This window comes from Pantoea sp. VS1 (assembly GCF_002207995.1).
Taxonomy (GTDB): Bacteria; Pseudomonadota; Gammaproteobacteria; order Enterobacterales; family Enterobacteriaceae; genus Pantoea; species Pantoea dispersa.
Window position 1 is genome coordinate 110682 of record NZ_NHZE01000013.1, and the last position, 112996, is coordinate 223677.

111 protein-coding genes and 10 tRNA genes (1 of these 121 running past the window's edge) are annotated in these 112996 nt (G+C 57.7%); 60 read left to right on the forward strand and 61 right to left on the reverse strand.

Annotated elements, in window-relative coordinates; translation table 11 throughout:
- Together CBW22_RS06485 and CBW22_RS06490 are read left to right on the forward strand one after the other, a co-directional pair.
- A protein-coding gene (locus CBW22_RS06485) for a hypothetical protein (protein ID WP_058757918.1) crosses the window boundary here: on the forward strand, window positions 1-257 show its 3' portion. Its footprint begins 13 nt before the window's first position; 257 of the gene's 270 nt are visible here — the last part of the coding sequence; the start codon falls outside the window, past its left edge; its stop codon occupies window positions 255-257.
- Window positions 258-391: 134 nt separating this feature from the next.
- The gene (locus tag CBW22_RS06490; protein WP_088516274.1) at window positions 392-658 is read left to right on the forward strand and encodes a biofilm development regulator YmgB/AriR family protein; all 267 of its coding nucleotides are present in this window, start codon (window positions 392-394) and stop codon (window positions 656-658) included.
- Between the two features lie 32 nt (window positions 659-690).
- Here CBW22_RS06490 and CBW22_RS06495 read toward each other — a convergent pair whose 3' ends face one another.
- From CBW22_RS06495 to CBW22_RS06515, 5 genes are all read right to left on the reverse strand, one after another.
- Complete coding sequence (locus tag CBW22_RS06495) at window positions 691-888, reverse strand: hypothetical protein (RefSeq protein WP_021508610.1); 198 nt, start codon at window positions 886-888, stop codon at window positions 691-693.
- A gap of 80 nt (window positions 889-968) precedes the next feature.
- A complete protein-coding gene (locus tag CBW22_RS06500; protein WP_021508609.1) occupies window positions 969-1229 on the reverse strand; it encodes a hypothetical protein in 261 nt (86 codons plus the stop codon).
- A 180-nt stretch (window positions 1230-1409) separates the two neighbouring features.
- Window positions 1410-1691, reverse strand: a complete 282-nt coding sequence (locus CBW22_RS06505) for a hypothetical protein (RefSeq protein WP_088516275.1) — start codon at window positions 1689-1691, stop codon at window positions 1410-1412.
- A gap of 66 nt (window positions 1692-1757) precedes the next feature.
- Window positions 1758-2918 carry a diguanylate phosphodiesterase gene (locus CBW22_RS06510; protein ID WP_088516276.1) on the reverse strand — a complete coding sequence of 387 codons (1161 nt, stop codon included), beginning with the start codon at window positions 2916-2918 and terminating at the stop codon, window positions 1758-1760.
- Window positions 2919-3188: 270 nt separating this feature from the next.
- Complete coding sequence (locus CBW22_RS06515) at window positions 3189-4292, reverse strand: AI-2E family transporter (protein WP_058769423.1); 1104 nt, start codon at window positions 4290-4292, stop codon at window positions 3189-3191.
- A gap of 192 nt (window positions 4293-4484) precedes the next feature.
- Between CBW22_RS06515 and CBW22_RS06520 the strand changes: the two genes are divergently transcribed.
- From CBW22_RS06520 to CBW22_RS06530, 3 genes are all read left to right on the forward strand, one after another.
- On the forward strand, window positions 4485-4724 hold the full coding sequence (locus CBW22_RS06520; RefSeq protein WP_010615634.1) for a DUF1272 domain-containing protein: 240 nt from the start codon (window positions 4485-4487) through the stop codon (window positions 4722-4724).
- A 779-nt stretch (window positions 4725-5503) separates the two neighbouring features.
- Window positions 5504-5965, forward strand: coding sequence for an RcnB family protein (locus tag CBW22_RS06525; protein WP_088516277.1), 462 nt, complete (start codon window positions 5504-5506; stop codon window positions 5963-5965).
- A 109-nt stretch (window positions 5966-6074) separates the two neighbouring features.
- Window positions 6075-6902: a Cof-type HAD-IIB family hydrolase gene (locus CBW22_RS06530; protein ID WP_021508604.1), complete on the forward strand. Its 828-nt coding sequence runs from the start codon at window positions 6075-6077 to the stop codon at window positions 6900-6902.
- A gap of 34 nt (window positions 6903-6936) precedes the next feature.
- Here the strand turns inward: CBW22_RS06530 and CBW22_RS06535 are convergent, their stop codons facing one another.
- Window positions 6937-8082, reverse strand: coding sequence for an iron-containing alcohol dehydrogenase (locus CBW22_RS06535; protein ID WP_058758044.1), 1146 nt, complete (start codon window positions 8080-8082; stop codon window positions 6937-6939).
- Window positions 8083-8359: 277 nt separating this feature from the next.
- Between CBW22_RS06535 and gntT the strand changes: the two genes are divergently transcribed.
- On the forward strand, window positions 8360-9676 hold the full coding sequence (gntT, locus tag CBW22_RS06540; protein WP_021508602.1) for a gluconate transporter: 1317 nt from the start codon (window positions 8360-8362) through the stop codon (window positions 9674-9676).
- Window positions 9677-9709: 33 nt separating this feature from the next.
- Here gntT and CBW22_RS06545 read toward each other — a convergent pair whose 3' ends face one another.
- Together CBW22_RS06545 and CBW22_RS06550 are read right to left on the reverse strand one after the other, a co-directional pair.
- Complete coding sequence (locus CBW22_RS06545) at window positions 9710-10792, reverse strand: malate/lactate/ureidoglycolate dehydrogenase (protein ID WP_059010518.1); 1083 nt, start codon at window positions 10790-10792, stop codon at window positions 9710-9712.
- A 101-nt stretch (window positions 10793-10893) separates the two neighbouring features.
- The gene (locus CBW22_RS06550; RefSeq protein WP_021508600.1) at window positions 10894-11139 is read right to left on the reverse strand and encodes a hypothetical protein; all 246 of its coding nucleotides are present in this window, start codon (window positions 11137-11139) and stop codon (window positions 10894-10896) included.
- A 257-nt stretch (window positions 11140-11396) separates the two neighbouring features.
- Between CBW22_RS06550 and CBW22_RS27030 the strand changes: the two genes are divergently transcribed.
- Complete coding sequence (locus CBW22_RS27030) at window positions 11397-11480, forward strand: membrane protein (RefSeq protein ID WP_017346848.1); 84 nt, start codon at window positions 11397-11399, stop codon at window positions 11478-11480.
- A gap of 33 nt (window positions 11481-11513) precedes the next feature.
- Here the strand turns inward: CBW22_RS27030 and CBW22_RS06560 are convergent, their stop codons facing one another.
- Window positions 11514-11699, reverse strand: coding sequence for an ECs_2282 family putative zinc-binding protein (locus tag CBW22_RS06560; protein WP_058757910.1), 186 nt, complete (start codon window positions 11697-11699; stop codon window positions 11514-11516).
- A 398-nt stretch (window positions 11700-12097) separates the two neighbouring features.
- Between CBW22_RS06560 and pagP the strand changes: the two genes are divergently transcribed.
- The 3 genes from pagP to CBW22_RS06575 all read left to right on the forward strand — a co-directional run bounded on the left by pagP (window position 12098) and on the right by CBW22_RS06575 (window position 13814).
- A complete protein-coding gene (gene pagP, locus CBW22_RS06565) occupies window positions 12098-12670 on the forward strand; it encodes a lipid IV(A) palmitoyltransferase PagP (protein ID WP_021508599.1) in 573 nt (190 codons plus the stop codon).
- Window positions 12671-12820: 150 nt separating this feature from the next.
- Complete coding sequence (gene cspE, locus CBW22_RS06570; protein WP_010615627.1) at window positions 12821-13030, forward strand: transcription antiterminator/RNA stability regulator CspE; 210 nt, start codon at window positions 12821-12823, stop codon at window positions 13028-13030.
- A gap of 358 nt (window positions 13031-13388) precedes the next feature.
- Window positions 13389-13814: a GNAT family N-acetyltransferase gene (locus CBW22_RS06575; RefSeq protein WP_021508597.1), complete on the forward strand. Its 426-nt coding sequence runs from the start codon at window positions 13389-13391 to the stop codon at window positions 13812-13814.
- Here the strand turns inward: CBW22_RS06575 and CBW22_RS06580 are convergent.
- Window positions 13798-15153, reverse strand: coding sequence for an aminotransferase class I/II-fold pyridoxal phosphate-dependent enzyme (locus CBW22_RS06580; RefSeq protein ID WP_088516278.1), 1356 nt, complete (start codon window positions 15151-15153; stop codon window positions 13798-13800). The two genes, CBW22_RS06575 and CBW22_RS06580, sit on opposite strands and share 17 nt — an antisense overlap.
- 136 nt (window positions 15154-15289) lie before the next feature.
- Here CBW22_RS06580 and CBW22_RS06585 point away from each other — a divergent pair, with 136 nt between their 5' ends.
- The 6 genes from CBW22_RS06585 to tatE all read left to right on the forward strand — a co-directional run bounded on the left by CBW22_RS06585 (window position 15290) and on the right by tatE (window position 19981).
- The gene (locus CBW22_RS06585) at window positions 15290-16249 is read left to right on the forward strand and encodes a nitrate ABC transporter substrate-binding protein (protein WP_088516279.1); all 960 of its coding nucleotides are present in this window, start codon (window positions 15290-15292) and stop codon (window positions 16247-16249) included.
- A gap of 2 nt (window positions 16250-16251) precedes the next feature.
- Complete coding sequence (locus CBW22_RS06590) at window positions 16252-17046, forward strand: deaminated glutathione amidase (RefSeq protein ID WP_059010522.1); 795 nt, start codon at window positions 16252-16254, stop codon at window positions 17044-17046.
- 22 nt (window positions 17047-17068) lie between these two features.
- Entirely contained in the window at window positions 17069-17956 is an 888-nt protein-coding gene (locus CBW22_RS06595) for an ABC transporter substrate-binding protein (protein ID WP_058769431.1), read from the forward strand.
- Window positions 17953-18912, forward strand: a complete 960-nt coding sequence (locus CBW22_RS06600) for an amino acid ABC transporter permease (protein ID WP_021508592.1) — start codon at window positions 17953-17955, stop codon at window positions 18910-18912. Before CBW22_RS06595 ends, CBW22_RS06600 begins: the two co-directional genes overlap by 4 nt.
- Window positions 18909-19679, forward strand: a complete 771-nt coding sequence (locus CBW22_RS06605) for an amino acid ABC transporter ATP-binding protein (protein WP_058757904.1) — start codon at window positions 18909-18911, stop codon at window positions 19677-19679. Before CBW22_RS06600 ends, CBW22_RS06605 begins: the two co-directional genes overlap by 4 nt.
- Window positions 19680-19777: 98 nt before the next feature.
- On the forward strand, window positions 19778-19981 hold the full coding sequence (gene tatE, locus CBW22_RS06610) for a twin-arginine translocase subunit TatE (RefSeq protein WP_010618871.1): 204 nt from the start codon (window positions 19778-19780) through the stop codon (window positions 19979-19981).
- A gap of 78 nt (window positions 19982-20059) precedes the next feature.
- On the opposite strand, the gene CBW22_RS06615 is transcribed toward tatE, so the two are convergent.
- The 14 genes from CBW22_RS06615 to leuS all read right to left on the reverse strand — a co-directional run bounded on the left by CBW22_RS06615 (window position 20060) and on the right by leuS (window position 34722).
- Window positions 20060-21100 carry a hypothetical protein gene (locus CBW22_RS06615; protein ID WP_141097296.1) on the reverse strand — a complete coding sequence of 347 codons (1041 nt, stop codon included), beginning with the start codon at window positions 21098-21100 and terminating at the stop codon, window positions 20060-20062.
- 156 nt (window positions 21101-21256) lie between these two features.
- Entirely contained in the window at window positions 21257-22222 is a 966-nt protein-coding gene (gene lipA, locus CBW22_RS06620; protein WP_058757902.1) for a lipoyl synthase, read from the reverse strand.
- Window positions 22223-22398: 176 nt separating this feature from the next.
- Entirely contained in the window at window positions 22399-23049 is a 651-nt protein-coding gene (gene lipB, locus CBW22_RS06625) for a lipoyl(octanoyl) transferase LipB (RefSeq protein ID WP_088516281.1), read from the reverse strand.
- A 69-nt stretch (window positions 23050-23118) separates the two neighbouring features.
- Complete coding sequence (gene ybeD / locus CBW22_RS06630; RefSeq protein ID WP_010618866.1) at window positions 23119-23382, reverse strand: DUF493 family protein YbeD; 264 nt, start codon at window positions 23380-23382, stop codon at window positions 23119-23121.
- A 93-nt stretch (window positions 23383-23475) separates the two neighbouring features.
- Window positions 23476-24687 carry a D-alanyl-D-alanine carboxypeptidase DacA gene (gene dacA / locus CBW22_RS06635; RefSeq protein WP_021508587.1) on the reverse strand — a complete coding sequence of 404 codons (1212 nt, stop codon included), beginning with the start codon at window positions 24685-24687 and terminating at the stop codon, window positions 23476-23478.
- Window positions 24688-24805: 118 nt separating this feature from the next.
- Window positions 24806-25906: an endolytic peptidoglycan transglycosylase RlpA gene (rlpA, locus tag CBW22_RS06640; RefSeq protein WP_088516282.1), complete on the reverse strand. Its 1101-nt coding sequence runs from the start codon at window positions 25904-25906 to the stop codon at window positions 24806-24808.
- Window positions 25907-25916: 10 nt separating this feature from the next.
- Window positions 25917-27029: a peptidoglycan glycosyltransferase MrdB gene (gene mrdB, locus CBW22_RS06645; RefSeq protein WP_031279886.1), complete on the reverse strand. Its 1113-nt coding sequence runs from the start codon at window positions 27027-27029 to the stop codon at window positions 25917-25919.
- An 8-nt stretch (window positions 27030-27037) separates the two neighbouring features.
- Window positions 27038-28942 (reverse strand): peptidoglycan DD-transpeptidase MrdA, encoded by a 1905-nt coding sequence (gene mrdA, locus CBW22_RS06650; RefSeq protein WP_088516283.1) that lies wholly within the window; start codon window positions 28940-28942, stop codon window positions 27038-27040.
- A gap of 34 nt (window positions 28943-28976) precedes the next feature.
- Window positions 28977-29447, reverse strand: coding sequence for a 23S rRNA (pseudouridine(1915)-N(3))-methyltransferase RlmH (gene rlmH, locus CBW22_RS06655; protein ID WP_058757899.1), 471 nt, complete (start codon window positions 29445-29447; stop codon window positions 28977-28979).
- Window positions 29448-29450: 3 nt separating this feature from the next.
- Window positions 29451-29768: a ribosome silencing factor gene (rsfS, locus tag CBW22_RS06660; RefSeq protein WP_021508582.1), complete on the reverse strand. Its 318-nt coding sequence runs from the start codon at window positions 29766-29768 to the stop codon at window positions 29451-29453.
- 92 nt (window positions 29769-29860) lie between these two features.
- The gene (nadD, locus tag CBW22_RS06665) at window positions 29861-30505 is read right to left on the reverse strand and encodes a nicotinate-nucleotide adenylyltransferase (protein ID WP_088516284.1); all 645 of its coding nucleotides are present in this window, start codon (window positions 30503-30505) and stop codon (window positions 29861-29863) included.
- Window positions 30498-31529: a DNA polymerase III subunit delta gene (gene holA / locus CBW22_RS06670; RefSeq protein WP_021508580.1), complete on the reverse strand. Its 1032-nt coding sequence runs from the start codon at window positions 31527-31529 to the stop codon at window positions 30498-30500. The genes nadD and holA overlap by 8 nt, the downstream gene beginning before the upstream one ends.
- A complete protein-coding gene (lptE, locus tag CBW22_RS06675) occupies window positions 31526-32125 on the reverse strand; it encodes an LPS assembly lipoprotein LptE (RefSeq protein ID WP_021508579.1) in 600 nt (199 codons plus the stop codon). Before lptE ends, holA begins: the two co-directional genes overlap by 4 nt.
- 14 nt (window positions 32126-32139) lie before the next feature.
- The gene (gene leuS / locus CBW22_RS06680) at window positions 32140-34722 is read right to left on the reverse strand and encodes a leucine--tRNA ligase (RefSeq protein ID WP_058769436.1); all 2583 of its coding nucleotides are present in this window, start codon (window positions 34720-34722) and stop codon (window positions 32140-32142) included.
- A gap of 221 nt (window positions 34723-34943) precedes the next feature.
- Between leuS and CBW22_RS06685 the strand changes: the two genes are divergently transcribed.
- A complete protein-coding gene (locus CBW22_RS06685) occupies window positions 34944-35426 on the forward strand; it encodes a zinc ribbon-containing protein (protein ID WP_021508577.1) in 483 nt (160 codons plus the stop codon).
- A gap of 436 nt (window positions 35427-35862) precedes the next feature.
- Here the strand turns inward: CBW22_RS06685 and CBW22_RS06690 are convergent, their stop codons facing one another.
- The 9 genes from CBW22_RS06690 to miaB all read right to left on the reverse strand — a co-directional run bounded on the left by CBW22_RS06690 (window position 35863) and on the right by miaB (window position 45166).
- Window positions 35863-36588, reverse strand: coding sequence for an amino acid ABC transporter ATP-binding protein (locus CBW22_RS06690; RefSeq protein WP_058757895.1), 726 nt, complete (start codon window positions 36586-36588; stop codon window positions 35863-35865).
- Window positions 36589-37266 (reverse strand): glutamate/aspartate ABC transporter permease GltK, encoded by a 678-nt coding sequence (gene gltK, locus CBW22_RS06695; protein WP_088516285.1) that lies wholly within the window; start codon window positions 37264-37266, stop codon window positions 36589-36591. It lies immediately after the preceding gene.
- Window positions 37266-38006: an amino acid ABC transporter permease gene (locus CBW22_RS06700; RefSeq protein WP_021508574.1), complete on the reverse strand. Its 741-nt coding sequence runs from the start codon at window positions 38004-38006 to the stop codon at window positions 37266-37268. Before CBW22_RS06700 ends, gltK begins: the two co-directional genes overlap by 1 nt.
- Before the next feature lie 161 nt (window positions 38007-38167).
- Window positions 38168-39061, reverse strand: a complete 894-nt coding sequence (locus CBW22_RS06705; RefSeq protein ID WP_021508573.1) for a glutamate/aspartate ABC transporter substrate-binding protein — start codon at window positions 39059-39061, stop codon at window positions 38168-38170.
- Between the two features lie 436 nt (window positions 39062-39497).
- Window positions 39498-41024: an apolipoprotein N-acyltransferase gene (gene lnt / locus CBW22_RS06710; RefSeq protein ID WP_058769439.1), complete on the reverse strand. Its 1527-nt coding sequence runs from the start codon at window positions 41022-41024 to the stop codon at window positions 39498-39500.
- 4 nt (window positions 41025-41028) lie between these two features.
- Window positions 41029-41910, reverse strand: coding sequence for a CNNM family magnesium/cobalt transport protein CorC (corC, locus tag CBW22_RS06715; protein WP_088516286.1), 882 nt, complete (start codon window positions 41908-41910; stop codon window positions 41029-41031).
- 82 nt (window positions 41911-41992) lie between these two features.
- Window positions 41993-42466 (reverse strand): rRNA maturation RNase YbeY, encoded by a 474-nt coding sequence (gene ybeY, locus CBW22_RS06720; RefSeq protein ID WP_010616134.1) that lies wholly within the window; start codon window positions 42464-42466, stop codon window positions 41993-41995.
- Window positions 42463-43536 carry a PhoH family protein gene (locus CBW22_RS06725; RefSeq protein WP_058769440.1) on the reverse strand — a complete coding sequence of 358 codons (1074 nt, stop codon included), beginning with the start codon at window positions 43534-43536 and terminating at the stop codon, window positions 42463-42465. The genes ybeY and CBW22_RS06725 overlap by 4 nt, the downstream gene beginning before the upstream one ends.
- 205 nt (window positions 43537-43741) lie before the next feature.
- Window positions 43742-45166 (reverse strand): tRNA (N6-isopentenyl adenosine(37)-C2)-methylthiotransferase MiaB, encoded by a 1425-nt coding sequence (gene miaB / locus CBW22_RS06730; protein WP_088516287.1) that lies wholly within the window; start codon window positions 45164-45166, stop codon window positions 43742-43744.
- 594 nt (window positions 45167-45760) lie between these two features.
- Here miaB and ubiF point away from each other — a divergent pair.
- Window positions 45761-46933, forward strand: a complete 1173-nt coding sequence (ubiF, locus tag CBW22_RS06735; RefSeq protein WP_088516288.1) for a 3-demethoxyubiquinol 3-hydroxylase — start codon at window positions 45761-45763, stop codon at window positions 46931-46933.
- A gap of 106 nt (window positions 46934-47039) precedes the next feature.
- Here ubiF and CBW22_RS06740 read toward each other — a convergent pair.
- The 12 genes from CBW22_RS06740 to nagB form a co-directional block, all read right to left on the reverse strand.
- Window positions 47040-47114, reverse strand: a tRNA-Gln gene (locus tag CBW22_RS06740).
- A gap of 28 nt (window positions 47115-47142) precedes the next feature.
- Window positions 47143-47217: transfer RNA gene (locus CBW22_RS06745), tRNA-Gln, on the reverse strand.
- 7 nt (window positions 47218-47224) lie between these two features.
- Window positions 47225-47301 (reverse strand) — tRNA-Met (locus CBW22_RS06750).
- A gap of 29 nt (window positions 47302-47330) precedes the next feature.
- A tRNA-Gln gene (locus CBW22_RS06755) sits at window positions 47331-47405 on the reverse strand.
- A gap of 34 nt (window positions 47406-47439) precedes the next feature.
- A tRNA-Gln gene (locus CBW22_RS06760) sits at window positions 47440-47514 on the reverse strand.
- Between the two features lie 21 nt (window positions 47515-47535).
- A tRNA-Leu gene (locus CBW22_RS06765) sits at window positions 47536-47620 on the reverse strand.
- Window positions 47621-47627: 7 nt separating this feature from the next.
- A tRNA-Met gene (locus CBW22_RS06770) sits at window positions 47628-47704 on the reverse strand.
- A 216-nt stretch (window positions 47705-47920) separates the two neighbouring features.
- Window positions 47921-49588, reverse strand: a complete 1668-nt coding sequence (gene asnB, locus CBW22_RS06775) for an asparagine synthase B (protein WP_058757891.1) — start codon at window positions 49586-49588, stop codon at window positions 47921-47923.
- A gap of 339 nt (window positions 49589-49927) precedes the next feature.
- The gene (locus CBW22_RS06780) at window positions 49928-50680 is read right to left on the reverse strand and encodes an HAD-IIA family hydrolase (protein WP_021508565.1); all 753 of its coding nucleotides are present in this window, start codon (window positions 50678-50680) and stop codon (window positions 49928-49930) included.
- 41 nt (window positions 50681-50721) lie between these two features.
- Window positions 50722-51942, reverse strand: a complete 1221-nt coding sequence (gene nagC / locus CBW22_RS06785) for a DNA-binding transcriptional regulator NagC (RefSeq protein WP_058757890.1) — start codon at window positions 51940-51942, stop codon at window positions 50722-50724.
- Window positions 51943-51949: 7 nt separating this feature from the next.
- A complete protein-coding gene (gene nagA / locus CBW22_RS06790) occupies window positions 51950-53098 on the reverse strand; it encodes an N-acetylglucosamine-6-phosphate deacetylase (protein WP_059012584.1) in 1149 nt (382 codons plus the stop codon).
- A gap of 58 nt (window positions 53099-53156) precedes the next feature.
- Window positions 53157-53957, reverse strand: a complete 801-nt coding sequence (gene nagB / locus CBW22_RS06795; RefSeq protein WP_031279884.1) for a glucosamine-6-phosphate deaminase — start codon at window positions 53955-53957, stop codon at window positions 53157-53159.
- A 343-nt stretch (window positions 53958-54300) separates the two neighbouring features.
- On the opposite strand from nagB, the gene nagE reads away from it, so the two are divergent.
- From nagE to CBW22_RS06810, 3 genes are all read left to right on the forward strand, one after another.
- Complete coding sequence (gene nagE, locus CBW22_RS06800) at window positions 54301-56334, forward strand: N-acetylglucosamine-specific PTS transporter subunit IIBC (RefSeq protein WP_058758041.1); 2034 nt, start codon at window positions 54301-54303, stop codon at window positions 56332-56334.
- Between the two features lie 151 nt (window positions 56335-56485).
- Window positions 56486-58153: a glutamine--tRNA ligase gene (gene glnS / locus CBW22_RS06805; protein WP_058757889.1), complete on the forward strand. Its 1668-nt coding sequence runs from the start codon at window positions 56486-56488 to the stop codon at window positions 58151-58153.
- A 236-nt stretch (window positions 58154-58389) separates the two neighbouring features.
- Window positions 58390-58785: a hypothetical protein gene (locus CBW22_RS06810; RefSeq protein WP_021508559.1), complete on the forward strand. Its 396-nt coding sequence runs from the start codon at window positions 58390-58392 to the stop codon at window positions 58783-58785.
- A gap of 61 nt (window positions 58786-58846) precedes the next feature.
- On the opposite strand, the gene fur is transcribed toward CBW22_RS06810, so the two are convergent.
- The 4 genes from fur to ybfF all read right to left on the reverse strand — a co-directional run bounded on the left by fur (window position 58847) and on the right by ybfF (window position 61526).
- On the reverse strand, window positions 58847-59296 hold the full coding sequence (gene fur / locus CBW22_RS06815) for a ferric iron uptake transcriptional regulator (RefSeq protein WP_021508558.1): 450 nt from the start codon (window positions 59294-59296) through the stop codon (window positions 58847-58849).
- A gap of 352 nt (window positions 59297-59648) precedes the next feature.
- Window positions 59649-60179, reverse strand: a complete 531-nt coding sequence (gene fldA, locus CBW22_RS06820) for a flavodoxin FldA (RefSeq protein WP_021508557.1) — start codon at window positions 60177-60179, stop codon at window positions 59649-59651.
- Between the two features lie 137 nt (window positions 60180-60316).
- A complete protein-coding gene (ybfE, locus tag CBW22_RS06825; RefSeq protein ID WP_010616122.1) occupies window positions 60317-60592 on the reverse strand; it encodes a LexA regulated protein in 276 nt (91 codons plus the stop codon).
- A 169-nt stretch (window positions 60593-60761) separates the two neighbouring features.
- The gene (gene ybfF, locus CBW22_RS06830) at window positions 60762-61526 is read right to left on the reverse strand and encodes an esterase (RefSeq protein ID WP_021508556.1); all 765 of its coding nucleotides are present in this window, start codon (window positions 61524-61526) and stop codon (window positions 60762-60764) included.
- Window positions 61527-61774: 248 nt separating this feature from the next.
- Between ybfF and seqA the strand changes: the two genes are divergently transcribed.
- Window positions 61775-62314 (forward strand): replication initiation negative regulator SeqA, encoded by a 540-nt coding sequence (seqA, locus tag CBW22_RS06835; protein ID WP_010616121.1) that lies wholly within the window; start codon window positions 61775-61777, stop codon window positions 62312-62314.
- 25 nt (window positions 62315-62339) lie between these two features.
- A complete protein-coding gene (pgm, locus tag CBW22_RS06840) occupies window positions 62340-63980 on the forward strand; it encodes a phosphoglucomutase (alpha-D-glucose-1,6-bisphosphate-dependent) (RefSeq protein ID WP_021508555.1) in 1641 nt (546 codons plus the stop codon).
- Window positions 63981-64022: 42 nt separating this feature from the next.
- Here pgm and kdpE read toward each other — a convergent pair whose 3' ends face one another.
- Entirely contained in the window at window positions 64023-64697 is a 675-nt protein-coding gene (kdpE, locus tag CBW22_RS06845) for a two-component system response regulator KdpE (protein ID WP_088516289.1), read from the reverse strand.
- Between the two features lie 246 nt (window positions 64698-64943).
- On the opposite strand from kdpE, the gene CBW22_RS06850 reads away from it, so the two are divergent.
- The 11 genes from CBW22_RS06850 to nei all read left to right on the forward strand — a co-directional run bounded on the left by CBW22_RS06850 (window position 64944) and on the right by nei (window position 74183).
- Window positions 64944-65144, forward strand: coding sequence for a YbfA family protein (locus CBW22_RS06850; RefSeq protein ID WP_088516290.1), 201 nt, complete (start codon window positions 64944-64946; stop codon window positions 65142-65144).
- Between the two features lie 151 nt (window positions 65145-65295).
- A complete protein-coding gene (locus tag CBW22_RS06855; RefSeq protein WP_088516291.1) occupies window positions 65296-66252 on the forward strand; it encodes a YbgA family protein in 957 nt (318 codons plus the stop codon).
- A gap of 12 nt (window positions 66253-66264) precedes the next feature.
- Window positions 66265-67692 (forward strand): deoxyribodipyrimidine photo-lyase, encoded by a 1428-nt coding sequence (phrB, locus tag CBW22_RS06860; RefSeq protein ID WP_088516292.1) that lies wholly within the window; start codon window positions 66265-66267, stop codon window positions 67690-67692.
- Window positions 67693-67710: 18 nt separating this feature from the next.
- A complete protein-coding gene (locus tag CBW22_RS06865; protein WP_088516293.1) occupies window positions 67711-68454 on the forward strand; it encodes a type 2 GTP cyclohydrolase I in 744 nt (247 codons plus the stop codon).
- Between the two features lie 161 nt (window positions 68455-68615).
- The gene (gene pxpB / locus CBW22_RS06870) at window positions 68616-69272 is read left to right on the forward strand and encodes a 5-oxoprolinase subunit PxpB (RefSeq protein WP_088516294.1); all 657 of its coding nucleotides are present in this window, start codon (window positions 68616-68618) and stop codon (window positions 69270-69272) included.
- Entirely contained in the window at window positions 69266-70204 is a 939-nt protein-coding gene (gene pxpC, locus CBW22_RS06875) for a 5-oxoprolinase subunit PxpC (protein WP_088516295.1), read from the forward strand. The genes pxpB and pxpC overlap by 7 nt, the downstream gene beginning before the upstream one ends.
- Complete coding sequence (pxpA, locus tag CBW22_RS06880) at window positions 70188-70925, forward strand: 5-oxoprolinase subunit PxpA (protein WP_088516296.1); 738 nt, start codon at window positions 70188-70190, stop codon at window positions 70923-70925. The genes pxpC and pxpA overlap by 17 nt, the downstream gene beginning before the upstream one ends.
- 57 nt (window positions 70926-70982) lie before the next feature.
- The gene (locus CBW22_RS06885; protein WP_021508546.1) at window positions 70983-71711 is read left to right on the forward strand and encodes a DUF969 domain-containing protein; all 729 of its coding nucleotides are present in this window, start codon (window positions 70983-70985) and stop codon (window positions 71709-71711) included.
- Window positions 71711-72727, forward strand: coding sequence for a DUF979 domain-containing protein (locus tag CBW22_RS06890; protein ID WP_058781262.1), 1017 nt, complete (start codon window positions 71711-71713; stop codon window positions 72725-72727). Before CBW22_RS06885 ends, CBW22_RS06890 begins: the two co-directional genes overlap by 1 nt.
- 7 nt (window positions 72728-72734) lie before the next feature.
- Window positions 72735-73382, forward strand: a complete 648-nt coding sequence (gene pcp / locus CBW22_RS06895) for a pyroglutamyl-peptidase I (RefSeq protein ID WP_088516297.1) — start codon at window positions 72735-72737, stop codon at window positions 73380-73382.
- A 12-nt stretch (window positions 73383-73394) separates the two neighbouring features.
- The gene (nei, locus tag CBW22_RS06900) at window positions 73395-74183 is read left to right on the forward strand and encodes an endonuclease VIII (protein ID WP_058769449.1); all 789 of its coding nucleotides are present in this window, start codon (window positions 73395-73397) and stop codon (window positions 74181-74183) included.
- A gap of 345 nt (window positions 74184-74528) precedes the next feature.
- On the opposite strand, the gene CBW22_RS06905 is transcribed toward nei, so the two are convergent.
- Window positions 74529-75812: a citrate synthase gene (locus CBW22_RS06905; protein ID WP_021508542.1), complete on the reverse strand. Its 1284-nt coding sequence runs from the start codon at window positions 75810-75812 to the stop codon at window positions 74529-74531.
- 753 nt (window positions 75813-76565) lie between these two features.
- Between CBW22_RS06905 and sdhC the strand changes: the two genes are divergently transcribed.
- From sdhC to CBW22_RS07015, 22 genes are all read left to right on the forward strand, one after another.
- On the forward strand, window positions 76566-76955 hold the full coding sequence (gene sdhC / locus CBW22_RS06910; protein WP_021508541.1) for a succinate dehydrogenase cytochrome b556 subunit: 390 nt from the start codon (window positions 76566-76568) through the stop codon (window positions 76953-76955).
- Window positions 76949-77296, forward strand: a complete 348-nt coding sequence (sdhD, locus tag CBW22_RS06915; protein WP_021508540.1) for a succinate dehydrogenase membrane anchor subunit — start codon at window positions 76949-76951, stop codon at window positions 77294-77296. The genes sdhC and sdhD overlap by 7 nt, the downstream gene beginning before the upstream one ends.
- Window positions 77297-79063 (forward strand): succinate dehydrogenase flavoprotein subunit, encoded by a 1767-nt coding sequence (sdhA, locus tag CBW22_RS06920; protein WP_021508539.1) that lies wholly within the window; start codon window positions 77297-77299, stop codon window positions 79061-79063.
- 14 nt (window positions 79064-79077) lie between these two features.
- Window positions 79078-79794 carry a succinate dehydrogenase iron-sulfur subunit gene (locus tag CBW22_RS06925; protein WP_021508538.1) on the forward strand — a complete coding sequence of 239 codons (717 nt, stop codon included), beginning with the start codon at window positions 79078-79080 and terminating at the stop codon, window positions 79792-79794.
- Between the two features lie 206 nt (window positions 79795-80000).
- Complete coding sequence (sucA, locus tag CBW22_RS06930; RefSeq protein WP_021508537.1) at window positions 80001-82808, forward strand: 2-oxoglutarate dehydrogenase E1 component; 2808 nt, start codon at window positions 80001-80003, stop codon at window positions 82806-82808.
- Between the two features lie 15 nt (window positions 82809-82823).
- On the forward strand, window positions 82824-84038 hold the full coding sequence (gene odhB / locus CBW22_RS06935) for a 2-oxoglutarate dehydrogenase complex dihydrolipoyllysine-residue succinyltransferase (protein WP_021508536.1): 1215 nt from the start codon (window positions 82824-82826) through the stop codon (window positions 84036-84038).
- A 70-nt stretch (window positions 84039-84108) separates the two neighbouring features.
- On the forward strand, window positions 84109-85275 hold the full coding sequence (sucC, locus tag CBW22_RS06940; protein ID WP_006118458.1) for an ADP-forming succinate--CoA ligase subunit beta: 1167 nt from the start codon (window positions 84109-84111) through the stop codon (window positions 85273-85275).
- Window positions 85275-86150: a succinate--CoA ligase subunit alpha gene (gene sucD, locus CBW22_RS06945; protein ID WP_021508535.1), complete on the forward strand. Its 876-nt coding sequence runs from the start codon at window positions 85275-85277 to the stop codon at window positions 86148-86150. Before sucC ends, sucD begins: the two co-directional genes overlap by 1 nt.
- A 676-nt stretch (window positions 86151-86826) precedes the next feature.
- Window positions 86827-88398 (forward strand): cytochrome ubiquinol oxidase subunit I, encoded by a 1572-nt coding sequence (gene cydA / locus CBW22_RS06950; protein WP_058757874.1) that lies wholly within the window; start codon window positions 86827-86829, stop codon window positions 88396-88398.
- A gap of 11 nt (window positions 88399-88409) precedes the next feature.
- Window positions 88410-89549 (forward strand): cytochrome d ubiquinol oxidase subunit II, encoded by a 1140-nt coding sequence (gene cydB / locus CBW22_RS06955; RefSeq protein ID WP_088516298.1) that lies wholly within the window; start codon window positions 88410-88412, stop codon window positions 89547-89549.
- Between the two features lie 15 nt (window positions 89550-89564).
- A complete protein-coding gene (gene cydX, locus CBW22_RS06960) occupies window positions 89565-89678 on the forward strand; it encodes a cytochrome bd-I oxidase subunit CydX (RefSeq protein ID WP_010615998.1) in 114 nt (37 codons plus the stop codon).
- Window positions 89678-89971, forward strand: coding sequence for a cyd operon protein YbgE (ybgE, locus tag CBW22_RS06965; RefSeq protein ID WP_058775290.1), 294 nt, complete (start codon window positions 89678-89680; stop codon window positions 89969-89971). The genes cydX and ybgE overlap by 1 nt, the downstream gene beginning before the upstream one ends.
- Before the next feature lie 177 nt (window positions 89972-90148).
- Window positions 90149-90571 (forward strand): tol-pal system-associated acyl-CoA thioesterase, encoded by a 423-nt coding sequence (gene ybgC / locus CBW22_RS06970; RefSeq protein WP_168714917.1) that lies wholly within the window; start codon window positions 90149-90151, stop codon window positions 90569-90571.
- Window positions 90568-91254: a Tol-Pal system protein TolQ gene (tolQ, locus tag CBW22_RS06975; RefSeq protein ID WP_010616001.1), complete on the forward strand. Its 687-nt coding sequence runs from the start codon at window positions 90568-90570 to the stop codon at window positions 91252-91254. Before ybgC ends, tolQ begins: the two co-directional genes overlap by 4 nt.
- Window positions 91255-91267: 13 nt before the next feature.
- The gene (tolR, locus tag CBW22_RS06980) at window positions 91268-91696 is read left to right on the forward strand and encodes a colicin uptake protein TolR (protein WP_021508530.1); all 429 of its coding nucleotides are present in this window, start codon (window positions 91268-91270) and stop codon (window positions 91694-91696) included.
- Between the two features lie 25 nt (window positions 91697-91721).
- On the forward strand, window positions 91722-92981 hold the full coding sequence (gene tolA / locus CBW22_RS06985) for a cell envelope integrity protein TolA (RefSeq protein WP_021508529.1): 1260 nt from the start codon (window positions 91722-91724) through the stop codon (window positions 92979-92981).
- A 116-nt stretch (window positions 92982-93097) separates the two neighbouring features.
- Entirely contained in the window at window positions 93098-94393 is a 1296-nt protein-coding gene (gene tolB, locus CBW22_RS06990) for a Tol-Pal system beta propeller repeat protein TolB (protein ID WP_021508528.1), read from the forward strand.
- A gap of 64 nt (window positions 94394-94457) precedes the next feature.
- The gene (pal, locus tag CBW22_RS06995) at window positions 94458-94976 is read left to right on the forward strand and encodes a peptidoglycan-associated lipoprotein Pal (RefSeq protein ID WP_021508527.1); all 519 of its coding nucleotides are present in this window, start codon (window positions 94458-94460) and stop codon (window positions 94974-94976) included.
- A 9-nt stretch (window positions 94977-94985) separates the two neighbouring features.
- A complete protein-coding gene (cpoB, locus tag CBW22_RS07000; protein ID WP_058757869.1) occupies window positions 94986-95777 on the forward strand; it encodes a cell division protein CpoB in 792 nt (263 codons plus the stop codon).
- A 166-nt stretch (window positions 95778-95943) separates the two neighbouring features.
- Window positions 95944-96019 (forward strand) — tRNA-Lys (locus CBW22_RS07005).
- A gap of 50 nt (window positions 96020-96069) precedes the next feature.
- A tRNA-Lys gene (locus CBW22_RS07010) sits at window positions 96070-96145 on the forward strand.
- Window positions 96146-96177: 32 nt separating this feature from the next.
- Window positions 96178-96253, forward strand: a tRNA-Lys gene (locus CBW22_RS07015).
- 300 nt (window positions 96254-96553) lie between these two features.
- Here the strand turns inward: CBW22_RS07015 and CBW22_RS07020 are convergent.
- The gene (locus tag CBW22_RS07020; RefSeq protein WP_088516483.1) at window positions 96554-98020 is read right to left on the reverse strand and encodes an AlkA N-terminal domain-containing protein; all 1467 of its coding nucleotides are present in this window, start codon (window positions 98018-98020) and stop codon (window positions 96554-96556) included.
- A 159-nt stretch (window positions 98021-98179) separates the two neighbouring features.
- Here CBW22_RS07020 and CBW22_RS07025 point away from each other — a divergent pair, with 159 nt between their 5' ends.
- The 3 genes from CBW22_RS07025 to pnuC all read left to right on the forward strand — a co-directional run bounded on the left by CBW22_RS07025 (window position 98180) and on the right by pnuC (window position 100628).
- Window positions 98180-98695 (forward strand): methylated-DNA--[protein]-cysteine S-methyltransferase, encoded by a 516-nt coding sequence (locus CBW22_RS07025; protein ID WP_021508524.1) that lies wholly within the window; start codon window positions 98180-98182, stop codon window positions 98693-98695.
- A 126-nt stretch (window positions 98696-98821) separates the two neighbouring features.
- Window positions 98822-99883, forward strand: coding sequence for a quinolinate synthase NadA (gene nadA, locus CBW22_RS07030; RefSeq protein WP_031279878.1), 1062 nt, complete (start codon window positions 98822-98824; stop codon window positions 99881-99883).
- Between the two features lie 25 nt (window positions 99884-99908).
- Window positions 99909-100628 (forward strand): nicotinamide riboside transporter PnuC, encoded by a 720-nt coding sequence (gene pnuC, locus CBW22_RS07035; protein ID WP_021508522.1) that lies wholly within the window; start codon window positions 99909-99911, stop codon window positions 100626-100628.
- On the opposite strand, the gene zitB is transcribed toward pnuC, so the two are convergent.
- The 4 genes from zitB to CBW22_RS07055 form a co-directional block, all read right to left on the reverse strand.
- A complete protein-coding gene (gene zitB, locus CBW22_RS07040; protein ID WP_088516299.1) occupies window positions 100625-101581 on the reverse strand; it encodes a CDF family zinc transporter ZitB in 957 nt (318 codons plus the stop codon). The genes pnuC and zitB overlap by 4 nt on opposite strands.
- Window positions 101556-104636: an ATP-binding protein gene (locus CBW22_RS07045; RefSeq protein ID WP_088516300.1), complete on the reverse strand. Its 3081-nt coding sequence runs from the start codon at window positions 104634-104636 to the stop codon at window positions 101556-101558. Before CBW22_RS07045 ends, zitB begins: the two co-directional genes overlap by 26 nt.
- Window positions 104618-105202: a response regulator transcription factor gene (locus tag CBW22_RS07050; protein ID WP_021508519.1), complete on the reverse strand. Its 585-nt coding sequence runs from the start codon at window positions 105200-105202 to the stop codon at window positions 104618-104620. Before CBW22_RS07050 ends, CBW22_RS07045 begins: the two co-directional genes overlap by 19 nt.
- A gap of 103 nt (window positions 105203-105305) precedes the next feature.
- Complete coding sequence (locus CBW22_RS07055; RefSeq protein ID WP_088516301.1) at window positions 105306-105662, reverse strand: YbgS-like family protein; 357 nt, start codon at window positions 105660-105662, stop codon at window positions 105306-105308.
- A gap of 297 nt (window positions 105663-105959) precedes the next feature.
- Between CBW22_RS07055 and aroG the strand changes: the two genes are divergently transcribed.
- A complete protein-coding gene (gene aroG, locus CBW22_RS07060) occupies window positions 105960-107012 on the forward strand; it encodes a 3-deoxy-7-phosphoheptulonate synthase AroG (RefSeq protein WP_088516302.1) in 1053 nt (350 codons plus the stop codon).
- 62 nt (window positions 107013-107074) lie between these two features.
- Here aroG and gpmA read toward each other — a convergent pair whose 3' ends face one another.
- From gpmA to modF, 5 genes are all read right to left on the reverse strand, one after another.
- Window positions 107075-107827: a 2,3-diphosphoglycerate-dependent phosphoglycerate mutase gene (gene gpmA, locus CBW22_RS07065; RefSeq protein WP_010616013.1), complete on the reverse strand. Its 753-nt coding sequence runs from the start codon at window positions 107825-107827 to the stop codon at window positions 107075-107077.
- A 152-nt stretch (window positions 107828-107979) separates the two neighbouring features.
- Window positions 107980-109014 (reverse strand): galactose-1-epimerase, encoded by a 1035-nt coding sequence (galM, locus tag CBW22_RS07070; RefSeq protein WP_058757860.1) that lies wholly within the window; start codon window positions 109012-109014, stop codon window positions 107980-107982.
- Complete coding sequence (gene galK / locus CBW22_RS07075; RefSeq protein ID WP_088516303.1) at window positions 109008-110156, reverse strand: galactokinase; 1149 nt, start codon at window positions 110154-110156, stop codon at window positions 109008-109010. Before galK ends, galM begins: the two co-directional genes overlap by 7 nt.
- Window positions 110157-111200, reverse strand: a complete 1044-nt coding sequence (galT, locus tag CBW22_RS07080; RefSeq protein ID WP_088516304.1) for a galactose-1-phosphate uridylyltransferase — start codon at window positions 111198-111200, stop codon at window positions 110157-110159. It lies immediately after the preceding gene.
- Between the two features lie 262 nt (window positions 111201-111462).
- The gene (gene modF, locus CBW22_RS07085) at window positions 111463-112935 is read right to left on the reverse strand and encodes a molybdate ABC transporter ATP-binding protein ModF (protein WP_058775444.1); all 1473 of its coding nucleotides are present in this window, start codon (window positions 112933-112935) and stop codon (window positions 111463-111465) included.
- Window positions 112936-112996 lie beyond the last annotated feature (61 nt).

Consider the following 112996-nt stretch of genomic DNA (forward strand, 5'->3'; position numbering starts at 1 on the left):
AAATTGAACGTTTAACCGAAATCGTTCTGGGCGAGGCGGTGGTCAGGCTGCTCGATAATAATGAACGAATCAATGTGGCGACCGTTTCAGCCCGGCTCCGGTCAATGGCCGCAGAGGAATTTAATCCCGACCGTCTGGAGGCTATCAGGATCGCCATCAGGGAACTGCAGATGCAGTCAGCAGCCCGGGAAATTCGTGAAAAGCCGATGGCTGCTCTGGGCGGGATGTCACAACCCAGGGCTGGTAAAAAGCATTAATGACAGGGACGATACGATCTCGTGATTAACCGGAGTGTGGCAGGACGCCCGGCATAACACGGCCATCTCAGGATGGCCGATTTTTTTGGCGACCACCGGGCTGTCAGCAGCGCCCGGTTTACGGATAACCACACATGCAAACCAACGAACACGCATTCAGCGCGGAAGCAGCCCTTATTCACCATTTTCGCAGCGGCGGTGAGCGCTATGCGGCCGAAGCCGCGGCACTGGATGCCGTGATTCGCGACATCGTCATCCATGGCCAAAAAGTGACGAGCAAAACCATCATCCTGTATCTCATCTCAGAGCTTGAGATGACCACCGATATTGTCAAACTGGATGTACTGCGCAACGTGCTTGAAATCGTGGTCGGCAGAACGCCGGATGATGAAGGGTTCTGAAAAGGGTAGTAAGCCGGAGCAGTAGATTAAGCTTAGTGCATCTGCTTCACAAGCATACTGATGGCGTTTAAACAGGCCTGCCGCAATTCATCTTCGCTTGCCGTTTCGCCAAGATGATGCAGTGCATGGGTAATGTCCTGAAGTGTCAGGTGCTGGTCCGGCTTAAGAAGGCGCGCCACAACCGTTCCAATAACGGCGTAGATATCTTCGGCGGTAGTGTCATCGCTCAAATGACCTCCATCCGTTGGTGGATAAGCATACAGTATAGCAGAAACCACAGCGTCAGGCGCGGCAGATTGTCAGGCAGCGATCAGTGCAGCTTGCCGGAAAAAGAAAAATGCCCGGCAGTGAACGCCTCTTTCTTCACCGCGCTCATCTCCATTTCCCGTCTGACGTCCTCAATGACACGCAGCACAGCACGAATGCGGTCACTGTCTGTTTCGCGGTCAAGCATCGCCTGCAGCCTGTCGTTGAGGGCCGCCCAGCTTATGGCGACGTTATCATCGAGTAACGCCGTTACGGCTTCTCCGATGATGATATCCGCCATTTTATCGTCAAAATTGTTTTTCATCAGTCTGTCCGGCTGCGGTTAAGGCAATGAGCTTACCACAGGAATCTCACCCGGACACATTGAGCACATCAAACTCCGCTAAAAGATGCCGGACGCGGGTTATCGGCGCAATGATCAGCATATTGCGTTGCCGGCGTTGCAAAGAGGATGACATTTGCGTTCGCACCGGGCATCACGGTGCTACTTTCTGACGGGTTCCGCGGCTTCAGCGCGCCCGCTGACCTCTGAAGCCGCCTGATCCAGACGATAAAGTAAAGTGTCGCCGCGTTCGCAGTAACGCGCCGGCCAGATCATCGCCCCGTTACCGTCCTCCACGTACTTCACACCCAGTGCCTCCACCACAGCCCATGGCTGCGCCAGCGCACTGCGGTACCGAAGTAACTCGCGCGCCATGGAAACCGCCTCCGGTTCGTTCTCCTCCGGATGGCTGGATATAAACTGCAGTCGGGCATCGCTCAGCATTGTCTTCTCCTGTGAGCCTGACGTTTTATCTCTTCAGAGGTTCTGCGTCGTCAGGCTTAACCGCTTTCAGATCGCCTCGCGGCTCTCAGGCCATGCCACGGCGCCGCCCTCAGGCGTAAACAGGCTGCCCTGGAAATCGATGATCCCGGCCGCCTCCAGCCACATCCACTCCTCGGGACGCTCAATGCCGGCCGCAATGACGTTGATTTCCAGCGCCGAACAACAGCGGATGACCGCCTGCATCACCGCCTGCTTCGGGCCGCTACGGTGAATATCACGAACAATATTCGCGCCGATACGTACCCGGTCAGGCTGGACGTGCGCCAGTAAAGAGAGACCGGCCGAGCCGTCGCCGAAGTTATCAATTGAAAGGCTGATGCCTGCCTCTTTCAGCTGTCTGACCGCCGTGGAAAAGTCTTCGAGCCGGGAGATGACTTCCGTTTCGCTCACGCCAAGAATGATTTGCTGCGGCACCAGCTCCGCCTGCGCGATGGCGCTGACCAGCTGACTTACCGCATCGGGAAGATAAACCAGCGTCATCGGCAGGATACTGATATACAGCGTCATGCCATCGGGACAGGCCTGGCCGGCTTTATGCAGTGCGTCTGTCAACACGTTGAGGTCATGAGTGTAACGCTCATGTTCCCCGAGTCCGGCGGGTTGCGCGTGTGGAATCGCCTCAATGGCCGTCACTTCACGGCCGAGGGGATCAACCACAGGGCGGAAAGTGACGCCACTGGCCGGCGCGGGAGATTGTCCTTCCGCGGGGATGAACTCCCAGTAATCCGCTGGTGGCACTTCAAAGTAGTTCTCTTTTTCACGCGCTTCGACAAAGGTTCTGAGGAACTGTAGCCCGCGATCGTCATAGGTCAGCTGATATTTCGACGTGCCGCGATCAAGCACCGCCTGCAGCACACTGCCGCTGTGGTGAGTACGCAAATCGAACAGCTCCATGCCGGCATTACCGAAACGCCGCGAAGGGGAGTAGTCGCGCATCAGCTCGACCACATTGTGATGACGCCGGTCGGCACAGATGCGGGCGTAGATTGCCAGAACGCCGTGCTCTGGTCCTTCCAGGATTTGAAAAAAGTGCGTGCCGTTAAACAGCAGGATGCCGGTAACATGATGCTCAGCATTGAGCAGACTCGCTTTTGCCACCATCTCCGGCAGGATATTGACGGGAACATCTTCAGAGATGTGGCTGCGGTAAATTATTGTTGTAAGCATTATACGCTCCAGATTGTCGCGATTGTCCTCTGACACCTTAGCAGCATGGGTTAAATTGTGAAACGTCCGGGCTGAGCGCTGACTGAGCCCGGTAAAAGGATGAAGGCAGGAGGGAAAGATCAGTAAAGGCGCAGACAGCGTTGCGTGCGAGACAGCCTGGCGGCTGCGCTGAAAAGACAAGCGGCGCTTAAAGCGCCGCTTCGGATGAGCCTGCCTGTGAGTGATAGTAGCCCGACAGCAGGTTTTTAACTGTTGTAGCGCTGCTTATCGTTACTCGCGGGTTTTACCCTCTTCGATAAACTCTTCGTCGATCTCTTCGACGTTTTCCCGGTTGTCGCGGCCGGAGAGCAGATTCCAGCAGGCGATGAACAGTGCAGCGATCAAGGGACCAATCACGAAGCCGTTGATGCCGTACACTTCCATGCCGCCCAGCGTGGCAATCAGGATCAGGTAATCCGGCATTTTGGTATCTTTGCCGACCAGCAGCGGGCGCAGGATGTTATCCACCAGCCCGACCACGATGACGAAGAAGCCCACCAGGAACAGGCCTTTCCACAGCGCACCGGTGGCGAAGAAGAAGATGGCCGCTGGCACCCAGACGATGGCCGAGCCGACCGCCGGAATCAGCGACAGGAACGCCATCAGCGCGCCCCACAGCAGGCTGCCGTCGATGTCGGTGATCCAGAAGGCAAATCCACCAAGCACCCCCTGAACCACGGCTACCACCACGGTGCCTTTGACCGTCGCGCGCGATACGGCGGCAAATTTCATCAGCAGATGGTGCTTAACATAGGTGGAGAGCGGCAGCGCTTCGAGAATCAGCCCGACCAGCCAGGCGCCGTCTTTCAACAGGAAAAACAGCAGATAAAGCATCACGCCAAAGCCCACGGTGAAGGTGAAGGTCCCTTTACCGATCAGGAACACGCTGCCCGCCATGTATTGTCCGCCCTTCAGCGCAAATCCGGAGAGTTTTTGCTGAATCTGTGCGGCATTGTTCAGATCGTGATCCGCCAGCCAGGTTTGTGCCCACTCCGGCAGATGCTGCAGCAGCGAGGCAAACACCGTCGGGAACTGCGCGGAATTGGTTTGCAGCTTGGTGTACACCGTATTGATCTCGACCACCAGCGACGAGGTGATGATCGCCAGCGGCGTGAACACGATCAGGCAGATAATCAGTAAGGTCACAAAAGAGGCCAACCCGTTGCGGTCGCCCATTTTGCGCCGCAGCAGTGACTTCAGTGGTGCAAAGATCACCGCCAGAATCGCCGCCCACAAAATGGCGGAGAAATAGGGCGCCAGCACATCAAAAAAGGCGATCGTGACAATCGCCAGAATCACTATAAAGAAACCGATATTTAACCCTTTAACACGCATGCAAAAGCCTCGCAGATAAACGTAGCGAATGAACTATAGAACGGCTTTTGCGGAATGTAATGTTTTTAGCGCGCAAGGCAAGGCGTGCAGGATGAAAAGCTGTCCCGATCTGTCCGCGCGATGTCCGCTCACAGGCTGGCGCGCCGGGGCGGCGGCGGCGATGATAGCCCTGAACCCTGACAGGAGAGTGCCATGCTGGAATTACGTCCTAACTGTGAATGCTGCGATAAAGATCTGCCGCCGGCCTCGCCTGATGCGCGCATCTGCTCGTTTGAGTGCACGTTTTGCGTTGACTGCGCGGAAGGCGTGCTGGCGCAGCGCTGCCCGAATTGTGCGGGTGAACTGGTGCGGCGGCCGATACGTCCGGCGCAGGCGCTGCTGCGCCATCCGGCTGCAACTCAGCGATATCCGGTTTCTGCGCCACCCCGCTAAATTCGCCAGCGCAATTGGATTAACAGCCGGCGCATAATTATTGTGCGCCCGCTTGCTGGTTATTTAACCTTACGCTTCAGCGCAGTGAAAAATTAGCGTTATATTAATCACGCACATCGATTAATTGCCAGGACTGCAATAGGGCTCTCGTTATCAATGAAATGTGACGGCCAGCTATTTTGCCGGTCGGCTTAAATTACGGCATAACTAAAAAATGGTATGACTTGATTTTAAGCGTTTAAATTCAATGAATTGTGATTTTGTGGCGGTATTTTAGACGGGCTGGCTATATTTCTTAACGACAGCTGGTCAGAGCACGGACCTTATTTCCTTTCACGTTATGTACCTTTGGTGGTTATTTTCGCTGCCATGAATATTTTTACGGTTTTTTCTGAAAATAGAAGTTTTCTGAAAGTATTTTGCCCTGATGAATGTTATTCTTTCCGGGCAATGCTAGTGATGTGGCGTTGTGTGCTTCAGTTTTACCCTCTTTTTAGCAGGGTTTCCCCGCTTTATGCTTTTTATGGAAATAGCATTGTCCGCCCGATCCCCGCGATCGGGTTTTCTTTATTCCCGCTGAATTAACTGCTTATTTCCCTGCCAGCCTTATCGTGCCACGCCACCATAAATTCTCCACAATCGTTAAGAAAGCGCTAACCTGGCGTAATGTATTGTAAGTCTACGATTTTTAAGACTTTTGGAAATGCTGTTTTAGCTTTGTTTAGGCAATAGTAAGCCTCAACGGCGTGCAGACTGCCGTTATCCCTGGAGGTAACACCATGAAAAAAACAACACTTACGATTATTGCGTCATTTATTGCATGCAGCACACTGTTTTCCAGCGTCTCCTGGGCCGACGGTCCCGGTGACCCTCGCTGGGACCCGCACGGCGGCGACCGCCATCAGGATCGCGGCCCGGGTCCCGATCATCATGACCGTCGTGACTTTGGCCACGATCGCGGCCCGGGCCCGGATCGTCACGATCACTATGCTGACCACCGTATGCCGGAGGGACATCGTGGCGGCGATCGCTTTGTTTGGCGCGGTCATGATTTTCGCCGTGGTTATCCGGCACCGCCAGAGTTTCGCGGTCCACACTATCGCGTCGATGACTGGCGGGCACGCGGTCTGTATGAGCCGCCGCGCGGCGAGCACTGGGCCTTTATCGACGGAAATTATGTGTTAGTGGCGGCCGCGACCGGCATTATCACCGCCATTTTGCTGAATAACGCATTTAACTAATCCTGCCGCACGGATGGCGACGGCCATCCGTGTTTCTCTCCGCTTTCACCGCTCACCAGGTTATTCTCTGGACAACCCGTTTTTCCTTTCAACGCGTTAAGGAGTCATGATGACCATGGTAAAAATGGTGGCGGTGGATATGGACGGCACCTTTCTCGACGATAAAAAACAGTACAACCGGGCACGTTTTCAGGCCTGCTATCAGGAGATGACGCGGCGCGGCATCAAATTTGTGGTCGCCAGCGGTAATCAGTATTACCAGCTCAAATCCTTCTTTCCCGACATCGCCAGTGAGATCGCCTTTGTCGCCGAAAATGGCGCGTGGATCCTCGATAGGGATGAGGAGCTGTTCTGCGGCGCGTTCTCGCGTGAGGACGTTAATGCCGTGCTCGATACCCTGCAGCGCGGTAACTATCCCAACCTGAAATACATCCTCTGCGGCCGTAACAGCGCTTATCACTTCAACACCATGGATGAGCAGTGGCTGGTCAAAATGCGTCACTACTGCCATCGCCTCAAGGCGATCGATAGCCTCGCTGACGTGGGCGATGACCGGCTGTTCAAGTTTGCGCTGAACCTGTCCGATGATTATGTCGATATTCTGATGGCTGATATTGAGCGTTTGCATCAGGGCGCGGCGGCGGCGACCTCCAGCGGGCACGGCTCGGTGGATTTGATTGTGCCCGGCTTGCACAAAGCCAACGGTCTGCGCCTGCTGCAGCAGCGCTGGGACATCAGCAGCGATGAGGTGCTGGCGTTTGGCGACGGCGGCAACGATCTGGAGATGCTGGTGCAGTCGCGCTTCAGCTTTGCCATGCAGAATGCGCCGCAGCGGGTCAAAGACGCTGCGCGCTACGGCGCACCGTCTAATAACCAGGAGGGCGTGCTGCAGGTGATTGAGCAGATGCTGGCGGGGGAAGGGCCGTTTGCTGGCTGAATAAGCAACGGGCAGCCTGCGCTGCCCGAAAGGCTCAGACGACGCGCCACGCGGCGGTAATCATCTCCGTGAGCGTGGCGGGATCATAATTGACCCAGCCGTTTTTGCTGTTGGCGCGCGCCACAATCCAGTCGACCTCTTCCGCAGCGAGGGTTGGTCCTTCCAGCCAGAACGGCACGATAGCCTGCTGCTGCAGCCAGGCTTTTAGCGCCAGCGCCGGCGGTGCCGTTTCATCGGGCAGCAGGCGTTCAGCCAGCGCCGCCATCAGCCGCTGCTGTTCGGGGTGCGCGCTCTCCGCCAGTACATCAAGGAACGGGAACAGCAGACGACCGCAGACTTCGCCGTGATGGAACGGTTTAATCGCCCCCAGCTCGCCGGCAATACCGTGGATCACCCCCAAACCGGCGCTGCTCAGGCTGACGCCGCCGAGCCATGATGCCATCATCATGGCTTCACGTGCCGCATCGCCGCGGCTGTCGTCCTGATTGAGGTACGGCCACGCCTGCATGAACAGTTGCAGCCCGTTGAGCGCGTTTTGCTGACTGAACAGGTTGCCCTTGCGTGACAGATAAGCCTCGAACAGGTGGGTAAAGGCATCGATGGCGCAGGTGGCCAGCACGCGATCCGGCGCCCCTTTGAGCAGATCGGGATCGAGAATCGCCACCTGCGGCACAAACACCGGATGGCGCAGCGAGGCCTTCACCTTAATGTGCTGCTGATCGGTTACCACCGCATTCTGCGTGACTTCGCTGCCGGTGCCGGCGGTGGTAGGTATGGCGATCAGCGGCAGCGTGACCGCCTGTACCGGCGTATCGCCCACTTTCTCGAGGTAGCGCGCGATATTCAGCGGATGCTGCATCATGGCGCCAAAGGCTTTGGCCGCATCCAGCACGCTGCCGCCGCCGATGGCGACAACGCGATCGACGTGGCCACGCCAGCGCGTCACCCAGCCATCGATCTCGTCTGGCGAGGCTTCATGGCTGACAATTTCATAGCCCAGAATGTGATCGTTCAGCGTCGCGCCCAGGCGTGCCCACGCCGGACTGTTGAGAAATGAGCGGCCGCAGAACAGCAGCGTGGGCTGCGGATTCGCCGCCAGCAGCGGGACCAGGCGGTCGATGCTGCCACGGCCAAACAGGGTTTGTTGATTACTGTACAGCTCAATCAGATTCTCACTCACCTGCAGATCCTTATCGGTTGGCATAAAACAGCTAGTGTAACCAAAAGCCACGCCGCTGCCGGGGCAAACATTCTGATAACTCTCCGACAAAAAGTTGATCACCTTCGCAAAACAGAAATTCACCCGCTGCACCAGGTGCTTTCCCGTCAATGTTACCCTTAACATGATACCGGTAACAGGATGTCGCATTCTGAAACATCTGGCACTGACAACCCCTTTGTCCCATTACAACAAACCGCTGCCGGTAATACGCCGAGCGCAAAAGTGGAGAAAAATTATGCCATTACTCTATGTGGCAATTGGCGTGGCGTTACTGCTGCTGCTGATGATTCGCTTCAAACTTAACGGCTTCATCGCGCTGATTCTGGTGGCACTGGCGGTGGGCATGATGCAGGGCATGCCGGTCAATAAAGTGATTGGATCGATCAAAACCGGCGTCGGCGGTACCCTGGGCAGCCTGGCGCTGATCATGGGCTTTGGCGCGATGCTGGGGAAACTGCTGGCCGACTGCGGCGGTGCGCAGCGTATCGCCACCACGCTGATCGAAAAATTCGGCCAGAAGCACATTCAGTGGGCGCTGGTGCTGACCGGCTTCACCGTGGGCTTTGCGCTGTTTTATGAAGTCGGGTTCGTGCTGATGCTGCCGTTGGTGTTCAGCATTGCCGCGTCGGCGCGCGTGCCGCTGCTGTATGTCGGCGTGCCGATGGCGGCCGCCTTATCCGTCACGCACGGCTTTCTGCCGCCGCATCCGGGCCCGACCGCGATCGCCACGTTATTCAATGCCGACATGGGGAAAACCCTGCTGTACGGTACGCTGCTGGGTATTCCGACGGTGATTCTGGCCGGACCGGTGTATGCGCGTTTTCTGAAAGGTATTGATAAGCCGATTCCGGAAGGGTTGTGGAACCCAAAAACTTTCAGCGAAGCGGAGATGCCAGGCTTTGGCGTTAGCGTGTGGACGGCGCTGGTGCCGGTGATCCTGATGGCGCTGCGTGCTGTGGCAGAAATGCTGCTGCCGAAAGGCCATGTGCTGCTGCCGTACGCGGAATTTTTTGGCGATCCGATCATGGCGACGCTGATTGCGGTGCTGATTGCCATCTTCACCTTTGGCCTTAACCGTGGCCGCAGCATGGATGAGGTGATGGGCACCATCACTGACTCGATCAAAATCATTGCCATGATGCTGTTGATCATCGGCGGCGGTGGCGCCTTCAAACAGGTGCTGGTGGACAGCGGTGTGGACAAATACATCGCCGGCATGATGCATGAAACCAACGTCTCGCCAATCTTTATGGCGTGGTCAATTGCGGCGGTGCTGCGTATTGCGCTGGGATCTGCCACCGTCGCGGCGATTACCGCCGGCGGCATTGTGGCACCGCTGATTGCCACCAGCGGCGCCAGCCCGGAGCTGATGGTCATTGCCGTCGGTTCCGGCAGTGTCATCTTCTCGCACGTTAACGATCCGGGCTTCTGGCTGTTTAAGGAGTACTTCAACCTGACCATCGGTGAAACTATTCGCTCGTGGTCGGCGCTGGAAACCATCATCTCGGTGTGTGGTCTGCTGGGCTGTTTGCTGCTGTCCGCTGCGCTGTAACCGGCTGAGGCACCGCGCCTCAGCCCCGGCGGCTTACTGCGCTAAGGCGCGGAAGGCCGCCAGTTCGTCCTCAGGCATGCCAGCCTGGCGTGCCGCTGCGCAAATCTGCTGCCAGCTGTTGCTGTCCAGCGGAATGCCCTCGCGTTCACGTGCTGCCCGATTGCGCGTTTCCCATTCGCCCGGCACCAGAATCTCCGCCTCACCACTTTGCGGTGAACGTCTGACCCACGCGAGAAACTCTTCGGCTTCCTGCTGCATCGCCGGTGCGTCAAACGCGTCAGGGTTCAGGATTATGGTAGTCATGCCGTTGAAGATGGCGTCGGTGCCGGAAAGCAGCGTGGCGTCATGCGTAGTGCGACCGCCGGACAGCGCGCCGCCAAGGATTTCGCACATCGTCGCCAGCGCATAGCCTTTGTGCAGGCCGAAGGCGGTCAGCGCGCCATACGGCGACTGATGCATCACGCCCGGATCGGTGGTCGGCTGGCCCTGCGCATCAAGCAAATAGCCCGGCGCGACTGGCTGACCTTTGTTATACGCCACCCGCGTTTTACCAAAGGCGATGCCGCTGGTGGCAAAGTCCAGCAGCAGCGGTTCGCCGTCGCGACGCGGAAACACCGCGCAGAACGGATTGGTGCCGAAGCGGCGATCGCTGCCGTTAAACGGCGCCACCATCGGATCGCCCATCACATTAACGAAGTGAAAGGAGACAAAGCCCGCTGCGGCACACTGCTCCGCCCAGTGACCGATACGGCCAATGTGGTGCGAATGATGCAGGCCGACCGCCGCGAGGCCAAACCTGTTCGCCCGCTCAATGCCGTGCTGCATGGCCTCGTACGCGGCCACCTGGCCAAAGCCTTTCTGGCCATTAAGAGTGAGGACCGCGCCAGCGTCTTTTTCGATGCTGACGTGCTGATTGAGCTGGAGAAAGCCCTGTGTCAGCGAGGCCATGTAGCTCGGTATCATGCCGACGCCGTGGGAGTCATGGCCCGCGAGGTTTGCAGCAACAAGATGGTCAGCCACCAGGCGCGCTTCTTCGGCACTGCTACCGGCATGCAGCCAGATAGCCTGAACAAACTGATGTAAGCGAGAAGGGGAAACACGATGCAGTTCTGTCACGCGGTTAATCTCCTTATGGGGGGAGAGAGCATCCTGCGCTGAAATGGATAATAACCGCAAGTAAGGGCTGATAAAGGGCCACAACACGTGGCCCAACAAACTCAGTGCGGCTGTTCGAAGCCGGCTTTAACCATTTGTTCACGCAGTGCGCGTGCAATTTCACGGTTCCCACCCGTGATCGGATAGATAACGTTGTTGACGACATCGTCAAGATAATGCTCATCAAACTCTTGCAGGGTGAGTTGCGTACCGCCTTCGTCATTAATCGCAATGCTGCCACGAATGTGGCTGCCATGATCCTTTGCCTTGAGGCTGTAACGACCCATGCTGGTATTAATCGTGCTCATATCATCTCCTTGTTACGTAGACATAGCGAACAATTGAGGCCTGCTACAGGCGCTGTAATTTTAGACAATCAGCGCGCTACGCGTGCGGCGGGATAGCAACGTAAGCGATAAGCTGCGACCGGGCTCGCAAAAAAAAAGAGCAGGTAACAGTCTCTGAGGCAAGTGACTGGGATCGCGCTCGCAGCGCCCAGCGAAGCCGGAATAATCATCTATACTGAATGCACGATGCGTTATTTTTCATCCTGAAGGAGCGAACAATGAAAATAATACTGTGGATTATTGCCATCATCTTTATTGTCGGGTTACTGACGATTACTGGTGTGTTTAAACTGATTTTCTGACGCGTTCAGGCACCCGGTGGGTGCCTGAAAACATTATTCAACGTGACGGGCGGCAGAAGCCGAGTGCAGGGATGACAGCGGGATCACATCGCGCAGGCTGATCGGCTTGCCGCACGCGGCGCAACAGGCGCCGTGATGATCGGGATCGTCGACCTTTTCCTTGCCGGGTACTGTATAAAAAAATTTGGCGCAACCGCAGCGGCTGCAACGAATTGTCATCTCAGTTCCTCCTTTCTCCGTCCTGGAGTGATGAGATTTATCTTAATCATCGGGTGAGTTCAATTGATAAATTTTATTAATTTATTCATGAAATCAATTTCTATGGATAAGTTGCTGAATATTAAGTAATCACCCTAAGTAATCATCAACTGAGCAGTGCATTTTCTGCACCTTTTACCCTCTGCGTTTTGTTTATTTGCCGTTTCGACTCCGTTCGCGCAGTGAGGTAAAATTAACCAGCTGATTGCCAGCAGAGCCGGGTGCGACTGGCGCCACTGTGGCGCACGCGCTGTACACGCTCGTGGCATCAGCCATTAACCCACGGCAGCACGGTGCGGCGCGATGTGGCGCTACGCGGTGCCTGCCGGATACAGGATGATTTAACAGGAAGCATTGTTGTGAACTGGCGTATTTCTGCAGCCTTTTGCGGCTGTATTTTGACTTCATCGGTCTCTTTTTCGACACCAGCGGCAACCACAGGCGAAGCGATTAAATCGGGCTGGAATACCTTCTCCGATAACGTGGCGCAAACCTGGACACAACCGCAAAATTACGATCTTTACGTCCCGGCTATCACCTGGCACAACCGCTTTACTTACGATGATGAACACATCAAAAAGTACAACGAGCGGCCGTGGGGCGCGGGCGGTGGCGTTTCGCGCTGGGATGAAAAGGGCAACTGGCACGGCCTGTATGCCATGGCGTTTAAAGACTCGTTTAACAAGTGGGAGCCCATCGCCGGCTACGGCTGGGAAGCGACCTGGCGACCGCTGAACGATCAGAATTTCCATCTGGGCGCCGGTTACACCGCAGGCGTGACGGCCAGGGATAACTGGCGATATATCCCGGTTCCGCTGGTATTGCCGCTGGCTTCGATAGGGTATGGCCCGGCAACCTTCCAAATGACTTACATTCCAGGTACTTATAACAACGGCAACGTCTATTTTGCCTGGTTAAGATTTCAGTTTTAATCTCTGAAGATGCGCAGAAAGTGTGAAGGGCATGGAAAAAATCAATATTTATCACTTTTTCATCAATTCGCGCTGGACAAATGTCACTGCAATTGCTGTACTAGATGCCGACACAGTTTAGTGTCCATTTTTCATGTAAAGGTAATATAGATGTCCAAGATCAAAGGTAACGTTAAGTGGTTTAATGAGTCCAAAGGATTCGGTTTCATTACTCCAGAAGATGGCAGCAAAGATGTATTCGTACACTTCTCTGCTATCCAGAGCAACGGCTTCAAAACTCTGGCTGAAGGTCAGCGTGTAGAGTTTGAAATCACCGACGGCGCTAAAGGCCCATCTGCTGCTAACGTTACCGCTCTGTAAGTTAACAGTCAGAATTTTAAAAACCCGCCTGATGGCGGGTTTTTTTTGTGCTTTTTTCAGCCCTGCCACCAGCTAATAGCCCAGGCGACAATCACCAGCGTACTGAGCGACAGCGCCAGCCATTCATTTAAACAGTGCGGTACCAGATTCTTCATGTGCCATGCCTCGCAGCTTCATTTATGCCAGCATGGCAAAGCAAGATTAAGCCAGCCTTAAGCCAGCGTGACAGCGGCATGACAAGGCACATTCTGCGGCGTCGCTCACAGATAATTCCCGTAACATACTCATAACAAAGCTTACTTGCAGATTTTTCAGCGGCAACGCTATATAACAGCAGTCAGGGAACGGAGGAGGCAGGATGAACATACGTGAAGCACAGGCCAAAGACAGCTTTGCCCTGAGTGCACTGTTAACCGAGCTGGGTTATCGCGGCACGGAAAAATTTATCAGCGATCGGCTGGCGCAATTGTGCGCCCATCCCGACGAGACGTTGCTGGTGGCGGAACACGGTAACCAGGTGCTGGGATTTCTTTCGCTGCACTTTATTCCGCAGCTGGCATTAGCGGGCGATTTCGCGCGCATCAGCTATTTCTGTATCGCCGAGGGCGAGCGCAGTAAAGGCAGCGGCCAGCAGTTGCTGAACCACGCCGAGCAACTGGCGCGCGCCCGCGGCTGCGACCGCATGGAAGTACATTGTCACGCCTCGCGACTGAAAGCTAACCAGTTTTATGCGCGAGAAGGCTACGTTGAATCGCCACGCTATCACATCAAAGATCTGGGCTGATATTAAGCTCGCGTCCACAGGCAATCACTAACGCATCGGCGATGCTGTCGAGTTGATCGGCCGGCAGCCGCGCAATGCTGACGCGAATGAACTGTCCGCTGTTGATGCTGCAGCGTTCGCCTGGCAGCACGGTGATGCCCCGGGCGGCGAGGGTGATCATGGCATACTGCTCTGACGCCACCGGCAACATCACGCTTAGTCCGTCGCGATCTTCCTGTACCAGCCCGCGCCGCGCCAGTGCGGCCAGCAACTGCTGACGGCGCGCGGCATACGTGGTTTTAGCCTGCTGTATGCGCTGCTGGGTGGGCGCATCGCTCAGCATCCAGGCCACCGCATCCTGCAAAATACGGCTGGTCCAGCTGACCCCGAAGTTACGCCACGACTGCAGCCGTTTCACCAGTTCTGTCGTGCCGGATACCACCGCCAGCCGCAAATCCGGGCCGTAGGCTTTGGAAAAGGAGTGCACGTGCAGCGTGCGCTGCGGATAGTGGCGACCGAGACTCCATACCGGCCAGCGCGACAAATCGCCGATGCCATCATCCTCGACAATCAGGGTGGCACTCTGCGCCAGCACCTGCGCCAGCGCTTCGCTGCGCTGCTGGCTGACGCTGTAGCCGGTCGCCGAGTGGGTGCGTGGCTGATAAATGAACATCGCTGGCGCTTTCTGTAAGTGTGTCGCCAGCACCTCAGGCAGCGGTCCCTGCTCATCACCGGGCAGCGGCAGGATCTCGGCACCGATGTTGTCGAGCATATCCAGCAGACGCGTCGCGGTCGGATCTTCAATCACCACCCGATCGCCGGGTGACAGCAGCGTCTGCACAATCAGGTTCATGGCATCAAAGCCGCCATCGGTCGCCAGCCACGCCTCCGCCGGACAGGGCCAGCGCGGCGCAATGGCCGCCTGCAGCTGTGGCGAAATCGCCTCACGCTGATAGCTATTCAGCTGCGGTGACGCCAGCCCGGCCAGCATCGCCGGGCGCAGGTCCGGCAGCAGTGCCGGATCGGGCGCAGCCATCGCCAGCGCGGCTTTGACGTTTTCACCATAGTTGCCAATTTTCTCAAAGCGGACCGGTCGCGGCATCACACTGTTGCCGCACACCCAGATTCCGCTTCGCCCTTTACCCGCCAGCACTTTCTGCTTTTTCAGCTGCGCCCAGGCCGCGGATACCGTGGCCGGACTCACGCCCAACCGCTCCGCCAAATCGCGCACCGCCGGCATCTGCATGCCTACGGCAATCTGTCCGTCGCGTATCAATGTTGACGCGGCGAGGGTAATGCCTTTTACCGAGGCGTCGTTAATCTGCTGGCTGAGCCACTCTGCATCCACAATTTGCGTCATAAGAAAAAGCTTTGTTCAGTAACAAAGAAATGATTGTTCAGATTAGTATTCGCGTTTTAGACTCAAATTCAAGCACAATTTGCAGAAAAAATGCACAGCGCCAGCGTGGCGGCTGAACAAACGGAGAAGCACAACGATGATCACTATCAGACTGGCGGTGCGCGACTGGGATTACTTCACGCCGCTGGCGCTGGGCGATATTCAGCCACAGGGCTTCAGGCTGGTCATTGACCGCGTAGGCACGCTGGTGGATAACCTGGCCAGCAGTGAACACTACGAAGGCGGTGAGGTGTCGTTCAGCCGCTATGCGCAGGCACGGGCGCGCGGCGACAGCTCACTGCTCGGCCTGCCGCACTTTCTGATGCGTGGCTTTCGCCAGCGCTGCATCATCACCACCACAACCAGCCCGCTCACCACGCCGGCCCAGCTAAAAGGCAAAAGAATCGGCGTTACCGGCTGGCAGGACTCCGGTAATACCTGGACGCGCACCGTGCTGCGCGAAGCGGGCGTCGATATCAACGACGCCTTCTGGTTTGCCGGACGCCTGACCGCTGATCATCCGATTGTTGACCGGCTGGCGGGATTTGGTCGCCCGGGCCGCATCGAACCGGCGCCGGACGAGCGTCCGCTGATTGAACTGTTGAAAGCCGGCGAGCTGGATGCGGTGTTCACGCCGTTTATGCCTGAGGGTTTTTTCCTGAAAGATTCCGGTCTGCGCCAGCTGCAGGCGGATTTCGTCAGTGCTGAGCGCGACTACTTCAACCGCGTCGGCTATGTGCCCGGTATTCATCTGCTGGCGCTGAAGCCGGCGCTGGCGGCGGCGCATCCGTGGCTGCCGCAGGCGCTGAGCGAGGTGATCGATCGCGCGTATCAGCTGTGGATGCGCAAACGCGAGAAGTACGCGGATACCACGCCGTGGCTGCTGGATGATTTGCGACGCACCGCGCAGGAATTGCCTGCCGACTGGAATCAAAACGGATTTACCGCTAACAAAAGGATGATTGCCGACTTCGCCCGTGAGCTGTTTCAGCAGGGCTTAACCACAACGTTGCTCTCGCCGGAGGAGATTTTCCCGGCGGCGGCCAGAGGGGAGTGAAGATGAAAGTAGCCATGGGGCAGTTTGCCGTTAGCCGCGAATGGCAGGAGAACACCGCCATTTGTCGCGGTCTGATGCAGGATGCGCTGGCGGCGGGCGCCGATCTGCTGGTGCTGCCGGAAGGCGTGCTGGCGCGCGATATCGCCGATCCCGATCTGGTGTTAAAAGCCGCACAGCCGCTGGATGGGCCGTTTGTCAGTCAACTGCTGGAAACCAGCAAAGGTAACGCGCTGACCACCATGATGAGCGTGCACGTGCCGACGCAGGATAACAAAGCGCACAACGTACTGATTGCCCTGCGTAATGGCGAAATCATCGCGCAGTACGTCAAGCTGCATCTGTACGATGCCTTCGCCATGCAGGAGTCGCAGCGGGTTAATCCGGGTGATGCCGTGCCGCCACTGGTTGAGGTGGCCGGCATGAAAGTCGGGCTGATGACCTGCTACGACGTGCGTTTTCCCGAACTGGCGCGCCGGCTGGTGCTGGACGGTGCCGACGTGCTGGTGCTGCCTTCCGCCTGGGTAAAAGGACCGTTAAAGGAGATGCACTGGGAACTGCTGACCAGTGCGCGCGCGCTGGAAAACACCTGCTACATGGTGGCGGTAGGCGAGTGCGGGCCGCGCAACATTGGTAACAGTCTGGTGATTGATCCGCTTGGCGTGGTGATTGCTAAGGCACCAGAGTGCGCTGCACTGGTGTTTGCCGAACTGGATCCGGCCCGCATCGCCTACGCCCGCAGCGTGCTGCCGGTACTGGAAAATCGCCGCTTTGCCCGTCCGGAATTGCAATCACTTTGACCTGCCTGGGGGAAACTGACTGATGAAAATGCTTTTAACCGCCATCGCGCTGGCGACCGGCCTGACGGCGAGCGTCGCCCAGGCTGCGGACGCCATTCCGACGCAAAAAATGGATCAGGCGCTGCACGATCGACTGCCGGCGCAGATCAAGCAGGCTGGCAAAATGATCTCGGTAAACAACGGCTCCTTTCCGCCGTATGAGATCGTTAACGGGCCGCACTCAATGGATGGCGCCTCGGCCGATCTTACCGTGGCGCTCGGCCAGCTGCTGGGCGTGAAAATTGAACACGCGACGGTGAGCGGTCTGTCCGGCGTACTGGCCGGTATTAATTCCGGACGCTATCAGATGGCCATCGGGCCGATAGGTGATTATCCGGATCGCCAGCAAAAGGTGGACTTCATCGACTACGTGCAGGAGTTCGTGGTGTTTGGCGTGCAGAAGGGCAATCCGGCGCACATCAACGGTCTGGCAGATACCTGCGGCAAGCGCATCGCGGTAATGGCGGCCGGTTCGGCGGAGCAGGTGATCCGCAAACAGTCAGCCGCCTGTGAGGCTGCGGGCAAACCTGCAGTCGTGGTGCAGTCCTTTACCGATCAGCCTTCGTCGATCCTGGCGGTGCGCTCGAAGCGTTCGGATGCCTTCTTCTCCTCGCAGGCGCCGCTGACCTATTTCATTGAGCAGGCGCAGGGGCAACTTGAACTGTCTGGTCAGGGGCAGAAAAACGGCTTTGGCGATATCTTTCAGGGCACGGTCGTTCCCAAAGGCTCGCCGCTGGGTGAGGTGGTGCTGGATGCCTACAAAGAACTGTTTGCCAACGGCACCTACGCGGCCATCATGAAAAAGTGGCAGCTGGACGGCAACATGCTGCCGCAGCCGGGACGTAACCTGGCGCAGGAGACGGCAAAATGAGTGCCGTCGGCCCCAACGCGCGCCCCACGGATCAGGCTGACGTGCCGCAGCGCGACGTCGCTTTTGCCCGTAGCGCGCCCGCGTATGGACGCTGGGTTAGCTGGATCGTAGTCCTGACGCTGGCAGCGAATGGTCTGTGGCTGGTGGCGACCAATCCCAATTTTGAGTGGCACGTGGTGCTGCAGTGGTTTACCGAAGGCTCGGTGCTGAAAGGGCTGCAGGTGACGCTCGGGCTGACGGTGGTGTCGATGGTGCTGGGCACCCTGCTGGGGCTGCTGCTGGCGGTCTGGCGGCTGTCAGAGAATAAACTGCTGAGCGGCGTGTCGGCGCTCTACATCTGGTTCTTTCGCGGTACGCCGCTGCTGGTGCAGCTGATATTCTGGTACAACCTGTCGACGCTGTTTCCCACGCTATCGATCACCGTGCCGTGGACGGACATCACCTTTGCCAGCTGGAATACTAACGATCTGATCACGCCGCTGACCGCCGCCATCGCCGGTCTGGCGCTCAACGAGGCTGCCTATATGGCGGAGATTATCCGTGCCGGCCTGCTGTCGGTCGATCACGGTCAGGTTGAAACCACTCAGGCATTTGGCATGAGCCGCAGCCGCGCGCTGCGGCGTATCATCATTCCACAGGCGATGCGCGCCATTATTCCCCCTACCGGCAACCAGCTGATTAGCATGATCAAAGCCACGTCGCTGGTGAGCGTCATCGCGATGGGCGATCTGCTCTATTCGGTGCAGGCCGTTTACAACCGTACCTTTGAAATCATTCCGATGCTGATGGTGGCGGTGATCTGGTATCTGCTGATTACCTCGATCCTCAACGTCGGCCAGTCAGCCATTGAGCGCTACTACGCGCGCGGCAGCAAACGTACCGTGGTGGTGAACAAACGACGCGCCAGCAGTGACACGGCGCTGGCTGCGGCCCCGCGTTTAAAGGAGGACGTATGAGCGAGATTCAGCCGCTGGTGCGCGCGCGTAATGTGCAAAAGAGCTTCGGTGATAACGCGGTGCTGAAAGGCATCGATCTTGATGTGTTTCCGGGCGAAGTGGTGGTGATTCTCGGGCCTTCGGGCTCCGGCAAGTCGACCTTTCTGCGCTGCATTAATCATCTGGAAGAGATGAATGCCGGCTCGATTATGGTGGGCGACGAGCAGATTGGTTACGCGCTAAAGCGCGGCCTGCTGCATCGCCTGTCGGCGCGGAAAATTGCCCATCAGCGGCAGAAAATCGGCATGGTGTTTCAGCAGTTCAATCTCTATCCCCATATGACGGTACTGCAAAACATCATGGAAGCGCCGATTGGCGTGCACAAGTTCCCACGCGATGAGGTGCTGCAACACGCGCGTGAGCTGCTGGCAACGGTCGGATTGAGCGATAAAGCCGACGCCTGGCCGCGGCATCTGTCGGGGGGACAACAGCAGCGCGTGGCGATTGCCCGTGCGCTGGCGATCAAACCGCTGCTGATGCTGTTCGATGAACCGACCTCAGCGCTGGATCCGGAACTGGTGGGGGAAGTGCTGGCCACCATGCGTACGTTAGCCAATCGCGGCCTGACCATGATTGTGGTGACGCATGAGATTGGCTTTGCGCGTGAAGCCGCCGATCGCGTGGTGTTCATGGATGGTGGCGTGGTGGTGGAACAGGGACCGCCAGAGCAGGTGATTGGCAATCCGCAGCATCCGCGTACCCAGGCGTTTCTCAGCCGCTTTATCTGACCCTGAGATCTCACTCTGTTACAGATTGCAGTTGAGCGTGGTGAATAACTGCGCGTTAATAGTGCTGTCCGTTTTTCGCGAAGGTTGAAAGGTAAAATATGGAAGGTATCAGTATTGCCAAACTGCTGATCATCGGTGCGCTTATCGTACTGCTTTTTGGCACCAACAAGTTACGTTCACTGGGTGGCGATCTGGGTTCCGCAATCAAGGGCTTTAAAAAAGCCATGAAAGATGATGAATCCACCGCAACCAAAAGCAGTGCCGAAGAAACGCCTGCTGAACGCGTCGGCCATAAAGAGTAATCTCTGCGCTGAACGTCAATAAGTGTAAATATTTATTACGTTAAAAAACCAGACTGCCACAGTCTGGTTTTCGTTTTTTTAGTGCCAGACAATGTGATGTTCCAGCGGTTCATCCCAGCCTGGCAGGCTGCCGCCGTGATCGCCGCTGGCGGTCAATATGCTGTCAGCGCTGTGCCACTCATCCAGCCATGCTTCGCTGAAGGTCAGCGGCAGAAGAGCGGGCGCAATATCATCCTGCTGCATCGCCAGTTCCATCAGTGCACAATCAATCGCGCTGAGATCGCTGTCATCAATTGGCGTGATAATAGCGGCAGGCTGCGGCAGTACGGTAATCAACTTATTGTAACGGCTGCTGACATGCCCCTGTTCATCGACGAACTCTGCACTGAATACATGCTGTGCCGCGCTTAAATCGGCGGGCTGAGCGAACTGCCAGTGACCCTGTGCGTCGCCCGTTACCACTTCAATCAGCACATTATCGATATAAATATGCACCTGAGCGCCCGCCGCCAGCGTGCCGCTAAACATTTTCGGCTCACCGCTGTCGTCGTAATCCACCGCATAGTCGTGTTGCTGTATGTCGCGCAGCACAGCCACCTCAGGCAGGTTCAGCGGCTGCCGGGCTGTGGGCGTGGGGACAGCCGACTGGTGGGGCGTCTGATGTTCAGCGGCATACCATGCCGCAGGCAGCGTGCCGACCAGCGACAGCGCCGGGCTGAGCGCCGGAACCTCAGGCAGGCTGTGCCAGACGCTCTCGCCGGCGGCCTGCTGCGCTGGCGGCAGCGCTGGCAGCAATGGCGTTTCATCCGGCGTTACGCTGCGCAGTTCGGTGAACGGCAGTGCGGGCGCGGGCGCGGACGCAGGCTGCGCGCTTTGCGGCAGGTGCAGATGAATTTCGTCGTAGCGGTGGTCGATGCTGATGGCGGTTGCAAGAAACGCCAGTTCGCACGACGCATGGGGCGTCACGAACGGATTAGTGATATCCATGGGCGTGGTACGCGCTTTTAGCGCATCCAGGCTTTCGCCCGACGCGCCGCTTCGCGGTCTACCAGAGGATGGACCTGACACATCCGCCGCCCGCATAAAATCGAGCTCATCGATATGAAAGGATGATTGCATAATCTGACCTTTATGAAAAAACACTGAGAAAATAAAAAATAATAAACAGGCTCTTATGGCCTCAGCGGTTAAAGCGACAGATTTGCGACAGGAATTAAGCTGTTTAAGCAGAATTTTTGCGATTGCGCCGCAGCAGGGCGCAATCGCGGCAGGAGATTACTTCACTTCCAGGCCTTTCGCCTGCATATCAGCGTGATAAGACGAGCGGACGAAGGGACCGCAGGCGGCGTGGGTAAAGCCCATCGCCAGCGCTTCTTCTTTCATCTCATCGAACTCCGCCGGGCTGACGTAACGCTGTACCGGCAGATGGTGACGGCTTGGCTGCAGGTACTGGCCGAGGGTCAGCATGGTAACACCGTGGCGACGCAAATCGCGCATCACCTCGATGATTTCCGCATTGGTTTCCCCGAGACCGACCATCAGACCGGATTTGGTTGGTACGTCCGGATGCGCCTCTTTAAAACGCTCCAGCAGCTTTAGCGACCACTCATAGTTAGCGCCCGGACGCACCTGACGATAGACGCGCGGTACGTTTTCCAGGTTATGGTTGAACACATCCGGCGGCGTAGCCGTGAGGATCTCCAGCGCGCGATCCATACGCCCGCGGAAGTCCGGTACCAGCGTTTCAATTTTGATGGTCGGGCTTTTCTCGCGGATGGCGCTGATGCAGTCAGCAAAGTGCTGTGCACCGCCGTCACGCAGATCGTCGCGGTCCACCGAGGTGATCACCACATAGCGCAGCGCCATATCGGCGATGGTTTGTGCCAGCTTCAGCGGCTCGTTGGCGTCCGGCGCGTTTGGCCGACCGTGTGCCACATCGCAGAACGGACAGCGGCGGGTACAGATGGCACCGAGGATCATAAAGGTGGCGGTGCCGTGGTTAAAGCATTCGGCAAGGTTAGGGCAGGAAGCCTCTTCACACACCGAGTGCAGGCCGTTTTTACGCATCGCCGCTTTGATGCCCTGAATGCGGCTGGAATCCGCAGGCAGCTTGATCTTCATCCACTCCGGCTTACGCAGGATTTCCTGGCGTTCGGTGACTACGGTTTTTACCGGAATCAGCGCCATTTTGTCGGCATCGCGATACTTGACGCCACGTTCCATCTGAATTGGTTTACTCATAAATCTGCAGGTTCCGGTCGGGATTGCGATTTGAAAGCTTCCTCACTCAAACTGAGAACCAGGCTTTCAACTTTATTTGAAAAAATTGCAAAAATTATATCATCTCGCCGGGACAGAAGCAGCCGATAAGCCGTGGCGAAAGTTACAATTTTGTAAATGCGCACGTACGGTCAAGGTCAGCGCGCGGCCTCATCATGCCATTCCGTGTCGCTAAAGCCGGTCAGGCGCGCGAAATGCTGCACCAGGCGCGGTTGCACGTCCGCCGGCGTGATGCCGGGCTGGAAGGCGCTGATCTGCGTCATCTGCATGCCGGCATAGCCACAGGGATTGATGCGCAGGAAGGGCGCCAGATCCATCGCGACATTGAGCGCCAGACCGTGAAACGAGCAGCCTTTGCGGATGCGCAGGCCGAGTGAACAGATTTTCGCATCGCCAACGTATACGCCAGGCGCATCCGCACGCGCACGCGCGCTGATGTCGTAATCAGCCAGCGTAGCGATGACCGTCTCTTCCAGTGCGGTGACCAGCTCGCGCACGCCCAGCTTGCGGCGTTTAACGTCAATCAGTACATACATCACCTGCTGGCCCGGGCCGTGATAGGTCACCTGGCCGCCGCGATCGCTCTGTACCACCGGAATATCGCCCGGCACCAGCACATGTTCGGCTTTGCCCGCCTGGCCCTGAGTAAACACCGCGGGGTGTTCCACCAGCCAGAGTTCATCGGCGGTGGCGTTGTCGCGCCGATCGGTAAAGTGATGCATGGCATCGGAGACGGGCTGCCAGTCGCGCTGGCCAAGCTGACGAACAAGAAGCGTATTAGCAGACAAAGCAGAAGTCCGGTAGCGAGTGGAGGGCAGAGTATAACGCTGGCAAAGCGGCCTTTACCAGCGTCAGCATTACAGCACCATGCGCACGATTTCGATGTTGCCCAGCTCTTCGTACAGGGTTTCCACCTGTTCGATGTGGGTGGCGTTAATGGTGATCGAGACCGAGTGATAATTGCCTTTGCTGCTGGGCTTCACGTCAGGGCTGTAGTCGCCGGGCGCATGACGCTGCACCACTTCAACCACTTGATCAACCAGCTCCGGTTGCGCCAGGCCCATCACTTTGTAGGTAAAAGGCGTCGGGAATTCGAGCAGTTCATTCAGTTTGGTTTTCATATTAACTCCGGTGCATAAAAAACAGGCTCCCGCCGAAGCGGGAGCAATATAGTAGCTTATCTGGGGACGGATTGGCGATTTTTCAAGCGCGCCTTAGCCGAACCAGTGATGGAACATCAGTTTGATGTAATCGATGATGCGGCTGAAGAAACCGCCTTCCTGCACTTCGTTCAGCACCACCAGCGGACGCTGTTCGATGGTTTTACCATCCAGCTGGAAGTTGATGCTGCCCACGACCTGGTTTTTCTGCAGCGGCGCGTGCAGTTCGGTGTTGTTCAGCACGTAACTGGCCTTGAGGTCTTTCATGCGGCCGCGCGGGATGGTCAGGTAGGCATCTTTTTCCACGCCGAGCTGCACGCGATCGCTGTTGCCAAACCATACCGGCTCAGAGGCAAACTCTTTGCCCGCCTTCAGCGGTGCCACGGTTTCGAAGAAGCGGAAGCCCCAGGTCAGCAGCTTTTTACTCTCGGTTTCACGGCCTTTGAAGGTGTGACCGCCCATCACTGCCGAGATCAGACGCATCTGGCCTTCGGTCGCTGACGCCACCAGGTTATAACCGGCGGCTTCGGTGTGGCCGGTTTTGATGCCGTCGACGTTCAGGCTGGTATCCCACAGCAGGCCGTTACGGTTCATCTGGCGGATATTATTAAAGGTGAACTCTTTCTCTCTGTAGACCGCGTACTCATCCGGCACATCGCGAATCAGCGCCTGACCAATCAGCGCCATGTCACGCGCCGTACTGTACTGACCGTCAGCATCAAGACCGTGCACGGTCTGGAAATGGGTATTTTTCAGGCCCAGCGCGCCCACGTAGTTATTCATCAGATTAACGAACGCGTCCTGGCTGCCGGCAACGTAATCGGCCATCGCCACGCAGGCGTCGTTACCGGACTGCAGCACAATACCGCGCGTCAGCTGAGAGACCGGTACGCGATCGCCCGGCTTGAGGAACATCAGCGAGGAGCCTTTGAACACCGGATTGCCGGTTGCCCAGGCATCTTTACCGACGGTAACAATGTCATCCTGATGGATTTTGCCCGCCTTGACCGCCTGGCCGATGACGTAGCTGGTCATCATTTTGGTCAGACTGGCCGGGTCGCGGCGCGCGTCCGCGTTCTTTTCCGCCAGCACTTTGCCGGAGTTATAGTCGATCAGCACGTAAGCTTCGGCATCGATGTCCGGCACGCCCGGAATCATGGTTTTCAGATTAACATCATCTGCAAAGGCAACGTGGCTGAGGGAGAGAGCGACCAGTGATCCCACTGTCAGGCGTTTCAGAAAACGAGAAGGTTTCAGCGTATTCATGTTCAGGACTACAGCATCCGTGGGGTTAAGAGTGAAAAAAGTGCCTTACTATAGCAAAGCTGCCATCGTGCGACATCTGGCTTTATGCCTCAGTGTCAGCAGGCAAGGGCACGGCCCGTCACATTGACGGGCGGGCCGTGGTAATAAAGGAGCTGATCTGCGCTTCAGTGCTCAGACGCTGCTGCAGCGCGGCGGCCTGAGCCCGGCTGCTGAAACCGCCAAGCTGCACGCGATAGACGTTACCATTGGCTTCCACCACGCCGGGTACACCAAAGCGCTGGCCAAGGCTGTCCGCCATCTGCCGGGCGCGAGCGGCATCATTCAGGGCGCCAACCTGTACCACAAAACCGCTGCCGGCATGGGCGCTGGCGTTGTGGCTGGCCGGAGCCGGACTCGCTGCCGCAGCCGCAGCCGGTGCGGCAGGGCTGGCGGCAACCGGTGTGGCCGGCGCGCTGCCTTCCAGTACGCCGCTGGCTAACGGCTGCGGTGCGCCGAGAAAGCCGCTGCTCTGCACCGGTGCACCGATGTTGCCGTTACTCTGCAGTGAACTGTTATCCACCGCGCGAACGTCCTGTGCGGCAGGGGCGTGCGCGCTGCTGGAGCCGGTCATCACCATGCCGCCGCTCAGGTCAGGCCGCGCCGGCAGCGCATAGCTCTGTTTGGCCACGGTGGTGCCGATGGTGCCCGGGCCGGACACCGAACCGTCTGGCGCTACTTTGATGTAATCCACCCGTACGCGGGTGTTATTGGAAATATTCAGGCGATCGCCTGCTGCGCGCGACAGGTCGATAATCCGACCCGGCGTGTAAGGGCCGCGATCGTTGACGCGCACCACAATCTGCCGGCCATTGGCCAGGTTGGTGACGCGCACGTAGCTCGGCAGCGGCAGGGTAGGGTGTGCGGCGCTTAACGCGTCCGGATCGTAGGTTTCACCCAGCGCGGTGCGGTTGCCCTGCGCTTCTTCACCGTACCAGGTTGCCAGACCAACTTCGCTGTAGTTGGACGGATCTTTAATCACCCTATAGGTTTTGCCGTTGACGCTGTAGTCCTGGCTGGTAGAGGGATTGATCGGCTCATAGCGTGGCTCCACGCCGGGAATCTCCACCACCGGGCCATTATAGGCCGGCTGCGGCGGGGCCGTGTTCGTCTGCTGTTCCGGTGTGGAACAGGCAGCCAGTACCAGTGATGCCAGAGCAACCCCAAGCCAGTCCTTACGCATGTGCAGCCTCTTAAACGCTTTTAGATAACATTTTTCGATGAGTGTGGATCGACATCACGATGCCAAATCCGGCCATTAACACAATCAGCGCCGATCCGCCGTAGCTCACCAGCGGCAGCGGCACGCCAACCACCGGTAAGATACCACTAACCATGCCAATGTTAACGAAAACATACACAAACAGAATCAGCATCAGGCCGCCGGACATCACGCGACCAAAGGTGGTTTGCGCGCGTGCGGCAATCACCAGCCCGCGCATGATCAGCAGCAGATAAAGTACCAGCAGCAGCAGGACGCCCACCAGGCCGAGCTCTTCCGCCAGCACCGCGAAGATAAAGTCGGTGTGACGTTCGGGCAGAAACTCCAGCTGCGACTGGGTGCCGTGCAGCCAGCCTTTGCCGCGCAGGCCACCGGAGCCGATAGCAATCTTGGACTGAATAATGTGGTAACCGGCACCGAGCGGATCGCTCTCCGGATCGAGCAGCATCATCACGCGGTCGCGCTGATAATCGTGCATCAGGAAGAACCACAGAATCGGGATGAACGCCGCCACCAACAGCACGGCCACGCCAATCAGCTTCCAGCTCATGCCCGAAAGGAACAGCACAAACAGGCCGGAGGCGGCGATCAGAATGGAGGTACCGAGGTCCGGCTGCGCCGCCACCAGCAGCGTCGGCATGAAAATCAGCACCAGCGCGATGCCGGTGTTTTTCAGCGTCGGCGGGCAGACATCGCGGTTGATGAAGCGCGCCACCATCAGCGGCACGGCGATTTTAGCGATTTCCGACGGCTGGAACCGCACAAAACCGAGATCCAGCCAGCGCTGTGCCCCTTTGCTGATGTGGCCGAAGGCATCGACCGCCACCAGCAAAATCACGCAGACAATGTAGAGGTAGGGCGCCCAGCTTTCATACACGCGCGGTGGCACCTGCGCCATCACCAGCATGATGATGGTGCCCATGGCAATCTGCCCGAGCTTGCGCTCCATCATACCCGGATCCTGGCCGCTGGCGCTCCAGATAACAATGGCGCTGTAGGCCAGCAGGCTGATGATGATCAGCATAAACAGCGGGTCGATATGGATACGCGTCCAGATCGTTCTTTTCTGGGGACTATCGTTCATCGACATCGTTATTCACCTTCGTAGCCGGGCGGCATGGGTGCGGCTTCTGGCAGCACGGTATTGTTGTCGCCCAGCATTATGTGGTCGAGAATCTGGCGCATCACGGTGCCCACCGCCGGGCCGGCACCGCCGTTTTCCAGAATCATGGTGACGGCGACGCGCGGCTTGTCGTACGGCGCGAAGGCGGTCATCAGCTTATGGTCACGCAGCCGTTCGGCAATTTTGTGCGCGTTGTAAGTCTCATTCTCTTTCAGGCCAAACACCTGTGCGGTACCGGATTTCGCCGCAATCTTGTACGGTGCATCGGCAAAGCTTTTATGCGCGGTGCCGTTGGCGCGGTTGGCCACGCCATACATCCCGTCTTTGGCGATCTCCCAGTAGCCGGAATGAATGTCGCCAATCGGCGCATCCGGCGGCTGGCGATACGGCACCATGCTGTTGCCTTCACGGGTGGCGCGCAGCAGGTGCGGCACTTTAATCACGCCGTCGTTAATCAGGATCATCAGCGCTTTGTTCATCTGCACCGGCGTCGCCGTCCAGTAGCCCTGGCCGATACCGACCGGAATGGTATCGCCCTGATACCACGGCTTTTTAAAGCGTTTCATCTTCCATTCGCGCGTCGGCATGTTACCGGGGCTCTCCTGCGGCAGGTCGATACCGGTACGGTGGCCGTAGCCGAATTTGGTCATCCACTCCGACAGGCGGTCGATGCCCATGTCATAGGCCACCTGATAGAAGAAGGTATCCGCCGACTCTTCCAGCGATTTGGTGACGTTGAGGCGACCGTGGCCCCACTTTTTCCAGTCGCGGTAGCGTTTTTCCGAGCCCGGCAGCTGCCACCAGCCCGGATCGAACAGGCTGGTATTGCGGTTGATCACGCCGGCGCTGAGCGCTGAGACCGCCACATAAGGTTTAACCGTGGAGGCGGGCGGATACGATGCCTGCAGCGCACGGTTATACAGCGGGCGGTTCTCATCGCCGAGCAGCGCCTTATAATCTTTACTCGAAATACCATCGACAAACAGATTCGGATCGTAACTGGGTGTGGAGACCAGTGCGAGAATCTCACCGGTGCGCGGATCGCTCACCACCACGGCGGCGCGGCTGCCGGTCAGCAGGGTTTCGATGTACTGCTGTAGTTTAAGATCGATGGTTAGCCAGATATCGCGTCCGGCCTGCGGTGACTGCTCATGCAGCTGACGGATCACGCGGCCGCGGTTGTTGACTTCCACCTCTTCGTAACCGGTTTTGCCGTGCAGCACATCTTCGTAATAGTTTTCGATGCCGAGCTTACCGATATCGTGGGTGGCTGCGTAGTTCGGCCATTTGCCTTCTTCATCAAGGCGCTTGACGTCACGATCGTTGATTTTCGAGACATAACCCACCACGTGCGTCAGCGTCTGGCCGTAGGGATAGTAGCGGCGCTGGTAGCCTTTCACTTCCACGCCCGGGAAGCGGTACTGGTTCACTGCGAAGCGCGCGACCTGCACTTCATTCAGGCCGGTTTTGATCGGAATCGAAGTAAAGCGGCGCGAGCGCTTGCGCTCTTTTTCAAACGCATCGATATCGTCGTCGGTCAAATCCAGCACCGGCCGCAGATCCTGCAGCGTCTGCTTCAGGTCATCGACTTTTTCCGGCACCAGCTCGGCCTGGTAAATGGTGCGATTGAGCGCCAGCGGCACACCGTTGCGGTCATAGATGATGCCGCGGCTGGGGGCGACCGGCACCAGTTTGATGCGGTTTTCGTTTGAACGGGTGCTGTAGTCGTCGAAGCGCAGGATCTGCAGATGATACAGATTGACCACCAGCACGCTGGAGAGCAGCAGGATGCCGACAAAGGCCACCAGGGCGCGGCGGACAAACAGTTTCTGTTCGGCAGTGTAATCGCGAAAAGCGTTGCTCTGTAATTTCATCCGCTGCGTTTATTGTCTGGAGGTTGTCAGGCGTTTATTCACGGTGATAAGGGTGATTAGTGGTAATACTCCAGGCACGATACAGGCTTTCCGCCACCAGCACACGCACCAGCGGGTGCGGCAGCGTTAACGCGGACAGTGACCAGCTCTGCTCGGCTGCCGCTTTACACGCCGGCGCCAGGCCTTCCGGCCCACCAATCAGCAGGCTGACATCACGCCCGTCCAGCTTCCAGCGCTCTAACTGCTGCGCCAGCTGCGGCGTTTCCCACGGCTGTCCGGGAATATCCAGCGTCACAATGCGGTTGCCTTTGCCCACCGCCGCCAGCATCGCTTCACCCTCTTTTTCCAGAATGCGTTTGATGTCGGCGTTTTTGCCGCGTTTACCGGCCGGCACTTCAGTCAGCTCAAACGGCATATCTTTGGGAAAGCGACGCAGGTACTCCATGAAACCGGTCTGAACCCAGTCGGGCATTTTGGTGCCGACGGCGACAAGCTGCAGTTTCAACGTTTAGCTCCAGAGCTTTTCCAGCTCATACAGCTGGCGGCTCTCTTCCTGCATCACGTGCACGATCACTTCACCGAGATCGACCACAACCCAGTCAGCAGCCGCTTTGCCGTCGACGCCGAGCGGTTTCAGGCCTGCCGCGCGCGATTCCTGCATCACATGGTCAGCGATGGAGGAGACGTGACGGTTGGAGGTCCCGGTACAGATAATCATGCAATCGGTGATACTGGATTTGCCCTGCACATCAATCGCAACGATGTCCTGGCCTTTGAGATCATCAATCTTATCAATAACGAACTCTTGGAGTGCTTTGCCTTGCAAAAGGTTCCCCTTAAAAACAGGTGATTATGGGCAGGCTGAATGCCCCGGAAAACGCAGCCAAAAATGAAGCGGCGCAGTATAGCATGCGGCGATCAATCGCGATATAAGCCCGCGCGATCGATGTAGTCGATCACTGCCGCTGGCAGCAGATCGGCGCAGTCCTGGCCATGATGGCGGCGCTGGCGAATCTCAGTGGCAGAAATGTCGAACAGCGGCGTATCGGCCAGCCAGATGTGGCCTGCCGGCGCGCGATGCAACTGCTGCACTTCATGCGCGCGGTGCGCATCCAGCCACTGCTGCATCTCTGGCGTAGCCATCTGCGCGGTGTAGCCTGGACGCTGACAAACCAGCAGGTGACACAGCGACAGCAGTTCCTGCCAGCGATGCCATTTTCCTAACGTTAGCAGAGAATCCTGACCGATGATAAACCCGAGGGGCTGTTGTGCACCGCGCTCGGCGCGCAGGGTTTCCAGCGTGTCCACTGTCCATGACGGCGTGGTGCGCGTCAGCTCGCGCGTGTCGATATCAAACAGCGGACGATCGGCAATGGCGCAGCGCAGCATCGCCACGCGCTGTTGTGCGCTGGCTTCCGGCTGCGGCCGGTGCGGCGGCACGTTGTTCGGCAGCAGCGTCACTTTTTGCAGGCCAACCTGCTGCGCCAGCGCGGTGACCGGACGCAGATGGCCGTAATGAATTGGATCGAAGGTGCCGCCAAACAGCGCGTAAAGGTCAGACATCAGTTAAACCCAGCGGAAAATCACGATGGCACAGCAGCAACGACAGCGTCTCCAGCTGCGGCCACAGATTCTGACCGTAGTCCTGCTTCATGGTCAGTTCGAGTTGAGCCAGCAGATGCACCGCTTGCTGCAGCCGTTGCGCATCCAGTCGCTGCAGCGCTTCAGTGAACAGGGCACGGCGGTTCTGCCAGATACGTTGTTGATCCATCAGCGTGCGCAGCGGCTGCTTCGCCTGCTGGCGTTGCAGCTGCAGTAGCGTCAGCAGATCGCGCTGCAGCGTGCGCAGCAGAATCACCACTTCGCTGTCCTCTTTTTGCAGCTGACGCAAAATGTGCAGCGCGCGTTTGCTCTTGCCGGCCAGCAGCGCATCAACCCAGTGAAACGGCGTGAAATGCGCGGCATCGTTCACCGCTTCTTCCACGCGGGGCAGCGTCAGTTTGCCGTCCGGCCACAGCAGCGACAGCCGCTCCAGCGCCTGGGCCAGCGCCAGCAGATTACCTTCATAACAGTAGCAGAGCAGCTGAATCGCCGCGTCATCAATACTCAGCTGCAGGGCTTTCGCGCGGGCGGCCACCCAGCGCGGCAGCTGCGCCTGTTCCGGCGTCTGGCACGGCACCAGCACCGCACTGGCGCTGAGCGCTTTAAACCAGGCGCTGTTCTCCTGCGCTTTAGTCAGCTTCGCCATCCGCAGCACCAGCATGATGTCGCTGTGCAGCAGCGCCGCCAGTTTCACCAGCTGTTCGGCGATGGCGGCGTTGGGGCCGTTTTCCGGCAGCTGCAGCGTCAGCGTCTGGCGCTGTGTGAACAGGCTCAGCGACTGACAGCTGGCGAAAATCGCCTCCCAGTCAGTTTGCGCATCAACGCTGACGGAAAAATGTTCGTCGAAGCCCTGCTGAGCGGCGGCGGCGCGGATGGCATCTGCGCTCTCCTGAATCAGCAGGGGTTCATTACCGGTGAGAAAATAACAGGCGCGCAGCCCCTCTCGAAGCTGCGCGCGCAGTTGTTCAGGATAGATCCTGATCATTGCAGACTGGTGGCTGACGAGGAGGGCACTTCCGGTGAGTCCGCGCCTGGCGCAATCACTTCAGGTTGCGGCAGCGTCTCTTTGTTGCTCTCCTGCGCGGCGTGTACCGTCAGCAGCTTACGTACCAGCTGCTCGGCGGCACGCTGACGCATCTCCTGCACAATCATATCCTGCTCGGCATCCTTCGCCAGAGCGGCGTTCGGGTTGTCGAAGAACGAACGGTACACCGTGGTGCTGATCGGATAAATGCCTTTGCCCGGCAGCAACACCTGCGCGCTGACGGTCATCACCAGCGAGTATTCGGCGGTGGTGCCGCTGATGAATACCGACGCGGTGTCGCGTCCCTGACTCTCCGCGCCGAGACGCAGCGTCGGGTATTGCGCACTGGCCGCTTTGCTGTCTTCAACGATTTTGACATCGTTGATGCGCAGCTGCTGACGCACGGTGCGCGCCAGCGGGCCATACGGATCGCCGCTCTGGACGATCAGCGTTTTCATTTCCGGTGGCACCTGCGTGGTGCCGCGCGGATGAAAACCACAGCCGGCAGTGACCAGCACTGCCAGCAGGACAAACAGCCTGATAACGAGTTGTCGCACAGTTCCTCCTGAACTTAACCTACGACCAGGTTAAGCAGTTTGCCAGGGACATAAATCACTTTACGAAGGGTGACGCCATCCAGATATTTCGCCACCAGATGCTCCTGTGCCGCACGCGCCTGCACCTGTTCCTGCGTCGCATCCGGCGCCACGGTAATTTTACCACGCACTTTACCGTTGACCTGCACCACCACCAGCAGCGAATCCTCTACCATTGCCGCTTCATCGGCAACCGGCCAGCTGGCGTCGTCGATGCTGCCTTCGCCACCCAGTGCCTGCCACAGCACGTAGCTGGCGTGCGGGGTGAATGGATAGAGCAGGCGCGTTACGGCGACCAGCGCTTCCTGCATCAGGGCGCGATCCTGTTCGCTCTCCTGCGGTGCGCGCAGCAGTTTGTTCATCAGCTCCATGATCGCCGCAATCGCGGTGTTGAAGGTCTGACGACGGCCGATGTCATCCGCCACTTTGGCGATGGTTTTGTGCAGATCGCGACGCAGCGCTTTCTGCTCATCGTTGAGCGCGTTGACATCCAGCGCCACGGTCGCGCCTTTGGCCACGTGATCGTACGCCAGCTTCCACACGCGTTTCAGGAAGCGGTTAGCGCCTTCCACGCCTGACTCCTGCCACTCCAGCGTCATTTCCGCCGGGGAGGCAAACATCATGAACAGACGCACGGTATCTGCGCCGTAACGCTCAACCATCAGCTGTGGGTCGATGCCGTTGTTTTTGGACTTCGACATTTTGCTCATGCCCGCGTAGATCACTTCGCGGCCCTGATTGTCGATGGCTTTGGTGATGCGGCCTTTTTCGTCGCGCTCGACGTTAACGTCAACCGGAGAAACCCAGTTGCGCTCGCCGTTGGCACCGACGTAGTAGAAGGCGTCTGCCAGTACCATGCCCTGGCACAGCAGGCGTTTGGCCGGCTCGTCAGAATTGACCAGGCCCGCGTCGCGCAGCAGCTTGTGGTAGAAGCGGAAATACATCAGGTGCATGATGGCGTGTTCGATACCGCCCACATACTGATCGACCGGCAGCCAGTAGTTCGCTGCCGCCGGATCCAGCATGCCTTCGTTGTAGTTCGCACAGGTGTAACGCGCGTAGTACCACGATGATTCCATAAAGGTGTCGAAGGTGTCAGTTTCACGCAGCGCCGGCTGACCGTTGACGGTGGTTTTCGCCCACTCCGGATCGGCTTTGATTGGGCTGGTGATACCGTCCATGACCACGTCTTCCGGCAGAATTACCGGCAGCTGATCTTCTGGCGTTGGCATTACGGTGCCATCTTCCAGCGTCACCATCGGAATTGGCGCACCCCAGTAGCGCTGGCGTGACACACCCCAGTCGCGCAGGCGATAGTTTACTTTACGCACGCCGACGCCTTTGGCCGCCAGCGCATCGGCGATGGCGTTGAAGCCGGCGTCGTGGTCCAGACCGTCAAACTCGCCGGAGTTGAACAGCGTGCCTTTTTCGGTCATCGCCGCGGCGCTGATATCCGGCGCGGTACCGTCGAGGTTGAGCACCACCGGCTTGATGTTGAGATCGTATTTGGTGGCGAATTCCCAGTCGCGCTGGTCATGACCCGGTACGGCCATCACGGCACCGGTGCCGTACTCCATCAGCACGAAGTTAGCGACCCAGACTGGAATCTCTTCGCCCGTCAGCGGATGGATAGCGTGCAGGCCGGTGGCCATGCCTTTCTTCTCCATCGTGGCCATGTCCGCTTCGGCGACTTTGGTGTTGCTGCATTCAGCAATGAAGTCAGCCAGCGCCGGGTTGTTGACGGCAGCCTGGCGCGCCAGAGGATGACCGGCTGCCACGGCGACATAGGTTGCCCCCATGAAGGTGTCCGGACGGGTGGTGTAAACCGTGACTTTTTCCGCGCTGTTGGCCACGTCAAAGGTGATCTCGACACCTTCAGAACGGCCAATCCAGTTGCGCTGCATGGTCTTAACCTGCTCCGGCCAGTCTTCCAGCTTATCGAGGTCGTTGAGCAGCTCTTCGGCGTAATCGGTGATTTTCACGAACCACTGCGGGATCTCTTTGCGTTCGACTTTGGTGTCGCAGCGCCAGCAGCAGCCATCGATCACCTGTTCGTTCGCCAGTACGGTCTGGTCGTTCGGGCACCAGTTGACCGCGGAGGTTTTTTTGTAGACCAGACCTTTTTCGTACAGTTTGGTGAAGAACCACTGTTCCCAGCGGTAATACTCAGGCTGACAGGTCGCCAGTTCGCGACTCCAGTCATAGCCGAAGCCCAGCAGTTTCAGCTGGTTTTTCATGTATTCGATGTTGTCGTAGGTCCAGGGTGCTGGCGCAGTGTTGTTTTTCACCGCCGCCCCTTCGGCGGGCAGGCCAAAGGCATCCCAGCCAATCGGCTGCAGGACGTTTTTGCCCAGCATGCGCTGGTAGCGCGCAATCACATCGCCAATGGTGTAGTTACGCACGTGGCCCATGTGCAGGCGGCCAGAAGGATAGGGCAGCATAGACAGGCAGTAGTATTTCTCTTTGCCTTCCTGCTCGGTCACTTTGAAGGTTTCGTTTTCGTCCCAGTGCTGCTGGACGCGGGATTCTATCTCTTCCGGGCGGTATTGCTCTTGCATGGCTGCCTGTGGTCCTTGTGAAATCGTTTTTTAAACACTTTTGATCCGCATAGCATACCCATAAGGCCGCCCCTCAACAACAATTGACGCCCTTCGGCGGCGTGATTTGTGCCGAATGCGCCAGCGCTTTCACCCTTTTGCGATTTCCTCTGCGCTAAGCGCAGCAAATATGGCAAAGCGGCTAAACTTAACTCAGCATCCGCAGCGGAAAGGAGAACAAAATGAATAATGTGGCGCAGGAGTATCGTGCAACGGTAGCAGCATTAACCCAGCGGCTGGAGCGTGGCGAGCGTGATGTCGACGCACTGGTCGCCGAGGCGCGTAGTGCGCTGCTGCAGAAACAGACGCTGACCACCGCCGAAGTCGACGAGGTCATGCGCGCGGTGCGGCGCGACTTGCACGAGTTCGCGCTCAGCTATCAGGAATCCAGCGAAGCGCTCGGCGATTCAGTGTTTCTGCGGGTGATCCGTGAAAGCCTGTGGAAAGAGCTGGCCGATATCACCGATAAGAGCCAGCTGGAGTGGCGCGAAGTGTTTCAGGATCTGCGGCATCACGGCGTGTATCAGAGCGGCGAAGTGGTGGGGCTGGGCAATCTGGTGTGTGAAAAGTGCGGCTTTACCCGGGCGATTTACACCCCGGAGAGCCTGACGCGCTGCCCGGAGTGCGGCCACGATCAGTTCCAGCGTCAGCCGTTTGAGCCCTGAATTATCACCGTGCTCTGAAGCAAAAAAAGTATTGCTGCTGAAGGCGTGCGGACTGTCAGAAGGGAACCTGAACACGCCCGGATCGGCAAAACCCGCATCCCTGCGTGCCTCGACACGCGGCATCCCTGCCACGTGACGTCCGGCTTAGTTCAGGATCCCTTCTGCCGTAAAAAAGCAGGTGCGGCGGTATGCGCGCATTTAGTCACCGCGATGATGAAGCTTAATGGTGCGCAAGGCATAGCGACTTGCGGCAGCCTCCGCGCCAGGGAAGGCGCGGCGGCAGGCTCCAGGAGGATTCATGCCGGTGCGGCAAGACGCTATGCCTTGCGCAGTCGGGTACCGCATCACAGCAGCAATATATCGATTTTGGTGAAATGCAGGAGGGGCAAGATAAGCCCTGACGCTGGCGGTCCGTGGACCGCCAGCATTGTGAGTATTAGTGCAGGATTTTCGCCAGGAAGTCTTTGGCACGGTCGGACTGCGGATTGCTGAAGAAGTCATCCTTGTTGGTGTCTTCAACGATCTTCCCTTCATCCATAAAGATGACGCGATTCGCCACTTTGCGTGCAAAGCCCATCTCGTGCGTCACCACCATCATCGTCATGCCCTCGTTGGCTAACTCCACCATGACGTCCAGCACTTCGTTGATCATCTCCGGATCCAGCGCGGAAGTCGGTTCATCGAACAGCATGGCGATAGGATCCATGCACAGCGCACGGGCGATGGCGACGCGCTGCTGCTGACCGCCAGACAGCTGACCAGGGAATTTCTCCGCATGCGCCGCCAGACCCACGCGCTTCAGCAGGGCAAGGCCCTTATCGCGCGCGGCAGTTTTGTCGCGCTTCAGCACTTTCACCTGTGCCAGCACCAGGTTATCAATGATGCTGAGATGCGGGAACAGTTCGAAGTGCTGGAACACCATGCCCACTTTGCTGCGCAGTTGGGCGAGATTGGTTTTTTTGTTGTTCACCTCGGTACCGTTCACCTGAATGCTGCCCTGCTGCACAGGCTCCAGCCCGTTCACCGTTTTAATCAGCGTCGATTTACCCGAGCCGGACGGTCCGCAGACCACCACTACTTCACCTTTCTTCACTTCGGTGGAGCAGTCGGTCAGCACCTGAAAGTGCCCATACCACTTAGAAACATTTTTCAGGCTAATCATTTAAACCGTCCTTTTTCTTTTCAGATAACTGACCAACAGCGAAGCGCTCAGGCTGATCACGAAGTAGACCAGACCGGCAAACAGAACCATTTCTACCTGGGTACCGTCACGTTCACCGATGGTGGACGCGGTGCGGAAGAAGTCCGCCAGGCTTAACACATACACCAGCGAGGTGTCCTGGAACAGCACGATGCCCTGCGTCAGCAGCAGCGGCACCATGGCGCGGAACGCCTGCGGCAGGATGATCAGCTTCATCGACTGCCACTGCGTCATACCCAGCGCCAGCGCCGCGTTGGACTGGCCGCGCGAGATGCTCTGGATACCGGCGCGGATAATCTCCGAGTAGTAAGCGGCTTCAAACAGCGCAAACGCCACCATGGCGGAGATCAGGCGGATATCGGTTTTTGGCGACAGCCCAAGCACCTGCTGCAGGAAGCTGGGAACCACCAGATAGAACCACAGCAGCACCATCACCAGCGGCACCGAGCGGAACAGGTTCACGTACAGTTTGGCGAACCAGCGGACCGGGGCGAACGCGGACAAGCGCATCACCGCCAGAATGGTGCCCCAGATAATGCCAAACACTACCGCCACTGCCGTGATTTTCAGCGTAATGATCATGCCGTTAAGCATATAGGGCAGGCTGGGCGGAATCGAACTCCAGTCAAAATCGTACATTATTTGCCTCCCAGGTTGCCGGGCAGGCGGATTTTGCGTTCTACCAGACTCATAATCAGCATGATCACCAGGTTAATACCGACGTAGGCCAGGGTGATAGCGGTGAAAGATTCATAGGCATGCGCCGAGTAATCCAGCAGCTTGCCCGCCTGCGCCGCCAGGTCGACCAGACCGATGGTAGAGGCGATGGCGGAGTTCTTCACCAGGTTAAGCATTTCCGAGGTCATCGGCGGCACAATCACGCGGTAGGCGTTAGGCAGCAGCACGTAGCGGTAGGTCTGCGGCAGCGTCAGGCCCATCGCCAGACCGGCGTTTTTCTGGCCGCGCGGCAGCGACTGAATCGCGGCGCGCACCTGCTCACACACGCGTGCGGCGGTGAACAGACCGAGACAAATGGTTGAAGAGAGGAAAAACTGGATGTTCGGGTCCAGTTCAGCCTTAAACCACATGCCGAGCTTCTCCCCGACCAGTTCTGGCGCCACCAGATACCAGAAGAAGAACTGCACGATCAGCGGGATATTACGAAACAGCTCCACGTAGCAGGTGCCAATCGTGGACAGCCAGCGATTAGGCACGGTACGCAGAATGCCAAAGAAGGAACCTACCAGGAAGGCGATAATCCAGGCGCAGCAGGAGACCGCGACGGTCACCTGAAATCCGGACCACAGCCAGCCGAGGTAAGTCGTATTGCCGAACGGAGCCTGCTGTAAAAAGATGCCCCAGTTCCAATCGATACCCATAACGAGCTCCGGTAAAAAAAGGGTAGCGAGGCTACCCATAAGATTGTTGAGCGGTGTCTTGTGTCCTGCTTCAGGGGAACGGCCTGTTACAGTCTGTCTGTCCGCACCGCGTGTTCAGCAATCGAGAGGGCAGCGGTGCCGCCCTTGTTTTCATTGTTAATTCAGAGTGCTTTGTCGTTCGGTGCTTTAAACAGCGCCTGCATGTCAGAAGACAGCTCGAAGTTCAGGTTCAGGTTCTTCGGCGGAATTGGCTGTTTGAACCAGGTATCGAACCATTTGGTGGCTTCACCCGATGTCTGCGCTTTGGCGATGGTGTCATCCATCAGCTGTTTAAACGGCGCATCGTCTTTACGCAGCATGCAGCCGTAGGCTTCTTTGGACTGCGGCGTGCCAGTGATTTCCCAGTTATCCGGTTTCTTCGCCTTGGCACGTTCACCGGCCAGCAGCGCGTCATCCATCATGAAGGCCACTGCGCGACCGGTTTCCAGCGTGCGGAACGAGTCACCGTGATCTTTCGCGCTGATGATGCGCATATCCATTTTCTTCTCGTCATTCAGCTTGCGCAGCAGAATCTCAGAGGTGGTGCCCGAGGTGACGACCACGGTTTTGCCTTTCAGATCGGCGAAATCTTTAATGTCGCCACCTTTTTTCACCAGCAGACGCGTACCGATGATGAAGATGGTGTCAGAGAACGCCGCCTGCTGCTGACGTTCTACGTTATTGGTGGTCGAGCCACACTCGAAATCGTAGGTGCCGTTCTGCAGCAGCGGAATACGGTTTTGTGAGGTGATCGGCAGCATTTTGACCTGCAGATCCGGCTTATTCAGTTTCGCTTTGATGGCGGCAACAATGGCGTTGGAGTAGTCCTGCGAATAGCCCACCACTTTCTGCTGGTTGTCGTAGTAAGAAAAGGGAACGGATGACTCACGGTGCCCCACGACAATCACGCCACTATCATTAATTTTTTTCAGGGTGCCGGTGAGATCTTCCGCCTGGGCCGCGCCCGCTGCTGCGCCCAACAGCAGAAGCGATAATGCCACTTTGCGAATCTGCATGTTCCTACTCCTTCGTGTGAATGTTGCGCAGAACATAAACTGCGCAGATTGTGATGTTGTGTGTATTTCCTGCTGCTTTTTTAATTATCCCTTAGCGCAACTGCGCGCAGGATAGTGATTAACATAGCGAATTGTTAACGTAATGAAACAAAAAAGTTTGTTTTTTGCGAGCCGCTCCGCACCAATAAGAGGCAAAAAACAGCCTCTGCGCCAATTAAGTGCGCTTCGGTGCCAGATAATGGTGCGCAAACAGGGCATTACGCTGACAAATCACCGATGTTGCTAAAACCACTGAAATAATTAGCAATGATCGTGCCAGTACGCGGAGAGCGGGCAAAAAGGCAGCAGAAAGTGGCGGTGACTAAGGATAAAGGGAGCGGAAAACTGCGCAGAAAAAAGGCGAAGCCTGCGCTTCGCCTGGTGAGAGGGCGGGATATCAGGCGCGGCGGCGTAAAATCGCCAGCACGATGCCCGCCAGCGTCAGCAGCCATACCGGCCAGATACCGACGCGTGCATACGGCGTTTCCCCGCTGGCAGGCGTGACTGTTGCGCTCAGCACTTCGCGGGTGAACTGCGGGATGATGTTCTCCACGTCTCCCTGCGCATTCACCACTGCGGTAACACCGTTGTTCGTTGAGCGCAGCAGCGGGCGACCCAGCTCCAGCGCACGCATGCGTGCCATCTGGAAATGCTGCCACGGACCAATCGAATGACCGAACCAGGCATCGTTCGACACCGTCAGCAGGAAGTTGGTGTCCGGACGGAAGTTGGCGCGCACCTGTTCGCCCAGCACGATCTCATAGCAAATGGCGCTGGTGAGATTGTAGCCCGCCACTTTCAGCTGAGGCTGCAGGTAGGCGCCACGGCTGAACGAGGACATCGGCAGGTCGAAGAACGGCGCCAGCGGACGCAGCAGACCTTCCAGCGGCACAAACTCGCCAAACGGCACCAGATGGTTTTTCTGGTAGCGGTTGCGGCTCTGATAGCTGTAAGGCTGCGCGCCGCCCAGCACAATTACCGAGTTGTAATCGTGATAGCGGTTATCGCTCTCCACGCGCGAATCAACAATGCCGGTGATCAGCGTGCTGCCGCGCGCGCGCAGTTCGTCATCCAGCGCATGCAGAAACGGCTGCTGATTACTCTCCAGATCGGTAATCGCCGACTCCGGCCAGATGATGATTGGCGCTTTGCCGATAAACGGCTTGCTGTATGCGGTATAGACGCGCAGCGTGGTCAGCAGCTGCTGCGGATCCCACTTCATTGACTGCGGAATATTGCCCTGCACCATCGCCACATTGACGCTGCGCTGCGGCAGCGGCTGATACCACTGCAGCATCCGCAGTGGCCATGGCAGCAGCAGCAGCGCGACGGCGATAGTCAGGTTTTTCACGCTGCGGTGGTAGCAGGCCGAGGCCAGCAGACCGGCAATCACCATTAGCAGGAAGGTGATGGTTTCCACGCCAGCCAGCGGCGCCAGGCCTTTCAGCGGCCCATCGATTTGGCTGTAGCCAAACTGCAGCCACGGAAAGCCGGTCAGCACCCAGCCGCGCAGAAACTCGGTGACCTGCCACAGCGCCGGTGCCGCCAGCGCCATGCGCCACAGCGTGGCCCGTGGCCAGAAGCGGTTCAGCAGCAGGGCAAACAGCAGTGGGTAAAGCGCCAGATAGGCGGCGAGCAGCACCACGAGGAACACATTGACCGGGCCGGGCATGCCGCCAAACGTCGCAATGCTGACGTACACCCAGTTGATGCCGCTACCGAACAGGCCAAAGCCCCAGGCAAAACCGATGCCTGCCGCCTGCGCGCTGCGGCGATCCAGCAACAGCAGCTGCAAACCAGCCAGAGAGAGCAGGGCGGCGGGCCAGAAATCATATGGGGAAAAGGAAAGGGTGCCCGCGGCACCCAGAATTAACGCCAGCAGCAGGCGAACCCGCTGCTGCGAGTAGAGAGAGGCTAATGCCATAAAATTATTCGTCTTCCAGTTGCGGTTGCGGAGAGTCTTCCGGAATTTTCACATGCACCTGGATGATACGGCGGCTGTCAGCCATCGCAACTTTGAATTGGTAACCCTCAATGTCGATGCTTTCACCGCGCGCCGGCAGATGGCCGAATCCCTGCATCACCAGACCGCCAATGGTATCGACTTCGTCATCACTGAAATCGCTACCAAATATCTCATTGAAATCCTCAATCGGCGTCAGCGCACGCACCGTATAGGTGTGGCGGTTGAGCTGGCGGATATCGCGATCTTCTTCGTCGTCATATTCGTCTTCAATTTCGCCGACGATCAGCTCAAGGATATCTTCGATGGTCACCAGTCCGGAGACACCACCGAACTCATCAATGACGATCGCCATATGATAGCGCTGCGAGCGGAACTCTTTGAGCATGCGATCGACGCGCTTGCTCTCAGGCACCACCACGACCGGGCGCAGCACTTTTTCCATGCTGAATGGCTCGGCGCTGCTGCTCATAAACGGCAGCAAATCTTTCGCCATCAGAATGCCTTCAACATGGTCTTTATCTTCGCTGATTACCGGGAAGCGCGAGTGGGCAGATTCAATAATCACCGCCAGGCACTCTTCAAGGCTCTGGTTGCGCTTCAGGGTAATCATCTGCGAGCGCGGGATCATAATGTCGCGCACGCGCTGTTCGGCAATATCCAGCACCCCTTCCAGCATGTCGCGGGTGTCCTGGTCGATCAGCTCTTTTTGCTCAGAATCGCGGATCAGCCCCAGCAGTTCGTCACGGTTTTTGGGTTCGCCGTGGAAAAGCTGATTGATTAACAGGGAGAAAAAACCCTTTTTACTACTGGGTGCGTCGTTGTTTTGAGAATGGTCGTCGCTCATGGCGTTTTTATTTAGTTCTCTCGAATGAGGGAAAGGAACTGCCGGCATCCTCGCCAGCAGCGCAATGTCCTGAACCGGCGGTTCAGGCGTCTTCTTTTTCCGAAATGTACGGATCGGGATAGCCAAGAGCAAGCATTATCTCGGTCTCGAGCGCTTCCATCTCTTCAGCTTCCTCGTCTTCAATATGGTCATAACCCAGCAGATGCAGCGTGCCGTGAACCACCATGTGTGCCCAGTGCGCTTCAGGGCTTTTGCCCTGCTCGGCCGCTTCCTGCTCAACAACCTGACGACAAATAATCAGGTCGCCCAGCAGCGGCAGCTCAATGCCCGGCGGTGCTTCAAACGGAAACGACAGCACGTTAGTCGGCTTATCTTTGCCGCGATAAGTCAGATTAAGCTCATGACTCTCCGCTTCATCGACCAGCCGTATCGTGACTTCGCTCTCTGGCTGAAACGGCGTGACCGCCGCCTCCAGCCAGCGCTGAAACGCCGCTTCTGCGGGCAGGCCGTTTTCATCGGCACACGCCAGCTGCAAATCTAAAATCACCGTGCTCATGAAGGCTCCTGCGGCGTCGGCTGGCTGGCAGGTTGAGCCGCCTGTGCTTCACGCTTACGCTCTTCCGCCAGTTTATCACGGCGTTTCTGGTCCGCTTCTTCCCAGGCTTCATAAGCATTAACAATGCGTGCGACCACCGGATGACGCACCACGTCTTCGCTGTGGAAAAAGTTGAAGCTGATCTCTTCCACATTGGCCAGCACTTCGATGGCGTGGCGCAGACCGGATTTGGTGCTGCGCGGCAGGTCAATCTGCGTCACGTCACCGGTAATCACCGCTTTGGAGTTGAAGCCGATACGCGTCAGGAACATCTTCATCTGTTCGATGGTGGTGTTCTGGCTCTCATCAAGAATCACGAACGCGTCATTCAGCGTACGGCCACGCATGTAGGCCAGCGGCGCGACTTCAATCACGTTGCGCTCCATCAGCTTCTCGACGCGCTCGAAGCCCAGCATTTCAAACAGGGCGTCATACAGCGGACGCAGGTAAGGATCGACTTTCTGACTGAGATCGCCGGGCAGGAAGCCGAGCTTTTCGCCGGCTTCGACCGCCGGACGCGTCAGCAGAATACGGCGAATCTCCTGCCGCTCCAGCGCATCCACCGCGGCGGCGACCGCCAGATAGGTTTTCCCGGTCCCGGCCGGCCCAATGCCGAAGGTGATGTCGTGATCGAGAATATTGGCGATGTACTGCGCCTGGTTTGGCGTACGCGGTTTAATCACGCCGCGCTTGGTCTTGATGTTTACCGCTTTACCGTACTCCGGCACGCTGTCAGCCGTCTGCTCCAGCACGCGACTCTCTTTGATCGCCAGATGGATCTGATCCGGTTCAATGTCCGGGATCTGGCCGCGCACCGGCGCGGTATCAACGTACAGCGAACGCAGAATATTGGCGGCCGCCTCGACACTCAGCGCACGGCCGACCAGCTTAAACAGGTTGTCGCGGCGATTGATCTCAATGCCCAGACGGCGCTCCAGCTGTTTTACGTTGTCATCAAACGGACCGCACAGGCTCATCAGTCGACGATTGTCTGCCGGTTCAAGGGCGATTTCACGAGTTTCGATATTCAAATGAATCCTTTGGGTCACTCAGGGCCAGTTGAAAGAAATAGCAGATACTGCACACCAGGCGTCAGCATCTTTACGGAATTATTTATGGGGTCGCGCCCGGGCGCAAGCTTCAGGGGAGATATTTGGGCGGCAGCTGCGGAAAGCAAGGGCTGCGGGATGAAACAGGCGACAGCGCGTTGTGCGCTGTCGCTCAGTAATCGCGGTCTCAAGGTTGATACAGGCCCACGCCGATCTCATCCTCTTTACGCGTACGCGCAATCACCGATGCCGGACTCTCCGCGACGCGCAGGCCCATCTCCTCTTCGGTGCGAACCACGACGCCACGCAGCGAATTGGTATAAACATCGACGATTTCGACATCAACAAATTTACCGATCATGCGCACGTCGCCTTCAAAGTTGACCACGCGGTTGTTTTCGGTACGGCCGGTCAGCTCCATCACATTCTTACGTGAGGTGCCTTCCACCAGAATACGCTGAACGGTACCAAGCATGCGGCGGCTCCATGCCATCGCCTGCTGATTGATGCGATCCTGCAAAATGTACAAACGCTGCTTCTTCTCCTCTTCCGGCACGTCGTCCGGCAGATCGGCCGCTGGCGTACCCGGACGCGCCGAATAGATAAAGCTGAAGCTGGTGTCGAAATTAACTTCGCCGATCAGCTTCATGGTCTGCTCGAAATCCTGCTGGGTTTCGCCCGGGAAGCCAATGATGAAATCTGAACTGATCTGGATATCCGGGCGCGCGGCCACCAGCTTGCGGATAATCGCTTTGTACTCCAGCGCAGTGTGCGCTCGCTTCATCAGCGTCAGAATACGATCGGCACCGCTCTGCACTGGCAGATGCAGGAAGCTCACCAGCTCCGGCGTATCACGATAAACGTCGATGATGTCGTCGGTGAACTCAATCGGATGGCTGGTGGTGAAACGAATCCGGTCAATTCCGTCAATCGCGGCCACCAGACGCAGCAGCTCGGCAAAGGTACAAATCTGGTCGTCAAAGGTTGCGCCGCGATAGGCGTTGACGTTCTGCCCCAGCAGATTCACTTCACGCACGCCCTGTGCCGCCAGCTGGGCAACTTCCAGCAGGATGTCATCGCAGGGACGGCTCACTTCCTCGCCGCGCGTATAAGGCACCACGCAGAAAGTGCAATACTTATTGCAGCCTTCCATGATCGAGACAAAAGCCGTAGGCCCTTCAGCACGCGGCTCCGGCAGGCGATCAAACTTTTCGATTTCCGGGAACGAAACGTCAACAATCGGGCTTTTGCTGCCGCGCACCTGATTAATCATCTCCGGCAGACGATGCAGCGTCTGCGGGCCAAAAACGATGTCCACGCACTGCGCGCGCTGGCGAATTTTATCGCCCTCCTGCGAAGCCACACAGCCGCCCACGCCAATAATCAGCTCAGGATTCTTCGCCTTCAGCTTCTTCCAGCGTCCCAGCAAGTGAAACACTTTTTCCTGCGCCTTCTCACGGATGGAGCAGGTATTCAGCAGCAGAACGTCTGCGTCTTCGGCTTCCTCCGTCAGGGTATAGCCGTGCGTGCTGTTCAGTAGGTCAGCCATCTTCGATGAATCATATTCGTTCATCTGACAGCCCCAGGTTTTGATATGCAGTTTTTTGTTCATTGAACTAGCCATTGATTCTGAGCAGAGAAGTGCAGGGCGCGTATTGTAATGCTTTGGCGCGGGTGTGACCAGCATGCCCGTCATACTTCGCACGCCTGGTGCGTTGGCTACGCGCGGCTCCCCCGGTCACTTACTGATGTAAGCTCCCGGGGAGATCCTTGCTTGCCGCCTTCCCGGCGCACGAATTATTTAGGGCATGATGCCCGGTTATATTTCACACGCCAGGTACGTTGGCTGCGTGCGGCTCCCCCGGTCACTTACTGATGTAAGCTCCCGGGGAGATCCTTGCTTGCCGCCTTCCTGGCGCACGAATTATTTAGGGCATGATGCCGGTCATACTTCGCACGCCAGGTGCGTTGGCTGCGCGCGGCTCCCCCGGTCACTTACTGATGTAAGCTCCCGGGATGATCCTTGCTTGCCGCCTTCCCGGCGCACGAATTATTTAGGGCATGATGCCGGTTATATTTCGCGCGGCTGAGCCGTCTGAAGCACAAGGTTAGCAGGGCTTTTCTGCTGGTGCGGTAAATTTCCGGTACACTTTGCCACATAGAGTGCTGCCGCAAGGCGTCACGGCAATCAGAAGGATAAGAGTCAATGCAGGATTCACAGTTTGATGTGGTGGTGGTGGGCGGCGGCATGGTCGGTGCCGCGCTGGCCTGTGGTCTGGCGCAGCAGCAGTTTCGCGTGGCGGTGATTGAGCGTGCCGAGCCGGCTGCGTTTGACGCCAGCCTGGCGCCGGATATACGCATCTCTGCAATTGGTGCGTCATCGGTGGCGCTGCTGCGCCAGCTCAATGTCTGGCCGCGTGTCCAGGCGATGCGCAGCGCGCCCTACCGCAAGCTGGAAACCTGGGAGTGGCAAAGCGCGCACGTCACCTTTGACGCCGCTGCACTGGGCATTCCCGAGCTGGGCTATATGGTGGAAAACAGCGTGCTGCAGCGCGCGCTGTGGGAGCAGATGCAGCAGGATGGCGTAACGCTGCTGTGTCCGGCCTCACTGCAGGCGTTACAGGCGCACAGCGGCGGCTGGCAGCTACAGCTGGATGACGGGAGCACGCTGGATAGCCAGCTGGTGGTGGGGGCCGATGGTGCTAATTCGCGCGTGCGACAGCTCGCGGGTATCGGCGTGCGCGGCTGGAACTATGCGCAATCCTGCATGCTAATTAGCGTTGAGTGTGAACACGAGGCCGGCGATGCCACCTGGCAGCAATTTACGCCGGACGGACCGCGCGCGTTTCTGCCGCTGTTCGATCGCCACGCTTCGCTGGTGTGGTACGACACGCCGGCGCGGATCCGTCAGCTGCAAAATCTGCCGCTCAGCCAGCTGGCCAAAGAAGTACAGGCTAACTTCCCGGCGCGTGTCGGCCGCTTCCAGGTGAAGAACGCGGCGTCGTTTCCGCTGGTGCGCCGCCATGCCACACGCTACGTGCTGCCGGGCCTGGCGCTGGTCGGTGATGCTGCGCACACCATCAATCCGCTGGCCGGGCAGGGGGTTAATCTCGGCTACCGCGATGTGGATGCGCTGATTGATACGCTGGTGGACGCGCGCAGTCAGGCGCAGCGCTGGGCATCGCTGCCGGTATTGCAGCGTTATCACCGTCAGCGCTACAAAGATAATTTGCTGATGCAGGGCGGTATGGATCTGTTCTACTTCGCCTTTAGCAACGCGCTGCCGCCGCTGCGTGTGGTGCGTAACCTTGGACTGATTGCGGCTGAGAATGCTGGCGTGCTCAAGCGTCAGGTGCTGCGTTACGCGCTGGGGTTGTAAACACACCGGGCGCCGCAATCGTGGCGGCGCCATCTGTTGTATAAGGCGTGAAATTGAGGAACGACAAAAACAACAAAGCCCGCAAAAGCGGGCCTGTTGTGCAATTTGGCTGGGGTGCAGGGATTCGAACCCCGGAATGCCGGAATCAGAATCCGGTGCCTTACCGCTTGGCGACACCCCAATAGGTGTTTGGTCAAATTGTCTTTGTATGGCTGGGGTGCAGGGATTCGAACCCCGGAATGGTGGAATCAGAATCCACTGCCTTACCGCTTGGCGACACCCCAATTTGTTTGGTGGCTACGACGGGAATCGAACCTGTGACCCCATCATTATGAGTGATGTGCTCTAACCGACTGAGCTACGTAGCCAGATTGTACTGCTTTACTGCACCCGATGATGGCTGGGATACCTGGATTCGAACCAGGGAATGCCGGTATCAAAAACCGGTGCCTTACCGCTTGGCGATATCCCATTCGTCGACTCGTATCCACGAGAGTGCATCGGATTGGCTGGGGTACCTGGATTCGAACCAGGGAATGCCGGTATCAAAAACCGGTGCCTTACCGCTTGGCGATACCCCATCCGGCTGCCGAAGACTGAAATGGTGCGGGAGGCGAGACTTGAACTCGCACACCTTGCGGCGCCAGAACCTAAATCTGGTGCGTCTACCAATTTCGCCACTCCCGCAAAAAGATGGTGGCTACGACGGGAATCGAACCTGTGACCCCATCATTATGAGTGATGTGCTCTAACCAACTGAGCTACGTAGCCATCTTTTTTCGCGTTACCTTCATCGGCGTTGCGGGGCGCATTATGCGTATTGAGCTTTGTAGCGTCAACAAATTTTTTGCCGTTTTTTGCCTTAACGCGCCTGTTTGTCTGGCTTGTAACCAGGCTGATGATTTATTCGGCAATTTTCGATCGTATCCGCGTCAGATGCAAGAAAAAGGGGCCACAATGGGCCCCTTATACGCACAAAGAAAATGCTTATTTGTACGCTGACTGATGCACGCCTACTGCACGTCCTGACGGATCGTCCATCGATTTAAACGCTTCATCCCACTCAATGGCTTTCGCTGACGAACAGGCCACGGAGGGACCGCCCGGCACGCACTCTGCCGCGCTTGGCAGTGGGAACAGCTCCTCAAAGATTTCGCGGTACAGATACGCTTCTTTCGAGGTTGGCGTGTTGTGCGGGAAGCGGAAATGTGCGGTCGCCAGCTGCTGCTCGCTAATCTGCTTCGCCGCCACTTCTTTCAGCGTGTCAATCCAGCTGTAGCCTACGCCATCAGAGAACTGCTCTTTCTGACGCCACGCCACGCTCTCCGGCAGGTAAGAGGAGAAACATTCACGCAGAATGTGTTTTTCCATTTTGCCGTTGCTGCCGCACATTTTGTCTTCCGGGTTGATGCGCATCGCGACATCAAGGAATTTCTTATCAAGGAATGGCACACGTGCTTCCACGCCCCACGCCGACATCGCTTTGTTAGCGCGCGCGCAGTCAAACATGTGCAGCGCCAGCAGCTTACGCACGTTTTCTTCGTGGAACTCCTGGGCGTTCGGTGCCTTGTGGAAGTAGAGGTAACCGCCAAACACTTCATCCGCACCTTCACCGGACAGCACCATTTTGATGCCCATCGCTTTGATTTTACGCGACATCAGATACATTGGCGTCGACGCGCGAATGGTGGTCACATCGTAGGTTTCGATGTGGTAAATCACATCGCGAATCGCATCCAGACCTTCCTGCACGGTGAAGTGAATTTCATGGTGCACGGTACCGAGGTGATCGGCCACCGCCTGCGCCGCTTTCAGATCCGGCGATCCTTCCAGACCGACGGCAAACGAGTGCAACTGCGGCCACCATGCATCGCTCTTGTCCTGATCTTCCACACGTTTGGCGGCATAGCGCTTGGTCACCGCAGAGATGATGGAAGAGTCGAGGCCGCCGGACAGCAGCACGCCGTACGGTACGTCTGACATCAGGTGACTCTTCACTGACTCTTCCAGCGCGTGCTTCAGGCCAGCGGCATCGGTGGTGTTTTGCGCCACGGCAGCAAAATCCATCCAGTCACGCTGCCAGTAACGACGGATTTCGCCATCGGTGCTGGAGAGGTAGCTTCCCGGCGGGAACTCTTTGATGCTGCGGCACACCGGCACCAGCGCTTTCATTTCAGAAGCAACATACAGGTTGCCGTGCTCATCGTTGCCCATATAGAGCGGAATAATACCGATGTGATCGCGGCCAATCAGATACTGCTGTTTGACGCTGTCCCACAGAATGAAGGCGAACATGCCCTGCAGGTCATCGAGGAAGTCGAGGCCTTTTTCCTGATACAGCGCGAGGATGACTTCGCAGTCTGAACCGGTCTGGAACGCGTAGCGATCGCTCAGTTCCGCGCGCAGCGCCTGGTGGTTATAAATTTCGCCGTTAACAGCCAGTACGTGGGTGTGATCCGCGTTGTACAGCGGCTGGGCGCCGTTGTTCACGTCAACGATGGACAGGCGCTCGTGCACCAGAATGGCTTTCTCATCAGCGAAGACACCTGACCAGTCCGGGCCACGGTGACGCATCAGACGGGAACATTCCAGCGCTTTCTTGCGCAGTTCAACAGGATCGGTCTTCAGATCCAGCACACCAAAAATCGAACACATAACTGACTCCTGATCTCACCCTGTGGCGATGTTATTGACTTGTTTGTCCGGCAGCCTGCGCTGCGTGATGTATAAGAAAATGCGCTAATTGATGGTGGTAACGCAAGCGAAATCACCAAATACTGATAAAAACATTGTTGGCATGAAGTAATGTTGAATTTTATTCAAAAAATTAACGATTAAATTAGATGGCGTCTAATGAATTGTCAGAAGTGATGGTTTTGTGCGCAGCCGATGAGATCGCGTCAGCGGCTGAATCACAGCGGTGTGCCAGACAGATAAAAAAGCCCTGCACACCGTAACGGCGAGCAGGGCCATAAGCAGACAGCATGACGCTAATCAGAACAGGTCGATATCAGCCACGGAAGGGTAGATCCAGTCCGGACGGAACGGCATGGCGTCGATATCGCTCAGCGTAGAGACGCCGGACAGCACCAGAATGGTTTCCAGACCGGCCTGGAAGCCAGCCAGAATATCGGTGCGCAGGTTATCGCCCACAATCACCGTCTCTTCTGAATGCGCATGCATTTTATTCAGTGCGGCGCGCATGATGTAAGGGCTGGGCTTACCGACATAAAACGGTTTGCGGCCGGAAATGGTTTCGATACCGGCACAGAGCGCGCCACAGGCCGGCACAAAGCCGCGTGCGTGGGTATCAGGATTGGTCGCGATAAAACGTGCACCGTTGGCCACAAAGAAGGCGGCTTTATGCATCATCTCCCAGTTAAACGATCGCGTCTCGCCGACGATGACGAAATCCGGGTTGACGTCAGTGATGGTAAAACCGGCCTTATACAGTTCATGAATCAGCGCGCCTTCACCAATCACGTAGGCTTTTTTGCCCTCCTGACGACGCAGGAAATCCGCGGTGGCCATGGCGGAGGTGTAGAACACCGAATCCGGGATGTCGACGCCGGCGTTGGCAAAGCGGTTGGCCAGATCCTGCGCGGTTTGTGACGGATAGTTGGTCAGTACCACCAGCGGCATCTCTTTTTCCAGAATGCGCTGCAGGAATTCGTTTGCGCCTTTCACGGCGGTATTGTCGTGCATCAACACGCCGTCGATGTCACAGATTACGCTTTTGATGGTCATAGATGGCTTCCGGTCGGGCCTGCCAGCCGGCAGGCTTTCTATTATTCTTCCAGCAGGTGCTGCAGCAGAATGCCATTCAGCATAGCGCGTTTTGCCAGCGCGAAAGCGCCAATTGCCGAACGATGGTCCAGCTCAGACCGCACCACAGGCAGATTTTTGCGAAACGCGTTCAACGCCTGGGTGTTAATGCAGCCCTCAATCGCCGGGAACAGCACTTTATCGGCATCGGTAATTTCGCCGGCCAGCACTACTTTTTGCGGGTTAAACAGGTTAATGGCGATAGCGATCGCTTTGCCGAGATAGCGGCCAACGTACTCGATCACTTCGCAGGCCAGCGCGTCGCCCTGATTGGCGGCGCGGCAGATTTGCGGCATCTGGCAATCATCCAGCGTCAGGCTGCTGGGATAACCCTGATTGAGCAGGTGGCGCACGCGGTTCTCAATCGCGCCGTTGGCGGCGATGGTTTCGAGGCAGCCAAAGTTGCCACAGTGGCAGCGTTCGCCGAGCGGATCGACCTGAATGTGGCCAATCTCACCCACGTTGCCATTGCTGCCGAGGAAAATGTGGCCGTTCGCGATGATGCCGGCGCCGGTTCCGCGGTGTAAACGCACCAGAATGGAGTCCGCACAGTCGCGGCTTGCACCGAAATAGTGCTCAGCCAGCGCCAGGCTGCGGATATCGTGTCCGACAAAACTGGTGACGTTAAAGCGTTTTTTCAGGCTCGCCACCAGCGGCCAGTGGCTGACGGCAATGTGCGGCATGTAGCGAATGATGCCGTTAATCGGGTCGACCAGCCCCGGGAGGATCACCGCGATAGCGATCAGCTCATGAATTTTACGCTGGTGCGTGCTCATAAAGGCACTGATGGCGTTGAACAGCGCGTTCTCCAGCGTCTCCTGGGTGCGCTCCGGCAACGGATAATCTTCCTGCGCCAGCGATTTTCCGCTGAGATCGAACAGCGTCAGCGTGGCATCGTTGCGCCCCAGGCGCACGCCGATGGTATGAAAGTGGCGGGTTTCGGTGATGATGGAGATGGCGCGGCGCCCACCGGTGGAGGCCTGTTGCTCCACCTCTTTGATGAGGCCGCGTTCGATAAGCTGACGGGTAATTTTGGTGACGCTGGCGGGCGCAAGCTGGCTGAGTTCGGCAATCTGAATACGCGAAATCGGCCCCTGTTGATCAATCAGCCGGTAAACAGCTGCACTGTTAAGTTGTTTGACAAGATCGACATTTCCTATTTGAGTCTGGCCGCCAGTGGTCATTCAGTACTTACTCGCTGAGGACGTTGTCTCCGTTGACGAACGTCTTAGTGATTTGATAATCGCGGGTAAAGACAGTGAGGTTGGCGACTTTTCCTGCTTCCACCGTACCAAACTGCCTTTCCACACCCATTGCCCTTGCCGGATACAGGGTCGCCATGCGCAGCGCTTCGTCCAGCGCGATACCACAATGTTCCACGCTATTCTGCACCGCTTCAATCATCGTCAGCGCAGATCCGCTCAGGGTACCGTTCTCATCTACGCACAGGCCGTCGCGATAGTATATTGTTTTACCTGCAAAAATGAATTGATCAATCGACGCACCGGCCGGCGCAGTGGCATCGGTCACCAGCACCAGTTTGTCGCCTTTGATTCGTTTTGCATTGCGCACGTTAGCGTAATTGACATGTAAACCGTCTGCAATAATGCCGCAGTATACATCAGGCGAATCAAACAGCGCACCGATAAGACCTGGCTCACGACCGCTAAAAGCGCTCATGGCGTTATACAGGTGGGTGGCAAAGGTGACGCCCGCGCTGATGCCCGCTTTGGCTTCGGCATAGGTGGCATTGGAGTGACCAGACGACACAATAATCCCGGCGTCACGCAGCTGGCGAATCACCGCGCTGCCCGCATTTTCCGGCGCCAGCGTAACTTTGGTGATGACGTCAGCGTTGGCGCACAGGAAATCCACCAGCTCCGCATCCGGCAAACGAATCAGCTGCGGATTGTGAGTGCCTTTCTTCTCTTTATTCAGCCACGGACCTTCCAGATGCAGGCCCAGCGCCTGATTCTGATGCTTCGCCAGGTAAGCACGCATGGTTTCAATCGCGCGCTTCATCAGTTCATCACTGCTGGTAATCAGCGTCGGTAAATAGCTGGTGCAGCCGGATTTTTCATTGGCACGCTGCATGATCTCCAGCGTTTCCACGCTCAGGGCATTGATGTCATCGTTGAACTGCACGCCGCCGCAGCCGTTGAGCTGCAGGTCGATAAATCCGGGAGCGATGAACGCACCAGCCACATCTTGTTGTGGAATCGCGGCGTCCAGCGCATCGCGCGGGCAGACACGCTCAATCAGGCCATTGGCAATCACCACGGCGTGATTGTCCAGAACTTCATGACCGGTAAAAATCCGGCCGTTAACTAATGCGTACATCATCTCTTCTCCCGGCTGAACCTGCTGCGCTTAACAGCAGGCTTTCTACAACGTGTTGTTACACACCCTTCATATTTTCCGCTTCCATTTCGCGGAAATATTTCACGGTTTTCACTTTCAGTTCCATGGTGGCTGGCTCATCACACACCACCACCGCTTTCGGGTGCAGCTGCAGGCAGCTGATGGTCCACATGTGGTTGACGTTACCTTCTACCGCCGCCTGCAGCGCCTGGGCTTTGACGTGGCCGGTCACCAGAATCATCACTTCTTCCGCATCCAGCAGCGTGCCGACGCCCACGGTCAGGGCATATTTAGGCACCTGATCAACATCGCCGTCGAAGAAACGCGAGTTCGCCACACGGGTGTCGTGCGTCAGGGTTTTAATGCGGGTGCGGGAAGAGAGCGAAGAAGCCGGCTCGTTGAATGCAATGTGGCCATCGTTGCCGACGCCGCCCATAAACAGGTGGATTTTACCCAGTGCGCGGATCTTCTCTTCGTATTGGCGACATTCTGCGTCAATATCTTCGGCATTGCCATTCAGAAGATTGATATTTTCTGGTTGAATATCAACGTGATCGAAAAAGTTACGGTACATAAAGCTGTGATAGCTTTCCGGATGCTCTTTCGGCAGACCGACATACTCATCCATATTGAAGGTGATCACGTGTTTGAAACTAACCTGGCCCGCTTTATGCATCTCGATCAGGTGCTTGTAGGCTTCCAGCGGCGTACCGCCGGTTGGCAGTCCCAGCACAAAGGGACGGTCTGCGCTGGGTTTAAAGGCATTGATGCGATTAACGATATGGCGTGCAGCCCATTTACCCACCTGGGTCGGTGTGGCCAAAGGGATCAGTCTCATGTCTTCACCTCAGTTAAGATTGGAAAGTTAGGGTCGCGTTTACTGCTGCAGCTGGCTGCTTATAGGGTAACCCGTTTGCGCGCTCGCGGCGTTGGAAAAGTGCGACCTGATATTTTTCATCATAAAATAAGTTTGTGGTGGTGGCTAGCATTTCGCAGTGAAAAACGTCCATTTTGGTGATTAAAGTCACAGTTGCACTGGTTTTAATTTGCGAGGCGAATTAATTTATCTTTACACTGCGCCTCGTGGTGAAGTGTGTCATCAAGGTACCGGGTGCCGGGATAATAAAATCAACCCGCATCACGGCAAAACGCCAGTCTCATAGGGGGAGAATAAGGTGAGTATTTTAGGATATCTGCAAAAGGTCGGCCGCGCGCTTATGGTGCCGGTAGCGACCCTGCCGGCAGCGGCAATCCTGATGGGGGTAGGTTACTGGATCGATCCGGACAGCTGGGGCGCAGGCAATGCGCTGGCAGCACTGCTGATCAAATCGGGTTCTGCCATCATCGACAATATGTCCGTGCTGTTCGCCATCGGTGTGGCTTACGGCATGTCAAAAGATAAAGACGGTGCAGCGGCATTAACCGGCTTTGTAGGTTTCCTCGTGGTTACTACCCTGTGTTCACCCGCCGCGGTGGCCATGATTCAGAAAATGCCGGTGGAGCAGGTGCCTGCCGCCTTCGGTAAAATCAACAACCAGTTTGTCGGCATTCTGGTGGGCATTCTCTCGGCGGAAGTTTATAACCGCTTCAGCCACGTTGAGCTGCCTAAGGCGCTGTCGTTCTTCAGCGGTCGCCGTCTGGTGCCGATCCTGGTCTCCTTCCTGATGATTGTGGTCGCCTTTATCCTGATGTACGTCTGGCCGATCATTTTCGGCGGTCTGGTGAGCTTTGGTGAGCACATTCAGAAACTGGGCTCGGTCGGTGCGGGCGTGTACGCCTTCTTTAACCGTCTGCTGATTCCGGTTGGCCTGCACCACGCGCTGAACTCGGTGTTCTGGTTCGACGTGGCAGGCATCAACGACATTCCGAAATTCCTGGGCGGCGCGCAGTCTATCGCCAACGGTACCGGCATCCCGGGTATCACCGGTCGCTATCAGGCGGGCTTCTTCCCGATCATGATGTTCGGTCTGCCGGGTGCGGCGCTGGCAATCTATCATTGCTCACGTCCGGAAAACCGCGCTAAAGTCGGTGGTATCATGCTGGCAGCGGCATTCGCCGCCTTCTTCACCGGCATCACCGAGCCACTGGAATTCTCCTTCATGTTCGTGGCACCGGTGCTGTATGTCATCCACGCCGTGCTGACCGGTATTTCGGTCTTCATCGCTGCCAGCATGCACTGGATTGCCGGTTTCGGTTTCAGTGCCGGTCTGGTGGACATGGTGCTGTCGACGCGTAACCCGCTGGCTGTGCACTGGTGGATGCTGATCCCGCAGGGTCTGGTGTTCTTCGTCATCTACTATGTGGTGTTCCGCTTCACCATTCAGAAATTCAACCTGCTGACGCCGGGCCGCGAGCTGGCTGCCGGTGATGAGACAGATGGCTACGACGTCAACGTTGATCACAGCAGCAACGGTGAGAGCGAAACCGAATCTCTGGCACGTCGCTACATCGGCGCGGTGGGCGGTTCTGACAACCTGACCAACATCGACGCCTGCATCACCCGTCTGCGTCTGAATGTGAAAGACTCGGCGCAGGTGAATGAAAGCGTGGCCAAACGCCTCGGTGCTTCTGGTGTGATCCGCCTTAACAAGCAGAGCGTGCAGATCATTGTTGGTACGCAGGCCGAAAGCATTGCGACCGCGATGAAAACCGTACTGAGCAAAGGTCCGGTAGCCGGCGCAGCGGCACCTGCTGCGGCAACCACCGCCGCGCCTGCGGCTGCTCAGCCCCAGGCCGTGCGCAACAGCGAGAAAAAGGTGATTGCAACGCTGCTGGCACCGGTCAGTGGCGAAGTGGTAGCGCTGGAAAACGTGCCGGATGAAGCTTTCGCCAGCAAAGCGGTAGGCGATGGCCTGGCGATCAAACCGAGCGATAAAACTGTCGTCGCGCCGGTGGCGGGTACCGTGGTGAAAATCTTCAACACCAACCATGCATTCTGCCTTGAAGCCGAAAATGGCGTCGAGATTGTCGTGCACATGGGTCTCGATACCGTCGCGCTGGAAGGCAAAGGCTTTACCCGTCTGGTGGAAGAGGGCGCTACCGTCACAGCGGGTCAGCCGATCCTCGAAATGGATCTGGACTTCCTCAACGCCAATGCGCGTTCGATGATCAGCCCGGTGGTGGTCAGCAACAGCGATGATTTTGCTGGTCTGAATCTGCTGGCAGGCGGTACCGTGGTAGCAGGCGTTACGCCGCTGTATGAAGTGAAAAATTAACACGTTTTGATCGTCACTGAAGGCAGGAAGCAATTCCTGCCTTTTTTGTTTTAAAACGACCAACAAACGGTTGTTTCCCTTCAGCGCTTTGTGGATCATACTCCGTTACTTCGTGGTACAAATCACCCGCTATTGTTTTGAGGATTTTGAGATGAGTGAGGCTGAAGCCCGCCCAACGAACTTTATTCGTCAGATCATCGACGAAGATTTGGCGAGCGGTAAGCACAACAGTGTGCATACCCGTTTCCCGCCTGAGCCCAATGGTTACCTGCATATTGGCCATGCAAAATCGATCTGCCTGAACTTTGGTATCGCACAAGATTATCAGGGGCAGTGCAACCTGCGTTTCGACGACACCAATCCGGTCAAAGAGGATATGGAGTTCGTTGAATCGATCAAGAATGATGTGCAATGGCTGGGCTTTGAGTGGAGCGGCAACATTCGTTACTCCTCTGACTACTTTGACCAACTGTTCAACTACGCGGTTGAGCTGATCAACAAAGGCCTGGCCTACGTTGACGAGCTGTCGCCAGAGCAGATCCGTGAATACCGCGGCACGCTAACCGCGCCGGGCAAAAACAGCCCGTATCGCGATCGCAGCGTGGAAGAGAACCTGGCGCTGTTCCAGAAGATGCGTGATGGCGGTTTCGAAGAGGGCAAAGCCTGCCTGCGTGCCAAAATCGACATGGCATCCAGCTTTATTGTGATGCGCGATCCGGTGCTGTACCGCATTAAATTTGCCGAACACCACCAGACTGGCAACAAGTGGTGCATCTATCCGATGTACGACTTTACCCACTGCATCTCCGATGCGCTGGAAGGCATCACCCATTCCCTGTGTACGCTGGAGTTCCAGGATAACCGTCGTCTCTACGACTGGGTGCTGGATAACATCACTATTCCGGTGCATCCGCGTCAGTACGAGTTTTCGCGCCTGAATCTGGAATATGCGGTGATGTCGAAGCGTAAGCTGACGCAGCTGGTGAGCGAGAAGATTGTTGAAGGCTGGGACGATCCGCGCATGCTGACCGTATCCGGTCTGCGCCGCCGTGGCTATAGCGCGGCGTCAATCCGCGAATTCTGCCGCCGTATCGGTGTGACCAAGCAGGACAACATTGTTGAGATGGCGTCGCTTGAGTCGTGCATTCGTGACGACCTCAACGAGAACGCGCCGCGCGCCATGGCGGTGCTGGATCCGCTGAAAGTGGTGATCGAGAACCTGCCGGCCGGGCATGAAGAAATCATCAGCATGCCGAATCATCCGAACAAACCGGAGATGGGCACGCGTGAGGTGCCGTTCAGCCGTGAGGTGTGGATCGATCGTGCCGACTTCCGTGAAGAGGCCAACAAGCAGTACAAGCGTCTGGTGCTGGGTAAAGAAGTTCGTCTGCGCAACGCTTATGTCATTCGTGCCGAGCGCGTGGCGAAAGATGAAGCCGGCAACATCACCTGCATCTACGCTACCTGCGATGTCGACACCCTGAGCAAAGATCCGGCCGATGGCCGTAAGGTGAAAGGCGTTATCCATTGGGTATCGGCGATTCACGCGCTGCCTGCCGAATTCCGCCTGTACGATCGTCTGTTCAGCGTGCCAAACCCGGGCGCGGCCGAGGATTTCCTCACCACCATCAACCCGAACTCGCTGGAGATCAAACAGGGCTTCGTTGAGCCGGGTCTGCGTGCCGCCAGCGCGCTGGCGCCGTATCAGTTTGAGCGCGAAGGTTACTTCTGCGCAGACAGCGTGTACTCGCAGCCGTCGAAACTGGTGTTCAACCGCACCGTGGGTCTGCGTGATACCTGGGCAAAAATCGGCGAATAATTTTACTGCTTGATAGCACGATATGATCAGCAAAGGGCGAGCAATCGCCCTTTTTTATTGCCCGTTATCTGCAAACGGGAATCGATTATGCTGAACCAGACAAAAAACAGTAATTACGCGCGATTACGACTAATCTGACTTTAATAAAATTAACTAATTTACCCGTGTGAAATCGTTATTTTCAGGTAGGCTATGCGCTCTTAAATGTTGCTGTGCGGGTTAGCGAAGGAAGAAAAATGACAAGTCTCGCTCTGGAAGCCAAACATAGCGTGGTGGTTTTACATCAGCTTATCGAACGTATTTTTAATCAGGCCGAAGGCAGCGATGACAGTATGGATCTGCTGCTGTCGCACTTTCATCCCGACTTCAAAATGGTAACGCCGCAAGGCAAACAGCTCGATCTCAATGACACTGAAACCCTGTTTCGCAAACTGCACGGGCAGCGGGAAGGGATGCGAATCGCCACCAGTGAGCATGCCATCATTTCCCAGCAGCAGCAGGAAGTGACCATTCAGTATCACGAACTGCAAATGCTTAACGGCAACAACCAGACCCGCATTTCGCTGGCGGTGCTGGACTGCAGCACGCCGGTTCCGCGCTGGCGCTATTTGCAGGAAACGCTGGTCGCCTGAACGCAGCCATAAAAAAACCGGTGCCTGGCACCGGTTTTTTTATACTGCATAGCATATTCAATTACTGATCGTGGAGCGTCTCGTCTTCGCGGCAGTCTCCCAGCGCACAGTGGCCGTACAGATACAGGCTGTGGTTGCTGAGTTTGATACCGTGGCGTGTCGCAATCTCACGCTGACGCGTTTCGATAGATTCATCGCTAAACTCGATCACTTTGCCGCAGTCGAGGCAAATCAGGTGATCGTGATGATGCTGCTGGGTCAGTTCGAACACGGATTTCCCGCCTTCGAAGTTATGACGCGTCACGATGCCGGCGTCGTCAAACTGGTTCAGAACACGGTATACCGTCGCCAGACCAATCTCTTCGCCCATGTCGATCAGGCGTTTGTACAAATCTTCCGCACTGACATGATGGGACTCGGGTCCGGGTCCCTGAAGCACTTCCAGAATCTTCAGTCTGGGCAGCGTGACTTTCAGGCCAGCCTTTTTCAATGCGGAGTTGTTGTCAGTCATGCGGATATTGTCCTGTTACTTTGCTAGTCACTTACGGCGCAAAGGCCTTGAATGTGTGGTCAACGCGCATTCTCATTTGCGTCTCATTATAGAGCTCAGCCTGCGAAATGAAAACCGGCTGCGGCGGACAATTCCCCGGATGCTGTAAGGAGAAATGTCGTGAACCTCAGCGGGATCGTGCAGATCGATGTTCCTTTTCACGCAGTCTCAGTCTGATGCCCGAGGAATAAGCAGATGACCGTTGCGGGTATTCTACAGAATTGAGGGAAAAAGTTAAAAAACCGTAGCTATTATTTTTATAGGTAATTCCATTGCCCGATGTGAGCCAGCGCCCACATCGGACAGGAAAGCATCAGGCTTCGATGATCGCCTGCAGCTGCAGCTCGTCAAAGATCTGCTTAACCCATTTGTCGACGCGCTCGTTAGTCAGTTCAGGCTGACGATCTTCATCGATGGCGAGGCCGAGGAAGTGTTTGTCGTCTGCCAGACCTTTAGAGGCTTCGAAGTGGTAACCTTCGGTTGGCCAGTGGCCCACAATCACTGCGCCGTTTGGCTCAATGATGTCGCGAATGGTGCCCATCGCGTCACAGAAGTACTCGGCATAATCTTCCTGATCGCCGCAGCCAAACAGCGCTACCAGCTTACCGTTGAAATCAATCTCTTCCAGCGTCGGGAAGAAGTCATCCCAGTCGCACTGGGCTTCACCGTAGTACCAGGTCGGAATACCCAGCAGCAGAATATCGAATGCTTCGAGATCTTCTTTGGTGCTCTTAGCAATGTCATGCACTTCGGCGACATCTTTACCCAGTTGTTTCTGGATCATTTTTGCAATGTTTTCAGTGTTGCCGGTATCGCTGCCGAAGAAAATGCCTACGATTGCCATGGAGTGAGTAACCTCTTAAATCCTGATTGTGAAAGTAAGTCAGAAGACGACACAGTTATGCGAATGATAGCAGACCGGCGAAAAGCGCGGAATGTGTAAAGCGCTGAGTTTGTGTTCCAGCGTGCGGTCTGCGCACGTTACGCCAGTTTGAGCTGCGCCAGCAGCATTTGTTCAATCAGTTCACTGCGGCTGATGTTCTGCTGCTCGGCCAGCGTATTAAGCGCATCGACCGCTTCGCTGGACATTTTCAGCTCAACGCGGCGCAGGCCGCGCACCCGGTCGCGCTTCAGCTGGTTGCGCTTATTAATGCGCAGCTGCTCATCACGCGACAGCGGACTGGTTTTAGGGCGACCGGGACGCCGCTCGTCTGCGAAGAGGTCGAGCGTGGTACGATCTGTCTGTTCTTTTGCCATGGTTTGTGAAACTGCGTGGGCGCGAACGGCGGAAAGGCGCTGCGCGATTTAAACATTTATCGGCCCGACCGCGGCGAAAAAAGCATCCGCGGCAAATTTTTAGCGCGACATCATACTCCAGCGCCCGGCGCGACGCCAACCCTAAACCGCCCGTAGCAAGCTTTTGCTTTTACAGGTTAAAAAAGCGGCGCACCGCGCGCAGTACGGCATCGGGTTTTTCGGCATGCACCCAGTGGCCGGCACCGCTGATAATGTGCGCCTGCGCCTGCGGGAACTGGCGCAGCAGCGCATCACGGTGCTGATTGTCAAGATAGGGTGAATCACCGCCGCGAATAAACAGCGCCGGATGAGGCCACGCGGGCACCTCCTGCCAGCCGGAGAGCACCGGATAATTGTCCCATAACACCGGCACGTTAAAGCGCCATTCGCCTTCGTGGAAGGATTTCAGAATGAACTGAATCACGCCTTCTTCGCGCACGTGTTCACGCATCACGTCGGCCGCAGCGCTGCGGCGCGTGACGCCAGCTGCGCTGACCGCGCGGATTGCCGCGAAGATCTCATCGTGGCGTCGCGTCTGGTAATCCACCGGCGCGATATCAATCAGTACCATTTTGCCAATCCGTTCGGGCGCAACGGCGCTCAGCGCCATGGCAATTTTGCCGCCCATTGAGTGGCCGATAACATCGACCCGTTCGATGTGGTGCGCATCCAGCGTATCGACCATATCCTGCGCCAGCGCAGCGTAGTGCATCTCTTCGCTGCGCGGTGACAGGCCGTGGTTACGGACATCCACCTGTAGCGTGGGCCGTGCATCGCGCACGCCGCGCGCCAGTACGCCGAGGTTATCCAGGCTACCAAACAGGCCATGAATTAACAGAATGGGCTGGGCATCAGGGGCAGATTGTTCAGTTTGCAGACGGGCGTTCAAAATCATGGCTAAAGTTCTTTCGGTTGAGACCTGGGCTTAGGGTATCATGGATTCACCTGTCCCGGCGCCAGGCGGTCAGGCATTAGGGCATATTCCGACTTTTGCCCGTAAACGATGCCAGCGCTACCGGCTGTCGCGGATTTAACTTTATAATCCTTATGTTAGAGCCCGCTCACATTTTGCACGACTGGATTTTGTTAAGGCCTTTGCAAAGTAGCGTGGTTCTGCCATTTGCCAGAATCGCACGGAAAAAGATGAAAACGATTGAAGTTGACGAAGAACTCTACCGTTATATTGCCAGCCACACGCAGCACATTGGTGAAAGCGCTTCGGACATTTTGCGCCGTATGCTGAAATTCACTGCCGGCCAGAGCGCATCCGCTGCGCCAGCGGCGAATGCGGCGGTAAAAGAAGCACCGGCTGCACGCAGCGAAGCGCGACCTCAGGATCGCGTGCGCGCCGTACGCGAGCTGCTGCTGTCTGACGAGTATGCGGAGCAGAAGAAAGCGGTTAATCGCTTCATGCTGATCCTGTCAACGCTTTATCGTCTTGATCCGGCAGCCTTTGCTGATGCCACTGCCTCGCTGCAGGGCCGCACCCGCGTTTACTTTGCGGGTGACGAGCACACGCTGCTGCAAAATGGCACCCATACTAAGCCGAAGCACGTGCCCGGCACGCCGTACTGGGTGATCACCAATACCAATACAGGTCGTAAATGCAGCATGGTGGAACACATCATGCTTGCCATGCAGTTCCCGCAGGAACTGGCAGAGAAAGTTTGCGGCACCATTTAAACCGAAGCGTCAGGGAGAAGCGCCAATGGCCAATCACCCCCGTGCCGGGCAACCTGCCCAGCAGAGCGATTTGATTAACGTTGCACAATTAACCTCGCAGTACTACGTCCTGAAGCCGGATGCGGCGAACCCGGACCATGCGGTGAAATTTGGCACCTCCGGCCACCGCGGCAGCGCGGGACGTCATAGCTTCAACGAAGTACACATTCTGGCGATTGCGCAGGCGATCGCTGAAGAGCGTAAAAAGAACGGCATCACCGGCCCGTGCTACGTAGGTAAAGACACCCATGCGCTGTCTGAGCCGGCGATCCTGTCAGTGCTGGAAGTGCTGGCCGCTAACGGCGTTGATGTGATTGTGCAGCAGGACAACGGCTATACGCCGACGCCAGCTATCTCCAACGCCATTCTGGAGCATAACAAGCGCGGCGGCGCGCAGGCGGACGGTATCGTGATTACCCCGTCGCACAACCCGCCGGAAGACGGTGGCATCAAGTACAATCCGCCGAACGGTGGACCGGCTGACACCAACGTCACCAAAGTGGTGGAAGATCGCGCGAATCAGCTGATCAAAGGTGAGCTGAAAGAGGTTAAGCGTCTGGCGCTGGATCAGGCGTGGGCCAGTGGCCACATCGTTGAGCAGGATCTGATCCAGCCATACGTTGAAGGTCTGGCGCAGGTGATTGACTTCCCGGCGATCCAGAAAGCCGGCCTGAAAATCGGTGTCGATCCGCTCGGCGGTTCCGGCATGGCCTACTGGCAGCGCATTGCTGAGCACTACCAGCTGGATCTGACCATCGTCAATGATGCCATCGATCAGACGTTCCGCTTCATGCATCTGGATAAAGATGGCGTGGTGCGTATGGACTGTTCGTCCGAGTGCGCGATGGCCGGTCTGCTGGCTTATAAAGATAAGTTCGATCTGGCCTTCGGTAACGATCCGGATTACGACCGTCACGGCATCGTCACGCCCGCCGGTCTGATGAACCCGAACCACTATCTGGCGGTAGCGATCAACTACCTGTTCCAGCACCGTCCGCAGTGGGGCAAAGAGGTGGCCGTTGGTAAAACGCTGGTTTCCAGCGCGATGATTGACCGCGTGGTGAACGACATTGGTCGCAAGCTGGTGGAAGTCCCGGTCGGCTTCAAATGGTTCGTGGATGGTCTGTTCGACGGCAGCTTTGGCTTTGGCGGCGAAGAGAGCGCCGGCGCCTCGTTCCTGCGTTTCGACGGCTCCGCCTGGTCAACAGACAAAGACGGCATCATCCTGTGTCTGCTGGCGGCGGAAATCACTGCGGTTACCGGTAAGAACCCGCAGCAGCACTATGATGAGCTGGCCGCGCGTTTTGGTGCGCCAAGCTACAACCGTCTGCAGGCACCTGCCACTTCTGCGCAGAAAGCGGCACTGTCGAAGCTGTCACCTGAAATGGTCAGCGCCGATACGCTGGCGGGCGACCCGATCACCGCACGTCTGACCGCGGCACCGGGCAACGGCGCCTCGATTGGTGGTCTGAAAGTGATGACTGAAAACGGCTGGTTCGCGGCACGTCCGTCCGGCACGGAAGACGCCTACAAAATCTATTGTGAAAGCTTCCTCGGCGCTGAGCATCGCCAGCAGATCGAGAAAGAAGCGGTAGAAATTGTCAGCGAAGTGCTGAAAAACGCCTGACAGGGCATCCTGCATGAAGAAGGCCGCGTTTGCGGCCTTTTTTTATGGCATGAAGCGATAGCCGATGCCGGTTTCTGTCAGCAGGTGCGTCGGCTGGGTGGGATTGGCTTCCAGCTTTTGCCGCAGGTGTCCCATATAGATGCGCAGATAATGGCTGTGTTCCACGGCGTTGGGCCCCCACACCTGGTTAAGCAACTGGCGCTGGGTCAGTACTTTGCCAGCGTTATTCAGCAGCAGGCTGAGCAGGCGAAATTCGGTCGGCGTCAGATGCACCTCTTCGCCGCTGCGCAGCACGCGCCGCGCGGCGAGATCAACGCTCACTTCGCCAAACTGCACCAGCGGCTCCGGCTGGCTGCGCTGATGACGACGCAGCGCCACGCGCAGGCGCGCCAGCAGTTCGCCGATGCCAAACGGCTTAGTGAGATAGTCGTCAGCGCCGGCATCCAGCGCCTCTATTTTATCCTGCTCGTCACTGCGTGCTGACAGCACAATTACCGGCATGCTGCTCCACTGCCGCACTTCGCGGATGAAGGCATTGCCATCGCCGTCCGGTAAACCGAGATCGAGAATCACCAAATCCGGTTTGCGCGTAGCCGCTTCAATCAGGCCGCGCTGCAACTGCTCCGCTTCCACAATCTTCAGGCCTTCGCTCTCCAGCGCCAGGCGCACGAAACGGCGAATCTCCTTTTCATCTTCGACAATCAAGATGGTCGTCACGCTGACTCCTGCGGCAAATAAGGTTAACGCATTACTTTAACAATAAACCGCGACGGCGTCCGTCACGATCTCAGTAACTCGCTGTGATCCAAAATTTTACAAAAATGTAACTTCCTTTCATCCCGGCCAGGAAATGGCTGAAAAAAGATCAAAATAGTGGTCGGATGAGTAGTAAAATTACACAACCAGGCGTAATATCTGAGGCAGATCACATTTCATAGCAAAATTTACCACGAGGAGGCATTGATGTATCAGGCATATCCATTCGCCAAAATTGTGCTGCGCCGTGTGCTGGTGGTATTGATTGGCGTACTGGCGCTGCCAGTGATGCTGTTCCGCCAGGATCGCGCGCGCTTCTACAGTTATCTGCACCGCATGTGGTGCAAAACCAGCACCAAACCAGTCTGGCTGGCGCAATCGGAAGCGGCAGGCGGTATCTACTGGTAACGCCCGGCTTCGCGGTGATAACCCGGTGACCTCGCTCGAGGCACCGGGTTTTTTTATCTTAAAGTGGTGCGACAAACGCATTGTCCCGCTGTTATCTCGCGGCATTTCAGCTACACTTAAACCTCTACAAGATTTTGGAGGTTGTACAAGTATGAGCGAGAAAATTCCTGTAGGTATCAGTGCCTGCCTGCTCGGGGATAGCGTCCGATTCGATGGCGGCCACAAGCGTTTTGCCTTTGCAACTGACGAGCTCGCGCCATTTGTGCGCTTCGAACCTGTCTGCCCGGAAATGGCCATCGGTCTGCCGACGCCGCGCCCGGCGCTGCGGCTGGTCAAACAGAGCGACGATCAGATCCACCTGTGTTTCAGCAAAGACGGCGGGGAAGAGCTGACCGACGACATGGCCCGCTGGTCTGCGGAGCGCGTCAAATCGCTGCACCATCTGTGCGGCTACATCCTGTGTGCCAAATCGCCGAGCTGCGGACTGGAGCGCGTGCGCGTCTACGAGCCTGACACTAACAACAATCGCAAAGCCGGCACCGGCGTGTTCACCTCGTTCCTGCAGAAAGAGCTGCCGTGGCTGCCGCTGGAAGAGGATGGACGCCTGCACGATGATGCGATCCGCGAAAACTTTATGGGGCGCGTCTATGCGCTGCATGAGTTCAACGAAATGTGGCGCAGCGGGCTGACGCGTCACAAGCTGATTGCCTTTCACAGTCGCTACAAACTACTGCTGCTGTCACATGCGCAGGATGAGTACCGCGAGATGGGGCGGTTTGTCGCGGCGATGGAACAGTGGGAGTCACTGGATGCGTACGCCTTTGAATACCGTAACCGTCTGATGCACCTGATGTCGCACCAGGCGTCGCGTCGTAATCACACCAATGTGCTGATGCACGTACAGGGCTATTTCCGGCCGAAGCTGAGTTCACCGCAGCGTCAGGAGCTGGCGCAGCTGATCGACCGCTACCGTCGCGGTCTGCAGCCGTTGCTGGCCCCCATCACCATGCTGAAACATTACATGGCAGAGTTCCCGCACCCGTGGCTGGCGCAACAGCGTTATTTCGATCCTTACCCGGAAGCGCTGCGTCTGCGCTACGGCCAGTAAACACGGAGCGTTATGAGCACTCACTTAGTCTGGCTGCGTAACGATTTGCGCATGAATGATAACAGCGCACTGGCCGCGGCCTGCCGCGACAGTCAGGCCGAGGTGCTGGCGCTGTTCATCGCCACGCCCGGCCAGTGGCAGCAACACAGCATGGCCCCCAAACAGGCGGCTTTTATCCATCAAAACCTGTGCCTGCTGCAGCAGTCGCTGGCAGAACGCGGTATCAAGCTGCACTATCATCAGTGCGATGACTTCGCCGCGTCGGTCGACTATCTTGCGACCTTCTGCCAGCAGCACAAGGTGGATGCGCTGTTTTACAACTATCAGTATGAAATCAATGAGCGCCAGCGCGATGCTGCGGTTGAGAAGCAGCTCGATCAGCAGGGCGTGGTGTGCCAGGGATTCGATGACAGCCTGCTGTTACCGCCGGGCAGCGTACAGACCGGCAGCAACAGCATGTTCAAAGTGTTCACGCCGTTCAGCAAAGCTTTTATCCGGCGTCTGCAACAGGGGCTGCCAGAGTGCCATCACGCACCGAAAGCGCGCGCCGGGGCACCCGTGGCCGCCGGCAAAAAAATAGCAGCATTCGATTACCCTGTGGAAGAATTCGACGAAACCTGGTTTCCCGCCGGAGAAGAAGCGGCGCTAAAGCAGCTGCGCCAGTTTGCCCAGCAGCGGGTGGAAAAATATGACCAGCAGCGCGACATACCAGCGATTGACGGCACCAGCCGCCTGTCGCCGTATCTGGCGATTGGTGTGCTGTCGCCGCGACAGTGCCTGCATCGCATTCTGAAGGAGCATCCGCAGGCGCTGAACAACGGCAGCGCGCTGGTGTGGCTCAATGAACTAGTCTGGCGCGAATTTTATCGTCACCTGATGGTGGCCTTTCCGGCGCTGTGTAAGCATCAGCCGTTTGTCGACTGGACGCGTAACGTCAGCTGGCAACAGAATGAGCAACACCTTACCGCCTGGCAGCAGGGCAAAACCGGTTATCCGATTGTCGACGCAGCGATGCGCCAGCTCAATACGCTGGGCTGGATGCACAACCGGTTACGCATGATCACCGCCAGCTTTCTGGTGAAAGATCTGCTGATTGACTGGCGCGAGGGTGAACGCTATTTCATGCAGCAGCTGATTGACGGCGATCTGGCGGCTAACAACGGTGGCTGGCAGTGGGCCGCGTCGACCGGCACCGACGCTGCGCCTTACTTCCGCATCTTCAACCCGACGACCCAGGGCGAGCGCTTTGATAAGCAGGGCGAGTTTATCCGCCGGTGGCTGCCGGAGCTGCAAGACGTGCCGGACAGCGCCATTCATCAGCCGCACGCCTGGGCGGAGAAAAATAACAAGAAACTCGATTATCCGGCGCCAATCGTGGAACATAAGGCGGCACGTAAAAAGACATTAGACGCCTTCGAGCGCGCGCGCAGCGCAGCCTGAGGCGGTCACGGAGCCGTTATGAACAATTTCGAGTTAGAACAGATCGTCAATCAGCAACTCAACACCAGTGCCTTCAGCGACTATGCGCCCAACGGTTTGCAGGTTGAGGGGCGTGAGCAGGTGCGCCGTGTAATCACCGGCGTGACGGCCTGTCAGGCGCTGCTGGATGAAGCGGTAAAACGCCACGCCGATGCGATACTGGTGCACCATGGCTACTTCTGGAAGAGCGAAGCGCCGGTGATCAAAGGCATGAAGCGCCAGCGTCTGCGCACGCTGCTGGCCAATGACATCAACCTGTACGGCTGGCACCTGCCGCTCGATGCTCACCCACAGTTGGGCAACAACGCTCAGCTGGCCACGCTGTTTGATATCGACGTCAAAGGTGAAATTCAGCCGCTGGTGCCCTGGGGCGAGCTGGCTGAGCCGCTAAGCGGTTCGGCGCTGGCGGAAAAAATAGCGGCGCGCCTCGGCCGCCAGCCGCTGCACTGCGGTGATAATGCTCCGGCGCTGATTCGCCGGGTGGCATGGTGCAGCGGTGGCGGCCAGGGCTTTATCGATGCGGCCGCCGCCTTTGGCGTTGACGCCTTTATCAGCGGTGAAGTCTCTGAGCAGACCATTCACAGCGCCCGTGAACAGGGACTGCATTTCTTTGCTGCCGGCCATCACGCCACCGAACGCGGCGGCATTAAAGCGCTCGGTGAGTGGCTCGCCAGCCAGCATGGTTTGGATGTGACCTTTATCGATATCGACAATCCCGCCTGACCGCCTCGCTTATGCGCCCGGAAAACACGTGCCGGGCGCAAATCAGTTGACACATCTCCTTCACTTTCGCATAACTTATTGACTTTTCGCATAAGCGAATGCCCTCAGGCGCGCCGTCACTGCGGTCACGGCGCGTTTTATTAATGACCGGGAGGTGGGTTTTGCAACGAGCACGTTGTTATCTGCTGGGTGAGCGGGCGGTGGTACTGGAGCTGGAACCGCCGGTTTCGCTCGTCAGCCAGCAGCGCATCTGGGGATTGTGCCAGCGGCTGCAGCAGAATGAGCAGATCGCGGAAGTGATTCCGGGCATGAATAACCTGACGCTGCTGCTGCGCGATCCGCAGCTGAAAGCGCTGGATGCTATCGAGCGTTTGCAGCGCTGGTGGGAAGAGAGCGAGGTGCTGCTGGCCGAGCCGCGTCAGGTTGAGATTCCGGTGGTGTATGGCGGCGCGGGCGGTCCGGATCTGGTGGAGGTCGCCCGTGCGGCGGATCTGACCTCGCAACAGGTGGTGGAGCTGCACAGCAGCGCGGATTACGTGGTCTATTTCATTGGCTTTCAGCCGGGTTTCCCTTATCTCGGCGGGCTGGATGAGCGGCTGCACACGCCGCGTCGCGCCGAGCCCCGGCTGGTGGTGCCTGGCGGTTCGGTGGGCATTGGCGGCAGCCAGACCGGCATCTATCCGCTGGCCGCGCCCGGTGGCTGGCAGCTGATTGGCCACACGCCGCTTAGCCTGTTCGATCCACAACAGCAGCCGCCGACGCTGCTGCGTCCCGGCGACAGCGTCCGCTTCGTGCCACAACGGGAGGGCGTATGTTAAACATTTTGCGTGCCGGATTAATGACCTCGGTGCAGGATCGCGGCCGCCACGGCTGGCGACAATACGGTATCAGCCTGAGCGGCGCACTGGATGAGCCTTCAATGCGCACGGCCAATATGCTGGTCGGCAACGCGGAAAACAGCGCGGTGCTGGAGATTGTGCTTGGCCAGTTCAAAGCGGAGTTTCGTCGCGACGGCTGGTTTGCGCTGACCGGTGCCAGCTGCAGCGCCGAACTGGATGGCCAGCCGGTGTGGACTGGCTGGCGTCTGCCGGTGAAAAAAGGCCAGGTGCTGAGTCTGTCTATGCCCACGCGCGGTATGCGCAGCTATCTGGCGGTGAACGGCGGTTTCGCCATCGACGCCATGCTGGGCTCGCACAGCACCGATCTCAAAGCGGCCTTTGGCGGCTGGCAGGGACGTAAACTGCAGGATGGCGATCAGCTGCCGCTGGGCAAGCCGACGCACCGCTTCAGCCATCAGGCTGGCGTCCGACAGCTGCTGTGGGGCAACCGCATCCGCGCGCTGCCGGGGCCGGAGTACAACGAATTTACCCACGACGCGCAGGACGCATTCTGGCGTAACCCGTGGCAGCTCAGCCCGCAAAGTAACCGCATGGGCTACCGGCTGCAGGGCAGTCCGCTGCAGCGCAGTGTCGCACGTGAACTGCTGTCGCACGGCCTGGTGCCGGGTGTGGTGCAGGTGCCGCCGAACGGTCAGCCGATTGTGCTGATGGCCGATGCGCAAACCACCGGCGGCTATCCGCGTATTGCCTGCGTCATCGAAGCCGATCTCTATCAGCTGGCGCAGATTCGTCTGGGAGAACCGATTCACTTCATCCGCTGCACGCTGGAGGAGGCGCTGCTGGCCAAACAGCAGCAGCAACGTTCGCTTGATCAGATAGCCTGGGGGCTTGCTCATGAAGATCGATCTTAACGCCGACCTCGGTGAAGGCAGTGCCAGCGATCGGGCCCTGCTGGAGCTGGTGAGCTCGGCCAACATCGCCTGCGGTTTCCATGCCGGCGATGCCGAAACCATGCTGCAGTCGGTGCGCTGGGCCAGCGCCAACGGCGTGGCGATTGGTGCGCATCCGAGCTTTCCCGACCGGGAAAATTTTGGCCGGACCGCCATGCAGCTGCCACCGGAAACCGTGTACGCGCAGGTGATCTACCAGATTGGTGCCCTGAAAAGCCTCGCCGAAAGTGAAGGGGCGAAGTTGGTGCACGTGAAACCGCACGGCATGCTGTATAACCAGGCGGCGGCGGATGCAGCGCTGGCGGATGCGATTGCGCGCGCGGTGAAAGCCGTCGATCCGGCGCTGATTCTGGTTGGCCTGGCGGGCAGCGCCTCAATTGCCGCCGCCGCGCATCATGGTCTGCGCACGCGCGAAGAGGTGTTTGCTGACCGCGGCTATCTGGCCAGTGGCGCGCTGGTGCCGCGCAGCCAGACGGGGGCGTTAATCGAAGAGGCTGAGCAGGCGCTGGCGCAGACGCTCACCATGGTGCAGCAGCGTCAGGTGCGCAGCGTCAGCGGCGAATGGGTGGCGGTGAATGCGCAGACGGTCTGTCTGCACGGCGATGGCGCCCATGCGCTGGAATTCGCCCGCACGCTGCGCGCCGCTTTTGCGACAAATCAGATTGCTGTCACCAGCGCCTGATCATTGACTGTTAGCCCGGCCTGTTGCCGGGCTTTTTATTTCTGACGAGGGGAAAACATGGATAACGTGGTCAATCTCTGGCCGTTACTTGGCATTGCCGCGATTGTGCTTGGCTTTGTGCTGCGCTTCAACCCGGTGCTGGTGGTGATTGTTGCCGGTTTTGTCACCGGGCTGGCGGCGCATATGCCGCTCGGCGATATTCTGGAGAAGCTCGGTTCCGGCTTTCTCAATACCCGTAATCTGCCGCTGATCCTGCTGTTACCGCTGGCGGTCATCGGATTGCTGGAGCGCCACGGTTTGAAAGAGCGTGCGCAGACGTGGATCGCCCGGATCAAAACCGCCACCGCCGGCCGTTTACTGATCGTCTATCTGTTCGTGCGTGAACTGACCGCGGCGCTGGGGCTGACCAGCCTGGGCGGGCATCCGCAGATGGTGCGTCCGCTGCTGGCGCCGATGGCCGAAGGTGCCACTGAAAACCGTTACGGCAGCGTATCACCGGAGATTCGTCAGCGGCTGCGCGCCATGTCGGCGGCCACCGATAACGTCGGGCTGTTCTTCGGTGAAGACATTTTCGTGGCCTTCGGCGCGATCATTTTTATGCACAACTTTATGCAGGAGTCGGCGGGCATCAGCACCGAACCGTTGCACATCGCGCTGTGGGGCATTCCGACGGCGCTGTGTGCGTTCCTGATTCATGCTGCGCGACTGGTGCGGCTCGACCGTCAGCTGTCGCGTGAGCTGGGCGCGCTCAACCAGCAGGCGCTGCGCGCAAAAGGAGGTGAGTGATGTTTCAGCAACAGTATCTGATGTGGCTGGCCGGGGCGATCCTGCTGATTGTCGCGCTGCTGTCATGGCGCGATAGCGCCAATCCGCGCCGTTTTACCACCGGTTTATTCTGGGCGCTGTACGGTCTGATTTTCCTGATTGGCGACGGTGCTTATCAACTGATGGGGCAGTGGGCCGGTGATGCGGAGCTGGGACGTCGCTGGTTGCATATTGCGGTGGGCGCGGCGGTGGTGGTCATGGCGCTGATTGCCGGGTTCGGCGGCGTGCGCCTCGGTCGCTACCATCAGCGCAGCGATGAACAGAAGCAGCAGAGCGCGCAGCGTCTCGGCAATAAGCTGTTCCTGCCGGCGCTGGCAATTCCGCTTGTGACGGTGATTGGCGTGCTGGCGTTCAATCATATTCCCGGTCTGCAGGAGCGGGTGTTTGGCCCGGGCAATCATTCGACGCTGGTCACGCTGTTTTCGATGATGATTGGCTGCGTGCTGGGCTGGCTGATTGCGCTGAAGTTTACCCACGAGAAGCCGCTGCAGTCGATGCAGGAGACGCGGCGTTTGCTGGATGCAGTGGGCTGGGCGTTTATTTTGCCGCAGATCCTCGCCACGCTTGGCCTGCTGTTTACCAGCGCTGGCGTCGGCACGGCGATTTCGCATCTGACCGAACACTATCTGGCGGTGGATAACCGGCTGATTGCGGTGGCGGTGTATGCACTGGGCATGGCGCTGCTGACCATGGTGATGGGCAACGCGTTTGCGGCGTTTCCGATTGTCACCGCCGGCATCGGTATTCCGATTCTGGTGCTGCAGCACGGTGGCAATCCGGCGGTGATGGCGGCGATCGGCATGTTCTGCGGTTACTGCGGCACGCTGATGACGCCGATGGCTGCCAACTTCAATATTGTTCCGGCGCGTTTACTGGAACTGCCGGACCGTAACGCGGTGATCAAGGCTCAGGTGCCAACCGGTGTGCTACTGTTAGTAGTAAATATTTTCCTGCTTTATTTCCTGATGTTCCTGTGAGGTTGCGATGAAAACGGTGTTAATGACGGCGTTCGAGCCGTTTGGCGGCGAGCGCATTAATCCGTCGTGGGAAGCGGTGCGCAGCTTTGATGGTCGGGAGTTCGGCGGCGCGCGGATTGTGGTGCGCCAGCTGCCGGTGGTATTCGCCCGCTGCGGCCAGGTGCTGACCGCTGCGCTGGAAGAGCTGCAGCCGCACCGCGTGCTGTGCGTCGGCCAGGCTGGCGGGCGCAGCGATATCAGCGTAGAGCGCGTGGCGATTAATGTGAACGATGCGCGCATTCCGGATAATGACCAGCAGCAGCCGGTCGATCAGCCGATTGTCGCCGGGGGACCGGCGGCCTATTTCTCTACGCTGCCGATCAAAGCGATGGTCGCGGCACTGCGCGAAGTGGGGATTCCGGCTTCGGTGTCGCAAACCGCCGGGACGTTTACCTGCAATAACGTCATGTATCACCTGCTGCACTGGCTGCAGACCACAGGCAGCGCAGCACGCGGCGGTTTCGTGCATATTCCTTATATGCCGCAGCAGGCGGCGCAGCATTCTGGCGCACCAAGTATGTCGACCGCCAGTGTGATTCAGGCGCTGGAAACGTCGCTGCAGGTGATTCTCAGCACAGAGAAAGACATTCGCGAAGTGGGCGGCGCAACCCATTAATCAGGAGCGGTTATGCCAGAGGGACCGGAGATCCGCCGCGCGGCGGATCAACTTGCAGCGGCAATGGTGGGCAAGCCTCTGACCGAGGTATGGTTTGCTTTTCCGGCGCTGAAGACCTACGAACCGGCGCTGATGGGGGAAACCATCGACGCCTTTGAAACGCGCGGCAAGGCACTGCTGACACACTTCTCCAACGGGCTGACGCTGTATAGCCATAATCAGCTGTACGGCGTGTGGCGTGTGGTGCCGAGCGGGACTGAGCCCAATACTTCGCGCCAGCTGCGCGTGCGGCTGGGTAATGCCGATCGGGCAATTTTGCTGTATAGCGCTTCGGATATTGAGCTGCTGAACGCAGATACGCTCGGCGCGCATCCGTTTTTACAACGCGTCGGACCGGACGTGCTGGACGCCACGCTGACGGTGGAAGAGGTGCGCGAGCGGCTGCTGTCGCCGCGTTTTCGTCGCCGCCAGTTCAGCGGTTTGCTGCTGGATCAGGCATTTCTCGCCGGGCTCGGCAACTATCTGCGCGTCGAGATTTTGTGGCACGCCGGTTTGCTGGCGCAGCATCGTGCACAGGATTTGAGCGATCAGCAGCTGGATGCGTTGAGCCACGCCATGCTGGCGGTGCCGCGTTTGTCTTATCAGATGCGCGGCAGCATGAAGAAGTATCACGAAGAGGCAGCGTTTCGTTTCGAGGTGTTTCACCGCCAGGGCAAAAAGTGCCGGCGCTGCGGCACCGTCATTGAGAAGGGTGTACTGTCATCAAGACCGTTTTACTGGTGTCCGGGCTGTCAGCATTGAGTTTTGGTCACTAATCGACGAGGCGCGGGACAGGCCATCATCGTCTTGCGGAAAACTGCACCAGAGCTAATGCACTGACTGGCTGAGCCCCGGGGCAGGCAATCCGCAGCGCTGAACAGCATGAGGAAGTCAGGATGAGACCGCATGGATGCGGGCGAAAGCCGGAGCCGGGACAGGATGTCCCGTCGACGGCGGTCCGTGAGACTGACGAAGGATGTGAAGGTACCGCGTCAGCGGCGCGAGGACGCCTGAAACGGGGCTCAGCCAGGCAGGGCTCTGCACGATACAGCATGAACTTCTGTGGGATGCTAAAAAAGAAAAGGGCGGGATAACCCGCCCTGATGGTTATTTTTTCAGCGCCGAGCTGAATTCGCGCTCGGTGTAACCGGTGTAGAGCTGACGTGGGCGGGCAATCTTCATGCCTTCGTCGTGCATCTCTTTCCAGTGCGCAATCCAGCCAACGGTACGCGCCATCGCGAAGATCACGGTAAACATTGATGACGGAATGCCCATCGCTTTCAGAATGATGCCGGAATAGAAATCGACGTTCGGATAGAGTTTGCGCTCGATGAAGTACGGGTCGTTCAGCGCAATGTGCTCCAGCTCCATCGCCACTTCCAGCAGGTCGTCCTTCATGCCCAGCTCGTTCAGCACTTCATGACAGGTTTCACGCATTACGGTCGCGCGCGGGTCATAGTTCTTATACACACGGTGACCGAAGCCCATCAGACGGAACGAATCGTTCTTATCTTTGGCGCGACGCACGAATTCCGGGATGTGATCCACGGTGCTGATCTCTTCCAGCATACGCAGCGTGGCTTCGTTGGCACCACCGTGCGCAGGTCCCCACAGCGAGGCGATACCGGCGGCGATACAGGCAAACGGGTTCGCACCGGAAGAACCGGCGGTACGCACGGTAGAGGTTGATGCGTTCTGTTCGTGGTCAGCGTGCAGGATCAGAATACGGTCCATGGCGCGTTCCAGCACCGGGTTCACTTTGTACTCTTCACACGGCGTAGCAAACATCATGTGCAGGAAGTTACCGGCATAGGAGAGATCGTTACGCGGATACACAAACGGCTGGCCGATGGAGTATTTGTAACACATCGCGGCCATGGTCGGCATTTTTGACAGCAGGCGGAAGGCGGCGATTTCACGGTGACGTTCAATATTCACGTCTAATGAATCGTGATAGAAGGCGGCCAGCGCGCCGGTCACGCCGCACATCACTGCCATCGGATGTGAATCACGACGGAAGCCGTGGAACAGGCGGGTGATCTGCTCGTGAATCATGGTGTGACGGGTTACGGTGGTGCGGAACTCGTCGTACTGCGCCTGAGTAGGGGCTTCGCCGTTCAGCAGGATGTAGCACACTTCCAGATAGTTTGAGTGGGTAGCCAGCTGATCGATAGGGAAACCGCGATGTAACAAAATCCCTTCATCACCATCAATAAAGGTAATTTTTGATTCGCAGGACGCCGTAGAGGTAAAACCGGGGTCGAAGGTGAACAGGCCTTTTGAGCCAAGGGCGCGGACATCAACAACATCCTGTCCCAGCGTGCCTTGCATCACATCCAGTTCCACGGAGTTGTTATCTTGTAGGGTTAGCGTCACTTTTTTATCTGTCATTTTTCGTCTCCATAGCGCCTTAGTAGGTAAGGATCTTAGACACCAGAACAGTCATCATGTTGCGTTTACCCGCCGTATTTTCGGGCCGCCGCTACACTGGCTGCGCGCGCAGTGCGGTCATTTACTTGCGTAAACGCCCATCATTTGCACGCTTACTGCCTTGTTGCAACCCGCACGACTTAGGCTAAAACAGAATCTTCACAGCATCACTCAGCGGTAACGTTCATGCTGCAAGGTTACGGAGCGAAATGTGTAAAGCCAATCGGTGGTGTCCGGGCATGACGCGCTGCACATCGTGGATGTTAAAGATCCTGTCACGACATAACTTCTTGGTAACCAATAACCTGACGGTTTGTGTTGCTCGTAAAGGCAATGTTACATAACTTGAGCTTAGGGGAAAGTGTATCCCCATAACTTTTATGCATCATAGGGTTTTAGTGCGTTCGTTTGTAACTGAAATGTTGATCTATTGTCAAATCAGATAATTAAAAATGTATAAATTGTGAAATACGTGAGGCGGATCACTGTTCAGCTTAAATGTGACCAAAGAGATTGTAGGGGAATTGTAATCAGAATGTGATCCTCCTATACTGCCGCCAGGTCTCCGGAATACCCTGACACCAGGAGCCACCCAGCGTTTTACCCGCTTCATTTAACACTGGATGTTGCTATTTTGGTGGCGGTTGCAGTCCGAACACGCACTGTGCTCTTCTGTAACTCAGGACCGGAGGAAGCAAAATAAAAAAGAGCTGTGTGGGCAAAACCGTGAAAAAACAAAGACCTGTTAACTTGGATCTCTCGACGATCCGGTTTCCCGTTACTGCAATATCGTCCATTCTCCACCGCGTCTCCGGCGTGATTACCTTTGTCGCTCTCGGAATTCTGCTCTGGTTACTGGGTCTCTCCCTCTCTTCTCCGGAAGGTTTCCAGCAAGCGGCATCCATCATGGATAGCTTCTTCGCCAAATTCATCATGTGGGGCATTCTGACCGCGCTGGCATATCACGCAGCAAGCGGCATTCGTCACATGCTGGCCGACTTCGGTTTTACGGCAGAAACCCTGCAGGTGGGAACCCGTACCGCGCAAGCGGTTTTTGTTATCACTGTCGTGCTCTCAATTCTGGCTGGAGTCCTCGTATGGTAAGCAATGCTTCTGCATTAGGACGCAACGGTATCCATGACTGGTTGTTACTGCGTGCTGCTGCAATCTTAATTACGCTCTACATTCTCTACATCCTCGGTTTTGTCGTAATGACCGGCACGCTGACGTATGACGTCTGGCGAGGCTTTTTCGCTTCCTCCTTTACCAAAGTGTTCACGTTGCTGACGTTGTTCTCGATTCTGGTCCACGGCTGGATTGGCATGTGGCAGGTCCTGACCGACTACGTGAAACCGCTGGCAACGCGTCTGGTGTTGCAACTGGTGATTGTGGTCGCGCTGTTGTCGTATGCAATTTATGGAACTGTTGTGGTGTGGGGTGTGTAAATGAGTTTGCCAGTCAGAGAATTTGATGCCGTGGTGATCGGCGCAGGTGGTGCGGGTATGCGCGCCGCGCTGCAAATCTCCCAGTCGGGCCAGAGCTGTGCTCTGTTATCCAAAGTGTTCCCAACCCGTTCCCACACCGTATCGGCGCAGGGCGGGATTACCGTGGCGCTGGGTAACTCCCACGAAGATAACTGGGAATGGCACATGTACGATACCGTCAAAGGCTCCGATTACATCGGTGACCAGGACGCAATCGAATATATGTGTAAAACCGGTCCGGAAGCGATTCTGGAGCTGGAGCACATGGGCCTGCCATTCTCCCGTCTTGATGACGGCCGCGTTTATCAGCGTCCGTTTGGTGGTCAGTCGAAAAACTTCGGTGGTGAGCAGGCGGCGCGTACTGCTGCTGCTGCCGACCGTACCGGCCACGCCCTGCTGCATACGCTGTATCAGCAGAACCTGAAAAACAAAACCACCATCTTCTCCGAGTGGTATGCACTGGATCTGGTGAAAAACGCTGACGGCGCGATCGTCGGCTGTACCGCCATCTGCATCGAAACCGGTGAAACGGTCTACTTCAAAGCCAAAGCCACTATCCTCGCGACCGGCGGTGCTGGCCGTATCTATCAGTCCACCACCAACGCCCACATCAATACCGGCGACGGCGTCGGCATGGCGCTGCGTGCCGGCGTGCCAATGCAGGATATGGAGATGTGGCAGTTCCACCCAACCGGCATCGCCGGGGCGGGTGTGCTGGTGACCGAAGGCTGCCGTGGTGAAGGTGGCTATCTGCTGAACAAGCATGGCGAGCGTTTCATGGAGCGCTACGCGCCGAACGCCAAAGATCTGGCGGGCCGTGATGTGGTGGCGCGTTCAATGATGGTGGAAATCCGTGAAGGTCGCGGTTGCGACGGCCCATGGGGTCCACACATCAAACTGAAACTCGACCATCTGGGCGCTGAAGTGCTGGAATCCCGTCTGCCGGGCATCCTCGAACTGTCGCGCACCTTTGCTCACGTTGACCCGATTAAAGAACCGATTCCGGTTATCCCGACCTGCCACTACATGATGGGCGGCGTGCCGACCCGCGTGACCGGTCAGGCGCTGCGCGTCAACGAGCAGGGCGAAGATGAAGTGATTCCGGGCCTGTTCGCGGTAGGCGAAATTGCCTGCGTATCAGTACATGGCGCAAACCGTCTTGGCGGCAACTCGCTGCTCGACCTGGTGGTATTTGGCCGCGCGGCCGGTGTTCATCTGATGGAGTGCATCGCTGAGCAGGGCGAACTGCGCGACGCCACCGAAGATGAAATCGACGCGGCGATGGCCCGCTTCAACCGCTGGGAAAACAACACCACCGGTGAAGACCCGGTTGAAATCCGCAAGGCGCTGCAGCGCTGCATGCAGAACAACTTCTCGGTATTCCGTGAAGGGGATGCGATGCGTGAAGGCCTGGCCGAGCTGAAAGAGATTCGTGAGCGCCTGAAAAACGCGCGTCTCGATGACCGTTCACCGGACTTCAACACCCAGCGTATCGAATGTCTTGAGCTGGATAACCTGATGGAAACCGCTTACGCCACCGCGGTAGCGGCTAACTTCCGCACCGAAAGCCGTGGCGCTCACAGCCGCTTCGACTACCCCGAGCGTGATGATGCCAACTGGCTGTGCCACAGCCTCTATGTTCCGCAAACGGAAAGCATGACGCGCCGTGAGGTGAACATGCAACCGAAACTGCGTGCGGCCTTCCCGCCGAAAGCGCGTACTTACTAATTGCGGAGATCATCATGAGACTCGAATTTTCTATCTATCGTTACAACCCGGAAGTCGATGACAAACCGCGCATGCAGGATTACACCCTCGAAGCGGAAGATGGTCGCGACATGATGCTGCTGGACGCGCTGATCCGTCTGAAAGAGAAGGATCCTACGCTGGCCTTCCGTCGCTCCTGCCGTGAAGGCGTGTGCGGCTCCGATGGCCTCAACATGAACGGTAAAAATGGCCTGGCGTGTATCACGCCGGTCTCCGCACTGGGCAATGGCAGCAAGAAGATTGTTATCCGTCCGCTGCCCGGTCTGCCGGTAATCCGCGACCTCGTGGTGGACATGGGACAATTCTATGCTCAGTATGAGAAGATTAAGCCTTTCCTTTTGAATAATGGGGAAAATCCGCCAGCGCGCGAGCATCTGCAAACGCCTGCACAGCGTGAGCACCTGGACGGCCTGTACGAGTGTATTCTCTGTGCCTGCTGCTCCACGTCGTGCCCGTCGTTCTGGTGGAATCCGGACAAGTTCATCGGTCCGGCCGGCCTGCTGGCGGCGTACCGCTTCCTGATTGACAGCCGCGACACCGAAACCGATGCGCGCCTCGACAATCTGAATGATGCTTTCAGTGTTTTCCGCTGTCACAGCATCATGAACTGTGTGAGCGTGTGCCCGAAAGGCTTAAACCCAACGCGCGCCATCGGCCACATTAAGTCGATGCTGCTGCAGCGCGGGGCGTAACAAACGGAAGTCACGATCGGGAACCCAGGTTCCCGATCGTTTACGGAAGCCTCTATAAGCGCGGTACTGACCACGCTTATAAAGGTTCCCTTACGGGCCAGGCGCCGGTTGCGCACAGGTTCGTATCGCTGAACTCACTACGGCAAGCCGCGAAAGCGGCAACAAATGAAACCTCAAAAAAGCAGATTAATGCTTAAGGGATCACAATGCAGAACAGCGCGATGAAACCCTGGCTGGACTCCTCCTGGCTGGCCGGCGCGAACCAGTCCTACATAGAGCAACTCTATGAGGATTTCCTGACCGATCCTGACTCTGTTGATGAAGTGTGGCGCTCGATGTTCCAGCAGCTGCCGGGCACCGGCGTGAAACCTGAGCAGTTTCACTCCACGACGCGTGAATACTTCCGCCGCCTGGCGAAAGACGCCACCCGCTACACCTCCACAGTCACCGATCCGGCCGCTAATTCCAAACAGGTTAAAGTGCTGCAGCTGATTAATGCGTTCCGCTTCCGCGGCCATCAGCACGCTAACCTCGATCCGCTCGGCCTGTGGAAGCAGGAGCGCGTGGCGGATCTCGATCCGGCCTTCCACGATCTGACCGACGCCGATTTTCAGGAAAGCTTTAACGTAGGCTCTTTCGCCATTGGCAAAGAGACCATGAAGCTGGCCGATCTTTATGCCGCACTGCAGCAGACCTACTGTGGTTCGATTGGTGCAGAGTACATGCACATCAACAACACCGAAGAGAAGCGCTGGATTCAGCAGCGTCTGGAATCGGTAGTAGGCCATGCGTCATTCAGCGCGGACGAGAAAAAAGGTTTCCTGAAAGAGCTGACGGCGGCAGAGGGCCTGGAAAAATACCTCGGCGCGAAATTCCCGGGTGCCAAACGCTTCTCGCTGGAAGGCGGTGATGCGCTGGTACCCATGCTGCGCGAAATGATTCGCCACGCCGGCAAGAGCGGCACGCGTGAAGTGGTGCTGGGCATGGCACACCGCGGTCGTCTCAACGTGCTGATCAACGTGCTGGGTAAAAAACCGCAGGATCTGTTCGACGAGTTCTCCGGCAAGCACAAAGAGCACCTCGGTACCGGTGACGTGAAGTACCACATGGGCTTCTCGTCAGACGTGGAAACCGAAGGCGGCCTGGTGCACCTGGCGCTGGCGTTCAACCCGTCGCATCTGGAAATTGTAAGCCCGGTAGTCATGGGCTCGGTGCGCGCGCGTCTGGATCGTCTGGCAGAGCCGGGCAGCAACAAAGTCCTGCCGATCACCATTCACGGTGACGCCGCGGTTATTGGCCAGGGCGTGGTGCAGGAAACCCTGAACATGTCGCAGGCTCGCGGTTACGAAGTGGGCGGCACCGTACGCATCGTGATTAACAACCAGGTGGGCTTCACCACCTCGAATCCGAAAGATGCGCGTTCTACCCCGTACTGCACCGACATCGGCAAAATGGTGCTGGCACCGATCTTCCACGTCAACGCGGACGATCCGGAGGCGGTGGCGTTTGTTACCCGTCTGGCGCTGGATTATCGCAACACCTTCAAACGCGATGTGTTCATCGACCTGGTGTGCTACCGCCGTCACGGCCATAACGAAGCCGACGAGCCAAGCGCAACCCAGCCGCTGATGTATCAGAAAATCAAAAAGCATCCGACGCCGCGCAAAATCTACGCCGATCAGCTGGAAAGCGAAGGCGTGGCCACGCAGGAAGATGCCACCGAGCTGGTAAACCTGTACCGCGACGCGCTGGATGAAGGCGAGTGCGTGGTGCCGGAATGGCGTCCGATGAGCCTGCACTCGTTCACCTGGTCTCCGTACCTCAACCACGAGTGGGATGAGAGCTACCCGGAAACCGTGGACATGAAACGTCTGCAGGAGCTGGCGCGCCGCATCAGCAGCATTCCGGAAGCGGTGGAAGTGCAGTCGCGCGTTGCCAAGATTTACAACGACCGCAAAGAGATGGCGGAAGGCAACAAGCTGTTCGACTGGGGCGGCGCGGAAAACCTCGCTTACGCCACGCTGGTGGACGAAGGCATTCCGGTGCGCCTGTCGGGTGAAGACTCCGGCCGCGGCACCTTCTTCCACCGTCACGCGGTGATTCACAACCAGCAGAACGGTTCGACTTACACTCCGCTGCACCATATCCATAACGGTCAGGGTCAGTTCAAGGTGTGGGATTCGGTGCTGTCGGAAGAAGCGGTACTGGCGTTCGAATACGGTTACGCCACCGCCGAGCCGCGCGTGCTGACCATCTGGGAAGCGCAGTTCGGTGACTTCGCCAACGGCGCTCAGGTGGTGATCGATCAGTTCATCAGCTCCGGCGAGCAGAAATGGGGCCGCATGTGTGGTCTGGTGATGCTGCTGCCACACGGCTATGAAGGGCAGGGTCCGGAGCACTCTTCCGCGCGCCTTGAGCGCTATCTGCAGCTGTGTGCTGAGCAGAACATGCAGGTCTGCGTGCCATCAACGCCAGCGCAGGTGTACCACATGCTGCGTCGTCAGGCGCTGCGCGGTATGCGCCGTCCGCTGATCGTGATGTCGCCGAAGTCGCTGCTGCGTCATCCCCTGGCGGTGTCCAGCCTTGATGAGCTGGCCAACGGCAGCTTCCAGCCGGCGATTGGTGAGATCGACGACCTCGATCCGCAACAGGTGAAACGCGTGGTGCTGTGCTCCGGTAAAGTTTATTACGATCTGCTGGAGCAGCGTCGTAAGAACGAGCAGACCGATGTCGCCATCGTGCGTATCGAACAGCTCTATCCGTTCCCGCACAAAGCGGTGCAGGAAGCGCTGAAGAATTACGCCCATGTTCAGGATTTCGTCTGGTGTCAGGAAGAGCCACTGAACCAGGGCGCATGGTATTGCAGTCAGCATCATTTCCGCGAAGTGGTTCCATTTGGTGCGTCACTGCGTTACGCAGGCCGTCCGGCTTCTGCTTCACCGGCCGTGGGCTATATGTCCGTACATCAACAACAGCAGCAAGACCTGGTCAATGACGCGCTGAACCTTGGTTAATTAAAAGGAAAGAAAATGAGTAGCGTAGAAATTCTCGTTCCCGATTTGCCTGAATCCGTAGCGGACGCCACGGTAGCCACCTGGCATAAAAAACCCGGCGACTCTGTGACCCGCGACGAAGTGCTGGTCGAGATCGAAACTGACAAAGTGGTACTGGAAGTGCCTGCCGCCGCTGACGGTGTGCTGGAAGCGGTGCTGGAAGACGAAGGCGCCACCGTAACGTCGCGCCAGATTCTGGGCCGTCTGAAGGAAGGCAACAGCGGCGGGAAAGAGACCACGGCGAAAGTGGAAAGCAAGGAGTCTACGCCTGCACAGCGTCAGACTGCATCTCTGGAAGAAGAGAGCAATGACGCGCTCAGCCCGGCCGTGCGCCGCCTGATTGCGGAAAACAACCTCGACGCCAGCCAGATTAAAGGCACCGGTGTCGGCGGACGTCTGACGCGCGAAGATGTGGAAAAACATCTGGCGAAGAAAGCCGACGGCGCGAAAGCGGCACCGGCAGCCGATGCGGCTCCGCAGGCCGTTGCCAACCGCAGCGAGAAGCGCGTGCCAATGACCCGTCTGCGCAAGCGCGTGGCCGAGCGTCTGCTGGAAGCGAAAAACAGCACCGCAATGCTGACCACCTTCAACGAAGTCAACATGAAGCCGATCATGGATCTGCGCAAGCAGTACGGCGATGCCTTCGAGAAGCGTCACGGCGTGCGTCTGGGCTTTATGTCCTTCTACATCAAAGCGGTGGTCGAAGCGCTGAAACGCTTCCCGGAAGTCAACGCGTCGATCGACGGCGATGATGTGGTGTACCACAACTATTTCGATGTCAGCATCGCGGTCTCAACGCCGCGTGGTCTGGTGACGCCAGTGCTGAAAGACGTTGATGCGCTGAGCATGGCCGACATCGAGAAGAAAATTAAAGAGCTGGCGGTGAAAGGCCGCGACGGCAAGCTGACGGTGGAAGAACTGACCGGCGGTAACTTCACCATCACCAACGGTGGTGTGTTCGGTTCGCTGATGTCTACGCCGATCATCAACCCGCCGCAGAGCGCGATTCTGGGGATGCACGCCATCAAAGATCGCCCAATGGCGGTGAATGGTCAGGTGGTGGTGCTGCCAATGATGTATCTGGCGCTCTCCTACGATCACCGTCTGATCGATGGTCGTGAATCTGTCGGCTATCTGGTCGCGGTGAAAGAGCTGCTGGAAGATCCGGCGCGTCTGCTGCTGGATGTCTGATTTTCGCCGGGCGCGCTGGCACGAGGCGCGCCCAAATTAACCCTGTTTAGATCTGAATGGATAGAACATCATGAACTTACACGAATACCAGGCGAAGCAGCTGTTTGCACGGTATGGTATGCCAGCACCGACTGGCTACGCCTGCACCACGCCACGTGAAGCCGAAGAAGCCGCCTCGAAAATTGGCGCGGGTCCGTGGGTGGTGAAATGTCAGGTTCATGCCGGTGGCCGCGGTAAAGCGGGCGGTGTGAAGGTGGTTAACAGTAAAGAAGACATTCGTGCTTTCGCTGAAAACTGGCTGGGCAAACGTCTGGTGACCTACCAGACTGACGCCAATGGCCAGCCGGTAAACCAGATCCTGGTTGAAGCGGCGACCGACATCGATCAGGAGCTGTATCTGGGTGCGGTGGTTGACCGTGCTACCCGTCGCGTGATCTTCATGGCGTCAACCGAAGGCGGCGTGGAAATCGAGAAAGTGGCGGAAGAAACCCCGCACCTGATCCACAAAATGGCGCTGGATCCGCTGACCGGCCCGCAGCCATACCAGGGCCGCGAGCTGGCATTCAAACTGGGTCTGACCGGCAAGCAGGTCAGCCAGTTCACCAAAATCTTCATGGGTCTGGCGACCATGTTCCTGGAGCGCGACCTGGCGATGGTTGAGATCAACCCGCTGGTGATCACAAAACAGGGCGACCTGATCTGTCTGGATGGCAAACTGGGTGCCGATGGCAATGCCCTGTTCCGTCAGCCAGAGCTGCGTGAAATGCGCGACCCAAGCCAGGAAGACCCACGTGAAGCCCACGCGACTCAGTGGGAACTGAACTACGTCGCGCTGGAAGGCAACATTGGCTGTATGGTCAACGGCGCTGGTCTGGCGATGGGCACCATGGACATCGTGAAACACCACGGTGGTCAGCCTGCAAACTTCCTTGATGTTGGCGGCGGCGCAACCAAAGAGCGCGTTACCGAAGCCTTCAAAATCATCCTGTCTGACGATGCTGTGAAAGCGGTATTCGTTAACATCTTCGGCGGCATCGTGCGCTGCGACCTGATCGCAGACGGCATCATCGGTGCTGTGGCTGAAGTGGGTGTCAACGTACCGGTCGTGGTACGTCTGGAAGGTAACAACGCCGAGCTGGGCGCGAAGAAACTGGCGGACAGCGGTCTTAACATCATTGCAGCAACCAGCCTGACAGACGCAGCACAGCGTGTTGTCGCTGCTGCGGAGGGTAAATAATGTCCATTCTGATCGACAAAAACACCAAAGTCATTTGCCAGGGTTTCACCGGTGGCCAGGGAACGTTCCACTCTGAGCAGGCGCTGGCCTATGGTACGCAGTTGGTTGGCGGTGTGACGCCAGGTAAAGGCGGCACCACCCATCTCGGTCTGCCGGTGTTCAACACCGTGCGCGAAGCAGTAGAAGCCACGGGCGCCACCGCTACCGTGATCTACGTGCCGGCACCGTTCTGCAAAGACGGTATCCTGGAAGCGATCGACGCGGGCATCAAACTGATCATCACCATCACCGAAGGTATCCCGACGCTGGATATGCTGACGGTGAAAGTGAAGCTGGACGAAGCAGGCGTGCGCATGATCGGCCCGAACTGCCCGGGTGTGATCACCCCAGGCGAATGTAAGATCGGTATCATGCCGGGCCACATTCACCAGCCAGGCCGCGTGGGTATCGTGTCACGTTCCGGTACGCTGACCTATGAAGCGGTTAAGCAGACCACCGACATCGGCTACGGCCAGTCCACCTGTGTGGGCATCGGCGGTGACCCGATCCCAGGCTCCAACTTTATCGACATCCTGAAAATGTTCCAGGACGATCCGCAGACCGAAGCGATCGTGATGATCGGTGAGATCGGCGGCAGCGCTGAAGAAGAGGCCGCGGCGTTCATCAAAGAGCACGTGACCAAGCCTGTCGTCGGCTACATCGCCGGCGTAACGGCGCCGAAGGGCAAGCGTATGGGCCACGCCGGCGCCATCATTGCCGGTGGTAAAGGCACCGCCGATGAGAAATTTGCTGCGCTGGAAGCGGCCGGTGTGAAAACCGTTCGCAGCCTGGCCGATATCGGCGACGCGGTGAAAGCGGTACTGCCAGCGAAATAACATTTTGCTGCTGAAAGAACAAAGCCACCTGCGGGTGGCTTTTTTTATGGCTGTAATGCACGGCCATTAGCCGTCCTCACACATTTGCAGTAAAAACGTAACGGCAACATTTTCTGCGGCTATGCTTACTTTGTCGTTGAGTAAAGAAGGGCAAAGAGGCGTGCTTTTTCCCGTCAGCGTCCTGGCGTCTGGCTGGCACAGAGGTTAAATAATTACGGGAAAGGTAATTGTTTTCTTAATTGCGCTATCGATTTATGACAACTAATTAACAACAACTCTAACACTACATATCTGGAAAATTATTGTCTTAATCCAGATCAATAAAAGGCGATATATAGCAAACTTTACCGCTGGCTAAAAGCAACCCAACCGGTATAAATTGCGCTGCATCAATTCAGTCTTTTTCATCATTTTTCAGGAGTTTGTGCCAGGCGTTGTCATATCAATTCTGTCGCCTCCTCATCTTACTCCTGCTCGAAACAGGCTGAAGCGATCGGTTTTTCGGGGAATTTTCACCACTGTTACTCGCTCACTTCGGGCCGCAGTACGCATTGTGCTGTCGGTAACAAAACTGGAATCAATAATCAGTCGTTCCTGACCTTATTCTGCATCGCACTGCCCGCTGTTTGTGGTTGTTATTCGCAGGATGAGTTCATGCGAGGAGCAAGGAGTCATCATGTTAGATATTGTCGAGCTGTCGCGTTTACAGTTTGCCCTGACGGCGATGTACCATTTCCTGTTCGTGCCATTAACGCTGGGTATGGCGTTTTTGCTGGCGATCATGGAAACGGTCTATGTCCTGTCGGGAAAACAGATTTATAAAGATATGACCAAATTCTGGGGCAAGTTGTTTGGTATCAACTTTGCGCTGGGTGTGGCCACCGGCCTGACCATGGAATTTCAGTTCGGTACCAACTGGTCTTATTACTCCCACTACGTCGGCGATATCTTCGGTGCGCCGCTGGCCATCGAAGGCCTGATGGCGTTCTTCCTTGAATCCACCTTTGTCGGCCTGTTCTTCTTCGGCTGGGATCGCCTCGGTAAAGTGCAGCACCTGGCGGTGACCTGGCTGGTGGCACTCGGCTCGAACATGTCCGCGCTGTGGATCCTGGTGGCGAACGGCTGGATGCAGAACCCGATCGCCTCCGAGTTCAATTTCGAAACCATGCGTATGGAGATGGTGAGCTTCTCCGAGCTGGTGCTGAACCCGGTGGCGCAGGTGAAATTTGTGCATACCGTGGCCGCGGGCTACACCACCGGAGCGATGTTCATTCTGGGCATCAGCGCCTGGTATCTGCTGAAAGGGCGCGACATCGCGTTTGCCAAACGCTCCTTTGCGATCGCTGCCAGCTTCGGTATGGCTGCCGTGCTGTCGGTCATCGTGCTGGGTGACGAATCCGGCTATGAAATGGGCGACGTGCAGAAAACCAAACTGGCCGCCATCGAAGCCGAATGGGAAACCCAGCCGGCGCCGGCGGCCTTTACGCTGTTTGGCGTGCCGGATCAGGCGACGCAGGAGAACAAGTACGCCATCCAGATCCCGTATCTGCTCGGCCTGATCGCCACCCGTTCTGTCGATACGCCGGTCACCGGCCTGAAAGATCTGCTGGCGCAGCATGAAGTGCGCATCCGTAACGGTATGAAAGCCTATGCGCTGCTGAACGAGCTGCGTGCCGGCAGTAAAGATCCGGCGGTGCGCAGTGAGTTTGAGACGCATAAACAGGATCTCGGCTACGGTCTGCTGCTCAAGCGTTATACCCCGGACGTGGCGAACGCCACGGAAGCGCAAATCCAGCAGGCAACGCAGGATTCCATTCCTCGCGTGGCACCGCTCTATTTCGCCTTCCGCATCATGGTGCTGTGTGGCGTGCTGCTGCTGGGCATCATTGCGCTGTCGTTCTGGAGCGTGATTCGTAACCGCATCGGTAAGAATCGCTGGCTGCTGAAAGCGGCGCTGTACGGTATTCCATTGCCGTGGATTGCGGTCGAAGCTGGCTGGTTTGTCGCTGAATATGGCCGTCAGCCGTGGGCGATTGGTGAGGTGCTGCCAACCGCCGTGGCCAACTCGTCGCTGACCGTCGGCGATCTGCTGTTCTCGATGATCCTGATCTGCGGCCTGTATACCGTGTTCCTGGTGGCGGAGATGTATCTGATGTTCAAATTTGCCCGCCTTGGTCCAAGCAGCCTGAAAACCGGCCGCTATCACCATGAAACAGTGCAGGCTGTGACTCAACCGGCGCGCGGATAAGGAGAGCGACCATGTTTGACTATGAAGTGTTGCGTTTTGTCTGGTGGCTGCTGATTGGCATTCTGCTGATCGGTTTTGCCGTCACCGACGGCTTCGATATGGGCGTGGGAATGCTGACCCGCATCCTCGGTCGCACCGATACCGAGCGTCGCATCATGATTAACAGCATCGCGCCGCACTGGGACGGTAACCAGGTCTGGCTGATCACTGCCGGCGGGGCGCTGTTCGCCGCCTGGCCAATGGTCTATGCCGCCGCGTTCTCCGGTTTCTACGTGGCGATGATTCTGGTGCTGGCCTCGCTGTTCTTCCGTCCGGTCGGCTTTGATTACCGGTCGAAGATTGAAGATATGCGCTGGCGCGGTGCCTGGGACTGGGGCATCTTCATTGGCAGTTTTGTGCCGCCGCTGGTGATTGGCGTGGCGTTCGGTAACCTGCTGCAGGGTGTGCCGTTCCATGCTGATGAGTACCTGCGCCTGTTCTACACCGGTAATTTCTTCCAGCTGCTTAATCCGTTTGGCCTGCTGGCTGGGGTGATCAGCGTCGCGATGATTCTGGCCCAGGGCGCGACTTACCTGCAGATGCGCACCAGCGGCGAACTGCACCTGCGTTCCCGCACCGCGGCGCAAATCAGCGCGCTGGTGATGCTGGTGGGCTTTGTACTGGCCGGCGTGTGGGTGAAGTACGGCATTGATGGCTATGTGCTGAAAAGCGCAATCGATCATCACGCGGCGTCTAACCCGCTGGGTAAAGACGTGGTGCGTGAAGCCGGGGCCTGGCTGGTCAATTTTGAACAGATGCCGCTGCTGTGGCTGTTCCCGCTGCTCGGCGCGCTGCTGCCGCTGCTGACGATCCTGTGTTCGCGCATGGAGAAGGGCGCATGGGCGTTTATCTTCTCTTCGCTGACGCTGGCGTGCGTCATTATGACGGCGGGCATTGCGCTGTTCCCGTTCATCATGCCATCCAGTACCGTGCCAGGCACCAGCCTGACCATGTGGGACGCGACCTCCAGCCTGCTGACGCTGCAGATCATGACCGTGGCCGCCATCATCTTTGTGCCGATTATTCTGGCTTACACCAGCTGGTGTTACTACAAGATGTATGGCCGCATCACCAAAGAACACATTGAGCGCAATACGCACTCCCTGTACTGATTGAGGAGATTAAGCATGTGGTATTTTGCCTGGATTCTTGGCACCTTGCTGGCCTGTGCGTTTGGCGTGGTCACGGCACTGGCGATCGAGCATGTGGAAGAGGGCGGTGCGCAGGACGACAAGCTCTGATGCGCAGCCTGATACAGACGCTGTATCGTCTGATGGATAAGGGCCCGCTGCGGGCCCTTTCACTGATTCTGGCGCTGTGGCTGGCCGGATGCGTCATCTGGCAGCCGGCGCGCTTTGCCGCACGCACCAGTGAGCTCGCCATCTGGCACGGATTATTGTTAATCTGGGCGGTGTGCAGCGGCGTGATTCACGGCACCGGTTTCCGGCCACAGCGTGCCCGCTGGCAGGCGCTGTTTGCCCCGCTGCCGGCGCTGATCGTGCTGGCGCTGGGAATTTACTGGTTCTACCATTAAGTTCTGTCTCAGCCCGCAAGGGCTGTTTTACCGCTGCTGACGTGAGTTTTTGTCAGCGGTTGGTCAGGAAATCTCCCGAAAATCCTTCCAGTTGTTAACGTCTGATAATTATTTTCTCCTGGCTCTGGCGGACCATTCCCAAGCCGATCTCACTTGCGTATAGTAGCAACGTTTAAAATGAGACCGGGATGTAGAGTGAGTACAACGCTGTTTCGCTGGCCGGTTCGGGTCTATTACGAAGACACTGACGCCGGTGGTGTGGTTTACCACGCCAGCTATCTTGCTTTTTATGAACGAGCACGTACCGAGATGTTGCGCCAGCACCATTTCAATCAACAGGCCCTGTTGGAAGAGCAGGTGGCTTTTGTGGTACGGCGCATGACGGTGGACTTTATTGCCGCGGCACGTCTCGACGACCTTCTGGAAATCCAGAGCGAAGTGACAGCAATGACGCGCGCAACCATGACGTTCTCGCAGCGTATCGTGAATGCTGAAGGCAAAGTGCTCAATGAAGCAGACGTCCTGATTGCCTGCATCAACCCACATCTAATGAAGCCGATTGCGCTTCCCAAGTCTATTGTCGCGGAGTTCAAGCAGTGACTGACATGAACGTTCTTGATTTGTTCCTGAAGGCAAGCCTTCTGGTCAAACTTATCATGTTGATTTTGATCGGCTTTTCTATTGCCTCCTGGGCAATCATCATTCAGCGCACCCGCATTCTTAACGCGGCGGGGCGTGAGGCCGAGGCGTTCGAGGACAAGTTCTGGTCCGGTATCGAGCTGTCGCGTCTCTATCAGGAAAGCCAGGCGCGCCGTGACGAGCTGAGCGGGTCCGAACAGATTTTCTATTCTGGCTTCAAAGAGTTTGCCCGCCTGCACCGCGCCAACAGCCATGCGCCGGAAGCGGTGGTCGAAGGGGCCGGTCGCGCCATGCGCATCTCGATGAACCGTGAACTGGAAGCGCTGGAAAATCACATCCCATTCCTTGGCACCGTCGGTTCCATCAGCCCGTATATCGGTCTGTTTGGTACGGTGTGGGGGATCATGCATGCCTTTATCGCACTGGGTGCGGTGAAACAGGCCACGCTGCAAATGGTTGCGCCCGGTATCGCCGAAGCGCTGATCGCCACCGCAATCGGTCTGTTCGCGGCCATTCCTGCCGTTATGGCGTATAACCGTCTGAACCAGCGCGTGAACAAGCTGGAGCAGGGCTACGACAACTTTATGGAAGAGTTCACGGCCATCCTGCATCGTCAGGCTTTCTCTACCGACAACAGCAAGTAAGTCGAGGTTAACGATGGCCAGAACCCGTGGTCGCGGGCGTCGCGATCTTAAGTCGGAAATCAACATTGTTCCGCTGCTGGACGTGCTGCTGGTGTTGCTGCTCATCTTTATGGCAACCGCGCCGATTATTACGCAGAGCGTGGAAGTGGACCTGCCGGACGCAACCGATTCGAAAACCGTTTCCAGCGACGATAATCCGCCGGTGATCGTGGAAGTGGCCGGGGTAGGGCAGTACAGCCTGGTGGTGGATCACGATCGTATGACGCAGCTGCCGCCGGAGCAGGTGGTGAGCGAAGCGCAGCGCCGTATTGAAGCCAATCCGAAGACGGTCTTCCTGATTGGTGGGGCGAAAGATGTGCCTTACGACGAAATCATCAAGGCGCTGAACCTGTTGCATCAGGCTGGCGTGAAATCCGTCGGTTTGATGACGCAGCCGATTTAACGCGAACCGTTTTTGGGAACCGAGAGTGTCGAAGGCAACCGAGCAGAACGAGAAGTTAAAACGCGCGATAATCATTTCGGTGATTCTGCACATCGTGCTGATCGCCCTGCTGATTTGGAGCTCGTTTAACGAACATATCGAAGCCAGCGGCGGCGGTGGCGGCAGTGATATCGACGCGGTGATGGTCGATCCTGGCGCGGTGGTTGAGCAGTATAACCGTCAGCAGAATCAGCAGAGTGACAGTCAGCGCGCCGAGCAGCAGCGCCAGAAGCAGGCACAGCAGCAGGCGGAAGAGTTGCAGCAGAAGCAGGCCGCTGAACAGCAGCGGCTGAAAGAGCTGGAAAAAGAGCGTCTGCAGGCGCAGCAGGAAGCCAAAGAGCAGGCGAAGCAGCAGGCAGAGCAGCAGAAGGCGGCCGAAGCAGCAGCGAAGCAGGCGCAGGAGCAGCAGAAAGCCGCAGAAGCGGCCGCGGCGAAAGCCAAAGCTGATGCCAAAGCGCAGGCCGATGCTCAGGCGAAGGCCGCAGCGGACGCGAAAGCCAAAGCGGAAGAGCAGGCGAAGCAGGCCGCAGCCGACGCGAAGAAGAAAGCGGAAGAGCAGGCCAAAGCCGCCGCAGCCGAAGCGGCGAAAGAGAAAGCCGCGCAGCAGGCGAAAGCCGCAGCTGAAGCCAAAGCCAAAGCGGAGGCAGAAGCCAAAGCTCAGGCCGCGGCAGATGCGAAAGCCAAAGCTGCACAGGAAGCCAAAGAGAAAGCTGCGGAAGCCGCGAAAGAGAAAGCGGCCGCCGAAGCCAAAGCGAAAGCTGAGGCAGCAGCCAAAGCCAAAGCGGATGCGGCGGCGAAAGCTAAAGCTGCCGCCGATGCGAAGAAGAAAGCGGCTGCCGAAGCGGCGAAGAACGAGAGCGATGTGGATGATCTGTTAGGCGGTCTCTCTTCCGGTAAGAATGCGCCGAAAAGCGGTGCGGCGTCCGGTGGTGGTGCGGCGGCAGGTCAGGGCAATCAGAAGAAGGCGGGTGCCTCAGGTGCTGAGGTGAATGCGTATCTGGGTCAGATCACCAGTGCAATTCAGAGCCGCTTCTACGATGCCGATCTGTATCGCGGCAAAAGCTGTGATTTGCGGATTAAACTGGCACCTGATGGTTTGCTGATTGACGTGAAAGCTGAAGGCGGCGATCCGGCGCTGTGTCAGGCGGCGATTACCGCAGCGAAGCAGGCACGCATTCCGAAGCCGCCTTCGCAGGCCGTATATGAAGTGTTTAAGAACGCACCGATGCGTTTCAAACCAGAATAATGCAGTAACGTACGGCAGGTTGAACTAAGGTTAGCTTGCCGTACTCTATGAGTACTCGTGTTTTTTCAGGAACTGTGCGAATTATCATGAACTCAGGTTCAGATAAGGGAGATAAGATGAAGCAGGCACTTCGTGTAACCTTAGGTTTTTTTGTACTGCTGTGGGCAGCGATGCTGCACGCGGAAGTACGCATTGAAATTACGCAGGGCGTGAATACCGCACGCCCAATTGGTGTGGTGCCGTTCCAGTGGGCCGGTCCGGGCGCTGCACCCGAAGATATTGGTGGCATCGTCGCAGCAGACTTACGTAACAGCGGTAAATTCAATCCGCTGGATCGCTCTCGTCTGCCACAGCAGCCGACCAGCGCACAGGAAGTTCAGCCTGCCGCGTGGAGCGCACTGGGTATTGATGCCGTGGTCGTCGGGCAGGTTACGCCGAACGCCGATGGCAGCTACCAGGTGGCTTACCAGCTGGTGGATACCGGTGGCGCACCGGGCACCGTGCTGGCGCAGAACTCCTATAAAGTCACCAAACAGTGGCTGCGTTATGCCGCGCATACCGCCAGCGATGAAGTGTTTGAGAAGCTGACCGGTATCAAAGGCGCGTTCCGTACCCGTATCGCCTATGTGGTGCAGACCAATGGCGGTCAGTTCCCGTACGAGCTGCGCGTGTCTGACTACGATGGTTACAACCAGTTTGTGGTACACCGTTCGCCGCAGCCGCTGATGTCACCGGCCTGGTCGCCAGACGGCAGCAAAGTGGCTTACGTGACCTTCGAAAGCGGTAAATCGGCGCTGGTGGTGCAGACGCTGGCCAACGGCGCTATCCGTCAGGTGGCTTCTTATCCGCGTCACAACGGTGCGCCGGCCTTCTCGCCGGACGGCTCTAAGCTGGCCTTCGCCCTGTCGAAAACCGGTAGCCTGAACCTGTACGTGATGGATCTGGCCTCTGGTCAGACGCGTCAGGTGACTGATGGCCGCTACAACAGCACCGAACCTACCTGGTTCCCGGACAGCCAGACGCTGGCTTACACTTCGGATCAGGCCGGTGCGCCACAGATTTACAAAGTTAACGTTAACGGCGGAACGCCACAGCGCATTACCTGGGAAGGGGCTCAGAACCAGGATGCGGATGTGTCATCTGACGGTAAAACGATGGTGATGATCAGCAGCGCCGGTGGCGCGCAGCACGTCGCCAAACAGGATCTGGAAACGGGAGCCGTTCAGACAATAACGGACACGTTCCTGGATGAGACGCCAAGTCTGGCTCCTAACGGCACGATGGTAATCTATAGCTCTACTCAGGGGATGGGTTCCGTGTTGCAGTTGGTTTCAACCGATGGGCGTTTCAAAGCGCGTCTTCCGGCAACTGATGGACAGGTCAAATTCCCTGCCTGGTCGCCGTATCTGTGATGCATCGCTCCCTCGCCTGGCGGGGGAGTAAAATGTATGGCAAACAAAATAATAGGATAAAGAAATGCAACTGAACAAAGTGCTGAAGGGTTTGATGCTGGCTCTGCCGGTTATCGCGGTAGCTGCATGTAGCTCTCACAAAAACAACAACAACGATCAGACCGGTATGGGTGCTGACGGTGCATACGGCGCTGGCGCTGGCCAGAACGGCAACATGTCTTCTGACGAGCAGGCGCGTCTGCAGATGCAGCAGCTGCAGCAGAACAACATCGTTTACTTCGGTCTGGACAAGTATGACGTGCAGTCTGAATACGCTCAGATGCTGGATCAGCACGCTGCTTTCCTGCGCAGCAACCCATCTTACAAAGTGACCATCGAAGGTCACGCGGATGAGCGCGGCACCCCAGAGTACAACATCGCCCTGGGCGAGCGTCGTGCTAACGCCGTTAAAATGTACCTGCAGGGTAAAGGCGTGTCTGCTGACCAGATGTCTATCGTATCTTACGGTAAAGAGAAACCTGCTGTACTGGGTCACGACGAAGCGGCTTACGCTAAAAACCGTCGTGCCGTACTGGTTTACTAAGAGAATCACATGATTAGTAACTTCAGACTTCATCTGTTGAGTCTGTCGTTACTGGTTGGCGTAGCGGCCCCCTGGGCCGCTAATGCCCAGGCGTCAATCAGTAGCGTTGGCTCAGGCTCGGTCGAAGACCGTGTCACCACTCTTGAACGTATCTCCAATGCCCAGGCTCAGCTTCTGCAGCAGTTGCAGCAGCAGATGAGTGATAACCAAAGCGATATCGATTCGCTGCGCGGGCAGATCCAGCAGAACAGTTATCAGCTTAATCAGGTGATTGAGCGGCAGAAGCAGCTTTATCAGCAGATCGACAGTCTGAGCAGCAGTAATGGTGCGCAGGCCAGCGGTGGTGCGGATGCAGCAGCCGGTGCCGCAGCGGGAAACGCTGATGCGGGGAGCAGCAACACGGCTGCCGCTGCACCCGCACAAACCGGCGATGCCAACACCGATTACAATGCTGCCGTCGCGCTGATTCTTGAGAAGAAACAGTACGACCAGGCGATTACTGCGCTGCAGGCGTGGGTGAAGAAGTATCCGGACTCCACCTATCAGCCGAATGCCAATTACTGGCTGGGTCAGTTGTTTTACAACAAAGGCAAAAAGGACGATGCGGCCTACTATTTTGCCACTGTAGTTAAAAACTACCCGAAATCGCCAAAAGCGGCGGAAGCGCTGTTTAAGGTTGGGGTGATCATGCAGGAGAAGAACGATACAGCGAAAGCGAAAGCGGTCTACCAGCAGGTGATCAAACAGTTCCCTAACTCTGAGTCTGCTAAGCAGGCACAAAAACGGCTCGCTGCGATGTAATTGCTGCCGTTAAGACCGGATTTCGTCTGATTTCTGGTCTTGCCGCATGAAAGGTAAGCAGTTGAGACATTTAGCGGAAAATAAGGGTTGCGCCCTCCCGCTAAATCAGTAATATATGCCGCCGTTGCCGGGACATATCTTAACAAGTATCGGCAGCACTGAAGATGGGTCGTTAGCTCAGTTGGTAGAGCAGTTGACTTTTAATCAATTGGTCGCAGGTTCGAATCCTGCACGACCCACCATCTCAACCGTTCAGTTTTGATGTCACTTCAGTTTGCTTCACAACCTTGATGGGTCGTTAGCTCAGTTGGTAGAGCAGTTGACTTTTAATCAATTGGTCGCAGGTTCGAATCCTGCACGACCCACCATCAAGTCGAAAGTTGTAAGCCACTTCCCGAGCGGGTCGTTAGCTCAGTTGGTAGAGCAGTTGACTTTTAATCAATTGGTCGCAGGTTCGAATCCTGCACGACCCACCAGTTATGTAGAAAGGCGCCCTAAAGGCGCCTTTTTGCTTTTCTGCCTGCCAATGTGCGATGCCGGCCCAACAAAACCCTCAGCTGTAAATCCGGTGAATAGCCAGTTAAGGCGGGACGGATCGCGAAGAAATCCCACATCCCTGTAGATCGGCCTCGCCATCCATGGCTCGGACGCTTCGCTCCTCCGCCCCCGCCTTAACTGGCCCTCAAGCCTTGTCATTGCTTTAGATAATCGCACCCATGCTCAAAGAAGACGGAACCGCCCGGTTCTTTCGGCTGGCTGCAAGGTTTCAAGCTGATCTACTTTTTTACCTTATCCGGCGTCAGGCTCTTCCAGATATGCAGCACCGCGTAACTGCGCCATGGGCGCCACACCTGCGACATCTGCTCTGCGACCTTTGCGCTCACGCCGCCGAGATTATTGCGGATCGCAATGTCCTCTTTCGGAAAGGCATCCGGCCAGCGCAGGGCGCGCATGGCGATATAACTCGATGTCCATGGCCCGACACCCTTCAGCGCCAGCAACTGCTGCTGCACCACGTCCGGATTAACCGCGCCATTGAAGCGCAGCGCTCCTGAGGCGCAGGCCCCGGCCAGTGCCTGGATCGCCTGCGCGCGGGCGCTCACAATGCCGAGGCTGGCGATATCATCGAGGGTGGCAGCAGCCAGTGATTCGGCCTCTGGCGGTAAGCGGGAGAGCGCAGGCCACGGTGTGGTGAGGGGCGCGCCAAAACGTTCCGCCACGCGACTGCTCAGCGTCGTCGCGGCTTTCACCGTCACCTGCTGGCCGAGGATGGCGCGGACCGCCAGCTCGAAGCCGTCAAAGGCACCAGGAACGCGCAAACCTGGATAGCGTGCCAGACTCGCAGCTAATAGCGGATCCTGGCTGAGCTGCTCGCTGATGCGCTGTGGCTGGGCATCCAGATCAAACAGATCGCGCAAGCGGCGCAGCAGGGCAGGCAGCACCGGCGTCAGCGTGGTGGTAAATTGCACCTTCAGCGCCTGCTTTTCCGGCAAATGGCTAATGCGCACCCAGCCACGACACTGACCGAGCGCCACAGTACGATGATAAACGCCCTCGCTGACCCACTCGACTTGCTTCATCACGCGCTGTTGCAGGAAATCGAGGATGGCGTCCCAGTCATAAGGAGGCCGGTAGCTGAGGCGTAGTTCGGCGCTCTCCTGCTCACCATTCAGGGCTTCCGTCTGAATCTGCTTACGCAGACGCGATGGCGTCATGCGATAGCGAACCTGAAACACGTCGTTAAAACGGCGCAGACTGCGAAAACCGCTGGCATAGGCAATTTCGGTCACCGGCAATGCGGTTTCAGTCAGTAGCTGCTTCGCCAGCAGCATGCGCCGGGTTTGCCGCAATTCAAGCGGCGACACGCCCAGCTCCTGCTGAATCACCCGCCTTAGCTGGCGTTCACTCAGGTCAAACTCGCTGGCGATCTCAGCCAGCGTCTCCTGTTCTTCCAGTAAGCCTTCTTCGATACGGCGTATCAGCCGGTCGGCGATGCGATGATGGCTATCGACTGGCGCCGAACCAGGTGCCAGCTCGGGACGACAGCGCAGGCAGGGGCGAAAGTGCGCCTTTTCAGCCGCTTCGGCACTGGTGAAAAACAGGCAGTTCTTCTGCATCGGCGCTTTCACCGGACAGATCGGACGGCAGTAAATACCGGTGGAGGTCACGCCGACAAAAAACACCCCGTCGAAACGGCTGTCGCGCGCCGTCAGCGCCTGATAGGCAATTTCAGGATCAAACATCATCGTCTCCGGCAAATAAACACCATCGTCGCCCAGGTGCGGATGGAAAACTGGCTGCTTTCGGACAGCTAACCAGTTTATGCTCATGGCCGAAAACAGCCAGTTTCGCCGCGCAAAAGTGCGATAATCATCCGCATAGCCCATGCCGGAGGTGCAACCATGTATCACGCTAAAATCATTACCACGCCCGTCGGAGAACTGACGCTCATTGCCACGGATCGCGGTCTGTCAGCCATTTTATGGGAAAACGAAGGCGCGCAGCGCGTGCCGCTGAAACCGATCGCGCGTAACGACCAGCATCCGATTCTCTGTGAGGCCGAGCGCCAGCTGCGCCAGTACTTTGCCGGCGAGCGTCAGCAGTTTGACATGCCGTACGACACCGTTGGCACTGCGTTTCAGAAAAAGGTCTGGCAGGCGCTGCTCACCATTCCGTTTGGTGAAACCCGCAGCTATCTGCAAATCGCGGAGCAGATCGGCAACCCGAAAGCGGTACGCGCCGTCGGGGCTGCCAACGGTAAAAATCCGTTGTCGATCATGGCGCCCTGTCATCGGGTTATCGGCAGCAACGGTAAGCTCACCGGCTTTGCTGGCGGCCTGGCGGTAAAAGCGTTTCTGCTTGAGCTGGAAAGCCCACAACAGGCGCAGGCTGGCGCGCAGCTGGTACTTCCCGCATAAAAATCACACGACAGGCTCGGTGTAATCCGCTATTGTGTTTAGCATATAAAACACGATAGCGGATTTAATGCCGCATCATCGTCCTGATGGGCGATTTTGTTAAATCGATAAAACGAGAGCCGTGTCATGAGTGCAATGTTTGATGCTGAAAGCGCCATTTATCCCTTCCCGCCGAAACCGGCGCGCCTCAGCCCGCAGGAAAAAGCCGGTTACATCGAAGAAATTAAACGCCTGCTCAAAGCACGCGATGCGGTGATGGTAGCGCATTACTACACCGATCCGGAAATTCAGGCGCTGGCCGAAGAGACTGGCGGCTGCGTGGCGGATTCCCTTGAGATGGCGCGCTTTGGCAGCCAGCATCCGGCGCAAACGCTGCTGGTGGCCGGCGTCCGTTTCATGGGCGAAACCGCCAAAATCCTTAGCCCGGAAAAAACCGTGCTGATGCCCACGCTGCAGGCGGAGTGCTCGCTTGACCTCGGTTGCCCGATTGACGAATTTAACCGCTTCTGCGATGCGCATCCGGATCGGACTGTGGTGGTGTATGCCAACACGTCGGCGGCGGTAAAAGCACGTGCCGATTGGGTGGTGACGTCCAGCATTGCGGTTGAGCTGATTGAACACCTCGACAGTCGCGGTGAGAAAATTATCTGGGCACCGGACCGCCATCTGGGCCGTTACGTCACCCAGCAAACCGGCGCTGATGTGCTGTGCTGGCAGGGCGCCTGCATCGTGCATGATGAGTTCAAAACACAGGCGTTGCAGCGCATGAAAGCGCTCTATCCTGATGCGGCGGTGCTAGTGCACCCGGAGTCACCGCAGGCGATTGTCGAACTGGCCGATGCGGTCGGTTCCACCAGCCAGTTGATTCAGGCCGCCAAAACGCTGCCACATCCGCAGATGATTGTGGCGACCGATCGCGGCATCTTCTACAAAATGCAGCAGGCGGTACCGGATAAAGAGTTACTGGAAGCGCCAACCGCAGGCGAAGGGGCGACCTGCCGCAGCTGCGCGCACTGCCCGTGGATGGCGATGAATGGCCTGCAGGCTATCGCTGAAGGGCTGGCGCACGGCGGCGCACAGCATGAAATTCACGTCGATGCGGCACTGCGCAAGGCAGCGTTGCTGCCGCTCAACCGCATGCTAGACTTTGCAGCACAACTCAAACTTACGCTGAAAGGGAACGCCTGAGGCGGTTTTCATACAGGTGCAGATGATGGACTTCTTTAGCACACACAATATTCTGGTTCATATTCCGATTGGCGTCGGCGGCTACGATCTGTCATGGATTGAGGCAATCGGTACGCTGGCCGGCCTGCTGTGTATCTGGCTTGCCAGCCAGGAAAAAATTATCAACTACCTGTTTGGTCTGATTAACGTCACGCTGTTTGCGGTGATTTTCTTTCAGATTCAGCTGTATGCCAGCCTGCTGCTGCAGCTGTTCTTCTTTGTTGCCAACGTGTACGGCTGGTACGCGTGGAGCCGGCAGACCAGCAGCCATGAAGCGGCGCTGAAAATCCGCTGGCTGCCGCTGCCGAAAGCCATCGGCTGGGGCGCCGCCTGCGTGATCGCCATTGCGCTGATGACGCGCTATATCGACCCGGTATTCGCTTTCCTCACGCGCACCGCGGTGGGCCTGATGCAGTCGCTCGGTCTTAACGTGGTAATGCCGCAGCTGCAGCCGGATGCCTTCCCGTTCTGGGATTCCTGCATGATGGTGCTGTCGATTGTGGCGATGATCCTGATGACGCGCAAATACGTCGAGAACTGGCTGCTGTGGGTGGTGATCAACGTTATCAGCGTGATGATCTTTGCGCGTCAGGGCGTGTATGCCATGGCGCTGGAGTACGCCATCCTGACGCTGATCGCGCTGAACGGCACGCGCCTGTGGATGCAGAGCGCACGGGAACAGGGTTCGCGCGCGCTGTCCCATTAGTGGTGGTGATGCGCGTGGCCTTCCAGCGCTGCGTGCTCGTGCTGCGTGCCGCTCTCCTCGCATAACTCGCAGTCCGGGCCGACGCAGGGCTGATACTCCATCTGCACCGTGGCATGGGCAATCTGATAATGCTGGTGCAGATACTGATGAATGCGTCGCAGCAGGCCGTCGTGATCGTACGGCGGAATCACCTGCACGTGCAGCGTCAGCACCGGCTTTTCGCCCACCTGCCACACATGCACATGATGCACATTGCGCACTTCATCAATATGACGCGTCAGCGCCCGCGTCAGCTTATCCACGTCGATATGCGTCGGTGCGCCTTCCAGCAGCTCGTGCAGGCTCTCGCGCAGCAGCGCCCAGCCGCTGCGCACCACCAGCAACGCCACCAGCAGCGACAGAATCGGATCGATCGGCGTCCAGCCGGTCAGCATGATGATCACTGCCGCCACGATTGCGCCCACCGAACCCAGCAGATCGCCCAGCACGTGCAGCGCGGCGGCACGCACGTTGAGATTCTTCTCTTCGCTGCCGCGGTGCAGCAGCCAGAATGACAGCAGATTCGCCAGCAGGCCGGCAATGGCGATGCCGAGCATCAGGCCGCCTTCAATCGGCTCGGGCTGGTAAAAACGGCGCAGCGCTTCCCAGACGATCAGGACGGTAATCACCAGCAGCGCGATGGCGTTAACGAACGCTGCCAGCGTGGTAAGACGCAGCAAGCCAAAAGTGTGACGCGCATTCGGTTTGCGCCGGGCGAACTGCACGGCCAGCAGCGCCATTAGCAGCGCGGCGGCGTCGGTGAGCATATGTCCGGCATCGGCCAGCAGCGCCAGCGAGCCGGACACCAGCCCGCCGATGACCTCGGCAACCATAAACAGCGCGGTGACGCCAAACGCGGCGGCGAGACGCGCGCGGTTGCCGCCGTGCTCACTGTGAGAATGAGTGTGTGCCATAACGTTCCAGTTGGTTAAGTAGCCTGTTCGTTAATGATATCAGTAAATTGAGATTATCACGGTCAGGCTGATGCTGTTTTGCCGCGTCGGCCAGCTGCTGGCAGCGGGCGGCCACGTCGTCAATGCCGAGCATCAGCCAGCTGCCTTTCAGGCGGTGCGCCGCGCGCGCCAGCTGGGGCCAGTCTGCAGCCGCGCTGGCCTGCAGCAGCGCATCACGATCCTGCTGCAGCGTACGCTGCAGGGTGTGGCAAATACGCGGAATGAAAGCCGGATTGTGCTGCGCCAGAATCTGCAGGCTGTCTGGCAGCACCTGCAGCGGATCGCGCACTGCCTGCGCCAGCAGCGGTGCAATATCCCGCAGAGTTACCGGCTTGACCAGCTGCGCTTCGTGCGCCTGCAGCGGCAGTTTCAGCAGCTGTACGTCGGCGGAGCACAGTATGCGCAGCGCAGGCTGCACGCGCTGGCGCTGACGACGGCGCAGGATGCGCAGCAGCGTCAGGCCGTCCGGGCGCGGCATCATCTGGTCAATAAACAGCACATCAAACGGCTGCTGCGCATCGGCCCGCAGCAGTTCGCGGCCATCCTCAAACACCGCCGCAGTAATGCCAAAGCTCGCCAGCTGCTGCTGCATCACCAGCAGATTGGTCGGGTGATCGTCGACAATCGCCACGCGCAGCTGCGGATAGTGCGGCCAGTGCGTGGCGTCATCCGCCGCTGTCGCCGCACAGGGTTCCAGCGGCAGGCGCACGCTCACCGTGGTGCCCTGCTGCGGCGCGGACTCCAGCGACAGCGTGCCGCCCATGCGCTGTACAATCTCGCGACAGATAAACAGCCCGAGGCCGCTGCCCTGCACCGCATGGCGCTTGCCCGACGGCGCCTGATACCACGGTTCAAACAGCTGCGCCTGCTCGCTGAGCGGAATGCCGCTGCCGCTGTCGCTCACCGTCAGCGCGATATCCCCGGTGGCCGCCAGCGTCAGGCGGATTTCGCCGTGGCGGGTAAATTTCAGCGCATTGGCCACCAGATTGTTCACCACCTGCTGCAGGCGATCGCTGTCGAGCATCACACTGGCCGGCAGCGGGGTCAGCGCCGCCACGTGCAGCTGTGGCCCGCCATCACGCATCAGCGGGTGATAAAACTGCTGTTGCTGCTGTAGCCACAACCTGAGATCGAGCGGGCGCGGCGTCAGGCGGAAGCTGTGATTCTCGATGCGCGCATGATCCTGCAGGTCGTTCAGCAGCGTCATCAGCGACCGGGCGCTGCTGTGCATCAGATCGAGCCGCGCGCTCGGATGCTGCTGCTGCTCCAGCTCCAGCAGACCCAGAATCGCCTGCATCGGCGTGCGCAGCTCGTGGCTGGCGGTGGCGAGAAACTGACTTTTAGCGGCATTGGCGCGTTCTGCCTGCTCGCGCTGTAACCGCTCACGCCGCTGCTGCAGATAGCGGCGCAGCAGCAATACCAGCAACAGCAGGATGATCACAGCGGCCGCAATCAAAATCAGCAGCGGCACATTGCGCATCGTCATGTTGGTGCCGGGCTGCGGCGGCTGCGACCAGCTGACGCGCATCTGGTTCAGCGTATCCGCCGGAATCTGCTGCAGCGCATGGTCGAGCAGGGCGCTCAGCTGTGGCTGCTGTGCGCTCACCTGCGGCGCCAGCGGCCAGGCGATATCGCTGGCCACAAACGCGAGATGCACGCGGTTGCCCTCATGGCTGGCCATGCGCCAGCGCGCCGACAGCACGTTATCCACCACTGCATCAATCTGGCCAGTGTTGAGGGCCTGCCACAGCTGGGTGCGATCGTCGAACAGCTGAGGCGCGATTTCAGCCGGAAGCAGACGCTGCGCCAGATCGCCACGCAGCACGCCGACGCGCTGAGCGTGCAGCGCGGACCAGCCCATCGGCTGCCTGTCGGACAGCGTGTAAATGCCCCAGATGGCGCGCCACACTGGCAGCGCGGTGCGGTTAGCATCGTCCCCGTACAGCGGCTGTAACAGGTTGAGCATCACCTGCTGCTGCTGCAACAGACTGGCGGCCTGCTGCGGATTATTGACCCAGCGCGGCGTGAAACGCAGACCGGTGCTCTGGCTCAGGGCGTTAAGCAGGTCAATACCGAAGCCGCGCGCGTTGCCGCTGGCATCGCGATAGCTCCATGGCGCGTTATCGCTCTCGGCGGCATAAGGGATGGCATCCTGCTGCGCCAGCCACTGTTTCTCTTCGCCCGTCAGCATCAGGGTTTGCGTATCCTGATAGCGCAACAGCGGCGGACTCCAGCGCTGCTGCACGCGATTGCTGAACTCCGCTGGCAGCAAACGCAGCTGGCGGTTGAGCCAGGCAATCAGCGCCGGATCGCGCGTCAGTGCGCGCAGCGACAGCTCGCCGGCACCGGGATCGGCAGTGATTTGATAAATCTGTCCCTGCTGCAGCTGGCTGAGCAGGAAACCGGCGCTGGCTTCATCGGCCACCAGATAGTCACTTTGCTGGTTCAGCAGCGCATACAGCGCCTGTAAATTGCCGGGCAGCGTCTGCCAGCGGTGGCGATGTGCAAAGGTTTGCGGCAGCTGCGCCAGCGTGTCGGCGGCGATGGTCAGCTGAGCGTTGTCACTGTTGAACATCACCGCGCGCTGGTTGTCGCGATTGCGGTAGATGCGCATCGGGCTGGTGAACCAGCTCTCGCTGGTCAGTACGTCGGCGGGCAGATCGCGCTGGCGGGTGCTCAGCACCATATCCACGTCGCCACGCTGTAGCGCCGCCAGCTGGGCGGCAAAGTCAGGATAGCCGTGCAGGCTGAATGTGCTGCCGCTCAACTGGCTGAGGGCGCTGAGATAATCGGCATCAATGCCCCAGATGCGATCGCCAATGCGCATCGCCCAGGGCGCGCTGTTTTGCGCCGGCACCGCCACGCGCAGCACCGGTCCCGGCCACGGCTCGGCGTGCGGCGCGGGCATCATGGCGGGCAGCATCACGCTGCTGGCGGGCTGCAATCCGGCGCGCGCCAGCAGACTGAAAAATAGCGCGAACAGCAGCAGCCAGTATTTCACTGCTGCGCTTTCCACAGTTCTGCCAGCTCGACCACCGACTGCACGCCGGTCTTCTCAAGGATATTTTTCTTGTGGGTGCTGACGGTTTTGTTGCTGATGTGCAGCTGTTCGCCAATCTGGATATTCGACAGCCCGCGCACCAGCAGCGCGACAATCTGCTGCTCTTTCTCGGTGAGCGGTAGCGCAATGCGCTCCGGCAGCGGCGGAAACGCCTGCTGGCCGCCCAGCACCGCCAGAATCGCGCTCAGCAACTGCGCCATGCTTTGACTCTTCACCACATAGCCGGCCGCCCCGAGCGAGGCGGCGCTGAGCAGCGTGTGGCGGCTCTGCTGGGCCGAGTAGATCAGCACCGGACACTGCGGATGGCGCGCGCGCAGACGGCGCAACAGCTCCAGACCATCGCTATCCGGCAGGCCGATATCCAGCACAATCAGGTCAATATGATGCTGTTGCAGCAGCTGGCGCGCCTGGGCTTCGTCACCGGCGGCGTAGAGCTGTAATGGAATAGGGGCGTTGAGGCAGGCCGCTTCCAGCGCGACTTCAACTAAAGGGTGATCATCGATAAGCAGCAGCGCGGCCATGAAACAGTTCCTGTGAATTTCATAGCGTTAGCATAGCGGAAATAGGGCAGGGGAAAAACAACAGGGCGAGCCGAAGCTCGCCCTGCATCACGCTCCGCGTGGATTACTGCGTGGTGCCGTCAGTTTTGTGTTTAACGTGACCACCGCCTTCCTTGGTTTCAACTTTCTTATTCATATCCGGGCAGCGACCATCTTTACACATGGTATTTTTGTGTTCCTGGCTGGCCGACATATTGCCGGAGCTGGTTCCAGAAGTCGCGGCACCGTTGGTGTTCATGCTGCCGTTGTTAATGTTGCTATTATCGACATTATTTGGCGGCAGATTCTCTTTCGCGCCGCCCGCGGCTGCGCCGGCTTCTGCTGACGCATTCGCCTGGCCGTTGTTGTTATCCGCAGCCAGTGCTGCGCCGCTGCCCAAAGTCATCGCTGCCGTCAGAAAAATCAATGCAAACTTATTCATCATTATGCTCCTGTAATAAATGGATAGTTGCCGCGTGACACCCGCTGGTGCTGTTTGACGAAAAAAGCGTGCCGCGACGGAATTTAATTCCGTCATGAGTGTTCGGCATGAATATAAATAGCGAAAGCACCTCATTCCTCAGTGCTTACGTTTAAAAAGCTTAGTTCATAAACGAATAAATGCAAATCTGAGCGAGCCATTGGCGCACAGGACATAATTTACACCTGGTGCCTGAAGGGATACATTGGACGGGTTGCGCCCGGCGTACGCAGGGCCAGAAATTTGAATGGAATAAGTATGGATTACCAGAACGACGATTTACGCATCAGAGAGATCAAAGAGTTACTGCCCCCTGTTGCGCTGCTGGAAAAATTCCCCGCCACCGATAACGCTGCTCAAACCGTTGCCCAGGCCCGCCAGGCCATTCACCGCATTCTGCACGGTGAAGATGACCGCCTGCTGGTGGTGATTGGGCCATGCTCCATCCACGATACGCAGGCAGCCAAAGAGTATGCCGCTCGCCTGCTGACGTTGCGCGAGGAGCTGAAGGGTGAGCTGGAAGTGGTGATGCGCGTGTACTTTGAAAAACCGCGTACCACGGTGGGCTGGAAAGGGCTGATCAACGATCCTTACATGGACGGTAGCTTCCAGATTAACGACGGCCTGCGCCTGGCGCGTAAGCTGCTGGTGGATATCAACGACACCGGACTGCCGGCTGCCGGTGAGTTCCTCGACATGATCACGCCGCAATACATGGCGGATTTAATGAGCTGGGGCGCGATTGGTGCGCGTACTACCGAATCGCAGGTGCACCGCGAGCTCTCCTCCGGGCTCTCCTGTCCGGTCGGCTTCAAAAACGGCACCGACGGCACCATCAAAGTAGCCATCGATGCCATCGGTGCTGCCAGCGCGCCTCACTGCTTCCTGTCAGTCACCAAATATGGTCATTCGGCGATTGTCGAAACCAGCGGTAATGAAGATTGCCACATCATTCTGCGCGGCGGCAAAGAGCCGAACTACAGTGCGGAACACGTTGCGGCGGTGAAAACCGGGCTGGAAAAAGCGGGCCTGCGCCCACAGGTGATGATCGACTTCAGCCACGCCAACAGCAGCAAGCAGTTCCAGCGTCAGATGGTGGTGGCCGCAGACGTGGCGCAGCAGATTGCCAGCGGCGAGCAGGCGATTACCGGCGTGATGATTGAGAGCCACCTGGTGGAAGGCAACCAGAGCCTCGACAGCGGCAAACCGCTGGTGTACGGCCAGAGCGTCACCGACGCCTGTATTGGCTGGGACGATACGGAAAAAGCGCTGCGTCAGCTGGCGCAGGCGATCAAAACCCGTCGCGGTTAACGGCAGCGCACGGCATAAAAAAGGCCAGACTCGCGTCTGGCCTTTTGCGTTTCAGCGTGAACTTACTTCGCTTTACCCTGGTTAGCAACGGCGGCGGCTTTCGCTGCGATCTCGTCGGCATCACCCAGATAGTAATGTTTGATTGGCTTGAAGTTCTCGTCGAACTCATACACCAGCGGTACGCCGGTTGGGATGTTCAGTTCGAGGATCTCATCTTCGCTCATGTTATCGAGGTATTTCACCAGCGCGCGCAGTGAGTTACCGTGCGCGGCAACGATCACTTTCTCACCGCTCTTGATGCGCGGCAGAATGCTTTCGTTCCAGAATGGGATCACGCGATCGATGGTCAGTGCCAGGCTTTCGGTGGTCGGCAGCTGCGCGTCGGTCAGGGATTTGTAGCGCGGGTCGTGGCCCGGGAAACGCTCGTCGTTACGATCCAGCTCTGGCGGCGTAACGGCGAAGCCGCGGCGCCACTGTTTCACCTGATCGTCGCCGTATTTGGCGGCGGTTTCCGCTTTGTCCAGACCCTGCAGCGCACCGTAGTGACGCTCGTTCAGACGCCAGGTTTTCTCGACCGGCAGCCAGGCCTGATCCAGCTCATCCAGCACGTTCCACAGAGTGTGGATAGCACGCTTCAGCACTGAGGTGTAGGCAAAATCAAACACGAAACCTTCTTTTTTCAGCAGCTGACCGGCTGCTTTGGCTTCGGTGCGACCCTTGTCGGACAGATCCACGTCGTACCATCCGGTGAAGCGGTTTTCCTGATTCCACTGGCTTTCGCCGTGGCGCACCAGAACCAGCTTAGTTACGGCCATAGCTTTACTCCTTAATGCTTAATGTTTCGATGATGATAGAAACCGGCTGCGGCCGCTGATTTCAGCGGCACACTGATAGCGCCATACCATAGCGGAAAACAGCGCACGGCGTAAGCCTGTCGGCACCGCAGTGCGCGTTTTTCAACCGGCGCTTAGTGCGGGGTGAAGCGATAACGCGTCACGGAGTGCCATGTGTCGCCGGGCTGCAGCCAGCAATCAGGCTGCGGCCACTCGCTATGGTTGGGCGAATCCGGTAAAAACTCACTCTCCAGAGCGATGCCCTGGAAAGCAGTATAGCTGCCCTGTTCACGGGCGCGCGTTCCCTCCAGATAGTTGCCGGAGTAGAACTGCAGCGCCGGCGCGGCGGTGAACACGCTCACGCTAAGTTTGTCGTCCGCTGACCACAGCTGCGCAGCAGGCTGGCTGCTGTCACCGGCGGTGGTGAGCAGAAACGCGTGATCGTAACCTTTCACCGCGCGCTGATCGTCGTCGGCCAGGAACTCATCCGCCACGCGTTTCGGCTGGCGGAAATCAAAGCTGGTACCGTCTACCGCTTTCAGCGGCGCATTGGGAATGCCTGCGCTGTCCACCGGCAGATAACGATCGGCCTGCAGTTGTAAGCGATGCTGGCGCGCGTCGCCATGATGCGCATCAAGGTTGAAGTAAGCATGGTTGGTCAGGTTGACCGGACAGGCCTGATCGGTCTGCGCTTCATAGCGAATCGACAGGCAGTTATCGTCATCGAGCTGATAAATCACATCGGCAATCAGATTGCCGGGGTAGCCCTGGTCGCCGTCCGGCGAATCAAGACGATAGTGCACTTCGCTGTCGCTCTGGCTGAGGATCTGCCAGCGGCGCTTGTCGAAACCCTGCGGCCCGCCATGCAGCTGGTGCGGACCCTGATTGGCCGCCAGCAGCCGGTTAAGCGGCTTCAGCTCAGCGAAGGCGATGCGGTTCGCGTAACGCCCGATGGTGGCACCGAGATAAGCATCCTGATGCAGATAGTCGGACGGCGTGGCGCAGCCGAGCAGCGCTTCGCGCACGCTGCCGTCCTGCATCGGCACGCGCGCCGACAGCCAGGTGGCGCCCCAGTCCATAAAGGTGGCGACCATGCCGTTGCGGTTGCGCAGCACGGTGATGCGCCACGGCTGGCCGTCCGGCGCATGAGAGTTGACGTCGCTTACCATTGGCCGGCTCCTGCTGAGGCTTTGCACACGTAAAAGGTCTCTTTGATGCCGGTCTGCGCTTCGTACTGCTGCGCCACCGCCGCTTTCACCTGATCGACCAGATCGGTTGGCATCAGGGCGACAATACAGCCACCGAAGCCGCCGCCGGTCATACGCACGCCGCCGCGCGGGCCGATTTCCGCTTTAACAATCTCCACCAGCTGATCGATGGGCGGTACGGTGATCTCAAAATCGTCGCGCATTGAGGCGTGCGAGGCGGCCATCAGCTCACCCATGCGTTGCAGATCGCCGCTGCTCAGCGCGTCCGCGGCTTCCAGCGTCCGGGCGTTTTCGGTGATCACGTGACGCACGCGTTTGGCCACCAGCGGATCGAGCTGCTGTTCTGCCGCCGTAAACTCCTCCAGCGTCACGTCGCGCAGCGCCTTTTTGTTGAAGAAGCGTGCACCGGTTTCGCACTGCTCGCGGCGGGTATTGTATTCGCTGCCCACCAGATTACGGCGGAAGTTCGAGTTGATGATCACTACCGCGACATCCTCCGGCATGGATACGGCGCGCGTGCCCAGCGTGCGGCAGTCCAGCAGCATGGCGTGATCCTGCTGGCCGAGCGCTGAAATCAGCTGATCCATGATGCCGCAGTTGCAGCCAACAAACTGGTTCTCCGCTTCCTGCCCGTTAACGGCAATCGCTGCGCCGTCGAGCTTCAGCTGATACAGCTGCTGGAACACGGTGCCCACCGCCACTTCCAGCGAGGCGGACGAGCTGAGACCGGCACCCTGCGGCACGTTGCCGCTGATCACCATATCCACGCCGCCAAAGCTGGCGTCGCGCTGCTGCAGATGTTTCACCACGCCGCGCACGTAATTGGCCCACATCGGTTCGCTGAGCGGCTCAATCGGCGCATCCAGCGAGAAGCTATCCTGCTGATTGTCGTAATCCACCGCCACCACGCGCACCTGGCGATCGTCGCGGCGGGCGCAGGCAATCACGGTCTGATAATCGATAGCGCAGGGCAGCACGAAGCCGTCGTTGTAATCGGTATGCTCGCCGATCAGGTTCACCCGGCCCGGTGCCTGAATGCTGTGGCTCGGCGCGTAGCCGAAGGTGTCAGCGAAAACCTGTTGAGTGATCAATTTTAAAGACATTTATTGTTCCTCGCGGAAATGGATAGCGCTGACAGAGCGCAGACGTTCTGCTGCCTGTTCCGCCGTTAAATCACGTTGGGTCTCGGCCAGCATCTCGTAGCCAACCATAAATTTTCGTACCGTCGCGGAGCGCAGCAGCGGGGGATAGAAGTGCGCGTGCAGCTGCCAGTGATCGTTGGCTTCGCCGTTAAACGGCGCGCCGTGCCAGCCCATCGAATAGGGGAACGAGCACTGGAACAGATTGTCGTAACGGCTGGTGAGCTGCTTGAGCGCCAGCGCCAGATCGGTGCGCTGCGCCTCGTTAAGATCGGTAATACGTTTCACGTGCGTTTTAGGCAGCAGCAGAGTTTCAAACGGCCAGGCCGCCCACCACGGCACCACCGCCAGCCAGTGATCGGTTTCAACCACGGTACGGCTGCCGTCCTGCAGTTCGCGCGCTACGTAATCCACCAGCAGCGGCGTGCCTTTATCAGCAAAGTAGCGGCGCTGGTTGTCATCCTCTTTTTGCGCTTCATTCGGCAGAAAACTGTTGGCCCACACCTGACCGTGCGGATGCGGATTTGAGCAGCCCATCGCTGCGCCTTTGTTTTCAAACACCTGCACCCATGGATAGTGCTGACCGAGTTCAGCGGTCTGCTCCTGCCAGGTAAGCACGATGTCCTGCAAGTTGTGCAACGGCAGTTCGGGCAGGGTTTTGCTGTGATCCGGTGAGAAGCAGATCACCCGGCTGGTACCGCGCGCGCCTTCACAGCGCATCAGCACATCATCGCTCTGCGGCGCGTCCGGCGTATCGGTCATCAGCGCGGCAAAGTCATTGGTGAATACGTAAGTGCTTTTGTAATCGGGATTTTTGTCGCCGGTGATACGGGTATTACCGGCGCACAGGAAGCAGTCCGGATCGTGTGCGGGCAGTTGCTCCAGCGCCGGCGTCTCCTGCGCACCCTGCCACGGACGTTTGGCGCGATGCGGTGACACCAGCACCCATTGATCGATCAACGGGTTATAACGGCGATGCGGATGATCGACCGGGTTAAATTTTTGCATAACAAGTCCTGGTAATCGGCAAACAGAAGAAAGTCACTGCCTTCAACGTAGCATAACGGTGGCGCTGAAAGCGTGATCCAGTCTGGATAAATGGTATCGTTTACACAAGGTGACGATTCTCATTTTGTGGGTTTATGCGCAGCGTTTGCTGAATAATGCGGCAGGCTAGTGGTAGCGGTTACATTTTTAGGGGAAGAAATCTGTCAGATGCGTACTGTAGCTGCCGGGCCGCCATGGATGGCGACCCGCTCATGAATGAAAACTAACGCAACGTCTCCTGCTGATAAGCATAGCCCGCGCCCTGTTTTACAAAACTCAGGCGGTGGGTGATGCACTGCGGCGCGTCCTCGGCGTGGTGGGACACAAACATCAGCTGAGTACGGCCTTCGCCGATCAGCACATCCACAAAGCGGCGCACCAGCTGGCGGTTAATGGGATCGAGCCCCTGCAGCGGCTCATCCAGGATTAACAGCGTCGGGTGCTTCACCAGCGCGCGCGCAATCAGCACCAGCCGCTGCTGGCCCCACGACAGGCTATGAAACGGCGCATCGGCCAGCGCATTGTCCATGCCAAGCAGCGCCAGCCACTGGCGCGCCAGCGCTTTCTGCCGATCCGATACCGCCTGATACAGACCGATCGAATCAAAAAAGCCTGAGAGGATCACCGTACGCACGTTACAGCTGACGCGGTAATCCAGATGCAGGCTGCTGCTGACGTAACCGATATGCTGCTTGATGTCCCAGATGGTTTCACCGCTGCCGCGGCGAATACCAAACAGCGTTAAATCATTGCTGTAGCCCTGCGGATGATCGCCGGTGACCAGGCTAAGCAGGGTCGATTTACCCGCGCCGTTGGGTCCGATGATCTGCCAGTGCTCGCCGGGATTGACCTGCCAGTTCAGGCCGTCGATCACCGCGTGATCGTTATACGACACCACGCCGTTGCGCAGGATAACGCGCGGCGCATCTGCCGCCAGCTGCGGCAGCTGATCCGGCTGGTCCGGCTCCGGCAGCGCCATGCCCTGCAGGCGTTCGCTGTGCGCCAGCTGCGCCACCAGCGCTTCGGCAAGAATCGCCTGGCGCGCGCCCACGTGCGTCAGCGTGCACTCCGCCAGCACGCCGACCTGCTGGACAAAATCCGGGATGTCGTCAAAGCGGTTCAGCACCAGCACCACGGTGTAGCCGTCGCGATGCAGCTGATGCAGCGTATCGGCGAGGCTGGCGCGCGATGCCACATCCAGACCATCAAAAGGTTCGTCGAGAATCAGCAAATCCGGCTGCGCCATCAGCGCCTGACACAGCAGCGTTTTGCGCGTTTCGCCGGTAGAAAGGTATTTGAAGCGGCGAGTAAGTAAAGCGCTGATGCCAAACTGCTGGGCCAGCGCCTGCGCCCGCGCCTCATCCTTTACTTCATCCTGAATGATCTCCAGCGCGGTGCGGCCGGTGTCATCTTCGCCTTCACTCAGCAGATCGGTGTTGTTGCGCTCCCACTCCTGCGTCACCAGCTGTTGCAGCTGCTCCAGCGACAAACGGGTGCGGCGCTGAAAATCCTGCCGCAGCTCGCCCTTTGCCGCCGTCAGCTCGCCGGACAGCGCGCGCGCCAGCGAAGATTTACCGCTGCCGTTGGCACCGACAAAGGCCCAGCTTTCGCCGCTGTGCAGGGTTAAGTCCGGCAGGGTCAGGGTACGGCTATCGCTCAGGTGAAATATGCCTTGCGAAATTTGCAATGAGGCCATGATTTGTTCCGTTTTCTGCATCAAGTCGCTCAGTTGTAGCGAGCCAGCGAAATGAAGTCAA

Bases quoted from the DNA above. Each gene is read 5' to 3' on its own strand.
- CBW22_RS06490 (WP_088516274.1), top strand. From the start codon at position 392: ATGCAAACCAACGAACACGCATTCAGCGCGGAAGCAGCCCTTATTCAC.
- CBW22_RS06500 (WP_021508609.1), bottom strand. From the start codon at position 1,229: ATGAAAAACAATTTTGACGATAAAATGGCGGATATCATCATCGGAGAA.
- CBW22_RS06505 (WP_088516275.1), bottom strand. From the start codon at position 1,691: ATGCTGAGCGATGCCCGACTGCAGTTTATATCCAGCCATCCGGAGGAG.
- CBW22_RS06510 (WP_088516276.1), bottom strand. From the start codon at position 2,918: ATGCTTACAACAATAATTTACCGCAGCCACATCTCTGAAGATGTTCCC.
- CBW22_RS06515 (WP_058769423.1), bottom strand. From the start codon at position 4,292: ATGCGTGTTAAAGGGTTAAATATCGGTTTCTTTATAGTGATTCTGGCG.
- CBW22_RS06520 (WP_010615634.1), top strand. From the start codon at position 4,485: ATGCTGGAATTACGTCCTAACTGTGAATGCTGCGATAAAGATCTGCCG.
- CBW22_RS06525 (WP_088516277.1), top strand. From the start codon at position 5,504: ATGAAAAAAACAACACTTACGATTATTGCGTCATTTATTGCATGCAGC.
- CBW22_RS06530 (WP_021508604.1), top strand. From the start codon at position 6,075: ATGACCATGGTAAAAATGGTGGCGGTGGATATGGACGGCACCTTTCTC.
- gntT (WP_021508602.1), top strand. From the start codon at position 8,360: ATGCCATTACTCTATGTGGCAATTGGCGTGGCGTTACTGCTGCTGCTG.
- CBW22_RS06550 (WP_021508600.1), bottom strand. From the start codon at position 11,139: ATGAGCACGATTAATACCAGCATGGGTCGTTACAGCCTCAAGGCAAAG.
- CBW22_RS27030 (WP_017346848.1), top strand. From the start codon at position 11,397: ATGAAAATAATACTGTGGATTATTGCCATCATCTTTATTGTCGGGTTA.
- CBW22_RS06560 (WP_058757910.1), bottom strand. From the start codon at position 11,699: ATGACAATTCGTTGCAGCCGCTGCGGTTGCGCCAAATTTTTTTATACA.
- cspE (WP_010615627.1), top strand. From the start codon at position 12,821: ATGTCCAAGATCAAAGGTAACGTTAAGTGGTTTAATGAGTCCAAAGGA.
- CBW22_RS06575 (WP_021508597.1), top strand. From the start codon at position 13,389: ATGAACATACGTGAAGCACAGGCCAAAGACAGCTTTGCCCTGAGTGCA.
- CBW22_RS06580 (WP_088516278.1), bottom strand. From the start codon at position 15,153: ATGACGCAAATTGTGGATGCAGAGTGGCTCAGCCAGCAGATTAACGAC.
- CBW22_RS06585 (WP_088516279.1), top strand. From the start codon at position 15,290: ATGATCACTATCAGACTGGCGGTGCGCGACTGGGATTACTTCACGCCG.
- CBW22_RS06590 (WP_059010522.1), top strand. From the start codon at position 16,252: ATGAAAGTAGCCATGGGGCAGTTTGCCGTTAGCCGCGAATGGCAGGAG.
- CBW22_RS06595 (WP_058769431.1), top strand. From the start codon at position 17,069: ATGAAAATGCTTTTAACCGCCATCGCGCTGGCGACCGGCCTGACGGCG.
- CBW22_RS06600 (WP_021508592.1), top strand. From the start codon at position 17,953: ATGAGTGCCGTCGGCCCCAACGCGCGCCCCACGGATCAGGCTGACGTG.
- CBW22_RS06605 (WP_058757904.1), top strand. From the start codon at position 18,909: ATGAGCGAGATTCAGCCGCTGGTGCGCGCGCGTAATGTGCAAAAGAGC.
- tatE (WP_010618871.1), top strand. From the start codon at position 19,778: ATGGAAGGTATCAGTATTGCCAAACTGCTGATCATCGGTGCGCTTATC.
- CBW22_RS06615 (WP_141097296.1), bottom strand. From the start codon at position 21,100: ATGCAATCATCCTTTCATATCGATGAGCTCGATTTTATGCGGGCGGCG.
- lipA (WP_058757902.1), bottom strand. From the start codon at position 22,222: ATGAGTAAACCAATTCAGATGGAACGTGGCGTCAAGTATCGCGATGCC.
- ybeD (WP_010618866.1), bottom strand. From the start codon at position 23,382: ATGAAAACCAAACTGAATGAACTGCTCGAATTCCCGACGCCTTTTACC.
- dacA (WP_021508587.1), bottom strand. From the start codon at position 24,687: ATGAATACGCTGAAACCTTCTCGTTTTCTGAAACGCCTGACAGTGGGA.
- rlpA (WP_088516282.1), bottom strand. From the start codon at position 25,906: ATGCGTAAGGACTGGCTTGGGGTTGCTCTGGCATCACTGGTACTGGCT.
- mrdB (WP_031279886.1), bottom strand. From the start codon at position 27,029: ATGAACGATAGTCCCCAGAAAAGAACGATCTGGACGCGTATCCATATC.
- mrdA (WP_088516283.1), bottom strand. From the start codon at position 28,942: ATGAAATTACAGAGCAACGCTTTTCGCGATTACACTGCCGAACAGAAA.
- nadD (WP_088516284.1), bottom strand. From the start codon at position 30,505: ATGTCTGACCTTTACGCGCTGTTTGGCGGCACCTTCGATCCAATTCAT.
- holA (WP_021508580.1), bottom strand. From the start codon at position 31,529: ATGATCAGGATCTATCCTGAACAACTGCGCGCGCAGCTTCGAGAGGGG.
- leuS (WP_058769436.1), bottom strand. From the start codon at position 34,722: ATGCAAGAGCAATACCGCCCGGAAGAGATAGAATCCCGCGTCCAGCAG.
- CBW22_RS06685 (WP_021508577.1), top strand. From the start codon at position 34,944: ATGAATAATGTGGCGCAGGAGTATCGTGCAACGGTAGCAGCATTAACC.
- CBW22_RS06690 (WP_058757895.1), bottom strand. From the start codon at position 36,588: ATGATTAGCCTGAAAAATGTTTCTAAGTGGTATGGGCACTTTCAGGTG.
- gltK (WP_088516285.1), bottom strand. From the start codon at position 37,266: ATGTACGATTTTGACTGGAGTTCGATTCCGCCCAGCCTGCCCTATATG.
- CBW22_RS06700 (WP_021508574.1), bottom strand. From the start codon at position 38,006: ATGGGTATCGATTGGAACTGGGGCATCTTTTTACAGCAGGCTCCGTTC.
- CBW22_RS06705 (WP_021508573.1), bottom strand. From the start codon at position 39,061: ATGCAGATTCGCAAAGTGGCATTATCGCTTCTGCTGTTGGGCGCAGCA.
- lnt (WP_058769439.1), bottom strand. From the start codon at position 41,024: ATGGCATTAGCCTCTCTCTACTCGCAGCAGCGGGTTCGCCTGCTGCTG.
- corC (WP_088516286.1), bottom strand. From the start codon at position 41,910: ATGAGCGACGACCATTCTCAAAACAACGACGCACCCAGTAGTAAAAAG.
- ybeY (WP_010616134.1), bottom strand. From the start codon at position 42,466: ATGAGCACGGTGATTTTAGATTTGCAGCTGGCGTGTGCCGATGAAAAC.
- miaB (WP_088516287.1), bottom strand. From the start codon at position 45,166: ATGAACAAAAAACTGCATATCAAAACCTGGGGCTGTCAGATGAACGAA.
- ubiF (WP_088516288.1), top strand. From the start codon at position 45,761: ATGCAGGATTCACAGTTTGATGTGGTGGTGGTGGGCGGCGGCATGGTC.
- asnB (WP_058757891.1), bottom strand. From the start codon at position 49,588: ATGTGTTCGATTTTTGGTGTGCTGGATCTGAAGACCGATCCTGTTGAA.
- CBW22_RS06780 (WP_021508565.1), bottom strand. From the start codon at position 50,680: ATGACCATCAAAAGCGTAATCTGTGACATCGACGGCGTGTTGATGCAC.
- nagC (WP_058757890.1), bottom strand. From the start codon at position 51,942: ATGACCACTGGCGGCCAGACTCAAATAGGAAATGTCGATCTTGTCAAA.
- nagA (WP_059012584.1), bottom strand. From the start codon at position 53,098: ATGTACGCATTAGTTAACGGCCGGATTTTTACCGGTCATGAAGTTCTG.
- nagB (WP_031279884.1), bottom strand. From the start codon at position 53,957: ATGAGACTGATCCCTTTGGCCACACCGACCCAGGTGGGTAAATGGGCT.
- glnS (WP_058757889.1), top strand. From the start codon at position 56,486: ATGAGTGAGGCTGAAGCCCGCCCAACGAACTTTATTCGTCAGATCATC.
- CBW22_RS06810 (WP_021508559.1), top strand. From the start codon at position 58,390: ATGACAAGTCTCGCTCTGGAAGCCAAACATAGCGTGGTGGTTTTACAT.
- fur (WP_021508558.1), bottom strand. From the start codon at position 59,296: ATGACTGACAACAACTCCGCATTGAAAAAGGCTGGCCTGAAAGTCACG.
- fldA (WP_021508557.1), bottom strand. From the start codon at position 60,179: ATGGCAATCGTAGGCATTTTCTTCGGCAGCGATACCGGCAACACTGAA.
- ybfE (WP_010616122.1), bottom strand. From the start codon at position 60,592: ATGGCAAAAGAACAGACAGATCGTACCACGCTCGACCTCTTCGCAGAC.
- ybfF (WP_021508556.1), bottom strand. From the start codon at position 61,526: ATGATTTTGAACGCCCGTCTGCAAACTGAACAATCTGCCCCTGATGCC.
- seqA (WP_010616121.1), top strand. From the start codon at position 61,775: ATGAAAACGATTGAAGTTGACGAAGAACTCTACCGTTATATTGCCAGC.
- pgm (WP_021508555.1), top strand. From the start codon at position 62,340: ATGGCCAATCACCCCCGTGCCGGGCAACCTGCCCAGCAGAGCGATTTG.
- CBW22_RS06850 (WP_088516290.1), top strand. From the start codon at position 64,944: ATGTATCAGGCATATCCATTCGCCAAAATTGTGCTGCGCCGTGTGCTG.
- CBW22_RS06855 (WP_088516291.1), top strand. From the start codon at position 65,296: ATGAGCGAGAAAATTCCTGTAGGTATCAGTGCCTGCCTGCTCGGGGAT.
- phrB (WP_088516292.1), top strand. From the start codon at position 66,265: ATGAGCACTCACTTAGTCTGGCTGCGTAACGATTTGCGCATGAATGAT.
- CBW22_RS06865 (WP_088516293.1), top strand. From the start codon at position 67,711: ATGAACAATTTCGAGTTAGAACAGATCGTCAATCAGCAACTCAACACC.
- pxpC (WP_088516295.1), top strand. From the start codon at position 69,266: ATGTTAAACATTTTGCGTGCCGGATTAATGACCTCGGTGCAGGATCGC.
- pxpA (WP_088516296.1), top strand. From the start codon at position 70,188: ATGAAGATCGATCTTAACGCCGACCTCGGTGAAGGCAGTGCCAGCGAT.
- CBW22_RS06885 (WP_021508546.1), top strand. From the start codon at position 70,983: ATGGATAACGTGGTCAATCTCTGGCCGTTACTTGGCATTGCCGCGATT.
- CBW22_RS06890 (WP_058781262.1), top strand. From the start codon at position 71,711: ATGTTTCAGCAACAGTATCTGATGTGGCTGGCCGGGGCGATCCTGCTG.
- pcp (WP_088516297.1), top strand. From the start codon at position 72,735: ATGAAAACGGTGTTAATGACGGCGTTCGAGCCGTTTGGCGGCGAGCGC.
- nei (WP_058769449.1), top strand. From the start codon at position 73,395: ATGCCAGAGGGACCGGAGATCCGCCGCGCGGCGGATCAACTTGCAGCG.
- CBW22_RS06905 (WP_021508542.1), bottom strand. From the start codon at position 75,812: ATGACAGATAAAAAAGTGACGCTAACCCTACAAGATAACAACTCCGTG.
- sdhD (WP_021508540.1), top strand. From the start codon at position 76,949: ATGGTAAGCAATGCTTCTGCATTAGGACGCAACGGTATCCATGACTGG.
- sdhA (WP_021508539.1), top strand. From the start codon at position 77,297: ATGAGTTTGCCAGTCAGAGAATTTGATGCCGTGGTGATCGGCGCAGGT.
- CBW22_RS06925 (WP_021508538.1), top strand. From the start codon at position 79,078: ATGAGACTCGAATTTTCTATCTATCGTTACAACCCGGAAGTCGATGAC.
- sucA (WP_021508537.1), top strand. From the start codon at position 80,001: ATGCAGAACAGCGCGATGAAACCCTGGCTGGACTCCTCCTGGCTGGCC.
- odhB (WP_021508536.1), top strand. From the start codon at position 82,824: ATGAGTAGCGTAGAAATTCTCGTTCCCGATTTGCCTGAATCCGTAGCG.
- sucC (WP_006118458.1), top strand. From the start codon at position 84,109: ATGAACTTACACGAATACCAGGCGAAGCAGCTGTTTGCACGGTATGGT.
- sucD (WP_021508535.1), top strand. From the start codon at position 85,275: ATGTCCATTCTGATCGACAAAAACACCAAAGTCATTTGCCAGGGTTTC.
- cydA (WP_058757874.1), top strand. From the start codon at position 86,827: ATGTTAGATATTGTCGAGCTGTCGCGTTTACAGTTTGCCCTGACGGCG.
- cydB (WP_088516298.1), top strand. From the start codon at position 88,410: ATGTTTGACTATGAAGTGTTGCGTTTTGTCTGGTGGCTGCTGATTGGC.
- cydX (WP_010615998.1), top strand. From the start codon at position 89,565: ATGTGGTATTTTGCCTGGATTCTTGGCACCTTGCTGGCCTGTGCGTTT.
- ybgE (WP_058775290.1), top strand. From the start codon at position 89,678: ATGCGCAGCCTGATACAGACGCTGTATCGTCTGATGGATAAGGGCCCG.
- ybgC (WP_168714917.1), top strand. From the start codon at position 90,149: ATGAGACCGGGATGTAGAGTGAGTACAACGCTGTTTCGCTGGCCGGTT.
- tolR (WP_021508530.1), top strand. From the start codon at position 91,268: ATGGCCAGAACCCGTGGTCGCGGGCGTCGCGATCTTAAGTCGGAAATC.
- tolB (WP_021508528.1), top strand. From the start codon at position 93,098: ATGAAGCAGGCACTTCGTGTAACCTTAGGTTTTTTTGTACTGCTGTGG.
- pal (WP_021508527.1), top strand. From the start codon at position 94,458: ATGCAACTGAACAAAGTGCTGAAGGGTTTGATGCTGGCTCTGCCGGTT.
- cpoB (WP_058757869.1), top strand. From the start codon at position 94,986: ATGATTAGTAACTTCAGACTTCATCTGTTGAGTCTGTCGTTACTGGTT.
- CBW22_RS07020 (WP_088516483.1), bottom strand. From the start codon at position 98,020: ATGTTTGATCCTGAAATTGCCTATCAGGCGCTGACGGCGCGCGACAGC.
- CBW22_RS07025 (WP_021508524.1), top strand. From the start codon at position 98,180: ATGTATCACGCTAAAATCATTACCACGCCCGTCGGAGAACTGACGCTC.
- nadA (WP_031279878.1), top strand. From the start codon at position 98,822: ATGAGTGCAATGTTTGATGCTGAAAGCGCCATTTATCCCTTCCCGCCG.
- pnuC (WP_021508522.1), top strand. From the start codon at position 99,909: ATGGACTTCTTTAGCACACACAATATTCTGGTTCATATTCCGATTGGC.
- zitB (WP_088516299.1), bottom strand. From the start codon at position 101,581: ATGGCACACACTCATTCTCACAGTGAGCACGGCGGCAACCGCGCGCGT.
- CBW22_RS07050 (WP_021508519.1), bottom strand. From the start codon at position 105,202: ATGGCCGCGCTGCTGCTTATCGATGATCACCCTTTAGTTGAAGTCGCG.
- CBW22_RS07055 (WP_088516301.1), bottom strand. From the start codon at position 105,662: ATGAATAAGTTTGCATTGATTTTTCTGACGGCAGCGATGACTTTGGGC.
- aroG (WP_088516302.1), top strand. From the start codon at position 105,960: ATGGATTACCAGAACGACGATTTACGCATCAGAGAGATCAAAGAGTTA.
- gpmA (WP_010616013.1), bottom strand. From the start codon at position 107,827: ATGGCCGTAACTAAGCTGGTTCTGGTGCGCCACGGCGAAAGCCAGTGG.
- galM (WP_058757860.1), bottom strand. From the start codon at position 109,014: ATGGTAAGCGACGTCAACTCTCATGCGCCGGACGGCCAGCCGTGGCGC.
- galK (WP_088516303.1), bottom strand. From the start codon at position 110,156: ATGTCTTTAAAATTGATCACTCAACAGGTTTTCGCTGACACCTTCGGC.
- galT (WP_088516304.1), bottom strand. From the start codon at position 111,200: ATGCAAAAATTTAACCCGGTCGATCATCCGCATCGCCGTTATAACCCG.
- modF (WP_058775444.1), bottom strand. From the start codon at position 112,935: ATGGCCTCATTGCAAATTTCGCAAGGCATATTTCACCTGAGCGATAGC.